At 37.9% G+C, this 115,343-nt stretch carries 110 protein-coding genes, 3 pseudogenes, 2 riboswitches and 1 other annotated feature (2 of these 116 cut by a window edge); of the genes and pseudogenes, 89 read left to right on the top strand and 24 right to left on the bottom strand.

Annotated elements, in window-relative coordinates; genetic code table 11:
• Positions 1-163 precede the first annotated feature (163 nt).
• The 5 genes and pseudogenes from ACIQAA_RS20285 to ACIQAA_RS20265 all read left to right on the top strand — a co-directional run bounded on the left by ACIQAA_RS20285 (position 164) and on the right by ACIQAA_RS20265 (position 3,556).
• Complete coding sequence (locus ACIQAA_RS20285) at positions 164-1,375, top strand: GNAT family N-acetyltransferase (protein WP_402622828.1); 1,212 nt, start codon at positions 164-166, stop codon at positions 1,373-1,375.
• Between the two features lie 28 nt (positions 1,376-1,403).
• Positions 1,404-2,041 (top strand): annotated as a pseudogene (locus ACIQAA_RS20280) (PLP-dependent transferase).
• Positions 1,990-2,445, top strand: a complete 456-nt coding sequence (locus tag ACIQAA_RS20275; RefSeq protein ID WP_402622825.1) for a PLP-dependent transferase — start codon at positions 1,990-1,992, stop codon at positions 2,443-2,445. The pseudogene ACIQAA_RS20280 and the gene ACIQAA_RS20275 overlap by 52 nt, the downstream one beginning before the upstream one ends.
• Positions 2,438-2,641 carry a hypothetical protein gene (locus tag ACIQAA_RS20270; RefSeq protein WP_402622822.1) on the top strand — a complete coding sequence of 68 codons (204 nt, stop codon included), beginning with the start codon at positions 2,438-2,440 and terminating at the stop codon, positions 2,639-2,641. The genes ACIQAA_RS20275 and ACIQAA_RS20270 overlap by 8 nt, the downstream gene beginning before the upstream one ends.
• Positions 2,642-2,698: 57 nt before the next feature.
• Positions 2,699-3,556 (top strand): manganese catalase family protein, encoded by an 858-nt coding sequence (locus ACIQAA_RS20265; protein WP_402622820.1) that lies wholly within the window; start codon positions 2,699-2,701, stop codon positions 3,554-3,556.
• Between the two features lie 51 nt (positions 3,557-3,607).
• Here the strand turns inward: ACIQAA_RS20265 and ACIQAA_RS20260 are convergent, their stop codons facing one another.
• The gene (locus tag ACIQAA_RS20260) at positions 3,608-4,120 is read right to left on the bottom strand and encodes a DUF3231 family protein (RefSeq protein WP_402623010.1); all 513 of its coding nucleotides are present in this window, start codon (positions 4,118-4,120) and stop codon (positions 3,608-3,610) included.
• 377 nt (positions 4,121-4,497) lie between these two features.
• Between ACIQAA_RS20260 and ACIQAA_RS20255 the strand changes: the two are divergent.
• The 11 genes and pseudogenes from ACIQAA_RS20255 (at position 4,498) to aspA (ending at position 17,996) form a co-directional block, all read left to right on the top strand.
• Positions 4,498-5,132 (top strand): annotated as a pseudogene (locus ACIQAA_RS20255) (LysE family transporter).
• Positions 5,133-5,214: 82 nt separating this feature from the next.
• Complete coding sequence (locus ACIQAA_RS20250; protein ID WP_402622817.1) at positions 5,215-6,294, top strand: DNA adenine methylase; 1,080 nt, start codon at positions 5,215-5,217, stop codon at positions 6,292-6,294.
• Between the two features lie 260 nt (positions 6,295-6,554).
• A complete protein-coding gene (gene ltaS / locus ACIQAA_RS20245; protein WP_402622814.1) occupies positions 6,555-8,501 on the top strand; it encodes a lipoteichoic acid synthase in 1,947 nt (648 codons plus the stop codon).
• Positions 8,502-8,783: 282 nt separating this feature from the next.
• A complete protein-coding gene (gene pepF / locus ACIQAA_RS20240) occupies positions 8,784-10,571 on the top strand; it encodes an oligoendopeptidase F (protein WP_402622812.1) in 1,788 nt (595 codons plus the stop codon).
• Between the two features lie 223 nt (positions 10,572-10,794).
• A complete protein-coding gene (locus ACIQAA_RS20235; protein WP_402622809.1) occupies positions 10,795-11,349 on the top strand; it encodes a TVP38/TMEM64 family protein in 555 nt (184 codons plus the stop codon).
• Positions 11,350-11,495: 146 nt separating this feature from the next.
• Positions 11,496-12,830, top strand: coding sequence for a Na+/H+ antiporter NhaC family protein (locus ACIQAA_RS20230; protein WP_402622806.1), 1,335 nt, complete (start codon positions 11,496-11,498; stop codon positions 12,828-12,830).
• A 112-nt stretch (positions 12,831-12,942) separates the two neighbouring features.
• The gene (pxpB, locus tag ACIQAA_RS20225; RefSeq protein WP_402622803.1) at positions 12,943-13,674 is read left to right on the top strand and encodes a 5-oxoprolinase subunit PxpB; all 732 of its coding nucleotides are present in this window, start codon (positions 12,943-12,945) and stop codon (positions 13,672-13,674) included.
• Position 13,675: 1 nt separating this feature from the next.
• Positions 13,676-14,437, top strand: a complete 762-nt coding sequence (locus ACIQAA_RS20220; RefSeq protein WP_402622800.1) for a 5-oxoprolinase subunit PxpA — start codon at positions 13,676-13,678, stop codon at positions 14,435-14,437.
• A gap of 2 nt (positions 14,438-14,439) precedes the next feature.
• Positions 14,440-15,387 (top strand): 5-oxoprolinase subunit C family protein, encoded by a 948-nt coding sequence (locus tag ACIQAA_RS20215; RefSeq protein WP_402622797.1) that lies wholly within the window; start codon positions 14,440-14,442, stop codon positions 15,385-15,387.
• Between the two features lie 177 nt (positions 15,388-15,564).
• Complete coding sequence (locus ACIQAA_RS20210; RefSeq protein ID WP_402622795.1) at positions 15,565-16,449, top strand: YitT family protein; 885 nt, start codon at positions 15,565-15,567, stop codon at positions 16,447-16,449.
• Positions 16,450-16,571: 122 nt separating this feature from the next.
• Positions 16,572-17,996: an aspartate ammonia-lyase gene (aspA, locus tag ACIQAA_RS20205; RefSeq protein WP_402622792.1), complete on the top strand. Its 1,425-nt coding sequence runs from the start codon at positions 16,572-16,574 to the stop codon at positions 17,994-17,996.
• A 60-nt stretch (positions 17,997-18,056) separates the two neighbouring features.
• On the opposite strand, the gene ACIQAA_RS20200 is transcribed toward aspA, so the two are convergent.
• From ACIQAA_RS20200 to ACIQAA_RS20185, 4 genes are all read right to left on the bottom strand, one after another.
• On the bottom strand, positions 18,057-19,244 hold the full coding sequence (locus ACIQAA_RS20200; RefSeq protein ID WP_402622789.1) for a polysaccharide deacetylase family protein: 1,188 nt from the start codon (positions 19,242-19,244) through the stop codon (positions 18,057-18,059).
• 211 nt (positions 19,245-19,455) lie between these two features.
• Entirely contained in the window at positions 19,456-19,809 is a 354-nt protein-coding gene (locus ACIQAA_RS20195) for a hypothetical protein (protein WP_402622786.1), read from the bottom strand.
• A gap of 82 nt (positions 19,810-19,891) precedes the next feature.
• Positions 19,892-20,905 carry an aspartate--ammonia ligase gene (asnA, locus tag ACIQAA_RS20190; RefSeq protein ID WP_402622784.1) on the bottom strand — a complete coding sequence of 338 codons (1,014 nt, stop codon included), beginning with the start codon at positions 20,903-20,905 and terminating at the stop codon, positions 19,892-19,894.
• Between the two features lie 169 nt (positions 20,906-21,074).
• A complete protein-coding gene (locus ACIQAA_RS20185; protein WP_402622782.1) occupies positions 21,075-21,281 on the bottom strand; it encodes a methionine aminopeptidase in 207 nt (68 codons plus the stop codon).
• Positions 21,282-21,393: 112 nt separating this feature from the next.
• On the opposite strand from ACIQAA_RS20185, the gene ACIQAA_RS20180 reads away from it, so the two are divergent.
• The 6 genes from ACIQAA_RS20180 (at position 21,394) to ACIQAA_RS20155 (ending at position 26,496) form a co-directional block, all read left to right on the top strand.
• Positions 21,394-21,561: a hypothetical protein gene (locus ACIQAA_RS20180; protein ID WP_402622779.1), complete on the top strand. Its 168-nt coding sequence runs from the start codon at positions 21,394-21,396 to the stop codon at positions 21,559-21,561.
• A 103-nt stretch (positions 21,562-21,664) separates the two neighbouring features.
• Entirely contained in the window at positions 21,665-22,012 is a 348-nt protein-coding gene (locus ACIQAA_RS20175) for a PadR family transcriptional regulator (protein WP_402622776.1), read from the top strand.
• Positions 21,993-22,631, top strand: a complete 639-nt coding sequence (locus ACIQAA_RS20170; protein WP_402622774.1) for an HAAS signaling domain-containing protein — start codon at positions 21,993-21,995, stop codon at positions 22,629-22,631. The genes ACIQAA_RS20175 and ACIQAA_RS20170 overlap by 20 nt, the downstream gene beginning before the upstream one ends.
• Before the next feature lie 71 nt (positions 22,632-22,702).
• On the top strand, positions 22,703-24,163 hold the full coding sequence (locus ACIQAA_RS20165; RefSeq protein WP_402622771.1) for a DUF4153 domain-containing protein: 1,461 nt from the start codon (positions 22,703-22,705) through the stop codon (positions 24,161-24,163).
• A 65-nt stretch (positions 24,164-24,228) separates the two neighbouring features.
• Positions 24,229-24,717, top strand: coding sequence for a DinB family protein (locus ACIQAA_RS20160; RefSeq protein ID WP_402622768.1), 489 nt, complete (start codon positions 24,229-24,231; stop codon positions 24,715-24,717).
• 228 nt (positions 24,718-24,945) lie between these two features.
• Positions 24,946-26,496, top strand: a complete 1,551-nt coding sequence (locus tag ACIQAA_RS20155) for an ATP-binding protein (protein WP_402622765.1) — start codon at positions 24,946-24,948, stop codon at positions 26,494-26,496.
• Positions 26,497-26,543: 47 nt separating this feature from the next.
• On the opposite strand, the gene ACIQAA_RS20150 is transcribed toward ACIQAA_RS20155, so the two are convergent.
• A complete protein-coding gene (locus ACIQAA_RS20150) occupies positions 26,544-27,338 on the bottom strand; it encodes a TIGR00266 family protein (protein ID WP_402622762.1) in 795 nt (264 codons plus the stop codon).
• 853 nt (positions 27,339-28,191) lie between these two features.
• Between ACIQAA_RS20150 and ACIQAA_RS20145 the strand changes: the two genes are divergently transcribed.
• The 4 genes from ACIQAA_RS20145 to ACIQAA_RS20130 all read left to right on the top strand — a co-directional run bounded on the left by ACIQAA_RS20145 (position 28,192) and on the right by ACIQAA_RS20130 (position 33,532).
• Complete coding sequence (locus ACIQAA_RS20145) at positions 28,192-28,632, top strand: hypothetical protein (RefSeq protein WP_402622760.1); 441 nt, start codon at positions 28,192-28,194, stop codon at positions 28,630-28,632.
• Between the two features lie 249 nt (positions 28,633-28,881).
• Positions 28,882-29,082 carry a cold-shock protein gene (locus tag ACIQAA_RS20140; protein ID WP_402622758.1) on the top strand — a complete coding sequence of 67 codons (201 nt, stop codon included), beginning with the start codon at positions 28,882-28,884 and terminating at the stop codon, positions 29,080-29,082.
• Positions 29,083-29,252: 170 nt separating this feature from the next.
• Positions 29,253-30,398, top strand: coding sequence for an exonuclease SbcCD subunit D (locus ACIQAA_RS20135; protein WP_402622756.1), 1,146 nt, complete (start codon positions 29,253-29,255; stop codon positions 30,396-30,398).
• Complete coding sequence (locus ACIQAA_RS20130; RefSeq protein ID WP_402622753.1) at positions 30,395-33,532, top strand: AAA family ATPase; 3,138 nt, start codon at positions 30,395-30,397, stop codon at positions 33,530-33,532. The genes ACIQAA_RS20135 and ACIQAA_RS20130 overlap by 4 nt, the downstream gene beginning before the upstream one ends.
• Before the next feature lie 112 nt (positions 33,533-33,644).
• On the opposite strand, the gene ACIQAA_RS20125 is transcribed toward ACIQAA_RS20130, so the two are convergent.
• A complete protein-coding gene (locus ACIQAA_RS20125) occupies positions 33,645-33,962 on the bottom strand; it encodes a putative quinol monooxygenase (RefSeq protein WP_402622751.1) in 318 nt (105 codons plus the stop codon).
• A 100-nt stretch (positions 33,963-34,062) separates the two neighbouring features.
• Here ACIQAA_RS20125 and ACIQAA_RS20120 point away from each other — a divergent pair.
• Positions 34,063-34,784, top strand: a pseudogene (locus ACIQAA_RS20120) (YwaF family protein).
• A 559-nt stretch (positions 34,785-35,343) separates the two neighbouring features.
• Here the strand turns inward: ACIQAA_RS20120 and ACIQAA_RS20115 are convergent.
• Positions 35,344-35,754, bottom strand: a complete 411-nt coding sequence (locus ACIQAA_RS20115; RefSeq protein WP_402622748.1) for a hypothetical protein — start codon at positions 35,752-35,754, stop codon at positions 35,344-35,346.
• A 161-nt stretch (positions 35,755-35,915) separates the two neighbouring features.
• Between ACIQAA_RS20115 and coaW the strand changes: the two genes are divergently transcribed.
• Together coaW and selB are read left to right on the top strand one after the other, a co-directional pair.
• Positions 35,916-36,722 (top strand): type II pantothenate kinase, encoded by an 807-nt coding sequence (coaW, locus tag ACIQAA_RS20110; RefSeq protein WP_402622745.1) that lies wholly within the window; start codon positions 35,916-35,918, stop codon positions 36,720-36,722.
• Between the two features lie 72 nt (positions 36,723-36,794).
• Positions 36,795-38,678 (top strand): selenocysteine-specific translation elongation factor, encoded by a 1,884-nt coding sequence (gene selB / locus ACIQAA_RS20105; protein WP_402622741.1) that lies wholly within the window; start codon positions 36,795-36,797, stop codon positions 38,676-38,678.
• Positions 38,679-38,725: 47 nt separating this feature from the next.
• On the opposite strand, the gene ACIQAA_RS20100 is transcribed toward selB, so the two are convergent.
• Positions 38,726-40,192, bottom strand: a complete 1,467-nt coding sequence (locus ACIQAA_RS20100; RefSeq protein ID WP_402622738.1) for a TerD family protein — start codon at positions 40,190-40,192, stop codon at positions 38,726-38,728.
• A 302-nt stretch (positions 40,193-40,494) separates the two neighbouring features.
• On the opposite strand from ACIQAA_RS20100, the gene ACIQAA_RS20095 reads away from it, so the two are divergent.
• From ACIQAA_RS20095 to ACIQAA_RS20030, 14 genes are all read left to right on the top strand, one after another.
• Positions 40,495-41,319, top strand: coding sequence for a M55 family metallopeptidase (locus ACIQAA_RS20095; protein ID WP_402622735.1), 825 nt, complete (start codon positions 40,495-40,497; stop codon positions 41,317-41,319).
• A 13-nt stretch (positions 41,320-41,332) separates the two neighbouring features.
• Positions 41,333-42,265 (top strand): ABC transporter permease, encoded by a 933-nt coding sequence (locus ACIQAA_RS20090; protein WP_402622732.1) that lies wholly within the window; start codon positions 41,333-41,335, stop codon positions 42,263-42,265.
• Positions 42,266-43,219, top strand: coding sequence for an ABC transporter permease (locus tag ACIQAA_RS20085; protein WP_402622729.1), 954 nt, complete (start codon positions 42,266-42,268; stop codon positions 43,217-43,219). It abuts the gene before it with no gap.
• 4 nt (positions 43,220-43,223) lie between these two features.
• Positions 43,224-44,222, top strand: coding sequence for an ABC transporter ATP-binding protein (locus tag ACIQAA_RS20080; RefSeq protein WP_402622726.1), 999 nt, complete (start codon positions 43,224-43,226; stop codon positions 44,220-44,222).
• A 29-nt stretch (positions 44,223-44,251) separates the two neighbouring features.
• Positions 44,252-45,883 (top strand): peptide ABC transporter substrate-binding protein, encoded by a 1,632-nt coding sequence (locus ACIQAA_RS20075; protein WP_402622723.1) that lies wholly within the window; start codon positions 44,252-44,254, stop codon positions 45,881-45,883.
• 79 nt (positions 45,884-45,962) lie between these two features.
• Positions 45,963-46,886 (top strand): S66 peptidase family protein, encoded by a 924-nt coding sequence (locus tag ACIQAA_RS20070; protein WP_402623007.1) that lies wholly within the window; start codon positions 45,963-45,965, stop codon positions 46,884-46,886.
• A gap of 13 nt (positions 46,887-46,899) precedes the next feature.
• Positions 46,900-48,000: a mandelate racemase/muconate lactonizing enzyme family protein gene (locus ACIQAA_RS20065; protein ID WP_402622720.1), complete on the top strand. Its 1,101-nt coding sequence runs from the start codon at positions 46,900-46,902 to the stop codon at positions 47,998-48,000.
• Positions 47,993-48,904: a C40 family peptidase gene (locus ACIQAA_RS20060; protein WP_402622718.1), complete on the top strand. Its 912-nt coding sequence runs from the start codon at positions 47,993-47,995 to the stop codon at positions 48,902-48,904. Before ACIQAA_RS20065 ends, ACIQAA_RS20060 begins: the two co-directional genes overlap by 8 nt.
• Before the next feature lies 1 nt (position 48,905).
• Entirely contained in the window at positions 48,906-49,910 is a 1,005-nt protein-coding gene (locus ACIQAA_RS20055) for an ABC transporter ATP-binding protein (protein ID WP_402622716.1), read from the top strand.
• 2 nt (positions 49,911-49,912) lie between these two features.
• A complete protein-coding gene (locus ACIQAA_RS20050; RefSeq protein ID WP_402622714.1) occupies positions 49,913-50,707 on the top strand; it encodes a serine hydrolase in 795 nt (264 codons plus the stop codon).
• A gap of 133 nt (positions 50,708-50,840) precedes the next feature.
• Positions 50,841-51,563: a sigma-70 family RNA polymerase sigma factor gene (locus ACIQAA_RS20045; protein WP_402622711.1), complete on the top strand. Its 723-nt coding sequence runs from the start codon at positions 50,841-50,843 to the stop codon at positions 51,561-51,563.
• Positions 51,564-51,593: 30 nt separating this feature from the next.
• Positions 51,594-52,178 carry an ATP-dependent Clp endopeptidase proteolytic subunit ClpP gene (gene clpP, locus ACIQAA_RS20040; RefSeq protein ID WP_402622708.1) on the top strand — a complete coding sequence of 195 codons (585 nt, stop codon included), beginning with the start codon at positions 51,594-51,596 and terminating at the stop codon, positions 52,176-52,178.
• Between the two features lie 159 nt (positions 52,179-52,337).
• Positions 52,338-52,799: a MarR family winged helix-turn-helix transcriptional regulator gene (locus tag ACIQAA_RS20035; protein ID WP_402622706.1), complete on the top strand. Its 462-nt coding sequence runs from the start codon at positions 52,338-52,340 to the stop codon at positions 52,797-52,799.
• Positions 52,800-52,802: 3 nt separating this feature from the next.
• Positions 52,803-55,955 carry an MMPL family transporter gene (locus ACIQAA_RS20030; protein WP_402622703.1) on the top strand — a complete coding sequence of 1,051 codons (3,153 nt, stop codon included), beginning with the start codon at positions 52,803-52,805 and terminating at the stop codon, positions 55,953-55,955.
• 39 nt (positions 55,956-55,994) lie between these two features.
• Here the strand turns inward: ACIQAA_RS20030 and ACIQAA_RS20025 are convergent, their stop codons facing one another.
• Complete coding sequence (locus ACIQAA_RS20025; RefSeq protein WP_402622701.1) at positions 55,995-56,744, bottom strand: cupredoxin domain-containing protein; 750 nt, start codon at positions 56,742-56,744, stop codon at positions 55,995-55,997.
• Positions 56,745-57,098: 354 nt separating this feature from the next.
• Positions 57,099-57,317 (top strand) — a binding site (T-box leader).
• 298 nt (positions 57,318-57,615) lie between these two features.
• On the opposite strand from ACIQAA_RS20025, the gene proS reads away from it, so the two are divergent.
• From proS to ACIQAA_RS19935, 18 genes are all read left to right on the top strand, one after another.
• Positions 57,616-59,046 carry a proline--tRNA ligase gene (gene proS / locus ACIQAA_RS20020; RefSeq protein WP_402622698.1) on the top strand — a complete coding sequence of 477 codons (1,431 nt, stop codon included), beginning with the start codon at positions 57,616-57,618 and terminating at the stop codon, positions 59,044-59,046.
• A gap of 260 nt (positions 59,047-59,306) precedes the next feature.
• The gene (locus tag ACIQAA_RS20015; RefSeq protein WP_402622697.1) at positions 59,307-59,888 is read left to right on the top strand and encodes a GNAT family N-acetyltransferase; all 582 of its coding nucleotides are present in this window, start codon (positions 59,307-59,309) and stop codon (positions 59,886-59,888) included.
• 207 nt (positions 59,889-60,095) lie between these two features.
• A complete protein-coding gene (hmpA, locus tag ACIQAA_RS20010) occupies positions 60,096-61,337 on the top strand; it encodes an NO-inducible flavohemoprotein (RefSeq protein WP_402622694.1) in 1,242 nt (413 codons plus the stop codon).
• 739 nt (positions 61,338-62,076) lie between these two features.
• Positions 62,077-62,940, top strand: coding sequence for a sugar phosphate isomerase/epimerase family protein (locus tag ACIQAA_RS20005; protein WP_402622691.1), 864 nt, complete (start codon positions 62,077-62,079; stop codon positions 62,938-62,940).
• A gap of 21 nt (positions 62,941-62,961) precedes the next feature.
• Complete coding sequence (locus tag ACIQAA_RS20000; protein ID WP_402622688.1) at positions 62,962-63,954, top strand: zinc-dependent alcohol dehydrogenase; 993 nt, start codon at positions 62,962-62,964, stop codon at positions 63,952-63,954.
• A gap of 4 nt (positions 63,955-63,958) precedes the next feature.
• On the top strand, positions 63,959-64,801 hold the full coding sequence (locus ACIQAA_RS19995; RefSeq protein ID WP_402622685.1) for a sugar phosphate isomerase/epimerase family protein: 843 nt from the start codon (positions 63,959-63,961) through the stop codon (positions 64,799-64,801).
• Positions 64,802-64,828: 27 nt separating this feature from the next.
• Positions 64,829-65,632 (top strand): alpha/beta fold hydrolase, encoded by an 804-nt coding sequence (locus ACIQAA_RS19990; protein ID WP_402622683.1) that lies wholly within the window; start codon positions 64,829-64,831, stop codon positions 65,630-65,632.
• Between the two features lie 21 nt (positions 65,633-65,653).
• Positions 65,654-66,550 carry a sugar phosphate isomerase/epimerase family protein gene (locus tag ACIQAA_RS19985; RefSeq protein ID WP_402622680.1) on the top strand — a complete coding sequence of 299 codons (897 nt, stop codon included), beginning with the start codon at positions 65,654-65,656 and terminating at the stop codon, positions 66,548-66,550.
• A gap of 2 nt (positions 66,551-66,552) precedes the next feature.
• Positions 66,553-67,356: a sugar phosphate isomerase/epimerase family protein gene (locus ACIQAA_RS19980; RefSeq protein WP_402622677.1), complete on the top strand. Its 804-nt coding sequence runs from the start codon at positions 66,553-66,555 to the stop codon at positions 67,354-67,356.
• A 61-nt stretch (positions 67,357-67,417) separates the two neighbouring features.
• Entirely contained in the window at positions 67,418-68,371 is a 954-nt protein-coding gene (locus ACIQAA_RS19975; protein WP_402623005.1) for an ABC transporter permease, read from the top strand.
• A 30-nt stretch (positions 68,372-68,401) separates the two neighbouring features.
• Positions 68,402-69,301: a carbohydrate ABC transporter permease gene (locus ACIQAA_RS19970; protein ID WP_402622674.1), complete on the top strand. Its 900-nt coding sequence runs from the start codon at positions 68,402-68,404 to the stop codon at positions 69,299-69,301.
• Between the two features lie 88 nt (positions 69,302-69,389).
• Positions 69,390-70,997 (top strand): extracellular solute-binding protein, encoded by a 1,608-nt coding sequence (locus ACIQAA_RS19965; RefSeq protein ID WP_402622672.1) that lies wholly within the window; start codon positions 69,390-69,392, stop codon positions 70,995-70,997.
• 155 nt (positions 70,998-71,152) lie between these two features.
• Positions 71,153-73,375: a helix-turn-helix domain-containing protein gene (locus tag ACIQAA_RS19960; protein WP_402622669.1), complete on the top strand. Its 2,223-nt coding sequence runs from the start codon at positions 71,153-71,155 to the stop codon at positions 73,373-73,375.
• 409 nt (positions 73,376-73,784) lie between these two features.
• Positions 73,785-74,300, top strand: coding sequence for a hypothetical protein (locus ACIQAA_RS19955; RefSeq protein WP_402622667.1), 516 nt, complete (start codon positions 73,785-73,787; stop codon positions 74,298-74,300).
• 152 nt (positions 74,301-74,452) lie between these two features.
• A complete protein-coding gene (locus ACIQAA_RS19950) occupies positions 74,453-74,608 on the top strand; it encodes a hypothetical protein (RefSeq protein ID WP_402623003.1) in 156 nt (51 codons plus the stop codon).
• A 435-nt stretch (positions 74,609-75,043) separates the two neighbouring features.
• Positions 75,044-75,820, top strand: a complete 777-nt coding sequence (locus ACIQAA_RS19945) for an SGNH/GDSL hydrolase family protein (RefSeq protein ID WP_402622665.1) — start codon at positions 75,044-75,046, stop codon at positions 75,818-75,820.
• A gap of 13 nt (positions 75,821-75,833) precedes the next feature.
• On the top strand, positions 75,834-76,745 hold the full coding sequence (locus ACIQAA_RS19940; protein WP_402622662.1) for an ABC transporter ATP-binding protein: 912 nt from the start codon (positions 75,834-75,836) through the stop codon (positions 76,743-76,745).
• Positions 76,738-77,718, top strand: coding sequence for an ABC transporter permease subunit (locus tag ACIQAA_RS19935; protein ID WP_402622660.1), 981 nt, complete (start codon positions 76,738-76,740; stop codon positions 77,716-77,718). The genes ACIQAA_RS19940 and ACIQAA_RS19935 overlap by 8 nt, the downstream gene beginning before the upstream one ends.
• A 143-nt stretch (positions 77,719-77,861) precedes the next feature.
• On the opposite strand, the gene ACIQAA_RS19930 is transcribed toward ACIQAA_RS19935, so the two are convergent.
• Positions 77,862-79,085: an NAD(P)/FAD-dependent oxidoreductase gene (locus ACIQAA_RS19930; RefSeq protein WP_402622657.1), complete on the bottom strand. Its 1,224-nt coding sequence runs from the start codon at positions 79,083-79,085 to the stop codon at positions 77,862-77,864.
• Between the two features lie 288 nt (positions 79,086-79,373).
• Here ACIQAA_RS19930 and ACIQAA_RS19925 point away from each other — a divergent pair, with 288 nt between their 5' ends.
• Positions 79,374-79,970 (top strand): hypothetical protein, encoded by a 597-nt coding sequence (locus tag ACIQAA_RS19925; RefSeq protein ID WP_402622654.1) that lies wholly within the window; start codon positions 79,374-79,376, stop codon positions 79,968-79,970.
• A gap of 28 nt (positions 79,971-79,998) precedes the next feature.
• On the opposite strand, the gene ACIQAA_RS19920 is transcribed toward ACIQAA_RS19925, so the two are convergent.
• Positions 79,999-80,424, bottom strand: coding sequence for a hypothetical protein (locus ACIQAA_RS19920; protein WP_402622652.1), 426 nt, complete (start codon positions 80,422-80,424; stop codon positions 79,999-80,001).
• Positions 80,425-80,606: 182 nt separating this feature from the next.
• On the opposite strand from ACIQAA_RS19920, the gene ACIQAA_RS19915 reads away from it, so the two are divergent.
• Positions 80,607-80,732: a hypothetical protein gene (locus ACIQAA_RS19915; protein WP_402622650.1), complete on the top strand. Its 126-nt coding sequence runs from the start codon at positions 80,607-80,609 to the stop codon at positions 80,730-80,732.
• Positions 80,733-80,762: 30 nt separating this feature from the next.
• Here ACIQAA_RS19915 and tatA read toward each other — a convergent pair whose 3' ends face one another.
• Both tatA and ACIQAA_RS19905 read right to left on the bottom strand, forming a co-directional pair.
• Positions 80,763-80,978, bottom strand: coding sequence for a twin-arginine translocase TatA/TatE family subunit (gene tatA, locus ACIQAA_RS19910; RefSeq protein WP_402622647.1), 216 nt, complete (start codon positions 80,976-80,978; stop codon positions 80,763-80,765).
• A gap of 16 nt (positions 80,979-80,994) precedes the next feature.
• Positions 80,995-82,017, bottom strand: a complete 1,023-nt coding sequence (locus tag ACIQAA_RS19905; RefSeq protein ID WP_402623000.1) for a M42 family metallopeptidase — start codon at positions 82,015-82,017, stop codon at positions 80,995-80,997.
• A gap of 217 nt (positions 82,018-82,234) precedes the next feature.
• Here ACIQAA_RS19905 and ACIQAA_RS19900 point away from each other — a divergent pair, with 217 nt between their 5' ends.
• A complete protein-coding gene (locus ACIQAA_RS19900; RefSeq protein ID WP_402622644.1) occupies positions 82,235-82,546 on the top strand; it encodes a hypothetical protein in 312 nt (103 codons plus the stop codon).
• 51 nt (positions 82,547-82,597) lie between these two features.
• Here the strand turns inward: ACIQAA_RS19900 and corA are convergent, their stop codons facing one another.
• Positions 82,598-83,554 (bottom strand): magnesium/cobalt transporter CorA, encoded by a 957-nt coding sequence (corA, locus tag ACIQAA_RS19895; protein WP_402622642.1) that lies wholly within the window; start codon positions 83,552-83,554, stop codon positions 82,598-82,600.
• A 258-nt stretch (positions 83,555-83,812) separates the two neighbouring features.
• Positions 83,813-84,988, bottom strand: coding sequence for a TIGR04053 family radical SAM/SPASM domain-containing protein (locus tag ACIQAA_RS19890; protein WP_402622639.1), 1,176 nt, complete (start codon positions 84,986-84,988; stop codon positions 83,813-83,815).
• A 374-nt stretch (positions 84,989-85,362) separates the two neighbouring features.
• On the opposite strand from ACIQAA_RS19890, the gene ACIQAA_RS19885 reads away from it, so the two are divergent.
• On the top strand, positions 85,363-86,133 hold the full coding sequence (locus tag ACIQAA_RS19885) for a C40 family peptidase (protein ID WP_402622636.1): 771 nt from the start codon (positions 85,363-85,365) through the stop codon (positions 86,131-86,133).
• Positions 86,134-86,267: 134 nt separating this feature from the next.
• A complete protein-coding gene (locus ACIQAA_RS19880; RefSeq protein ID WP_402622633.1) occupies positions 86,268-86,897 on the top strand; it encodes a TVP38/TMEM64 family protein in 630 nt (209 codons plus the stop codon).
• Here ACIQAA_RS19880 and ACIQAA_RS19875 read toward each other — a convergent pair.
• Positions 86,894-87,241 (bottom strand): hypothetical protein, encoded by a 348-nt coding sequence (locus ACIQAA_RS19875; RefSeq protein WP_402622631.1) that lies wholly within the window; start codon positions 87,239-87,241, stop codon positions 86,894-86,896. The two genes, ACIQAA_RS19880 and ACIQAA_RS19875, sit on opposite strands and share 4 nt — an antisense overlap.
• A gap of 116 nt (positions 87,242-87,357) precedes the next feature.
• Between ACIQAA_RS19875 and ACIQAA_RS19870 the strand changes: the two genes are divergently transcribed.
• From ACIQAA_RS19870 to trhA, 4 genes are all read left to right on the top strand, one after another.
• On the top strand, positions 87,358-87,801 hold the full coding sequence (locus tag ACIQAA_RS19870; protein ID WP_402622629.1) for a GNAT family N-acetyltransferase: 444 nt from the start codon (positions 87,358-87,360) through the stop codon (positions 87,799-87,801).
• 68 nt (positions 87,802-87,869) lie between these two features.
• Positions 87,870-88,475, top strand: coding sequence for a LysE/ArgO family amino acid transporter (locus ACIQAA_RS19865; protein WP_402622627.1), 606 nt, complete (start codon positions 87,870-87,872; stop codon positions 88,473-88,475).
• 163 nt (positions 88,476-88,638) lie between these two features.
• Positions 88,639-88,815: a hypothetical protein gene (locus tag ACIQAA_RS19860; protein WP_402622624.1), complete on the top strand. Its 177-nt coding sequence runs from the start codon at positions 88,639-88,641 to the stop codon at positions 88,813-88,815.
• 17 nt (positions 88,816-88,832) lie between these two features.
• Positions 88,833-89,480, top strand: coding sequence for a PAQR family membrane homeostasis protein TrhA (gene trhA, locus ACIQAA_RS19855; RefSeq protein ID WP_402622622.1), 648 nt, complete (start codon positions 88,833-88,835; stop codon positions 89,478-89,480).
• Between the two features lie 49 nt (positions 89,481-89,529).
• On the opposite strand, the gene ACIQAA_RS19850 is transcribed toward trhA, so the two are convergent.
• Entirely contained in the window at positions 89,530-91,599 is a 2,070-nt protein-coding gene (locus ACIQAA_RS19850) for a peptidoglycan D,D-transpeptidase FtsI family protein (RefSeq protein ID WP_402622619.1), read from the bottom strand.
• Between the two features lie 251 nt (positions 91,600-91,850).
• On the opposite strand from ACIQAA_RS19850, the gene ACIQAA_RS19845 reads away from it, so the two are divergent.
• From ACIQAA_RS19845 to ACIQAA_RS19830, 4 genes are all read left to right on the top strand, one after another.
• The gene (locus tag ACIQAA_RS19845; protein WP_402622617.1) at positions 91,851-93,380 is read left to right on the top strand and encodes a carboxypeptidase M32; all 1,530 of its coding nucleotides are present in this window, start codon (positions 91,851-91,853) and stop codon (positions 93,378-93,380) included.
• Between the two features lie 299 nt (positions 93,381-93,679).
• Positions 93,680-94,468, top strand: coding sequence for a TerC family protein (locus tag ACIQAA_RS19840; protein ID WP_402622614.1), 789 nt, complete (start codon positions 93,680-93,682; stop codon positions 94,466-94,468).
• A gap of 240 nt (positions 94,469-94,708) precedes the next feature.
• On the top strand, positions 94,709-96,028 hold the full coding sequence (locus ACIQAA_RS19835; protein WP_402622612.1) for a hemolysin family protein: 1,320 nt from the start codon (positions 94,709-94,711) through the stop codon (positions 96,026-96,028).
• A gap of 136 nt (positions 96,029-96,164) precedes the next feature.
• Positions 96,165-96,428: a hypothetical protein gene (locus tag ACIQAA_RS19830; protein WP_402622610.1), complete on the top strand. Its 264-nt coding sequence runs from the start codon at positions 96,165-96,167 to the stop codon at positions 96,426-96,428.
• A gap of 15 nt (positions 96,429-96,443) precedes the next feature.
• Here ACIQAA_RS19830 and qoxD read toward each other — a convergent pair whose 3' ends face one another.
• The 4 genes from qoxD to qoxA are packed head-to-tail and all read right to left on the bottom strand — an operon-like array spanning position 96,444 to position 100,217.
• The gene (gene qoxD / locus ACIQAA_RS19825; RefSeq protein ID WP_179158659.1) at positions 96,444-96,725 is read right to left on the bottom strand and encodes a cytochrome aa3 quinol oxidase subunit IV; all 282 of its coding nucleotides are present in this window, start codon (positions 96,723-96,725) and stop codon (positions 96,444-96,446) included.
• A gap of 1 nt (position 96,726) precedes the next feature.
• On the bottom strand, positions 96,727-97,323 hold the full coding sequence (gene qoxC, locus ACIQAA_RS19820; protein ID WP_402622607.1) for a cytochrome aa3 quinol oxidase subunit III: 597 nt from the start codon (positions 97,321-97,323) through the stop codon (positions 96,727-96,729).
• A gap of 3 nt (positions 97,324-97,326) precedes the next feature.
• The gene (gene qoxB, locus ACIQAA_RS19815; RefSeq protein WP_402622604.1) at positions 97,327-99,270 is read right to left on the bottom strand and encodes a cytochrome aa3 quinol oxidase subunit I; all 1,944 of its coding nucleotides are present in this window, start codon (positions 99,268-99,270) and stop codon (positions 97,327-97,329) included.
• A gap of 38 nt (positions 99,271-99,308) precedes the next feature.
• A complete protein-coding gene (qoxA, locus tag ACIQAA_RS19810) occupies positions 99,309-100,217 on the bottom strand; it encodes a cytochrome aa3 quinol oxidase subunit II (RefSeq protein WP_402622602.1) in 909 nt (302 codons plus the stop codon).
• Between the two features lie 310 nt (positions 100,218-100,527).
• Between qoxA and ACIQAA_RS19805 the strand changes: the two genes are divergently transcribed.
• The 4 genes from ACIQAA_RS19805 (at position 100,528) to ACIQAA_RS19790 (ending at position 103,920) form a co-directional block, all read left to right on the top strand.
• Entirely contained in the window at positions 100,528-100,833 is a 306-nt protein-coding gene (locus ACIQAA_RS19805) for an iron-sulfur cluster assembly accessory protein (RefSeq protein WP_402622601.1), read from the top strand.
• Between the two features lie 113 nt (positions 100,834-100,946).
• Positions 100,947-102,662, top strand: coding sequence for an ABC transporter ATP-binding protein (locus ACIQAA_RS19800; protein ID WP_402622599.1), 1,716 nt, complete (start codon positions 100,947-100,949; stop codon positions 102,660-102,662).
• Positions 102,663-102,778: 116 nt separating this feature from the next.
• Positions 102,779-103,528: a Cof-type HAD-IIB family hydrolase gene (locus ACIQAA_RS19795; RefSeq protein WP_402622596.1), complete on the top strand. Its 750-nt coding sequence runs from the start codon at positions 102,779-102,781 to the stop codon at positions 103,526-103,528.
• 191 nt (positions 103,529-103,719) lie between these two features.
• Entirely contained in the window at positions 103,720-103,920 is a 201-nt protein-coding gene (locus ACIQAA_RS19790) for a cold-shock protein (RefSeq protein WP_335462561.1), read from the top strand.
• Between the two features lie 178 nt (positions 103,921-104,098).
• Here ACIQAA_RS19790 and ACIQAA_RS19785 read toward each other — a convergent pair whose 3' ends face one another.
• Both ACIQAA_RS19785 and ACIQAA_RS19780 read right to left on the bottom strand, forming a co-directional pair.
• Positions 104,099-104,305: a YwbE family protein gene (locus ACIQAA_RS19785; protein ID WP_402622593.1), complete on the bottom strand. Its 207-nt coding sequence runs from the start codon at positions 104,303-104,305 to the stop codon at positions 104,099-104,101.
• Complete coding sequence (locus ACIQAA_RS19780; RefSeq protein WP_283865056.1) at positions 104,305-104,508, bottom strand: hypothetical protein; 204 nt, start codon at positions 104,506-104,508, stop codon at positions 104,305-104,307. The genes ACIQAA_RS19785 and ACIQAA_RS19780 overlap by 1 nt, the downstream gene beginning before the upstream one ends.
• A 234-nt stretch (positions 104,509-104,742) precedes the next feature.
• Here ACIQAA_RS19780 and katA point away from each other — a divergent pair, with 234 nt between their 5' ends.
• Positions 104,743-106,203, top strand: coding sequence for a catalase KatA (gene katA / locus ACIQAA_RS19775; protein ID WP_402622590.1), 1,461 nt, complete (start codon positions 104,743-104,745; stop codon positions 106,201-106,203).
• 145 nt (positions 106,204-106,348) lie between these two features.
• Positions 106,349-107,197, top strand: a complete 849-nt coding sequence (locus tag ACIQAA_RS19770; protein ID WP_402622587.1) for an oxidoreductase — start codon at positions 106,349-106,351, stop codon at positions 107,195-107,197.
• 116 nt (positions 107,198-107,313) lie between these two features.
• A complete protein-coding gene (locus tag ACIQAA_RS19765; protein ID WP_402622584.1) occupies positions 107,314-107,784 on the top strand; it encodes a GyrI-like domain-containing protein in 471 nt (156 codons plus the stop codon).
• 93 nt (positions 107,785-107,877) lie between these two features.
• Positions 107,878-108,023: riboswitch (FMN riboswitch) on the top strand.
• A gap of 176 nt (positions 108,024-108,199) precedes the next feature.
• The gene (gene ribE, locus ACIQAA_RS19760; protein ID WP_402622581.1) at positions 108,200-108,859 is read left to right on the top strand and encodes a riboflavin synthase; all 660 of its coding nucleotides are present in this window, start codon (positions 108,200-108,202) and stop codon (positions 108,857-108,859) included.
• 24 nt (positions 108,860-108,883) lie between these two features.
• Complete coding sequence (gene ribB, locus ACIQAA_RS19755; RefSeq protein WP_402622578.1) at positions 108,884-109,999, top strand: 3,4-dihydroxy-2-butanone-4-phosphate synthase; 1,116 nt, start codon at positions 108,884-108,886, stop codon at positions 109,997-109,999.
• Between the two features lie 29 nt (positions 110,000-110,028).
• Positions 110,029-110,499, top strand: a complete 471-nt coding sequence (gene ribH, locus ACIQAA_RS19750; protein WP_402622576.1) for a 6,7-dimethyl-8-ribityllumazine synthase — start codon at positions 110,029-110,031, stop codon at positions 110,497-110,499.
• A gap of 72 nt (positions 110,500-110,571) precedes the next feature.
• Positions 110,572-110,760: riboswitch (cobalamin riboswitch) on the top strand.
• 164 nt (positions 110,761-110,924) lie between these two features.
• Positions 110,925-111,887 carry an ABC transporter substrate-binding protein gene (locus tag ACIQAA_RS19745; protein WP_402622573.1) on the top strand — a complete coding sequence of 321 codons (963 nt, stop codon included), beginning with the start codon at positions 110,925-110,927 and terminating at the stop codon, positions 111,885-111,887.
• Positions 111,853-112,914, top strand: a complete 1,062-nt coding sequence (locus tag ACIQAA_RS19740; RefSeq protein WP_402622571.1) for a FecCD family ABC transporter permease — start codon at positions 111,853-111,855, stop codon at positions 112,912-112,914. Before ACIQAA_RS19745 ends, ACIQAA_RS19740 begins: the two co-directional genes overlap by 35 nt.
• 4 nt (positions 112,915-112,918) lie before the next feature.
• Entirely contained in the window at positions 112,919-114,385 is a 1,467-nt protein-coding gene (locus ACIQAA_RS19735; RefSeq protein WP_402622569.1) for an adenosylcobinamide amidohydrolase, read from the top strand.
• Positions 114,382-115,343, top strand: partial view of an adenosylcobinamide-phosphate synthase CbiB gene (cbiB, locus tag ACIQAA_RS19730; RefSeq protein WP_402622567.1) — the 5' portion only. Its footprint extends 22 nt past the window's final position; the window shows 962 of its 984 coding nt (coding positions 1-962); its start codon is at positions 114,382-114,384; the stop codon falls past the right edge of the window. Before ACIQAA_RS19735 ends, cbiB begins: the two co-directional genes overlap by 4 nt.
• Positions 115,322-115,343, top strand: the beginning of a protein-coding gene (gene cobD / locus ACIQAA_RS19725) for a threonine-phosphate decarboxylase CobD (RefSeq protein ID WP_402622565.1). Its footprint extends 1,055 nt past the window's final position; the window shows 22 of its 1,077 coding nt (coding positions 1-22); its start codon is at positions 115,322-115,324; the stop codon falls past the right edge of the window. The genes cbiB and cobD overlap by 44 nt, the downstream gene beginning before the upstream one ends.

Raw genomic sequence — 115,343 nt, 5'->3', positions numbered from 1 at the left:
GGTTTTAAAATAAATTCAAAAAATTAAAAAATTCATTAACAAAAATTCCCGAAGACTATTCAAGTCTCACAAAGATGAACCGCTTCTTTTTTTGGAATTCTAATCCACCGTTAAGCAAACACTAAATTTAGCTGTATTAAAGTTATTTTTTGGAGGTAGAGGTATGAGTCGACTAGACAGGCTCAAAATGGGGAAAGTGGAAACAAAACACTTCCAACAGTTTAATGAATTATTGCGGTATGTGTTTCAAGTAACCAAAAAAGATTTACAAATGGTAGGCTGGGAAGAACGCGAAATCGCTTTAGCCAAAAAACCGGTATTGGATCAGGCGGATGTGATTGGCTGGTTTGATGGAGAGAAACTGGTCTCCCAGCTGGCTGTTTATCCTTTTCAAGTAAATATTTTTGGACGGACATTTGAAATGGGAGGGTTGACCGGAGTCGGTACCTATCCAGAATACGCAAATATGGGACTTATGTATAAGTTAATTCGACAAGCTCTTGCTGATATGCAGCAAAGAAAACAATCAATTTCCTATTTATTTCCCTATTCCATTCCATATTATCGCGGAAGAGGATGGGAAATCATTTCGGATAAAATGACCTTTGAAGTAAGAGATGTCCAATTACCAAAGATAAAGAAAGTTCCTGGTTATGTGGAAAGGCTGCATATTGAGCATTCAGACGTAAGAACGGTTTATAAACTTTTTTCTAGTAAAATGCATGCCGCAATGATACGCAATGAGTTAGCCTGGGATGAATATTGGAGGTGGGATGTAGATGAGCTGACAGCAGCTGTTTATTATGACCACACACACAAGCCTCATGGGTACTTGCTGTATTGGATCTCTGAAGATGTGCTGCATATAAAAGAAATGGTTTATATGGATCAAGAGGCGCGGATTGGCCTTTGGAATTTCATTGGAGCCCATTTTTCTATGGTATCAAAGGTGGTTGGAAATATTTTTATGAATGAGCCATTAGCCTTTTGGCTGGAAGACGGAGATATCAAAGAAACCATTTCTCCTTATTTTATGGCACGAATTGTAGATGCTAAGCAGTTTATTGAGCAGTATCCATTTAGAGCCACAGGAACTGAAAGTACATTAACCATTTTGCTGGAAGACCCCATGCTGGAATGGAACCAAGGGATTTTCACGCTTGATGTTTCGGGTGATGGTCAGGGAAAATTATATCAAAGTGAGGAAATACCTGCTGTTTCGCTTGATATACAGACACTTACAACGATGCTGCTAAGTTATAAGAGACCATCGTACTTGGCTTCTATTTCCCGTTTTAAGGGTGATGAAGCAGCTGTGAAGATATTGGAGAATATTATTGATATGCAGACACCATATTTTTCAGATTACTATTAAGCATTTTGACATAGAGGTGAAAATACCTATGGAAATCCTTGATTCTTTCGAGACGGATAAAAAGATTTGCATGCACTATGAGGACGATAGAGAACGTTTTGAAGGTGCTGTTGTTCCGCCAATCTTCCATAATACATTATTCACCTATGAAACAGTGGACGTTTTAAATGATGCTCTTCAAAGTGAACATTCATTCTATGTTTACGGGAGAGGCACAAATCCAACAGTTGAAATTGTAGAAAAGAAGCTTGCCGCACTAGAACGCGGCGAGGCATGTAAACTTTTTTCTACCGGTATGGCTGCCGTCAGTGCCGCACTAATCAATAGTGTGAAAAGTGGTGACTTTGTGTCAGTAATCTTTATTATTCAACCCTGGAACTTTTGAAATATCTAGGAAAATTTAATGTCAGCCATTCCGTTATTTATTCGACTCAATCAGATGACATTGAGGAAGCCTTACAACCGAACACTAGGGTGATTTTTTTAGAAAGTCCTACGGATATGACATTCAGATTGATTAATCTTGATGAAGTTGCAGACTTTGCAAGGAAACTCGGAATTCGGACCATCATTGATAACACATGGGGGCAACCCCTAGGAAGGAATATTTGCTTATGGGTGCTGCTATGCCTCCCAATGAAGCTTCTCTTTTGCTCCGAGGTCTAAGGACATTACCATTTCGAATGCAAGGTCATCAAGAAAACGCTTTAAAGATTGCAAGATTCTTACATAACCATCCTACGGTGGAAAAAGCGAATTTTCCTGGACTTGAAACACACCCAGATTACCAATTAGGAAAAAGTCAATTGTCCGGGTACAGCGGATTAATGAGTATCGAGCTAAAACAAGCTGATTTTAATCATGTAAAAGCAGTGATTAACAAGCTGAAGGTTTTTAAAATCGGTGTTTCATGGGGCTCCTTTGAAAGTCTAATAATCTCGCCTAACCTTGGGAACAATGAAGGGAAATTGGTAAAAGAACATATCAGTCCAGGTACGATCCGCCTTGCGATTGGGCTTGAAAATGCTAATGCATTAATAGAAGACTTAGAGCAGGCATTAAGTGAATAAGAAAAAGGTGATTCTAATGAAGGATAATGAAAAAGAACCTCTATTTCAAAGCGGAGAGAATGTTGAAAAGACTAGAAAAGGATTATATGGATTAGATCCGGAAATGAGTCTGCTATCAGTCAGCTTCGCAACAACTGAAAATCCATATTTAAATGAACATTATCAGGAGGAACCGAAAGAAGACGAATTCGAATAAGAGAATGACATTAGGTAAAGCTAACTGGGTAATATTTCAATACTAGGAGGTAATATATTGTATTTCTATAGAGAAGACCTAATCAATATGATTGTTCCAGACAAACCTGATCCGGCTGCAGCAAAAGTTCTTCAGGAAACATTGGGCGGCAGATTTGGCGAAATGCGTACGATGATGCAGTATTTCTTCCAAAGCTCAAACTTCAGAGGTAATCAGAAGCAATATCGCGATTTAATCAGAGGGGTTTTTCTTGAGGAAATCAGCCATGTTGAACTTGTACAAACGACCATCAATCAACTCCTGAACGGTTCAGGGGAAGAGGCAGTTGGAGCAGGAGGAAGTAATGGTGCGCCGTTAGAAGAAGCTGTTAAAGATCACGCTAACCCGCATCATTTTATTATGGGCGCTCAAAGTTCACTTCCAGTAGATGCTGGAGGAAATCCTTGGACTGGTAATTATGTATATAGCCATGGAAACTTAATCAGTGATTTATTGGATAATGTTGTACTAGAATCAACGGGTGTCCTGCAAAAAACACGGATTTATGAAATGAGTTCAAATAAAACGTTTAGAGAAACCTTGGCCTTCTTAATTGTCCGCGATAATGCACACCAAAATGCCTTCGCTAAAGCTCTTGAAACGCTGGGTGTGGATTGGGGTAAAATATTCCCAGTACCAAACTATGACATAAATAAGTATCCAGAATGCCGTAAATATGTAGAAATGGGCTTCCATAATGCTCAGTTTAATTTTAGACTTGATGAAACGCTAATTGGTACGATATTCCAAGGTGAATCACCAAGCAGGGATTCTGGAACATTACAAGTGGTACCACCGCCACAAGGTTACCCAGTTCCAGTCATGCCTGAAATGCCGAATGAGCATAGCCCTGGTATCAGTGATTTAAATCGATAATGTAAAAAAAGGATGAGACACAGACGTGTTCATCCTTTTTTCGTGGTGAAATTAACAATCGCCATGTTTATTTAGATGTAACGGTGGAGGAATGAGCCAGCCTTTTTCTTTATTTAATCGAAGGACTTTCGCTCCAAGTGCAGCTTTTTGTACATGGAACTGCCCATACATCATTGCTACATCTTCTCTGATGGATTTACCAATGATTTGACTGCATACTACTAGTCCAGCAGCGATATCAGCAGAAAGGCCTGCAGCGATAGCAGGGTCTGGAATACGTGCACCTACTGGAATATCCTCTAAACAAGCTTCTGGCGGTTCAGGCTGTGCAGGCGGCAAGCCAATGCCGTTTTCTTTTAAAAGTTCTTCCACTTGCTTTTTTTCCTGTTGGCAAAGTTCAGCTGCTTCCACTAATAATTTCTTTAAATCATCATCACCAGCATGGTTTAACATGGTTTGATATCCTGCAATCCTGCCATTCCCTGCCAATAATGATGACCATAAATCAAATGCTTCGCCATAGTGTAAAGGCTCTTCTTTAGGGTTACCGCTTAAAATTCCCATCGTTGCCCTCCTTAGTGTGTATGCAAATTTATTCATTACCAGTGCCACCTTTCTTGAAGCACATCCATAGGGTTTCCATTTCGAGACCCTCTCATTAATTTTTTATCATTTACATCGATTTAATTCACTTTTGACTGCAAATAAATAGCCGATCCTCATTAGGGATCGACTTTCTTCATTAAATTATCATCACTATGCCTTTACAAAAGTGTTATATTTGCTTTTTTACATTCATTAATAATTTGGTCATTCCATACATCAGCTAATGCCTAAAGTTAAAATGGGCTTCCTATAACATTTAGAATTTTTTGGACATGTGTCTCGAAAATTTACATAAAATGTACAAGTTGAGATAAAGGCGGAGTGGAGTGGTTTTTTTGAGTATTAGCATTTTAGTAAGTTACATCATCTTGGGCTTTACTCTGGCAGCTCCAATAGGCCCTGTGAATTCTGCACGATTAGATAAGGGGATAAAGAATGGTTTTTGGCATGCGTGGGTGGTTGGGGCTGGCTCAATGGTGGCAGATGGCTTCTTTATGCTGCTAGTTTATCTAGGAATGGTTCAAATTTTGGGGATACCAATTATTCAAATATTTCTTTGGTTATTTGGCGGGTTTATATTGATATATACAGGAGTCGAAAGTATCAAGAATGCAAATACCATTACCCTGACTTATACCAGAGAGAAAGAATCATTAGTGAAGTGTTTCATAACAGGATTTATTATGTCGGATTACAAGTCCATTATCCGTTTTATTTTGGCTGGGGATATATGGCTCAGTCTTAGCAAAAACGGCACAAACAAATGGGACAGAATCTCTTTTAATTTATAGCAGTATGATTTTTCTTGGATTGACCATTTGGGATGTGTTTGTAGCAGGACTCACTACGGGATTCCGAAAACTACTGACTGTAAAAAAGTTTAATAGCGATCTCGTTTATTTCGGGTGCTTCCCTCGTGTTGTTTGGTCTATATTTTGGATATCAAGGGATTATTGCGCTTTTGAGTTAAAAATTAAAAATAATATCTTCCATCATGTAAAGTGTTAAAATATAGTAAAACATTATTGGAAACACAATATGAGGGGATTGACATGATTTTAAAAAATAAAAACCAAATCAGTCATTCGCAAAATGACGAGAAAAGAGCGTTTTTTATTCAAAATCGAAGATATTTAGGTGCGAAAACAAAATTGCTTCCATTAATAGAAGATGTTATCAATGACTCCCTTCAAGAGTGGAATTCGTTTACAGACCTATTTGCCGGAACGGGTGTTGTCGGTAATCGATTTAATAAACCAGGTAAAGAACTAATGATAAACGATTTACTCTACTCTAACATTCACAGTTATCACACCTTTTTTTCGCCAGAACCATTTGATACAGATAAAGTAGCTTCTATATTACAAACCTATAATGAATGTGATGTGAAGGAAGATAACTACTTTTCCATCAATTATGGCGGTAAATATTTCACAGTAGAAAATGCGCGAAAAGCGGGGTATGTTCGAGAACATATGGAAGAATTAAAGCAGAAAGGCAAAGTGAACAGCAGAGAATTCTCTATTCTTTTCACTTCTCTTATGTATGCGTTGGATAGGGCTGCAAATACAGTAGGACATTACGAGGCATACCGCAAGAATCTTGATATGTTTAATCCGATTACATTACTTATGCCAGCTTTGGCTGAAAATGGAACCAATCAACTTAATAAGATCTATCAACGTGACGCGAATGAACTGGTAAGAGAAATAAGCACGGATATACTATATATAGATACTCCTTATAATTCAAGACAATATGTTGATTCCTATCATCTTTTGGAAAATCTAGCGATGTGGGGAAAGCCTGAACTTGAGGGTGTGGCAAGAAAAATTAGTTCAGAAAACCGTCAATATGGCAAAAGTAAATATTGTTTAAAGTCTGCTCCCGAAGCGTTCGATGACTTAATTCAACATGCCAATGCAAAACTCATTGTAGTATCTTATAGTAATATGGCAGAGAAGGGCGATGGCCGTTCCAATGCCAAGATATCAGATAGTGAGATGATTTCAGCATTAGAACAGCGTGGTAAAACCATTAGCTATGAACAAGATTACAAGCATTTTACAACAGGGTTGAAAGATATAGAAAATTACCAAGAACGCCTTTTTGTGTGTCATGTCGGTCAATAGGTGAAGAAACCACATTTATTAAAGCTAATCACGAATTATTAAGTTAAAAAGACATGTGATACATGTCTTTTCTGCTATAGTAATCTAACTTGACTTTTTTAAAATAATGCGTATAATACTCATTTGTGTTGAATTATTTTATTTCGATCTTGTTCATAATTTGTTCATATTTAATTGTTAACATAAAAAGATAGATTAATGGATTCTATAAACTCATAAAAATTTAAATGATATTTTTACTAAAAGGCAGGTGCAACAAAATGAATAACTTAGCTCAAAGGAGTCAGGGTATTTTAAATAAATATATTGGCTTTTTCTTTTTGGCTGTTTTCTTCCTTTGGATGAAAACATATTTAGCTCAATTAACTCAATTTGATTTAGGAATCGAAAATACATTACAAAAAATTCTTTTATTTATTAATCCGCTAGGATCAGCACTACTATTTTTAGGATTTGCTTCTTTATTTAAAGGACGCAAAAAATATATTGCATTACTTGTGATTGATTTCTTTTTATCTTTTCTTTTATTTGCAAATGTGGTTTATTACAGATTCTTTAATGACTTTATTACGTTACCAACTTTAACTCAGACCCAAAACTTTGGGGATGTAAGCGGAAGTGTCGTAACACTTTTAAGACCATATGATATCTTATTCTTTATCGATATCATTCTTTTAGTTGTTTTACTTGCTTCTAGAATTGTGAAGGTTGAACTTAAAGATATGAACCGCAGGAAAGTTGCTGCTGTATTCTCATTATCATTGGCTATTTCTTGTGGAAATCTTGGACTAGCTGAAAGTGATCGTCCTCAATTGTTAACAAGAGGATTTGACCGTAACTATATCGTCAAATATTTAGGAATGTACAACTACACGATCTACGACGCAGTTAAAAGTACAAAAGCTTCAGCACAGAGAGTTATGGCTAATAGTGACGATATGACTGAAGTGATTAACTATACAAAATCTAACTACGCTCAGCCTAATCCTGCCTACTTTGGTGCTGGAAAAGGGATGAACGTGATTTATTTACACCTAGAATCTATGCAGAATTTCCTTATTGACTATAAGTTGAATGGTGAAGAAGTAACACCGTTCCTTAATTCGTTAACAAAGGATCAAAATACACTTTATTTTGATAATTTCTTCCATCAAACTGCTCAAGGTAAAACGGCTGATGCTGAATTTATCCTTGAAAATTCATTATATGGATTACCGCAGGGTTCTGCTTTTACTACAAAAGGTTTAAATACGTATCAAGCAGCACCAGCGATTTTAGCGACTCATGGCTATACGTCTGCTGTCTTTCACGGGAATTCAGGAAGTTTCTGGAATCGTGATGAAATTTATAAATCGTTTGGATATAACCACTTTTTTGATGAAAATTACTATAGCATGAATCCAGAAGACCTGGCAGAGTATGGACTTATGGATAAGCCTTTCTTCGAGGAATCCATTCCCATGCTGGAATCATTACCTCAGCCTTTCTATACAAAGTTTATTACTGTTACAAATCACTATCCTTATCCGCTTGCTGAAGAAGAAGCAACGATTGCACCGCATACTACGGGCGATAAATCTGTTGATACGTATTTCCAAACAGCACGTTATGCGGACGAGGCATTAAAGCAATTCTTTGATTATTTAAAGGCATCTGGTCTATATGATAATTCAATTATTGTTATGTATGGTGACCATTATGGTATTTCAGAAAATCATAATAAAGCAATGGAAAAAGTACTTGGTAAAGAAATTACGGATTTTGATAGTGCGGGATTACAACGTGTACCTTTCTTTATCCGCGTACCTGGAATGGAGGGTGGAATTAACCACGAATACGGTGGACAAATTGACATCCTACCTACAGTTCTTCACTTGTTAGGAATCGATACTAAAGATTATATTCAGTTTGGTACTGACCTATTATCTGAACAGCATGATGATCTTGTACCTTTCCGTGATGGCAGCTTTATGAGTCCATCCATTTCATCAGTAGATGGTAAGTTCTATGACTCCGCTACAGGATTGGAAATAGATGAAACGAGGATGGAAGAGGCAGTGAACCTTCAGAATATCGTAGAAAATAAGCTGGCTCTTTCGGATAAAGTGGTAAACGGAGACTTATTACGTTTCTATACTCCTGAAAACTTTACTCCAATAGATAGAACACAATACAATTACAATACAACTCAAGATAGTGAAGAATAAGCTTTAATCTGCAGGGCTGTTTAGGGAATCCTAAACAGCCCTTTTTTAGATTTTTTAATCTTGTCCAAAATATGAATTTTCTTGATGACATAAAATTTTAGAAGGAAACGCTCTTTTCAATGTCGAATGCATTTCTTTACAATGGAAATTTAGGGATGAATAAGATAAAGTAAAAGCACCTGACAAGGTGCTTTTAACGTTAGTACGTTGTTAAATTTGAAAGGTCTAGAACCAGAATGACTTGAATATTTACTAATAATGCTAGCCAATAAGGAGGGCGCTATGACTACATATACTTCCCGACAAGATGTACCCATAAATGAAAAATGGAACCTTGAAGATATTTATTCCGATATATCCAAATGGGAAAATGATCTTCGACTCGTTGAAAACATGGCGGAAAAGCTAAAGAAATTTGATGGAGCGATATATGACGGTAAAAGTCTATATCAATACTTAAAACAAAAAGAACAGTTATCCTATACCTTTAATCATGTCTATGCCTACAGCATGCTAAAGGTGGATGAGGATACAAGAGATGCTAGTGCACAATCCTTATTAGAACGCGCAAAAGGACTAAGTGTGAAGGTAAGTGCTTCAACTTCCTTTTTTATGCCGTTCTTATTAGGATTAGATAAAGAAACCCTAAGCAGCTATATTGCAGATGAAGAGGGTCTTAAGTACTTTGAGGAGGATTTATACGAATCCTTTCGCTACAAAACGCATGTCCTTAGTAAAGACCAAGAAGAAGTATTATCACAATTAGGGGAAGCTCTGTCTGCTCCAAGTACAACCTTTGGTATGATCAATAATGCAGATATTAAGTTTGGTGAAGTTACCAATAATAACGGTGAAAAGGTTCAGCTGACAAGAGGGATGTACTCGAAATTAATCGAGTACGAAGACCGCGATAAACGAAGAGAGGCTTACAAAGCCTATTATAAACCATATGTTGAATTGAAAAATTCCATTGCGAGCACACTGTCTGCAGCGATAAAAAATAACGTTACGATGGCAAGAATCAGAAAATATCCTTCAGCATTAGAAAAAGCATTATTCGGCGATATGGTGCCAAAGGAAGTTTATGAGAACCTCATTACTGCGACGAAAGAAAATATTGCTCCACTACACAGGTACTCGGAAATCCGGAAGGCAAAACTGCAGGAAGATGAACTACGCCAATATGATATGTCCGTTCCTTTAGTACAGGGTGTGAAACAGGTAATACCGTATGAGAAAGCCTATGAAACGATGATAAAAGCCTTGGCTCCACTTGGGGAAGAATATGTATCCATTCTAAAAGAATTTAAGGATGCGCGGTATATTGATGTCCGTGAGACCCCTGGCAAGCGATCGGGTGCCTACAATTTGGGGATATACGGAGTTCATCCCTTTATCTTATTAAATCATCAAGATGATTTAGACAGCTTATTTACCCTCGCCCATGAGTGCGGCCATGGTGTTCATAGTAAATTAAGCTCACAGCACCAGCCTCAAATTACTGCTAGGTACAGTATTTTTGTCGCTGAAGTAGCTTCTACAGTCAATGAAATTTTATTGATTAATTATTTGTTGAATACTGAAAAGAACCTTGAGGTAAGGAAGCATTTAGTGAATCATTTTATTGACCAATTTAAGGGTACTTTCTTCACACAAGTAATGTTTGCAGAATTTGAGAAAATCACACATGAGCTTGCAGAGAAGGGTACACCATTAAATGTGGAGGTATTTAATCAAACCTATGAAGCATTGTTCAGGGAATACAATGGGGATGTGGTGGTGTTTGACGAAGAAGTGAAATTTGGCTGGTCGAGAATTCCTCATTTCTATCGTCCATTTTACGTTTATAAGTACGCAACAGGTTTTGCCTCAGCGATCCATTTGGCTACGAAAATACTGGATGGAGATAAAGAAACATTACAAGCCTACTTAAACTTCTTAAGAAGCGGAAGCAGCGATTATCCTCTTGAGCTGTTAAAAAAGACAGGAGTCGATTTAACGAAGCCAGAACCAATAGAAAACGCCATGAAAAAGTTTGGAGAACTGGTAGAAGAATTCTCAGTTTTATAATCAAAAGAGATGTCGCAAATTTTTGTGACATCTTTTTTTTATCAAGGATGTTTGTTGCATGGTATGATGGATATAGGAATATATTTACTCTTACGGGATGACCTTAAAATGAAAATAGGTGATTAATATTTGGAAAAAAATAATTTCCTTTATTGGGATAATATTGATCATTTTTTTAGTTATTCATAATACAGAAACCTTCCGGCTACTTAGAAGCGGGGATTTGGACTCAATCATAAAGTCATTAAAAGATACCACATTTTCAAAATTCTTCTTTACTTTTATCATCATGGTGATCCAAAATTCATTTACGATTATTCCTCTCATTATTATCATCACCATAAACTACGCATTGTTTGGGTTCTTTAATGGTCTAATTTGGAGTTGGTTTACAAGTATTATAGCTGCAGGAATCTGGTTTTTTGGAAGCCGTTATTTTTTTAATGATTGGGTGCAGAAAAAAACGAATCCAGAACTATTATCTAAGATGGAGCAAAATGGGCTGCTTTTTGTTTTCCAAGCCCGTATTATTCCCTTCGTACCAACCAGCTTAATCAATATTCTCAGTGGCTTAAGTTCCATTAAGTTTAAACATTTTATGGTTGGTACCATGTTTGGAAATCTCATCTTCTTCTTTGTGTTATCACTGATCCCGGCTGGATTAATGGAGGGGAATATGGAGCAAAATATCCTCCTCGGGATTGCACTTGTCCTGGTTGGAGTTGTTGCTTTTTTTCGTATTAGGAAAAAACAGAAAACAAGAAAACAAGTAAATTAGCTGTACAATTCTATTTCACACCTTGCACAATGCTAAAAATTATTGTACTCTAATATTTGCGTGCAAAAATAGATAGTAAAACCTCTTTTTCTTTTTTTGAAAGAAGAGGTTTTTTTATGTAATAGAAGAAGAGAGGGGTGTTTTCCATGAGTACAACTAAAAAAGGGAATCCATGGGCGCTTATTCCTTTTGCAGTATTTTTAGTATTATTTATCGGTTCGGGAATCATCACGGGCGATTTTTATAAATTTCCAGTTCTTGTGGCGATTGTTATTGCAGCAGCAGTAACCTTAACAATGAATAGGAAAGAATCATTTAATCAGAAGGTGGAAATTTTCACAAGAGGCGCAGGGGAGTCAAATATAATGCTAATGGTGATGATTTTCCTGTTAGCGGGTGCTTTTTCCGAGACAGCGAATGGAATGGGGGCAGTTGATTCCACTGTCAATCTGGCGCTATCTGTGATACCTCAAAATCTGTTAATGGTTGGGATTTTTGTCATCGCATGTTTTATATCCTTGTCAATGGGCACAAGTATGGGCACAATTGTCGCGCTTGCACCAATAGGAGTTGGGATTAGTGAGCAAACGGATATTTCACTACCACTATCAATGGCAACTGTTATTGGCGGTGCAATGTTTGGTGATAACTTGTCATTTATTTCGGATACGACGATTGCAGCTGTAAGGACACAGGGGACAAAAATGAAAGATAAATTTAAGGTGAATTTCCTTATTGTTCTTCCAGCAGCCATTATTACATGTTTCATTCTTTCCGTATTAACAATGGGAGAACAAGCCAATATGAATGCACAATCTTTTCAGTGGATTAAGATTCTGCCCTATCTGGGTGTGCTATTTTTTGCGTTAGCAGGGGTAAATGTATTTTTGGTCCTTGCATTCGGAATACTGTTTGCTGGTTCAATTGGGTTAATCGATGGCAGTTATAGTCTTATGGAACTTATTCAAAAAATTAGCGATGGTATGGCAGGAATGTTTGAAATCTCCTTCCTGGCCATTTTAATTGCAGGAATGGTGGAAGTAATTAAGCATAATGGCGGGATTGACTACTTACTCCATCTTGTAACAAGGAATATTCAATCCAAAAAAGGTGCCGAATTTGGCATTGCAGGACTTGTAAGCTTAACCGATCTGTCAACTGCTAATAATACGATATCAATCATTATTGCTGGACCGCTTGCGAAAAATATTGCCGGTAAGTTCGGAATTGACCCGCGTAGGTCGGCAAGTTTGCTTGATGTTTTTTCTTGCAGTATTCAAGGATTAATCCCTTACGGTGCTCAAATGCTAGTTGCTGCAGGCGTTGCAAGTATTTCTCCAGTTAGCATATTAACGTATTCTTATTACCCTATATTAATAGGTGTGTGTGGAGTATTGGCGATATTAACTGGATTCCCTCGGTTTACAACAAAAAATGTTGAAAAAAGTACTGCCAAAATGATTAGTGAAAAGGTAGGTTAAAATGATTACGCTCTGGTCTTTTGATGATCAGAGCGTTTTTTATTGCTTTATTTGAATGTATTAAATAAAGTATAAAGTAATTTAACAAATAGTTTGAAAATAGGTGAGGGAAATGAGTGTTGAAATCGTACCATTAGGAGATTCAGCGATAAGGGTCTCATTTGGCAATGAAATTGATGAGAGTACTCATCACCAAATTACTCACTTTTTACATAATTTTAGACGTCAAAAGATTGATGGGGTTATCGAGAGTGTTCCAACGTATACTTCTATTGCGATTTTTTATGACCCAACAAAAATAAGGTATAGCCTATTAGAGAAAATGGTTTATTCCGTAATGATATCAGCCAAGGAATCGAAACCGCAAAGCCCTATTGTCTACAGGATTCCCGTTTATTATGGGGGGGAAACTGGACCAGATTTACGATTTGTCGCAGAGCACAATCATATCAGTGAAGAAGAAGTAATTGATTTACATTCTAACAAAGAATATTTAGTACATATGATTGGTTTTGTACCAGGCTTTCCGTATCTCGGTGGTTTAAATAAAAAAATTTCAGCTCCTCGTCTAGAAATACCGAGAGCAAAGATAGCAGCAGGCTCTGTGGGAATTGGCGGCGACCAAACCGGAATTTATCCTGCTGAGGTCCCTTCAGGCTGGAGAATAATGGGTATAACTCCATTGACACTATTTGACATTGAGGATGACAAACCCTCGCTATTGTCCGCAGGAAATTATGTGTCCTTTTTCCCTGTGGAATACGAAGAGTTTCTTGTTATTAAAGAACTGGCTGTTTCAAAAAAGTATGAAGTATTGACTTACAAGAAGGGAGAGAGCAACTAACATGAGTTACATAGACCTCAATTGTGATCTTGGAGAAAGTTATGGGTTATTTAAAATAGGTAATGATAAAGAGGTTTTGAAGCATATTTCATCTGCAAATATTGCCTGTGGCTACCATGCAGGAGATCATAATGTGATGATGGAAACCATACAAATGGCAAAAAAATATCATGTTAATATTGGTGCACATCCTGGATTTCCGGATCTATTGGGATTTGGCCGGAGAGAAATGAAGGTATCACCTAGGGAAATCTACAATCTCATACTCTATCAGATCGGAGCCTTGAGTGCATTCGCTAAAGCTCAAGAAGTAAAGCTCGTTCATGTTAAACCCCATGGAGCCTTGTATAATATGGCTGCTAAATCTCGGCCGATTGCTGACGCTATCACACAGGCTGTTGCAGATTATGATTCTAGCTTGATCCTTTTTGGGCTATCCGGAAGTGAACTTATCGAATCTGGAAAAGAAAAGGGTCTAATGACAGCACAGGAAGTATTTGCAGACCGAACCTATCAGCCTGATGGAACGTTGACATCTAGAAATGATCGTAACAGCATAATTCATGATTTGAAATTCGCTGTACAGAGAATAATTCGAATGGTTAAAGAAGGAAAAGTTACAGCGACAGATGGAACTGAAATTGCTATAACTGCAGATACTGTTTGTATCCATGGTGATGAACCTGCTGCATTAGAATTTATTATCGAATTAAAACATGCTTTTAGAAATGAAAATATAGCGATAAGAAAGAGTTGGTCTTAAAGATGAGGACCCCAATCTTTAAGGTAATGAAACCCGGATTGCAAACAACTGTACAAGACCTTGGAAGGCATGGATTTCGTGAATTTGGGGTTGGCCCTTCAGGGGCGATGGATCCTTATTCTTTGCAGATGGGGAATTTATTAGTGGGCAACAACTTAGGGGAGGCTGGACTTGAAGCACCGCTTATTGGACCTGTCTTGTTGGCTTTACATGATGTTTCTATTGCCATTTGTGGCGGGAATCTAACACCCAAAATTAATGAGCAAGAGATTCCGCTTTGGAAAAGCATTGTGATCAAAAAAGGGCAAATCCTTTCATTTGGAGAGCTAAAAGAAGGCGCAAGAACGTATATAAGCATTGCAGGTGGAATTGATGTACCTTTAGTACTTAATAGTAAATCAACGTATCTAACAGGAAAATTTGGAGGTTTTGAAGGCAGAGCGTTAAAAGAGGGAGATACGCTTTATGGACACCCCTACACTAGAAGAAATAGATTTCTGCACACCAAGCTTTTTCCAAAATATACGAACCCAGATACGGTAAGAGTAATTATTGGACCACATACTGGTAAATTTACTACTGCAGGGCTCGAAACTTTTCTAACGGAAGAATATTCCATATCCCTCCAATCAAATCGAATGGGCTATCAATTAACGGGTCCCAAAATTGAACATAGCAGTACGGCTGATATTATATCTGACGCCATTCCTTTAGGTGGAATTCAAGTCCCAGCAAGCGGGCAGCCTATCATCCTTATGGCTGAACACCAAACAACGGGAGGTTATTCTAGAATAGGGACGGTTATATCCACCGATATCCCCTGTCTTGCTCAAGCACAGCCGGGAACCAAGGTAAGATTCAAGGAGATTTCCCTGCAAGCTGCTCAAGACCTGCTAGTGGATAGTAAGATAAGGTTGAATTCTTTATACAAGTTATCTGGGTCGTATTAACCGGAATAATATGAACTTGAATTCAGCTTTAATAGATTTTATGGTATAATGATAGTAATAATATTCGATTCATGAAGAATACGTATGTTGGTAATAATAACCTAGTCTGAGATGTAGTTGTGGAATTCATTTTTCAGGTTGGTTTTATTTATAAATTTTTTGATAAGGTGTGATTTTGTGACAGAATTAGTAAACGGAAAAGTACAACATCGAAAACTCCCTCTTAGTAAAAAAATCTTTCGAGCGATAGCCATTACTCTCGGAGCGATATTAATGGCTACCGGTCTAGAGATCTTTTTAGTTCCCAACAAAGTAATTGATGGCGGGGTAACAGGAATATCTATTATGTTATCTCATCTAACGGGTCTTGAACTCGGTATCTTTCTATTCCTGTTAAACCTGCCATTTGTTTATTTAGGATACAAGCAGATGGGTAAAACCTTTGCTATTTCTACGGTTTATGGAATTATCGTTTTATCTGTTTTTACAACATTATTTCACCCGATTCCAGCCTTTACCGACGATATTCTTCTTGCGACCATATTCGGCGGTATGATATTAGGAATTGGAGTTGGAATTGTTATTCGTTTCGGCGGAGCATTGGATGGTACAGAAATACTATCGCTCGTGATAACAAAGAAAGTACCGTTCTCAGTTGGTCAAATTATTATGTTTATTAACCTCTTTATTTTAGGAGCAGCAGGATTTGTGTTTAGTTGGGACCGGGCGATGTACTCCTTGCTAGCTTATGTAATTGCTGCCAAAGCAATCGATACGGTTGTTGATGGTTTTGAGGAATCGAAATCAGTATGGATTATCAGCGATGTCGCAGAAGAAATCGGAAATGCCGTAAATGCACGCTTAGGCCGTGGTGTAACATACCTAAAGGGTGAGGGAGCCTATACCGGTGACCATAAGAAGGTCATTTTCAGTATCATCACTCGACTAGAAGAATCGAAACTGACAACGATTGTCGAGGAAATTGATCCAAATGCCTTCTTGGCGATAGCTGATATATCAGAAGTTCGGGGCGGACGTTTTAAGAAGAGGGACATCCATTAGTTTCATACGATATAAAAAAAATCTCAGGGGCGAGGTCCCTGAGATTTTTTTGTCCCCTTGCTATAGTTTTTATGTTACATTTGATATGTAACTCATAGTTTACGAGAAAAGGATGAAATGGGATGTCAACAGAGAAGAAAAGAATCGAGAAGGATTTCCTAGGAGAAAAAGAAATACCGTTTGATGCGTACTATGGGATTCAAACCATAAGAGCTGTGGAGAATTTCCCTATTACAGGATATCGCATTCATGAGTCTTTAATTAAAGCGCTTGCAATGGTAAAAAAAGCAGCAGCTATCGCTAATATGAACACTACAAGGTTGTACAAAGACCTTGCCAATGTCATCATTCAGGCAGCCGATGAAATTATTGCAGGAAAGTGGAATGATCAATTTATCGTGGATCCTATCCAAGGCGGTGCGGGTACATCCATGAACATGAATATGAATGAAGTCATTGCCAACAGAGGACTTGAATTACTTGGTCACGCAAAAGGTGATTACTTCCATTTAAGTCCAAATACACATGTAAATATGTCGCAATCTACAAATGATGTATTCCCAACAGCTATACATATTTCTACTTTAACATTATTAGAAAACTTATTGGTCACCATTGATGATATGCAAAAAGTCTTTAAACAAAAAGCCGTCCAGTTTGAGAAGGTTATTAAGATGGGCCGTACTCATCTTCAAGATGCGGTTCCTATCCGTCTAGGACAAGAATTTGAAGCATACGCTCGGGTGCTTACCCGCGATATTAATCGAATTAAGCATACACGCGAGCATTTATTGGAAGTAAATATGGGAGCCACTGCAGTTGGAACAGGATTAAATGCAGACCCTAAATATATTAAAGATGTCGTCAAACAGCTTGCTGAAATTAGTGGTTTCCCACTTGTAAATGCAGAGCATCTCGTGGATGCGACTCAAAATACAGACGCCTATACAGAAGTTTCAGCTGCACTTAAAGTCTGCATGATGAATATGTCGAAAATTGCTAATGACCTTCGTTTAATGGCTTCAGGTCCACGCGCAGGCCTGGGAGAAATTCGACTGCCTGCTCGTCAGCCAGGTTCGTCCATTATGCCTGGAAAGGTAAATCCGGTTATGCCTGAGCTAATTAATCAAATTGCCTTCCAGGTAATTGGTAATGATCACACTATTTGTCTTGCCTCCGAGGCAGGTCAATTGGAGCTAAATGTAATGGAGCCTGTTTTAGTTTTTAACCTGCTTCAATCTATCAGTATTATGGACAATGGGTTCCGTGTTTTTACCGATCATTGCTTAGTCGGCATTGAGGCCAATGAAGAGCGTTTAAAAGAATATGTAGACAAGAGTGTGGGTATTATTACTGCAGTCAATCCACACCTCGGATATGAAGTAGCAGCACGAATTGCCAGGGAAGCTGTCATCACCGGGAAATCGGTACGTGAATTATGTTTACAATATGATGTGTTAACAGATGAGGAATTAGATATCATTCTAAATGTCTATGAAATGACAGAACCCGGGATTGCTGGAGAAGAACTACTAGATAGGGATTAATACTAGTATAAAATTAAAAGTCAGAAAGGGTACCCAATCTAATGGGTGCCCTTATTTGTATTATTGGTCGAGCAATTCTGTCAGGCTTACCAAGTTATATCCCATTGATTTTAAAATCGGTATGACCCTGTCAACGGCCTCAGGGGTATTAATTCCGCCAATATGCATAAGAATGATGTCTCCGTTACTTGCTCCAGATTGAATTCTCGAAACAATGACCTCAACAGCAGGCTGCTGCCAATCAATCGTATCAATGGTCCATTGGATGCTGTATGGATATCCTGCCCCGCCAACCGCTTTTAGTGCATCTGCATTATAGGAACCAAATGGAAAGCGGAAATATGGCCTTGGCGTCACCCCTGTGGCTCTTCTAATTGCTTCCTCTGCTTTAATTATATCCTGTACAAACACATTAGAATTGGTTTTAACTGCGTCAGGATGGGAGTAAGTATGGTTTCCAATATCGTGTCCTTCATCAGCCATTCTTTTTGCGTAACTTGGGAACTTATCTGCCCAGCTGCCAGTGAGGAAAAAAGTTGCTTTAACATTATGTTTTTTCAGTACATCTAATATTCCGATTCCAATCGCATCACTTCCCGCATCAAAAGTAAGGGCAATTTCTTTTTGCTGAAGGCTGCCGTTTGAAACGATAACAGAAGGTGATGTACTTGGCGGTGTCTCTTCTTTTGGCGGGGTAACAGGTGGAGGTGGTTCCACATTTTTGCCATATAACTTCAATATTTGACCCACAATAATTTTATCAGTTGTTAACTTATTCCATTGTTTGATTTTCTCAACAGTCAAATTGGCACGCTGAGCAATCGAAAATAGGGTGTCACCCTTTACTACCTTATAATCTACTGTACCATTATCAGGGACAATGATCTTTTCCGGTTCTGCAGGCGGCGGGTCAGCGGGCTTCTCGTCATTTGGCTCTTCATCCACCGGTACCTCACCAGCAGGTTCTTCATCCTTCGGATCCTCCTCTGATGGAGGATTTTCTTTATCTGGATTGCCATCATCATTTGGTATAGGGGTCTCGGTTGGAGGTGAATCAGGATTTTTATTCCCTGGGTCCGATATGTTCCAATCAAGGAAAAAGAGCATAAAAACAAATGAAAAAAAAGTTATAACAGATAGTGTAAGGTATATCCACTTCCCGCCAGACTTTTTGAAATGCGACACGATTCCTAATCCAAAAAACAATGAAAATAACAAAACGGTTAAGATCATCAGTATTCCAGTCATTGAAATTCCCCCTTTTTAAACGAAATAGGGAGCAGAAATCAAAGTGCAGGATTGTTAGTAGGAACGGCTTTAAACTAAGTAGAATCGAAGGAGGAAAGTAATAGGAAAATATATCTGCTTACATATAACATATGAAAAAAGTTAGGCAGTTGGCACGAGATATTAAAAATAAAATAACCGCACAGTGATATTCACCGTGCGGTTATATATGTTATTTCTCGCTTTTTTTCTTATCATCCTGTTTGTCACTCTTTTTATCACTTAATCCTCGGTATATCTGCGTATACATACTTCCTTCTTTGATGTTTTCAAGGAAAAAAGGACCAATAAGTTCTAAATATTCATCATCATCAAATAGCCTTTTGTTTTCTAATTCCATTTCACCCAATCCGTCATAGGTAGAAAGTAGTGCATAGGTATGATCTTCACCAGAAATAGGTGTGAGAATTTCAACATGATGGTTATAATTTTCATTTCTGAATTTTTTTATCTCTCTTAAATTGTCTATCGCTTCTTTAAACTTATCTTGTTTAATAATAAACGTCTGATAAACAAAAACAGACATTAAAGCACCCCCAGAGAAATATACAAGCATACTATCTTTATAAATCTCCAGAAAGTCTGTTTATTATTCGAGATAAGAAAACTTACAATAAAGTAATGTTCGCTTTTGAACAATCCTCAATAATTTGATCATTCCATACAGAAACCTGAACCTCGCCGATATGAACTTTTTTAAGGAAAAACATACATATCCTTGATTGTCCAATACCTCCGCCAATGGTATAAGGCAGTTCACGGTTTAGAACCGCTTGGTGGTATTCCAAGGACATTCTGTCTTCATTGTTAGAAATCTTTAATTGCTTTTTCAGCGCATCTTCATCTACACGTATCCCCATCGAAGAAACCTCGATTGATTGTTCTAAATCAGGATACCAGAAAATAATATCACCGTTTAAGGACCAATCATCATAATCTGGAGAACGTCCATCATGTTTTTCTCCAGAAATTAACTGACCGCCAATCTGCATGATAAACACGGCACCATATTCTTTGGCAATACTGTCTTCTCGTTCTTTTGGTGTAAGCTCAGGGTACATGGTTTCCAGTTCCTGTGTGGTAATAAGATGAATCACTTCAGGCAGGACAGGCTCCAGTACAGGATGGAGCTCGTGCAAATGTTTTTCTGTGTTTTTAAAGACTTGATATATTTTTTGAACTTCAGATTTTAACGTCTCGATGTTGCGCTTCTCTTTTGAAATGATTTTCTCCCAATCCCATTGATCGACATAAATGGAATGCAAATGATCTAAAACTTCATCTCTTCTAATGGCATTCATATCTGTATAAAGGCCAGCATCCAAGGCAAAGCCATACCTTGCTAAAGCCATCCTTTTCCATTTCGCTAATGATTGAACGATTTCAATATTGGCATTCTTAATATCGATTGCCTCAAAGGATACCATTCTTTCCACACCATTTAAATCATCATTTAAACCTTTTCCAGATTTTAAAAGGATTGGGGCGGATACACGTGTTAAATTTAGCGCCTCTGCTAAGGAATTTTCAAAGAAATCCTTCGTTTGTTTAATGGCTACTTCCGTTTGTAAAAGATCTAATTTTGAAGAGTAAACTGTTTGTGCAGTAAGTGAATTCGACATAAAATAAAAAACCTCCAGTAAAAAAACTTAAAAATGAACGATGATTATTTATACATTCAACGACATACGAAATGAATATTCTGAAATTATAGCAAAGTTACGATTGCCTTACCACAAGTTTAGAAAAAAAAATCCCTCCACCTTTTACTTCGGTGAAGAGATTTTATCGCTACCTTAATTGATCCCAATCTGAGTAAGCTCCACTGCCTTGGCAGCCTGGGCATTCCACAGAGTTATAATAAGCAAATTCATTATATGGATAAACAGTAAAGCCTCTCCCATAACAATCAGGGCATTTGTCCTGATTCTTCATATGAGAAACATGATTTTGATATCTTGTTTCTCTCCACTGATGAAAGGAGTTAATTAAACCCATGTTTTTCACCTCGCTGTTTATAATTAGTATGTTGAAAAAATGGAATATTTATGCAGTCAGCGACTCTGTATGTTTTTTACCATCATTCAAAAACTATATGAGAGGTGATAAAATGAGTGATTGGAATGAACAAGCAGCGCCTAATAATAATATCCCTGCAAGGGTTGTAAGACCTTTTGAGCGCCGTGATCAAAGTGTTAACCATGAATTTTCAGAGGAGCTATCCGATGGCGGTGAACGTGACGAGTTTATTCAAAAACAGAAGAAGATAAAGAAATAGCGATAATAGTGGCGATAATATAAATCGTCACTTTTTTATTTTACAAATTTATTTAGATAGTGTAGAATTTCTATGTACCTAATAATTCTAGGTAGGTGAGAACATGTTTAATCGTGAATTGGTAAAAGGAAGTACATCCTTAATCTTGCTCCAATTGCTAAATGAAAGAGATATGTATGGCTATGAATTGGTAAAGGAATTAGAACAGCGAAGTGATAATGACCTAAGTGTTAAAGAGGGTACATTATATCCGGCACTGCACAAACTTGAAAAACAAGAGTATATTGAATGCTATTGGCAGGAGCAGGAGAAAGGTCCTGCACGTAAATATTACACAATTACGGACGCGGGAAAAGAAGTATTAAATGAAAAAACCCGTGAATGGCAGGACTTTGTGAAGGTGATGAACAAGGTAATAGGGAGACCAAAGCATGGAACGGCCGAAGAATAACTTTTTAGAAGAACTGGATAACCTGCTCGGAAACCATGAAGATAAGAAGAGTATTCTATTGGAATATGAAACACATATCGATGAAATTCTTCTTGAATCTTATGATTGTAGTGATGAAAAAGAGATGATGGAACGAATTATTTCGAGATTGGGCAGTCCTGAGGAAATCGCAGCTATGTGGAAACAGGAACTTTCTGTTACTCCGAGTAATATGAAATGGCTTTTTATTCTAATGAATATTCTTTTTTTTGGCGGTGGCAGTCTTTTGACGCTATTCCATAATTTATTTCAGTGGAATTGGCTTTCTGTGGTATGGAGTCATTTGACAGCAATCCCAGCTTTAATTGCTTTCATTTATATGTTTTTTTGGGCATTGCTCGGCTACGAAATTGGGAAAGGCTTTGGCCACGGAGGAAGGACACTGTTAAAGAAGACTTTTTTACTGTCGCTAATTCCAAATCTGATGTTAATGGCTTTAACTGTATTTGAAATTATTCCCTACTCTTGGTTCGAACCGCTTTTAACGAAAACATTTATTATTGCTTGTATCATTTTGACCATCCTCTTATATCCAATTAGTTGGCTTGGATATCGGTGGGGGAGAAAGGCTTCGATATAAGCAGCTTTTTTTTACATATATACATAGTAAAACTATGTATATAGAAATTCTATGAGGAGGTATGATGGTTTATGGAATTGAAATTAGGTAAAAATGATTGGTTGTTTTTATTCATGTGTATTGTTGTAGGAATTATCGCGGAGGAAGCGTTTTTTCGAGCCGAAATCGGGATATCCTACCTGGTGTTTTTAACTGCTTTTTACGCGTTGTTTTTTTACCGTTTCCGAGGATTCACTTACTCTCACCAGCGGTTCGGATATCTTGTCCTTATCTGTATCTGGCTGCTGGCAGCAAGCTATTTTATTAATGATAATCTATTCTTTTACGCTTTGAATATCTTTGGGATTCCAGCACTTGTATTATTTCATCTCGTTGTGATCACAAGCCAGAAAAGTATTCGCTGGAACCAACTAGCCTTTATTTCTTATTTATTTTCGAAATTCCTGGGTTCTATAAAGTATAATTTTGTTTTTGTATCATATATTGGTACGTTTTTTAAACAAGGAATAGAGGAAAGCAGGTTTCAAATATGGAAAAAAGTCGGGATTGGCATTCTGATTTCCCTCCCTGTCTTGTTTGTTGTTTTAATGTTATTAATGTCTGCAGATACAGAATTTGAAAAAATGATGGGGGACATTCCACAATGGTTTGAGGTGCTTGACGGTGAAATAATAGTTAGAATCCTTGTGGTTTTGTTTTTTACCTTTGCCTTCTTCAGTTTTTTGCAGACTCTTATCCAAAAACAAATCAATGCCGTTATTCATAATGCTGATAAACAATGGTTCAAAATGGACGCCATCATCACGATTACTGTCCTTGTATTAATTAACGCGGTATATGTTCTCTTTACTATTGTTCAATTCAAATACTTCTTTAGCGGTACATTGCAAGGCGATTTCACCTATGCAGAATATGCAAGAAAGGGATTTTTTGAACTATTATTTGTTACACTCATCAACCTTACCATTACGATTCTCGTTTTAACCTTTGTTGATCGGGCGGCAGGCTTTATTAAAAGATTTATGCAAGTCATGCTCACGGCCCTTGTCTTGGCCAGTGCAGTGTTATTAAGTTCAGCTTTCTTGCGGTTAAGCATGTATGAAGAAGCCTATGGGTTTACTTTTATCCGGGTAATGGCGCACTCGTTTATGATTTTTCTAGTTGTCATTTTCATGTATACATTGATTAAAATTTGGATCGAAAAACTTTCATTATTCCACTTTTATTTTATTAGTGCCTTGCTCTATTACACCCTGATGAACGTCATTAATGTTGAGCAGATTATCGTAACAAAGAACATTGAACGCTACGAACAAAGCTGGAAAATTGATGTTCATTATCTAAATAATTTATCTTACACAGGTATCCTGGGGTTAATACAGTTATATGAAAAAAATCCTCAGCTTCCGGACTTAAAAAATATTTTGCTTGAGAGAAAAAACGAAGCAAATCTGAACAATATCCCATGGCAATCCTATAACCTAAAAAGAATTCAAACAAATGAGGAACTAAAAAAACTACATTTGGAATAAAGGTTATTGAGTCAATTGGTCGAAAATAAAAGGGTATAAAAATATATTTTGAGGAGAAATGCATGATGAATCGCAAAGATGTATTACTCGAACAATTCCTTTGTTGTCAAAAAAAGAGCCATTGGTTTGTCTCGTTTGAAGCCGCGGTGGCTGGATTAACTTCGGAGCAGGCCCTTTGGAAACAATCGGATTCTGAGAATTCTATTTGGGAAATTATTAGTCATTTAGTTTTTTGGAATGAGCGGTTCTTAAACCGTTTTAAAAACAGTGAAAATCCAAAGATGGAAGGTAATAATGACAGCACTTTTACCTATCTAAAAGAGTACAAATGGGAGCAGGTCTTACAACAATTTAATCAAGTAATGACTGATTGGTATGAGACGATTGAGAAAAGTGAAGATGTGAAGTTTGATGAATATATTAGCGAGCAATCAAAAGAAACATGGTTAGAATCAATATCTAGCATCACCCTCCATAACGCTTATCATATTGGACAAATCGTGACCATTCGAAAGATGCAGGGTTCTTGGAGCAAGGAACAAGGATTAAGTTAATTTAGTGCAGCCAAACCGGCTGCACTTTTTTACACTGTAAAGTTTTTGTAAAATAGTTCTTTATATCTTCCAAATTAGTAGGTAATTTCCTTTTTTAGGGAATATTCTAGTAGTTTGTAACCTGTCTATTTTTCGAATATTTTGGTAATATTTGTGCTTAGAGAGACGAAATAATAGTTTCAACTAGCAAACTGCTAGAAAATCTTATTAGAGAGAGGAATTGTTACGTTGAAAGTATTAAATCCGATACCATGTCAAAGTGAAAAGCATTTAACACAATTGGCTTCAGTTGGCCAGATTGCAGCAGGTATTGCTCATGAAGTTCGTAATCCATTAACCGCTGTTAAAGGTTTTTTGCAATTACTAGAGCATGATAGTAATCCGGAGTACGTTAACATTGCACAGTTAGAATTAGAAAATGCGTTAACAACACTGAATGATCTTCTTCAAGTTTCTAAACCCGATCAAGAAGATGAGCAGCCACAGTCAATCCTAATAGCAGTAGAACTGGAATCTATATTAAATTTATTTCAAGATAAAATATATGATATTCAAGTAAATACAAGTTACTATGATACAAATACACCGATATATGGTAAAAGAAATCAGTTTAAAAAGGCATTTTTTAATCTAATTAAAAATGCATTGGAATCGATGAATGAATCTGGTTCATTGACTATCAGTCATTTTGCTGAAGGAAATGAAGTAGTGGTATGTATAGAAGATACGGGAGTCGGTATCCCAAATGAAAAATTATCGTTACTGGGTACACCGTTTTTTTCAACCAAGGACCTCGGTACAGGGATGGGATTAACCCAAGTGTTTTCTACCGTGTATCAGCATGGCGGCAGAATAAATGTCGAGAGTGAAGTGAATAAAGGAACAAAATTTACCTTAAGAATACCTGTTCGAAATGACTCGAAAAATAGAGGTGTAAAAAAGTTGAATTTGACCTATGAAGAAGCTTTATCCATAAAGGAATATTTCTTAGCAAATAAAGATATTTTTGAGAATAGACTACTAGAAGAAGCCATAAATGTGAAAGATAAAATTGATGAGATACATAGAATTGGAAATATTAATCTATTAAGCAACGCACATAAACTTGTGTTACTGATAGTAGATGAACGTGAACATGAATTAATCTCTTTCGCAAAGCAGGAAGGAATCGCTTGGGCTAAATATTCATTAACGATTGCCTTTAAATTGGAATGGATACAAGCGATAAGAAGAACCGTGTGGGATTTTCTCTATAATTTTGATATTAATAAAAATAATGATCATTCCTCAGAGTTTTATTTTACTTTGGAAAAAAACATCAATCGACAATTTGACCAATTTTTGAATTCATTTTTTATCCAATATAGCAGGTACAAAGATGAATTGTTAGACGCACACAGAAAACTTCTGGAGAATTTGTCTGTACCCATTATTCCAATCTCACGCGATATCAGTATCCTCCCGTTAATTGGGGCAATTGATAGTTTTAGAGCAAGTACGATTGAAGATAAATTAATCACTGAAATTGGAAACTCCCATATTCATACGTTAATATTAGATCTTTCCGGTGCAGTCGTGATGGAGATCGAAGTCATCCAGCACCTCATCCGGATTATTAATGGTGTCTCCATGATGGGCTGTAAGACGGTTATTACTGGACTGCGGCCAGAAATTGTAAAGCTCGTTATTAACTCGGGGACTACTTTCGAGCACGTTGCAGAGTTAAAGGGTACCTTGCAGGTGGCCCTTTCTGATTACCTTGGGGAACATAAGCTCTAAAAAGTAAAAAGGGCAGAATGGATTCTGCCCTTTTCCAATTTATGATGTTAATCGCCATTGAACATATCAAATATTCCTCTTGCGATGCTGCCTTCATCTTTTCCTCCGCCGCGGTGAGGTGCAGCAGCAAAAACGCGGCTGGCAAGTCGGCTAAATGGCAGGGACTGAATCCAAACCGAACCCGGCCCTCTTAGTGTCGCAAAAAATAAACCCTCGCCGCCGAAAAGCGCCGTTTTTACTCCTTTAACCATTTCGATATTATAATCGACTCCACTGGTCATGGCCACTAAGCATCCCGTATCCACTCTTAATGTTTGACCTGGAAGCAGCTCCTTTTTTGTGATTGTTCCGCCGGCATGAACAAAAGCGAGTCCATCTCCTTCAAGCTTTTGCATGATGAACCCTTCGCCTCCGAAGAAACCGGCACCAATTTTCCGCTGAAATTCAATTCCAACAGAAACCCCTTTGGCGGCCGCAAGGAAGGCGTCCTTTTGGCAAATAATTTTTCCACCGAGCTCACTTAAATCCATTGGTATGATTTTCCCAGGATACGGCGAGGCAAAGGATACATGTTTTTTGCCATGACCTTGATTGGTAAAGGCAGTCATGAATAAGCTTTCTCCGGTAATAACCCGTTTACCGGCACTAAATAGTTTGCCCATCAGGCCTCCGCCGCCAGAAGTACCAGACCCATCCCCGAAAATCGTTTCCATATGTATGTCTTCTTCCATCATCATAAAGCTTCCTGCTTCAGCAATAACCGTTTCTTGCGGATCAAGTTCCACTTCGACAAACTGCATATCATCCCCATAAATTTTGTAATCAATTTCATGGTTATTCACGATAATATCCCTCCTAATCCTTTATAAATCTATTTTAATTGAAATAGGAAAAAAGTGCTAATTCCAGCCCTGAAAATGGCTTTGTTAATTTTATTTGATTAGAATCGGTCATGATTAAGTTGATAATTACCGTACTCGTAGGAAAAGAGAAAAAGTGGTAACCATGAAGCGCTCTCATGATGACCGTTATTGAAGAAAAAGAGAAAAAGCGGTAACCATGAAGCGTTCATGATGACCGTTATTGAAGAAAAAGAGAGAAAGCGGTAACCATGAAGCGCTCATGATGACCCCGATCAAAGAAACCAAGGAAAAATAGAACAAATCCATAAAAATAAAAAAGACGTCTGCATATAGCAAGACGTCTTTTTGCGTATTGAGGCGAAAAACCACACTCCACATAGTGCGCTCCATAAAGGAATGTTTCTCGACTTACACAACTCAGCTCATCGCTTAATTAATATAACACAGAAAGAGTGGACAACACAACAGGAAAATTTTAGCCGAAGCTCGTCACTTTTTACGTTTAACTTTAGGTTTATATTGTTTTTATAATTATCAATTTATTGTAATATTTAAACCAACATTTTTCTGGTTTTCCATATTACTATAAAGATGTAATCAAATATGAGAACTTTAGGAAGTGATCTAATGATTTACGACTTGGTACCGCTGCATTATTCACAAAGAGTGCAGCGAGGATTCTCGAATTTCCTATTTTGTCACTCCACTATCTCCGTTCCTTGATCCGGGCAGTCCGGCGTTTGAAAATCCAGAAAAATATGGTTATAAAAAGTTTTGCCATAGACTCGAAGACTTCCGTGAAGCGATGAAGCAGCCATCCTGGAAAAATATGATGAGCTATGAAACGAATAGTATGACAAGAGAGGAAATAGTAAAAGCGACCTATGATTCTGCTCTGAAATTAAATGAATTTAAATACAAGAATCATAAAATCGCAAAGGATGTTCATGATGAAGTAAGACTAAAAATTGAAAAGTCCGTAGAGTTTCTCGACAGGCTGGAGCGAATAGAGCTATTGCCTGACGACGAAAAAAAGAAACAGCTTGCCATCATTAAGCATGAAGTAGATCAAATCAACCGCCACAGTATTTGCGGTGAAAATGAACTGAAATGGGAGGTTAAAAAGCTGTTTGCGAACTTCCCATCGCTAACGTACATCGGCTTGGAATTACTCATTAAAGATGTCATCAAAGATATAAAATGTAAAATTGGCAAGATTGATAGAAACCAAGTTATGCTCACGAATCCGAGCAGTAACCAGCACGAAAAGTAAGGTGGGAATTAGGCGGGAAACCCTTGCAAACCCCGAATTTTGTAGGCTTTTGTCTATAGGACTTTATTGACAGTACAGCTAAAAAATGTTAAATTTTAGACAGCCGTTGCACGAGATTAGATTTATGTTACAAAGCTTGTTCAAGTTTTAACTGAAGTTTGGATAAGAAAGTGGAAGTAAAGCTATCACGTTGTAATTTGGTGAATTTTACACATGGCTTACTCTAAGCCCATAGGAGGATTTTTTTACATGAAAAACGGTAAAGTAAAATGGTTTAACTCTGAAAAAGGTTTCGGATTCATCGAAGCTGAAGACGGAAACGACGTATTCGTTCACTATTCTGCTATCCAAAATGAAGGTTTCAAAACTTTAGAAGAAGGTCAAGAAGTATCTTTCGAAGTTGTTGAAGGTGCTCGTGGACCACAAGCTGCTAACGTAACTAAAAAGTAATTTATGAAGCCAATGATTTAACAGCCCGACCAAAGCGTCGGGCTGTTTTTTGCGTTTAAAATAAAAAACTCCACCCAGTATTACCTGTTATTTCTACGCATTTCCAACCTCACAAAAGATGGTATTTTGCTATAATAGTAGTTATGAGTGAATAAAGATGGGGTGAAAATATGAAATTTATCCATACAGCTGACTGGCACTTAGGAAAGTTAGTGCATGGTGTGTACATGACAGAAAACCAGAGGGAAGCACTAAATCAATTCATAGAAATTGTTGCCGAAGAAAAGCCGGACGCCGTCGTCATTGCGGGTGATTTATATGACCGTTCCGTACCGCCAACTGATGCCGTTGATTTATTAGATGAAATATTATTTAAAATCAATGTAGAGCTGAAGACTCCAGTGGTTGCGATTGCTGGAAACCATGACAGTGCTGAAAGATTGTCATTTGGAAGCTCATGGTATAAGCACAGCCAATTCTACTTATCTGGTAAGCTAACGAATAGTTTTAAACCCGTACAGGTAAACGGCGTTAATTTTTATTTAGTTCCTTTTGCAGAACCCGGGGTGGTCCGTCAACTGCTTGAGGATGATTCTATTCATTCCCACCAGGATGCAATGAAGGCATTGATTGGAAGAATGGAGCAGAACCTAAATCCTAATGAGCCCAACGTCTTGGTAGGACATGCTTTTGTGCTAGGGGGACAGATATCAGACTCTGAGCGTATTCTATCCGTTGGAGGTTCTGGATGTGTAGGTGCTGAGCTATTCGAACCTTTTTCCTACACAGCCCTTGGTCATCTCCACAGCCCTGACGCGATCAAACATGACAAGGTTAAATATTCAGGGTCTCTATTAAAATATTCGTTTTCAGAAGCGAAACAAAATAAATCCATTTCTATTATCGAGATGGACGAAAAAGGAAACTTTTCTCATCGATATCGCTCGTTGAATCCAACACATGACATGCGTGAACTTGAGGGACATTTAGAGGAATTACTAGATCCTTTCTTTTATGAAAAACAACGTTTGCATGATTACTTGAAAATCACCTTACACGATGAAGGTGCACTGCTTGACCCAATTAATAAATTACGTCAAGTATATCCGAATGTCTTACATCTTGAACGGAAAATAGATATAACGGATATGAAGAAAAAACAGTCTTTTAATATCACACGAAATGAGAAAAAATCTGAGCTCGACTTATTTGAGCAATTTTATACAGAAATGACAACAGCTGAATTTTCCTCCGATAAAAAGGAAGTAATGGCAGACGTAATTGAAAAAGTTTTACGAGAGGAGGCAGTTAAGTGAGACCATTAAAACTAACTATGCAGGCATTTGGTCCATATGCAGATGTCGAAACCATTGATTTCACAGAGCTTGGTAATCGCACTATGTTTGTGATCTCTGGGAAGACAGGGTCTGGTAAGACAACGATATTTGACGCGATTAGTTATGCGATATATGGAAAAGCAAGTGGTGAGGACCGGAACGGGCCGGAACTCAGAAGCCAATTTGCAAAAGCAGATTTGGTAACAGAGGTCTCACTTGACTTCGCTATCCGGGACAAAGTTTACTCGATTACCCGTCTTCCGCAGCAGCCTAAAAAAAAGGAAAAGGGTGAAGGATTCACAACTTTACCAGCAAAAGCGGAATTATACAGCTGGGGTGAGAACGGGGAAAAGAAATTACTAGCTGCTAAGATCAATGATGTTGAGGAAAAAATTAAAGAAATTATGCTGATTGACAGCAATCAGTTCCGCCAAATTTTAATGATTCCTCAAGGGGAATTTCGAAAGCTGTTAACGTCTGATAGTAAGGATAAAGAAGTTATTTTACAGCGCTTGTTCCATACTCAGATTTATAAGATGGTCGAAGAAAGGCTGAAGACGGAGTCTACAGAGTTAAAAAATTCAGTAGAAATGCAGGTTCAGACTAGAAGTGAAAACCTTCGACGAATTCAAGCAGTAACGAACGAAGAACTTAACGGTTACTTAGATGCAGACAGTGTAAATGATTTGATACTCATGCCGCTATTACTGGAAGAAATCAATGGTATGGAAAGCCTGCTTGAAGAATTGGTCATCTCTTTAAAAGAAAAGGAGCAGGAACAAGATACCTTAAAAGGCAAGCTGTTTGAAGCTGAAACGATATTAAAACAAATTCAAACACTAGAAACGTTAAAAGAGGAAAAAACTAAGCTTGAATCACAAACAGCTCTTTTTACAGAAAAGGAGAAACAGGTGCAGCTTGCGCATAAAGCGGCACTATTGGCACAGCAAGAAGAGCTATGCCATCGCTTAAAGCGGGAATTAGATCAACTAAAGGGAAATGTTACTTCCATACAAAGTGAAATAGAAAAACTTGATGTTCTCTCAAAACAGTATGAACAACAATGGCAGGCAGAACAAGAGCGTGAAGGGGAGCGGCAAGCAGCACTTGAAGCCGTTAATCAACTAATCAATATGAAGGACGATGTTTATTCTTTTGCGGCTTTAGTCAAGGAGTCAGCGTCAGTTGAAGCCTCCCTCAAAAGTGCCAGGGAAAAGCAAGCAGCAGCTGAAAATAATCTTCAGAGTTTGGAAGACAAGGTAAAAAAACTACAGGACAAAAAAGCAGAAATTGAGAAGGGCAAGTTGGAATTTTTAGAAAATGAACGACAGCTGGAAAAAATGCAAGCCGAGCTAGACCGCTTGGAAAAATACGATCTATACCTTGGACGCCATCAAAATGCTGTGAAGGACCTTAAAGTGAAAGCTGGAAAGTTCGAAAATACAAGTGCGAGGTATCTGGATGCAAAAGCATTTGTGGAAGAATTGGAGAATAAATGGTTGCATGGACAAGCGTCACTCTTAGCAGCTCGGCTTTCAACAGGTGAAGCATGTCCAGTTTGCGGTTCTGAGCATCATCCAGCACCGGCGTCAGCAGATGAGGCGCTTATCCCAAATGAAGAAGACCTTAAAGCTGCCAAGCAGCAGGCAGTACTTTTGGAAAAAGAAAAAGCAGCAGCGGAATCGCTCTTTTTTGATGCTCAATCTATTGAAAAAACACAACGGGAAAACTGTCAAGAGCTTTTAAAAGATATACGCTCTTATCGGGCAGACTTTAAGGATACCGATTTACATGCAACAAAATCAGAGATACTTGTTGGTAAAAATCATCTCCAGAATGCCCAAAAAACGCTAAATGAACAAATCAAAATGCTTGGTCAAATTAACAAACACTTAGAGAATAGTGATTCTGAAAAAACGGCATTAAAAAATGCTATCCAACAGCTTTCAGCTCATGTAACACAGCTGACTGTACAAGTTACAGAAAAGAAAACGAATCTATCTAGGATGATGAAGGTTATCCCAGAGAATCTTCGAACACAGGCTGCATACGAAGAGGCGCTAACAACCTCAAAAAAGCGTCATGAAATGCTGGTGAAAAGGCTTGAAGAGGCACAAAAGCTATTACAAGCGGTGAAAGAGAAACTATCTGCTGAAACTGCCAGATTGCAAGACGCAGTTAAACACCATTCGAGCAAAGAGGTAGAGCTTAAAGCAGAGAAGGAAATCTTTGTTACGAAACTTGCTGAACAAGGATTTGAAAATTACACTCTCTATCATTCATCTAAGAAAACTGAGAATGAAATCCGCACTATTGAAGGTGAAATTCGCAGTTATCGTGAAGAGTTACGCTCTGTTTCAGATCGCTTAAAAGAACTAACTGAGCTTTTACAAGATGTAAAGACGCCTGATGTTGAGGGGTTAAAGGCATTAGTAGAGAAGCTTGCACTTGAAATTGTAGAGCTAACCAACCAACGGACGGACTTGTTTGTTAAGCGACGGGATAACCTTGAAATCTATAACAATGTTGAAAGAATTAATGAGCAAATGAAGGTCTTAGAGGAACGGTATAAGCTGATTGGACATCTGCACGAAATTGCTAAAGGACAAAATACGTATCGAATTACATTCGAACGTTATGTTCTTGCGGCATTCTTAGATGATATCTTACGGGAAGCAAATGTTCGGCTAAGAAAAATGACGGCAGGAAGATTTGAACTTTTAAGGAAAACGGACCGTTCAAAAGGGAATGTTCAAAGTGGTTTAGAGCTTCTAGTTTTTGACCAATATACTGGCCAAGAGCGTCATGTAAAGACTTTATCAGGCGGGGAAAGCTTTAAAGCTTCACTGTCACTAGCCCTTGGGCTTGCCGATGTAGTCCAAAACTATGCAGGCGGTGTTTCATTAGAAACGATGTTTATTGACGAAGGTTTTGGCACCCTTGACCCTGAATCCCTCGATCAAGCAATTGAAGCACTAATGGACATACAAAGCAGCGGACGCTTGGTTGGAATCATATCGCACGTCCCAGAACTAAAAGAACGAATTGATATAAGACTAGAAGTTATCGCAGGACAAACCGGAAGCCGGACAGAATTTGTTTTTACAAATTAATAAGTTCTTTGTTTGAGTGACCGAATGCTGAATTGACATGGCTTCATGGTCACTCAAAAAAAAACACGAGAGTTCAATAAGAATCTCTCGTGTTTTTTTGTACTTACTAAACCTAAATAGCTTTGAAATTTGGAAAAGGATATTGCGCTTCGGCAAGGGATGATAGATTTGTGAGTTCAGCTACAGCACCAATTTGCTCCCAAACTGCCATTACTTTTTCAGATTGATGAGCCTTATCGATTGCCTCGCTAGACTTCCATTCTGCGATTTCAATAATGGTTCCATCCTCAGCTTGTAGTGTTAATAATTCACGTTCGGTTATCAAGCCTTCTTCGCGAAGGACGGGGATATGTACTTTTAGGATTTCTTTTAATTCATTCTCTTTTCCAGGCTTCGGACGATACAGTGCCATAAAAACTAATGCAGACATAAAATAGCCTCCTATATTTTATAGTAATGATGATAACGGTAAATAATAACTGACGTCAACATATCGTTAATTTTAATAGACACACTACAACGGTGATGAAATGGAAAGATATTTTCAGGCTGATGGCGAAGATGTATTCATTTTATTTTCATTAACACATTGGATGACATTACTTGTTTTGGTTGGTACTATCGTCTTAATCTTTCTATTTCGAAAAGTTTTGAGGATGCCGCCCCTAAATACCATTGTCAGGTCGGGGTTAGCGGCAATATTAATCATTTCCGAAATTAGTCTGCATGCGTGGCTTTGGCATATCGGGGAGTGGACCATTCAATATTCACTGCCATTTCATCTAAGCAGTATTTCCATCCTTTTATCTGCTGCTTTACTGCTTACTAAGAGCTATAGTCTCTTTGAATTTACCTATTTTGCAGGAGTTGGCAGTGCGTTGCAGGCGATGCTTTCGCCGGATATAAGTTCCTACACGTTTCCGCATTTCCGTTATGTTCACTTTTTTATTTCGCATGGTGGAATAGTGTGGCAAACATGTTTATTGTGTTTGTTGAAAAATATAGACCAACAGCAAGGAGTGTATGGAAAGCTTTCTTGTACCTTAACCTCTATACCTTTTTTGTGTTTTTACTGAATTATTTTATTGAAGGAAACTATATGTATATTTCCGAAAAGCCGGTTAACCCCTCGATTTTGGATTATTTAGGACCATGGCCATTGTACATGTTACCACTGGAGGTCATTGCAGTTATCACTTTTTTAATCCTCTATGTGCCATTTGGGTTATTGGATAGATTTGGAAAGTATTGAACACTATCCTAAACTAATAACCATAATTTTAAGAATTTGAAGGATTTTTAAAGAATTCTTCCTTTTTGTCGATTAATTTATGAAGGTGTAGGAATGATTTAACAGATAAGGTTTAGCTAAAGATGTGGATAAAAAAGGCTGCTGTAAATTAGGAGAGACATATTCATGATTGTAACGTTTTATTTTTTCATTAGCTGGACGCTTATTGGGCTATTTTTATTTAATAGAATTCACCAGCATGCCTCTATGGATGGTCCTAAATATACTGGTATGGATCTCGTCGTCTATCTCCTATACCCGCCTTACGGCTATTTTTTTCTCTATTTTTTTAAAAGGCTCTGTCTAAGTGATAAATATATTATTTTTTTTATATCAATTGCAACAATATTATCAATTTGCTATGAATGGTTTCTTCACAAAGTTGGAGTTTTTCATTATAACAATGGGTATCAAATCGTGTACTCTATATGTTTTTATTTATTTTCCAAACTTTACTTATTATTTATTATCGCTTGGTTGAATTAAAACATTAAAAAACCAGAAAACTAGTTCTGGTTTTTTAGTTCGGTTTATTTTCTTCTAGATAAGTGGTTAACTCTTTAAGATTTTGAAAAATAACCCCAGCTTGATCAAAAAGGATATAAGCCTGTTCTGTCTTAATGTTAAGCTCAGGATAGGCAGTCTGGGCCATCTCCAGTTCAGGTAAGCTTAAAATGTCATTTACTTTTTCGGTAATCTTTTTGTTATCCTCAAGGGGGATATCCTGATCCCCAATTACTAAAAGTGCAAAGGATTGTTCGCTTTCAGCCAATAAATTTGGATAAGGGAAAGATTTGTTAGTTTTCGTTTTTGTTGGTGCTTTCTCTTCCTTTTGTGCGGTTGATGGCTTTGATTCTTCTTTCGGTTCAGCATTCTGACAGCCCGCTAACAGGGTCAGTCCTATAATAAATGGCCAAGATTTTTTTATCATTTGAAATCTTCCTTCATTGTAAAAGTACTTTTATTCACCATAGCACATTACTAGACAGATGGAACGGAATGAATGTGGAGGAATGGTGAAATGAAAAGCAGGAAAATGAGGATGATTGTCAAATTAGTAATTATACTAGGCGTTTTAAAGGAGTGGGAAGGATGCTGCGGAACACTGCAGGAATTGATGCTGGCGGTTCATTAATCAAAATGGTTTATCAGGAAAATGGAAGAATGCACTTTAAAAAATTCCCCATAAACGAACAGGATTCAGCCATATCATGGCTAAAACTGTCTGTACCATCCTTAAAAGTTTCATTGACTGGCGGGAAATCGAGTGTCATACAAAAGAAGTATTTTCCCGAAAGTCAAATCATTCCTGAGTTCCAAGCAACCTGTGAAGGTACACGGTTTTTATTAGAGGCTGAAGATAAGAGTATTGGAGATAACTATTTAATCGTAAACATTGGAACCGGAACGTCTTGGCATGTAGTAAAAGGCGACAAGGCAGAACGGATTCTTGGCAGCGGAATTGGCGGGGGAACATTTACAGGTCTTGGGTCTCTATTAACAAAAGTACGAGGCTATCATCAACTCACATGCCTCACGGAAGAAGGAAATAAGGGACATGTCGACATGCTGGTAAAAGACATTTATGAATCAGCTGAAAGTCCCATTAATGAAGAATTAACTGCTGCAAACTTTGCAAAGGGAAATCGATTGAAACATTCAGAAGCAGACCGGCTGGCTTCACTTTCCAATATGATAGCAGAAACGATTGTGTTGTTAACGTCACAGGCAGCAGCCATCCATCAGGTTAAAAGTGCTGTTATTATCGGAAGTGCCACTGTTGGCAATAACCCATTAAGACAAGCTCTTGAGTTTTATATGAATATGGTAGGAGTAACACCGGTGTTTTTAGAAAAAAGAGAATTTTGCGGTGCAATTGGAGCCCATATAACTGTCTAAAAATGTTCGCTTGAACTATCGGTTCGTTAAAGATAAAGTAAATAGGAAGACGTAAAAAAGCAGGTGGCAACTTTGGAAAAACGATATTTTACAATTGGGATGGCAGGACATATTGATCATGGTAAAACGTCATTGACAAAAGCCTTGACCAATGTGGATACGGACCGATTAAAAGAAGAAAAAGAACGGCAAATCTCGATTGAACTGGGATTTGCACCATTATATGAGGATCAGGAAATTCAAATTTCGGTGATCGATGTTCCAGGACATGAGCGCTTTATACGGCAAATGATCGCAGGGGTTGCGGGTATAGACTTAGTTGTACTGGTTGTTGCAGCAGATGAAGGTGTCATGCCGCAAACACGAGAGCATCTGGATATTTTAAAATTCTTAGGCGTGAAAAACGGGCTGGTTGCGATTACTAAAATTGACCGGGTCGATGAAGAATTTATTGAGCTTGTGAAAGATGATATTTTAGAAGAACTCAAAGGGAGCGTCTTTGAGGGTGCACCGTTTGTGTTAGTGGACAGCCTATCTAAAAAGGGTATTGAGGAATTAAAAGATTTAATCATTAAAACGCTTAAAGAGCAGGAAATGAGAGATGCCAAAGGGGCTTTCCGCCTGCCGATTGACCAGGTGTTTACCGTAAAGGGCCAGGGGACTGTTGTTCGGGGAACAGTCTATGAAGGAACGGTAGAAGAGGGACAAACGCTTAAGATCATGCCACAAGGTCTGGAAGTAAAAGCAAGGCAGATTCAGGTTCATCATAAGCAAGCGCAAAAGGCATATGCCGGGCAGCGGACGGCCATTAATCTTTCAGGGGTTTCGAAAGATGATCTAGAACGCGGTGATGTTTTGGTTTCGTCGGAGCATTTTATCGTGACCAAAACAGTGGATGTTGCCATACGTGTGGTTGAAGATCTTGAACATATGGTTAAACAGAGGATGCCGATTAAACTCCATATCGGAACAACGGAGGTAATGGGACGTATCGTCTTTTTTGACAGGAATGAGCTTAAAGAAGAAAATGGTGAAATATTATGTCAGCTTCGTTTGGAGGAAGAAATTCTTACTAAACGGGGTGATCGATTTATTTTACGACGTCCAAGCCCGCAAGAAACGATTGGCGGCGGCTGGGTGATTGATCCACGAGGAAATAAATACCGATTCGGGAATCAAACGATTGAAGAATTGGAAAAGAAAAAAGCAGGGTCACCAAAGGAACGGATTACCGCTGCCGTTTTTGAAGCAAAAAGCTTAACGCTGGGTGAATTAATTAAACATACAGCGCTGGATGAAGAAACATTGAATGTGTTTCTAGAAGATGATGATTTTGTGTTTTATAACGGTAAAGAGTATACACTCAAGATGTTAATTAATTCGATAGAGGAAGACATCTATGACCGACTGCAAGAATTCCATCAAGCGCATTCCATGAAACTTGGTTTGAATAAGGCTGAGCTTTTGCAATCGATGCAAAAACGATTCCCAAAATCGTTACTTGAATTTGTGGTTGAAAACGGGATTGCGAATGGCACGTTTTATCGAAAAGAACAGTTTGTTTCATTAACAGGCTTTGCACCGCATGTACCAAAAAGCTGGCAAAAGCGTGCTGAAAACATGCTGAGTGACCTAAAGAAAGACGGGCTGAAGGTTCGTTATTATAAGGATTATTTTTCAGAATCTGGTATACCCGACTCTCTAGAGGCTGATTTAAGACGTTTTCTGGAAGAACAGGAGTTAGTGGTTCATTTGGACGAGCAATTTGCTTATCACGGGGACGTCTTTAAAGAAGCAGTCGAAAAACTTCGAAGCGGTACAGGTGAAGAGTTTGAAGTGGGAAGCGCGAAAGAAATCCTAGACCTTTCTCGCAAATATATGATTCCATTTTTAGAAAGATTAGACTCCAAGAGTCTAACAAAACGAGTAGAAAACAAACGAATCTGGCAAAAATAAGTACGAAAAACCTCAATCCAAATGAGCGGATTGAGGTTTTTACCTTATTATGAAAGAAACTCACCAGGATTTAAGCCGAGTTCGCGGCAAATATCGCTGACCATTTGCATTTCATTGTGGTCAAAATTGCCGTCTGCATAGCCAATCGCAATACAGTAACGAGCCACTAAACGGGCAATTTCTGGTTTGGATCTAATTTTTCCAAGTGCACGGAAAGCTTCTGCTCTCCCAATCATACGATCAGCTTCAATCCGGGATACAAAGTAATTAAACCTCTGAAGGACTTTATTACTGTCAAAAACGCGTAACTCTTCGCTGGAATGAATAAATTCAACCATTTTTTGTCGTTCTGCTGCATCCAAATATCCGTCAGCCATAGAAACCAATGCGCAGGCGGCTACGACTGCTTCTAATACGTCCTGACTCTTGTAACGATTAAACAATTCCTGTGCTTTTCGTTTGGATTGATTCGCCCATTCCGCATAGTCCTTTTGATTTGGAGACCATGAATTGCCGCAGCTGTTACAAGTGAATTTTAGCTGATTTTTTCCGATAAATCCGCCAAGCAATCCGACAGGACCAAGAATTAAACCGCCAATCGCCGCTTTACCCAAACCAAATCCCTTTTGTCCTGTTCGAACATTTGATGAATTACAGCGCGGACAATGAATATCGTCCCCATATGTACGACTGGTGCTTGAGTGTGAGGTTTGTGTTGGATATCCAAAAGCTGGCTGTGAATAGGATGATTCCGGCTGTAAATGGATTCGCTGCGACTGTTGGTTTTGCTGATATGTGTTAGAACTGTATGGATTTTGATTGTTAAATTGAGTTTGATTGTATGAATTTTGGTTATTGTATTGGTTCTCATTGTTAAATTGATTTTGATTGTTGTTAAATAAATTTTGCTGAATGGGTGGTGTGTTTGCTGGTGCCGCGTCATCTACACTTACTCCGAAATTGCGGCATAAGGCAGCTAGTCCACCTTGAAACCCGCTCGCAATCGCATTAAATTTCCATTCTCCGTTATGGCGGTAGAGTTCGGCTGCAACAATGGCCGTTTCAACAGTAAAATCTCTGCCAAGGTTAAAACGAAGCAATTCCTCACTGGTTTGTTCATTAAAAATGCGCACGTATGAATTAGAGATTTGTCCAAAATTCTGTTGTTTCATTTGAGCGTCATGAATCGTAATGGTGAATGCAATTCGATGGATATGGCTTGGTACTCTTTGTAAATTAATTCGGATTTGTTCATCATCCCGTTCGCCAGCGCCGCTTCGGTTATCTCCGCTGTAATTAATCGAGCCATTACCGCCAGATGGATTATTATAAAAAATAAAATCCTGGTCGCTTTGAACCTTTCCAGAAGCTCCTAATAAAAAGGTGGAGGCATCTAAATCAAAGTTAGAACCATTATGTGCAATATCCCATCCTAAACCAACGACCACATTTTGCAGACCAGGATGTGACTTTGTTAAATCAACTTTTTGTCCTTTACTAAGTGTAACTCCCAATTCGTTCCACTCCTTATCATGTTTAGTATTCCTATATTCATTTATAAATCTAATTATGTAGAAAAATGAATAACTTTCAATTCTTTCACTTACTATAACACTACGAGGTAAGGGATGATAAGGTTTCAAATTAATCATATTTGATTCCTTATTTATTTTAAGCCCTGCAACATAAACCTAGATTATGATCGTTTTCTTCGGTAAGAACATTTTGAAATAATATTTTAAAAATAATTTGAAAAAAATAGAATAATAATTTATAATTTTAAGAAAATTAAGTATTTAAGATTAGGAGGTTTAAGATGAAGTTATATGTATCCGTAGATATGGAAGGAATAACTGGTCTGGTTGACCATACCCATGTCGATTCCAACAAGCATAATTATGAACGGAGCCGAATCATCATGACAGATGAGGCGAACCATGTTGTAACGACAGCTTTTGAGCAAAAATGGCAGGAGGTAATTGTAAACGACAGCCACTCAAAAATGAATAACCTGTTAATCGAAAGGCTGCATCCTGAAACACAACTTATTACGGGTGACGTAAAGCCTTTTTCGATGGTTCAAGGATTGGATGAATCTTTTGATGGGGCCATCTTTGTTGGCTATCATGCCCGTGCTTCTTTGAAAGGAGTAATGTCTCATTCAATGATTTTTGGAGTCCGGAATATGTACATTAATGATGTCGCGGTTGGAGAATTAGGGTTTAATGCCTATGTTGCCGGATATTTTGATGTACCGGTGTTAATGGTAGCAGGTGATGATTGCGCGGCAAATGAGGCCGAAAAGCTTATTCCTTATATTACAACCGCTATCGTAAAAGAGTCGATTTCACGATCCGCTGCAAAATCCTTAACACCTGTAAAGGCAGGACAACTTCTCCGCGAAAAAACAGCTTTTGCATTAAGAAATAAAGAAACTGTAAAGCCACTTACGCCCCCTGACCGACCTTTGCTTGGAATTGAATTTGCTAATTATGGACAAGCAGAGTGGGCCAATTTAATGCCGGGAACAGAAATCGTTCCTGGAACAACGATTGTCCGTTATCAGGCTAAAAATATATTGGAAGCGTATCAAGCAATGCTTGTCATGACTGAATTAGCGATGAGAACTACATTCTGTTAGGAAAGGACAAAGCATGAATACATATTTTATTAAACGATTTATAGCCATGATCATTACTCTTTGGCTCATCATAACGGGGACATTCTTCTTAATGCACTCGGTACCTGGATCACCTTTTAATGAAGAAAGAACAACCAACGAAGCCATTCAAAAAAACCTCGAAGCTTATTATCATCTAGACGAACCTCTCTTAGTCCAATATGGAAACTACTTATCTGCGCTACTGCACCTAGACCTTGGTCCATCTATAAAAAAATCATCACAAACTGTCAATGAAATGCTGGGAAGAGGATTTCCAGTTAGTTTTGAACTTGGATTTTATACCCTTATTCTCGCGATTATTTCTGGAATTACGCTCGGGATTATTGCCGCACTTCGTCATAATGGAGTGGTCGATTATCTTTCGATGAGTATTGCTGTCCTAGGGATATCGATTCCAAACTTTGTTATGGCAACATTTTTAATTGAACAATTGGCGGTTAATTTTCCGATTTTTCCGGTTGCAACCTGGAGTAGCCCAAAACATATGGTGCTTCCAATTCTAGCTTTGGCAACAGGTCCAATGGCGATTATAGCGAGGTTAACTCGTTCAAGTATGCTTGAGGTTCTAACACAGGATTATATAAGGACTGCAAAAGCCAAAGGATTATCACCCATTAAAATTGTTTTTAAACATGCTTTAAGAAATGCTCTTCTCCCAGTTGTAACGGTCTTAGGTTCATTAGCAGCAAGTATATTAACTGGGACGTTTGTAATTGAGAAAATCTTTGCGATTCCGGGAATGGGAAAATATTTTGTTGATAGTATCAATAACCGTGATTTTCCCGTCATAATGGGGACCACCGTTTTTTATAGTGCGATTTTGATTCTCATGCTTTTTTTAGTCGATCTCGCATACGGAGTATTAGACCCTAGAATCAAACTCCACAAAAGGGAGGCGAAGTAAATGGAAATGCGTAAACAGGAAGAACGGAATATTTCGCCTGATATTCCTGATGAATGGTTTGTCCCTAAGGTACAAAATCAATCAGAAGCAGAAGCTGTCGTAAGACCTAGCTTGTCGTATTGGAAAGATTCGTGGTACCGGCTTTTAAAAAATAAACTGGCAATGGCTGGGATGGCGTTCTTGATATTGCTGGCAATATTCGCCATTTTTGGTCCCATTATTTCACCTCACTCGGTTGAAACACAAAAGTTAACCTCTCAAAATCTGCCGCCATCCAGTGAATATTGGTTTGGGACAGATGATTTAGGAAGAGATGTATTTACACGAACAGCTTACGGTGCCCGTATCTCTCTATTTGTTGGTTTAGTTGCCGCGCTTATTGACTTTATTATTGGTGTTGTTTATGGAGGGATTGCAGGTTACAAAGGCGGAAAAACCGATAATCTGATGATGAGGTTCGTGGAGTTATTGTATGGTCTTCCTTATTTACTTGTTGTTATTTTAGTAATGGTAGTGATCGGACCAGGTTTAACAACGATCATCCTAGCGCTGTCGATAACGGGATGGGTTGGTATGGCGAGGATTGTCCGGGGACAAGTCTTGCAAATAAAAAACTATGAATTTGTATTGGCATCCAAAACGTTTGGAACGAAAACAGGAAGGATTATTCGCAAAAATCTTTTACCAAATACCATGGGGCCAATCATTGTCCAAATGACTCTTACAATTCCATCAGCCATATTTGCAGAAGCGTTTTTAAGCTTTATAGGCCTTGGAATCCAAGCGCCGCATGCAAGCTGGGGAGTCATGGCAAATGATGGTTTGTCTACGATTCTATCAGGTTACTGGTGGCGATTGTTTTTCCCAACTCTATTTATATCGTTAACTATGTTTGCATTTAATGTATTGGGTGATGGGCTGCAGGATGCTCTTGATCCGAAGCTGAGGAGGTAACATCATGGAAAAAATTCTTCAGGTTAAAGACCTTCAAGTGTCCTTTTCCACGTACGGAGGTGAGGTCCAGGCCGTTCGAGGGGTCAGTTTTGATTTACATAAAGGGGAAACGCTCGCCATTGTCGGGGAATCCGGCTGTGGGAAAAGTGTAACCTCCCAAAGTATCATGAGACTGATTCCTGATCCGCCAGGGAGAATCATTGGCGGAGAAATCCTTTTTAATAATATGGATTTAATCAAGTTAAAAGAACCTGATCTGCGGAAAATTCGCGGTGCGAGTATATCTATGATTTTTCAGGATCCAATGACCGCGTTAAATCCAACACTTACCATTGGTGAGCAAATTATGGAAGGAATCATGGAACATGAAAAGATATCAAGGGCCGAGGCCAAAAAGGCTGCGGTTGATATGCTCCAACTTGTTGGAATTCCTAGCCCTGAAGCACGTTTAAAACAGTACCCTCATCAGTTTAGCGGCGGGATGCGCCAGCGGATTGTGATTGCAATGGCGCTCGTGTGCAGTCCTGACGTGTTAATTGCAGATGAACCGACTACTGCTCTTGATGTAACGATACAAGCACAAATTTTGGAATTGTTCCGTGATATACAGAAAAAAACAGGTGTCTCGATTATTTTAATCACGCATGATTTGGGGGTAGTTGCCCAAGTTGCCGATCGAGTGGCAGTTATGTATGCCGGTAAGATTGTGGAAATAGGTAGCAGGAGGGAAATTTTTTATCGACCTCAGCATCCTTACACCATTGGGCTGCTTCAATCTGTACCACGCTTAGATATTGAAAAGGCTGAACTGGTCCCAATCCCAGGAACACCGCCTGACTTATTTTCACCACCTGCAGGCTGTGCCTTTGCTGCACGCTGTAAGTATTCAATGGAAGTGTGTGAACGAGTCTATCCGGTTCAATCCTCCCTTAGTAACATTCACCATGTTGATTGCTGGCTGCAGGACGAACGCGCTAAAAAATTGGTTTCAACGTTTGTATAAATATAAAACATTTATTTAGGGGGAAGAAGATGAAGAAATTTATTTCGATGTTGGTCTCTTTTATGTTGTTATTTGCTTTAGCCGCATGTACAGCAAATAGTGATACTGGAAGCGAGCCAAAGGATGATGGAAATGGTGATTCTAAGGAAAAAACGGAAAAAGTCCTCTATCTTAATAACGGACAAGAGCCTACCTCCTTTGATCCACCAATCGGTTTTGATGCAGTATCATGGAATGCTTTAAACAATATCATGGAAGGATTAACCCGATTAGACGAAAATCACCAGCCAAAAGCAGCGACTGCAGAAAAATGGGATGTATCAGAGGATGGGAAAACCTATACTTTCCACATTCGTAAAGATGCAAAATGGTCCAATGGTGATGATTTAACAGCGAGTGACTTTGTATTTGCCTGGAAACGGCTTTTAGATCCAAAAACAGGGTCTGGAGCAGCATTTTTAGGTTATTTTATTGAAGGTGGAGAAGCTTTTAATACAGAAAAAGGAACAGCCGACGATGTTAAAGTAAAAGCAGTAGATCCTAAAACATTTGAAGTTACATTAACAAGTCCGCAGGCTTATTTCTTAAGTGTTATTGCAAATCCAGCATTTTTCCCGATCAATGAAAAAGTAGCAGCGGCGAATCCAGAATGGTTTTCAGAAGCAGATTCTTTCGTTGGTAACGGACCATTTGCATTATCAGAATGGAACCATGACAGTGATTTCACAATGATAAAGAACGACAAATACTGGGATGTCAAAAATGTTAAATTGGATAAAATCCATTGGGCCATGGTTGACGATACCAATACGGAATATCAAATGTTCAAGACTGGTGAACTTGATACCTCTGACGTTCCCGCAGATTTAGCTGAATCATTGTTTAAAGAAGGCGACGTGAAAGTAGAGGATCAAGCAGGTGAGTATTTCTATCGTTTTAATGTAACAATGGAACCTTTCCAGAATGTTAATATCCGGAAAGCATTTGCGATGGCGGTTGACCAAAAGCAAATTGTAGAATTAGTTACCAAAAATAAAGAAAAGCCTGCTTATGGTTTTGTTTCCTACGGCTTTAAGGATGCATCAGGCAAGGACTTCCGTGAAACAAATGGTGACTTACTTAAAACGAATGTAGAACAAGCGAAAGAGCTATTGAAAAAGGGAATGGAAGAAGAAGGCTATTCAACTCTTCCTGAAGTTACATTAACTTATAACACACTAGATTCACATAAGAAAATTGCTGAGGCCCTTCAGCAAATGTTTAAAGAAAATTTAGGTGTTGATGTAAAACTTGCAAATATGGAATCAAATGTATTTGCAACAGATCAAAAAGCATTAAAATTCCAACTGTCTCGCAGCTCATTCCTTGCAGACTATGCAGATCCAATCAACTTTATCGAAAACTTCCAAACTGGACATTCTATGAACCGTACAGGCTGGAGTAATGCAGAATTTGACCAATTGGTAAAGGATGCAAAAAATGAATCAGATGAAAAGAAACGATTTGACTTGATGTATAAGGCCGAAAAGATTCTCTTTGAAGAAGCACCAATCATTCCAATCCACTTCTATAATCAAGTATATTTACAGAATGAAAGTATAACAGGAATCGTTCGACATCCAGTTGGATACTTAGAATTAAAGTCCGCTGATAAAAAGTAAATCAAGGAAAGGGATGTTCGCTGAACATCCCTTTTGTCCTAAAATTCTAGAAGGAAAGAAAGTGAGAAAGGGTGTTTTGATGAGTTTACTAAAACCAAATCGTCTGCACACAGGGGATACAGTTGGAGTTATTGCTCCGGCTAGCCCGCCAAATCAAAAAAATCTCGAAAGAGGAATTGAGTTTTTAAAGGGATTAGGATTGCGGGTAAAGGTTGGCAAGAGTGTTGAAAAAATCTATGGCTATTTAGCAGGATCCGATCTAGAAAGGTTAGATGATCTACATACTATGTTTCTCGATTCTGAAGTCAAGGCTATTTTTTGTGCATGTGGTGGCTATGGAACTGCGAGACTGGCAGCAAATATCGATTACGAATTAATAAAAGCAAACCCGAAAATTTTCTGGGGTTATAGTGATATTACTTTTTTACATACTGCTATTAGGCAAGAAACAGGTCTGAACACCTTTCATGGACCAATGTTGGGGTCGGATATCGGTAAAGAGGACACTCACACATACTCAAAACAAGGTTTTCAGCAATTATTTGAGCCAACTGATGTGATTTATTCAGAGCGTTTTTCTCTTTTGGAAACATTGGTGGAGGGTGTTGCAAGTGGTGAACTTGTTGGCGGAAATTTATCCCTAATAGTCAGCACCCTCGGCACTCCATTCGAAATCGATACGAAAGGAAAAATTTTATTTCTTGAAGATGTGAATGAAGAACCAAGATCAGTAGATCGGATGCTAAATCAACTCAAAATGGCTGGGAAACTAAACGATGTAAATGGCATCGTTATTGGAGATTTTTGTGAATGTACATCAAAAAGGGAACTGTCTTTAACTCTAGTGGAAGTAATTAACCATTATGTTTTGTCAACAGGTAAACCGGCCATACAAGGATTCATGATGGGACATTGTAATCCGCATATATCCATTCCTTTGGGAGTAAAGGCTATTTTAAATACGCACGATAAAAGTTTAATAGTTGAAAGCGGTATCGTGTAAAGGGGGGGAAATCTTGATTATTAAGGAAATTGAAACGTTTCGTGCAGCCGTTCCGCTCATCAAACCTTTTAAAACCGCATTAAGAACAGTAACAACAGCAGAAGCAATTTTTGTGAAAGTATCCTGTGATAATGGAATTACTGGCTGGGGAGAAGCACCTCCAACTGTTGTGATTACAGGTGAAAGTCTGTTAAGTATTGAATCAGCAATCCTCCAGGTCATTAAACCTTTTTTATTAAATAAAAGTCTTCTAAACTATGAATTAATTTTTCAAGGGCTAAAAACGTCCTTGATAGGAAATACAAGTGCGAAAGCCGCAATCGATATGGCCTTGTATGATTGTTTGTCCCGATTTTGCGGACTTCCGCTTTATCAGTTCCTTGGCGGGCATAAAAAAGTGCTGGAGACTGATTTTACCGTGAGTGTGAATAGTCCTGAGGAAATGGGCGACGATGCTGTATCTTATATTCAAAAAGGCTTTAATGTCTTAAAGGTTAAGGTTGGAAAAGACGATATCTCCAAGGATTTAGAGAGAATTAAAGAGATTAGAAAAAGAGTGGGCAATACAATAAAAATACGGCTGGATGCTAATCAAGGCTGGACCGCAAAAGATGCGATTCGAACCATTCGTAAAATGGAGGATAGTGATTTTCGAATCGAATTAGTGGAACAGCCAGTGAAAGCGGACGATTTAGAGGGGCTTAAACAGGTTACCGATTCTGTTGAAACGCTGATTATGGCTGATGAAAGTGTTTTTACACCTAAGCAGGCATTCCAAGTTTTAAAGACAAGAAGCGCTGATTTAATTAATATTAAGCTGATGAAAGCGGGCGGAATCTATCAAGCTCAAATTATCAATCAGCTAGCTGAAACGTGTGAAGTAGAGTGCATGGTTGGAAGCATGATAGAAACACGACTTGGGATAACGGCTGCAGCTCATTTTTCGGCTAGTAAACAAAATATTACTCGATTCGATTTTGATGCACCACTTATGCTGGCGAAGGATATTGTTGATGGAGGTATTCATTATAATAATAGATTCATCACACTACCAGATTGTCCTGGCCTCGGAATTAAGCATGTAACGATAGAAGGAGGGGTTACGGTTGGATAAACGACTTGTAAACGTCCCGGTAGCTACAGTCTGGACGTCCTATAACTCTGCAAGAGAATTGGATGTGCCAGCAGTAAGCAACCCGGCCAACATCAATCGATGGTTAGAAGCGTTAACATTTGAAACACGACTCGGATTGTGCGAACAAAACCTAGTACAAACTCAGCTTTTATATGGTGAAGAAGTCATCGTAATCGAAGAGAAAGAGAATTGGGTCCATGTTATAGTCCCGGATCAGCCAACATCAAAAAATAAAAATGGCTACCCTGGCTGGGTTCCGTCATCTCAATTGGTAGAATGTCCATTAGACTGGAATATTAAAGAAGGTCCCGTTGTTATTGTCAAACATCCTAAAACATTTTTAATTGAATCAAATATAGAGCTCTCTTATCAAACCATCCTGCCTCTAATAAAAGAAGGTCAAGGGAAGGTTCTAGTAAAAACTCCTAATGGAACAGGTTTGCTGAATTCAGACCATGTTACCGTTTCTAAATCGCTAGCCAATCGCTATAAGGGAAATGGGGCCGACATTGTTGCCGATGGAGAAAAATTTCTTAATCTTCCATACTTATGGGGTGGAATGAGCAGCTACGGATATGATTGCTCAGGTTTCAGCTATTCCATGTGTAAAGCAAATGGGTATATCATACCACGGGATGCACACGATCAGGCAAAAGCTGGGCTGGAAATCAGACTGGAAGAAATACAACCAGGTGATTTGCTCTTTTTTGCTTACGAAGAAGGAAAAGGCAGAATTCATCATGTTGGAATTTATTATGGTGACGGAAAATTACTCCATTCTCCCAATACAGGAAAAACAGTTGAAATTATTCCATTAGCAGGAACAATCTATGAACGAGAACTTTGTGCAGCAAGGCGATATTGGGTTAAGTCGGAGGCATAGTATGGTGAAATTATTACAAGTAAACAATTTGAAGAAACATTTCCATTTAGGAAAAAATGAAATCTTAAAAGCAGTGGATGGAGTGTCCTTCTATATTAATAAAGGGGAAACCTTTGGGGTTGTTGGTGAATCAGGTTGTGGAAAGTCTACAGCTGGAAGAACGATAATCGGCCTCTATGACCAAACCGAAGGAGAAGTTATTTTTAATGGAAAAAACATTCATACGTTAAATTCTAAGGAAAGACATACCTTTCACCGGCAAATGCAGATGATCTTTCAAGATCCTTATGCATCATTAAATCCAAGATCAACAGTAGCTGAAATTATATCAGAGCCCATGGAAGTCCATGGCTTGTTCCCAAATAAACAAGAGCGGCTAAATCGAGTCTATCAATTACTAGAGGATGTTGGGCTAAATCGCAATCATGCTGATCGTTATCCGCATGAATTCAGCGGAGGGCAGCGTCAAAGGATTGGTATAGCCCGTGCGCTGGCATTAGATCCGGAGTTTATTATCGCCGACGAACCAATTTCTGCTCTTGATGTTTCCGTCCAGGCACAAGTGGTGAATCTGTTAAAACGACTTCAGAAAGAAAAAGGGTTAACATATTTATTTATCGCTCATGATCTCTCGATGGTGAAACAAATTAGTGACCGAATTGGGGTTATGTATTTAGGGCAATTAGTTGAATTAACAGAAAGCAGTGAGTTATATAAAAAACCTCTGCATCCATACACCCAGGCACTGCTGTCTGCGATTCCGATTCCAGATCCAGATATTGAGGATCGGCGTGAACGGATTATTTTAAAGGGAGAGTTGCCAAGCCCAATCAATCCACCAAGCGGCTGCGTTTTCCGAACTCGATGCCCGATGGCGATGGAAGTTTGCTCCTCTGACAAACCAATCTGGAAGGAAGTGGAAGAAGGTCATTTCATCGCGTGTCATTTATATGATAAAAACAAAACAGGCGACCATGATTATTCACAGGTTGCGGTTACTAGGTAGGTATGGAGATATTAAAAGAGAAGATTCAAGAAGAACTAAACTGTTTTCAAGGACGCATTGGCTTAGCAATAGAAATTGAAGACACAAAACCTATACACCTGAATAGCCAGGATGTTTTTCAATCTGCAAGCCTTATTAAGATTCCGATTTTACTATCCGTCCTGCTTGCATATCATAAAGGTGATATTGATATACAGCAACAGATTATGATTTCACACGAAAATAAAGTAGGAGGATCAGGGGTTTTACAGGCGCTGTCCAATGGATTAACACTATCAGTTAAAGATTTAATGACCTTGATGATCATCGTATCAGATAATACTGCAACCAATATATTAATTGATTTATTGGGAATGGAGGCGATTAACGCAACATTTAAAGGAATGGGTCTTGAACAAACGAAGCTTAATAGGAAAATGATGGACTTTGCCGCAATAAAACAAGGGAAGGACAACCAGACAAATCCGGAAGAAATGATTCATTGCCTCAAATTAGTGAATCAATTTAATGAACATTTTAAAATCAATGGGCTAAATATTGCGAAAGATATGTTAAAACACCAGCAATACAGAGAAAAGCTCCCAGCACTGGTTGATGAAGATAAGATTATCGTTTTTAATAAAACCGGGGAATTGTCAAATGTCGAACACGATTGTGCAATATTTGATTATCAGGGAAGAATAGGTTATGGTGCTGTTTTAATGGACCGTCTTAATGACCAAGAACCGGCAAAACAAACCATCAGGAATATAGGGAAACATATTTCTGATTATTTCGTTAGAACTGAAAGAAATTAATTGGATTAGACTGACTTGGGAACATCCTGAGTCAGTTTTTGTATATGATAATAAAAATAAAATTTTTTTACCCCGTATCTTTTGATCATCTTGGAACGTTTATTAGGTAGAGAGTGTTAAAGGAGTGAACAAAATGTCTAACAAGCTGAGCTTGCACAACACAGAAGTCTTGCAGCAAGAAACTAGGACTGAGGAGTCTTTATGGCTGGAGTATTATCCAAAACTATATCAATATTGTCACTTTCTTACCCAAAATAAATGGGATGCTGATGATATTGCACAAGAGGCTTATCTGAAAGCCATGAAATATTATACTAATCAGCAATCATTCACCTTAGCCTTATTAAATAAAATTGCATATCATCATTGGATTGATCAGGTTCGAAAAAGAAAAAAGGAAATAATCGAATTAGATGATGCAATAGTAAATCAGAGAGAAGAGATTCAAGCTATTGATACAGTGTATTCCGTTGAATTACTGATGAAGCATTTTACACCAAAGCAAGCGATCATCTTTATGTTGAAAGAGGCATTTCAATATCAAGCGAAAGAAATAGCCGCAATCCTCAGGACGACAGAAGAAGCGGTAAAGTCCAATTTATATCGAGCAAAGAAAAGACTTGAAAAAGTGAGAGAAGATGAGAAGTCATTTCCTATTGAATTATTTTGGGATGAAGAAGAACGAGAATTATTAGCAGACCTTTTTTATCAAGCGCTAAAGATTCAAGATCCATCAATCCTCATTCAATCGATACCATTATTAAAAAGTGTCGCTGACAATCCACAAATGGTTACAAGGGAAATACGTTCGTATAACAGGTACACTCCTTCAAGCACTCTCTGTATGGCTGCGTAGCCAATATCTGCTTTCAAGGAGGACAAATGAATGAGTACAATTCCTTATGTAATAGAACAATCCAATCGTGGTGAACGTTCCTATGATATCTATTCACGATTGTTAAAAGATCGCATCATCATAATCGGTGATGAAATTAATGATCACGTGGCGAATAGTGTGGTTGCCCAATTATTATTTTTAGCAGCGGACGCACCCGATAAAGAAATATCACTTTATATCAATAGTCCGGGCGGTTCTACTTCAGCAGGATTCGCCATCTTTGATACGATGCAATATATTAAGCCGGATGTCAGGACAATATGTACTGGAATGGCAGCATCATTTGGTGCCATGTTACTGCTGGCTGGGACGAAGGGAAAACGATATGCATTGCCAAATAGTGAAATCATGATTCATCAGCCGCTCGGAGGTGTCAGGGGGCAGGCAACAGAAATAGAAATCTCTGCAAAACGTATCTTAAAGTTACGGGAACATATTAATCAAATTATTGCCGAAAGAACAGGCCAAAGTGTTGAAAAAGTAGCCAAAGATACAGATCGTGACTACTTTATGAGTGCAGAAGAAGCCAAAGAATATGGAATAATCGACGAGATTCTTTATCCAAAAGAATAAAGTAAAGAATATAAAGCAAATAATAGGTAAAAGGTTAGCTTAAAATGCTGGCCTTTTTTTTATTGACACGTTTTGTAACATGTCATATAGTTAAACAGGTGAATAGTTTAACAGTTTAACTATATTTTTATTTAGTAAAAGTGAGGTGAGAAATGGGCGATGGATAAAAAAATTATACAGGAACTAATCGACCGCTATGTGTCCGTTTCTTTTGAAGTCAATAAGAAAGCAGAGTCCTTAATCAAAAGTCAGATAGAAGAAGATCTAACGATTGATCAGCACTATATTATCGGATACATTCAGAATTCCAAGGAGTGCACGTCGTCGGAATTAGCAGAAGCCTTTGAAGTCAATAAAAGTGCGATTACAGCTATCATCAACCGGTTAGCGGACCGAGGTTTGATTGAAAGAAACCGTGATGAAAACGACCGAAGAGTTGTTTATCTTACCTTAAGTGATAAAGGAAAAGAGCTGATCCAAAAAACGCAGGAAAAGGTGCATCTTTTAGTAGAGTCATTTATCACCCAATTTGATGAAGCGGAAATTACCAATTTTATTAATACGTATGAGAAATTAGCCCTGATATTAACCAACATGAAGAAGGAAGAAGTGGGGGAGTAAAACGTGAGAGCGATAATAAAAGGAAAATGGTTTGTCCTTATGGCCTGGATTGCAGTTATTGCTGTGCTCCTTATGTCGGCACCAAATATGGAACAGCTGGTCCGGGAGAAAGGGCAAATTAGCGTTCCTGAAGGCTATTCTTCTACTTTAGCTGAGGAGATTTTAAACGATGTCCAGTCCAGTGAAAATAGCGGGAATGAATTACAAACAGCATTAGTCTTTCATAGTGAAAAAAAGTTAACAGAAGAAGACTTTTCACAGGCAGAAAAAGCTATTAAACAACTGGAAAAAGATAAGAGTGAATTGGGTATTACCTCTATCCTAACTCATTTCAATCAAGAAGAATTGAAAGAACAGCTTGTATCTGAGGACGGAAAAACCATCCTTGTTTCCTTAAATGTAACAGCTAATGACCGGGAAGCGAAAGACATTACAAAATCCTTATATAAAGCACTGGATAATGTGGAACTAGACCACTATTATACAGGCAACTGGCTAATTTCCGAGGATCTTGTAACGAATTCGCAAGAAGGTCTTAAGAAGACCGAAGGAATTACCGTTGTGTTTATTTTAATTGTGCTATTGCTTGTGTTCAGATCAGCAATCGCACCAATTATTCCATTAGTAACAGTCGGATTCAGCTATTTAGCCGCTCAATCGATCGTTGCTATTTTAGTAGATAAAGTGGATTTCCCATTATCCACCTTTACGCAGATATTCTTGGTTGCTGTACTGTTTGGTATTGGAACCGATTATTGTATCCTGCTGCTTAGTCGTTTTAAAGAAGAAATGTCTAAGAATGATAGTGTGGTAGAGTCAATCGTTATTACGTATCGTAATGCAGGAAAAACGGTGTTCTTCAGTGGATTAGCCGTGATGATTGGTTTTGCTTCGATTGGTTTTTCAACCTTCGTACTTTATCAGTCAGCTGCTGCTGTAGCGATTGGTATAGCATTATTGCTAGTAGGTTTGTTTACCATTGTTCCGTTTTTTATGGCTGTGTTAGGTAAGAAATTATTCTGGCCATCTAAGGGGAAGCTTGAACATGGTGAAAGTAAATTTTGGGGCTTTGTTGGCAGCTTTGCTTTAGCACGTCCTTTGATTGCGCTGCTCATTGTAGCGGCCATTTCAGTTCCAGCATTATTCACGTATGATGGAGATTTGTCGTTTAACTCATTAGAAGAAATTGGTGATGAGTTCAATTCCATTCAAGGATTTAATATAATTGCTGATGGATTCGGTCCTGGTGAATCGATGCCGACACAAATTGTCATTAAAAATGATGACGAGCTGAATACGTCTGAATACATTGCTCTGACGGAGAAAATCAGCCAAGAGCTTAATAAAATCAATGGAGTTGACGCAGTCCGTTCGGTTACACGGCCTACTGGTGAAACGATTGACGATTTATATATTTCAGAGCAAGTAAAAAGCCTAGAGGACGGTCTGGGTCAAGGGAACGACGGACTTGAACAGATCAGCAGCGGTCTTGCCGATGCAGGCAGCCAGCTCGCAGCCAATCAGCCTAAAATGGAAGAAGCTGCAGATGGAATCAGTCAATTGATTTCCGGAACCACCCAGCTTCAAACAGGCATGGGAACCATTCAAGTAAACCTTGCAAAAATTGAAGATGGATTAAAACAAGGTGCAGCTGGAACCACTCAAGTAAAAGAAGGTCTAGCGGTTATCAAGACTAAATCAGCCGAAGTTTTGGCGGGTAGTAAACTGTTACTTGAGGGGTACAAACAGACTGCGGAGGGTTTAAAGGCACTCCAAGGAAATTATGAACAAGTTGCAAAGGGCTTAAGTGATTTAAACGCGTCCTTAGTGGAAACAAATCAATATTTTACTAATTTAGAAAATGAATATAGTGGTATTAAGGATAATGAAAACTATAAAGCTATTAAAATGACCATCCAAGGGTCTCAGGTAGCAACGGCAGAATTATCAGGAACACTGAATAAATTGAACGCAGAATTAAAAGGTGCTCAGGAAGGAATTAGTCTGGCTAATGGTAAATTCTCAGAAGCCATTGCTGGTCAGGAAGCACTTGTGAAAGGAATGGAGGATCTTCTAAAAGGTCTAACAGAAATTGAATCAGGACTTTATTCGATGGGGAATGGCCAAGGACAAATAGTCGATAGTCTGCCTGAATTTTCAAAGGGTCTAAATGGTTTGAATAGTGGACAGCAGCAGATTTTATCAGGATTTAAGGACATGAGCGGTCAAATTACTCAGTTGACAGATGGGTTAACGCAAAGTGCGGATGGTTTAAATCAAGTATCTGATGGGTTAGAGTCTGCACAGGAATATCTAGTTGGAGTATCGGAACAAGAGCAAAATGGTTTCTTTATTCCACAGGAGGTCCTTGATGGCAAAGACTTTGAGCAGGTATTAAACACCTATATGTCAAAGGATCGTAAAGTGATGACGATTGATGTGGTCTTTAACAAGAACCCATATTCGAATGACGCTCTTCATACAGTCCCTGAAATTAAGGAAACAGTGGAGCGGATTGTAAAGGATACGAAGCTTGAAAATGCAGAAATAGCGGTAGGCGGTGTATCAAGTATGCACCATGACCTAGATAATATTTCACAGGCGGACTATTCTCGAACAGTAGTGCTTATGTTGATTGGAATTACGATCATTTTAATCATTCTGTTCCGTTCCATCATTATGCCTTTATATTTGATAGGTTCATTAATCTTAACGTATTTTACTTCTATGGCACTTGCAGAAGTATTATTTGTAAATCTTTTAGGCTATTCAGGAATTAGCTGGGCAGTTCCGTTTTTCGCCTTTGTTATTTTAATCGCACTCGGAATTGACTACAGTATTTTCTTAATGGACCGATTTAATGAATTTAAACATATGCCAGTAGAACAAGCGATTCTCATCTCGATGAAGAAAATGGGAACGGTTATTATCTCTGCGGCTGTCATTTTAGGTGGTACTTTTGCTGCCATGATGCCGGCTGGTGTTTTATCATTACTTCAAATTGCGGCCATACTTTTAATTGGACTTTCACTCTATGCTCTTGTGATTTTGCCGCTGTTTGTTCCAGTCATGGTCAAAACCTTCGGCGAGGCAAACTATTGGCCGTTTAAAAAGAATACCGATACGGTTGTTAATGATCATTCAACACATATGTAAGACAGAAGCACGCTGAGATACTCAGCGTGCTTTCTGCATCTACTCGACAATAATTGTTCCTTTAAACATATTCATCCCACAGGTAAAGGTATATTCACCTTCTTTGTCAGGGGTAAAGGTTAAATTTGTTGTACCTGCCTTTAGATTTACATTATTTAAATTGAAATCCGGCATCATAAAGGTTGAGAAACAGCTATTATCACCTGGATTTGTAATGTTTAATTCCACTGGTATTCCTTTTTTAACTTTAATAACATTAGGGGAATAGCCAGTTGGTGTTACCATCATGTCTATTCTAGGGTTAGTTTCACTCGTAATATCAAGTTCAGTTTTTGTTGGAGGAGTATTAGTCTCCTGTGTTTGAGCTGCTTCGGCATTACCAGGAATCTTAACAAGATCACTGCTATATAGAAATAAAAATAAGGCAATCAGAACTAATCCTGCTGAAAATATATTAAAGGGCGAAATTCCTTGCGTATCAAGTGAAAGCTTACCGTTTGTATCAACGATGATAAATAAAATAACAAGACCAAGAATAATAACATACAGGCCTAGTAATATCCCAAGCATGATCGTTGGGTTATCAAACTGAAGTATTACACCTAATAGAGCACCGACAATTCCACTAATGATACCGGAAACCGATCCGCTTAATATCGCCAAAATCCCAACAGGCTGACCTGCTATAAAACCTAGGACGAAACCGATTAAGGTACCTAAACCAACAGGGAAAAATAACTCTCCAGACAGAATTCCGCTGATGTATCCAGATAAAAGACCTCCCATCATGGTCAGGACGATGACGACAATTGTACCTGAAAGTTTGGCTAGTTTATTTTTCTTCCGATGTAAAAGGAAAATGGAATATCAAGTAAATAAACTCATCATAACTATCGTGAAAATCGATAATATAAACATTTGACAATCTCCTCTAAACTATTAATAACAACATACGTACATTATAAATGCATTAGTAAGAATAAAGATTGTCTTTTTAGTGGTGTTTATGAACGTTTAATGAAAACTTTAGGGGAAAAAAAGTAATTAAAAAATAAAACGGTGCAGGATTGTAATCAGAATATTTTTCCATAATAATATTTGACATTTACGTATTTGAAATATATAATTTTTTCAAAAATACTATTTGAAACTGTGAAGAGGATTAGTAAAATGTAAGGTGTCTTACAAAGAGAGGAAACCATTGGTGGAAGGTTTCTTAAGACAGACATTTGAACCTGCCTCGGAGTTCTGTATCGGATTCGTTTTTGAAGATACATGCGGATAAAATCCGTTATCATGTCGAGAGTATAAAGCATTCGCTTTATGAATTTAGGGTGGTATCGCCAGGTCTTGGTCCCTTTTTGGGGCCAAGGCCTTTTTATATTTAAGGCTGTGTTAAAGCAATTCTTTGATTTCATACCCTGTTGTTTGGAGCGGAAGGCACGAAGACTCCTCGAAAATGCTATCGCATTTTCTTCGTGCGTGGGCGGATTCAAGGAGTAATTCAATGTCCTGCGGGAGTACGGGGCAGGGGAGACCCCACAGGCGCTTAAGCGCCGAGGAGGCTCCCCGTACCGCCCGCGGAAAGCGAAGTGCCTGGAGCGGTAATCAACAGCCAATTTTAACACAGCCATATTTAAAAAAATAATGAGGTGTCAGCATGGCTAAGGAATTTGTAAAAGATGTTACCAGTATGGACGAGGATTTCGCCCAGTGGTATACCGATGTTGTAACAAAAGCAGACTTAATTGATTATTCAAGTGTACGCGGATCGATGATCATCCGCCCTTATGGGTATGCACTTTGGGATAATATTAAAAATGAATTGGATCGCCGTATCAAAGAAACAGGACATGAAAATGTCTATATGCCATTATTTATCCCTGAAAGCTTGCTCCAAAAAGAAAAGGATCATGTCGAAGGCTTTGCACCTGAAGTGGCATGGGTTACACACGGCGGTTCTGAGGAACTTGCTGAGCGTTTAGTCGTCCGCCCAACTTCAGAGGTTCTTTTCTGCGAGCATTATAGCAATATCATCCATTCATACAGGGATTTACCGAAGCTTTATAATCAATGGGCTAACGTGGTCCGCTGGGAAAAAACGACTCGTCCATTCTTACGTACATTAGAGTTTTTATGGCAGGAAGGTCACACTGCACATGCGACCGATGAAGAAGCGATGGAAGAAACCATCAAAATGCTGAATGTCTATGCTGCAATCTGTGAAGAGATTCTAGCGATCCCAGTAGTAAAAGGTCAGAAGACGGAAAAAGAAAAATTTGCTGGTGCAAAAGCTACTTTTACCATTGAAAGCTTAATGCATGATGGTAAAGCCCTTCAATCCGGAACGTCTCACCACTTTGGAACGGGTTTTGCGGAAGCATTCAATATCCAATATACCGATAAAGAAGGAAAGCTTCAGTATGTACACCAAACATCATGGGGCTTTACTACAAGGATCATTGGGGCATTAATTATGGTTCATGGCGACGACCGTGGTTTAGTTATTCCTCCAAAAGCGGCACCAACTCAGGTAATGATTGTCCCAATCGCACAGCACAAAGAAGGAGTTCTTGATTTCGCTTATGATTTGAAGAAGTCTTTATCCGGTGTTGCTCGTGTAAATATCGATGCAAGCGATAAAAAGCCAGGCTGGAAATTCAATGAGTACGAAATGAAGGGGATTCCAGTTCGTTTAGAAGTTGGACCAAAGGACATTGAAAACAAGCAGGTTGTGTTGGTAAGAAGGGATACTTTAGAAAAGGTATTTGTTCCTTTGGATCAATTAGAAACCAAGCTTGTTGAATTACTCGATGATATTCAATCAAATTTATATAATAAAGCTTTGACGCACCGTGAAGAAAGAACATCTGTAGCTGTAACGCTTCCAGAATTAAAGGAAAAGCTTGAAGCGAAACCAGGCTTCATTAAAGCTATGTGGTGCGGAGACCTTGCGTGTGAAGAGAAAATCAAAGAAGAAACAACGGCAACTTCAAGATGTATTCCATTTGAACAAGAACAGGTTTCTGAAACTTGTGTATGCTGTGGGAAAGAAGCAGACAAAATGGTTTATTGGGCAAAAGCATACTAATAAATATGGAGACTCTTCCTTTTTGGAGGAGTCTTTTTATTAAAGGCTACTTGATGACCGAAATCAAAAGCAAAATGAAAAAGTGGCAACCAAGAAGAGTTCATGAAGCACAAAATCAGAATGAATATGAAAAAGTGCTCCTCATGGAGGCTTCATGAAGCCCAAAATCAAAGGCAGAAAGAAAAAATTATCCTCATGAAGGACTTATGAAGCCCAAAGTCGAAAAAGAAAAGTAATAACGGTCATCATGATGAAGACTGATGTTTAAGGGGGTAAACGGGTTGAAACCAATTTTAAGAGAATTTCCAGAGGAGTTTACTTCAGAAAGACTATTAATCAGAAATCCCATGCCTGGAGATGGAAAAGCGGTATATGACGCGATTCAGGCTTCATTAAATGAACTAAAACCGTGGATGCCATGGGCTCATAATAATCAAACCCAACAGGATGTAGAAGCCAATATCCGTGATGCCTATGTAAAATTTTTAGCTCGCGAGGATCTTAGATTACTTGTTTTTAATAAAGAGACAGGTGAATTTATTGCCTCTTCAGGATTGCATAGAATCGACTGGGCTGTGCCGAAGTTTGAGATTGGCTATTGGATCGATACTCGGTTTTCTGGAAAGGGTTATATTACAGAAGCTTCCGAAGCCATCACAGAATTTGCCATTAAAGAACTGAATGCTAGGCGTGTAGAAATCCGCTGTGATTCACGAAATATCAAAAGTCATGCAGTACCAGAACGATTAGGCTTTACTTTAGAAGGTATTTTAAAAAATAATAGTATCGCAGTTGATGGCAAGGAATTAAGAGATACATGTATCTTTGCGAAAATAGTGTAAATCATTAAAAAGAGTACCTGTTACTACAGGTACTCCTTATTTATATACCCAGCTTTTTCCCTGGATTGTGATTTCTAATCTTTAAGGACTTATGTTATGGTTCGAATTATTCAAAAATAGTCGTGTGTGATTTGCATCACTTACTCCTTATGTAAATTATCATAAATCCCTATATAAATAGTGATAACTACATAAGGAGTGATACTTTTGTTAGATCAAAGAACAATCGAAATTATTAAATCAACAGTACCTGTATTAGAAAAACATGGTGAAACCATTACAACTCGTTTTTATCAAATGATGTTTGGTAATCATCCAGAACTGTTAAATATCTTTAACCATGCAAATCAAAAACAAGGAAGACAACAAAAAGCTCTTGCTGGAACGGTCTATGCGGCAGCTCAATATATAAATAATCTGGAAGCAATTCTTCCTGTTGTTAAACAAATTGCTTATAAACATAGAAGTCTTGGAATTAAAGCCGAGCATTACCCGATTGTAGGAAAGCACCTATTATTAGCTATTAAAGATGTATTAGGTGACGCTGCTAGTGAGGAAATCATTGACGCATGGGGAAAGGCCTATAATGTAATTGCAGATGCATTTATCAGTGTCGAAGCTGAAATGTACGAACAAGCTTCTTCTCAAAAGGGTGGATGGGACGGTTTCCGCAGCTTTGTGGTTGACCGTAAAGTAAAGGAAAGCGATGTTATTACTTCCTTCTTTTTAAAACCAGTGGATAATCAAGAAATTGCTCATTTCCTTCCTGGGCAATATATCAGCATAAAACTTGAAATCGATGGTGAAGAATATACTCATATCCGTCAATACAGTTTGTCAGATTCTCCGGGTAAAGAGTATTACCGTATTAGTGTAAAACGTGAAGCTGGTACTCCACATCCAGATGGAATGGTATCTAATTACCTGCATGACATCGTAAATGAAGGATCGATCCTTAAGGTTAGTGCTCCAGCAGGAGATTTTGTTCTGGATACTGAAAAAAATACACCTGTTGTGTTAATAAGCGGCGGTGTTGGGTTAACACCAATGTTGAGTATGTTAAAAACAGTGGTTGAATTCCAGCCGCAACGAAACGTAACATTCATTCATGCCGCAGCAAATGGTAAAGTGCATGCTTTAAAAGATGAAGTTGTAGCCCTAACCACGCTCGAACATGTAAACTCATTTTTCTTTTATGATTCACCAACAGAGGAAGACCGTATGAACAATGCCTTCGATGTTGAGGGATATGTGACACAGGAATGGTTAGTTAACAACATTTCTACCATGGATGCAGACTTCTATTTCTGCGGTCCTGTACCATTTATGAAAGCAATCAATACTTATTTAAAGAATTTAGGAGTTCAGGAAGAAAGAATTCGATTTGAATTTTTTGGACCAAAAGGCAATCTTGAAGAAAGTGTGGAAAAAGAACCGGTTTCCGTTTAGAAAATCGGTATCCTTTATAGGATTTAAACGTTGAAATAAAGCTATTTTCATAGATTCATATATGTATATGCTGAATTCCCTTTGTGCCCCATGGAAGCATAACCATACTTCAAAAAACAAAACAACGGATAAGAGTTTATACAAAGTTCCGTTATATCCAATTATACAAATTATTGATATCGGCGGAAACGGATATATTATTGTTACTACGGTCATGCATTCCTATAGATATCCTCGTTTCTATTGGTATCGCTTTAATCGGCTTAATTATATATTGGAAACTTAATAAGAAAAATGAAAAATCGCAAAAGTTAAAAGCAAGTTAACTGTTCCAGTTAAAGAGAAGTTCTATATCAAGACCATCCTTTTTAGGGTGGTCTTTTTGTGGGTGGGATCAATATGAAATTCAAAAACTGGGCAAACTCTTTTACTAATATTCCTTCAAAAATGTGCATGCTTATATACTGTTTAACCAGAGCCACAAGTACCCCACAAAAAGGTAATTGCAGTTCATTTTGTTCTCAAATTCCTTGTAAAACCTTATATTACACATATCAAAGAGATAGAGAAAAAAGTTTATAACCTGAAAAATGTAAGTGAAATATAAACTATTTTCTGAATAGATTTCAGTTCATTTCTAATCCAAATGTTAATTATCAGAAAATTCGATATTGATTATAAATTGAGACAATCATATTCTTGGACTATCAAACCAATGCTTTTATTGAGGAGTGAAAGAATGCGTTTAGGTGGTCCTGTTTTTAAGGAATCAAAAGATCCTGGTGAATTAGTTAAACTGCACCAAAAGTTAGGTTATTCGGCAGCATATTGTAAGTACATTGAAGACCCTTATGAAAGAGAAGAGTATAAACACGCTTTTAAAGAAGCAGATATTGTGTTAGCTGAAATGGGTGCCTTCTGCATGAATATTTCCGACCCAGACCTAAACCAGCAAGAAAAAGCTATCAAAATGATTATTAAAAGGCTTGAGCAGGCTGAGGAAATGGAAGCATTGTGCTGTGTGATGCATGGAGGAAGCTACAATAATAATGGATGTGTGCAAGCTCATTTTGACAATTTTTCTGAAAAAAATATTGAGCATAACATTCATGTTATCCAACGAATAGTAGATGAGGTACAGCCGAAAAAAACAAAGCTTGTACTAGAAACAGAGAGTTACGTGCTTCCGGATAACCCAAAACTATATCTTCATATGTTAAAAGAAATTAATAGAGAGGGATTTGCTGTTCACCTCGATCCAGTAAACATGGTCTCGTCGCCAAGAAGGGCGTATTACAACGGAAAATTTATAAAGGAATGTTTTGAAACGTTAGGTGAGTATATTGTGAGTTGTCATGCGAAGGATACTAACCTTATTGATCACGCCACAACACAGATTACAGAAACTTATCTTGGCAATGGAATACTTGATTATGGTACCTATTTAACAGAATTAAACAAACTTTCACAAGAACCGCCTCTCATGATTGAACATATAACGGAGGAACAACTCCCCAAAGCACTAAATTACATTTTTAATAAGGCATCTGAACTAGGCTTGATATTTAAACATTTAAAAAAGCGAGAAATAGTAAACTTGTAGGTTAGGAGGAGGAAGGATTTGATGAAACTAGCTGCAATTGTTGGAGAAAATCAAGCAGTGTTGATAGAAAAAGATAAACCCATACTTCATGAAGGGTGGGCACTTGTAAAAATTTATGCTGCTCCGATGTGTGCTGAATATAAAGGATTTATTCATGGCCATAAAAATGACTGTCTCGGTCATGAGGGGGCAGGTGAAGTAGTTGAAACAACACCGGGAAGTAAGGTGAAGGTTGGAGACAGAGTGGTAGTTATGCCGCAGTATCCATGTGGCGAGTGCGAATACTGTTTGTCAGGAAGCTATATTTATTGTGAGCATAACATGGACTATCACGCAGGTACCATGTCTCAATATATTGCAAAACCTTCATGGCTGCTACAGAAAATCTCAGATGGAGTTTCATACGAAAAAGCATCATTGGCGTGCTGTGGACTGGGACCATCACATGGCGCATTTGAGGAAATGGGGATAAATGCTTTCACTACAGTTTTAATTACTGGTATAGGTCCAGTTGGACTTGGGGCAATAATCAATGCTAAATATCGCGGTGCAAGGGTAATTGCAGTCGAAATGAATGAGTATCGTGTCAATTTAGCGAAAGAACTTGGTGCAGATTATGTAATTGACCCACTTGATGAAGATGCTGTAGCAAAAATTAAAGAATTAACAAACGGAAAAGGTCCTGATTTTGGGATTGATTGCTCAGGTGTTCCAGCCGCACACCGTTTATTAATTGATTGTGTCAAACGGCTTGGGAAAATTGCATTTATAGGAGAATGTGAGAAAGATTCAAACATTCGGATTAGCCCTGATTTAATTCGTAAAGGGATCCATTTAATAGGATCTTGGCATTACAATCTAAATGAATATCCGAAGATTATGGAAATTATACAAAATTCCCCTCATATTGATAGATTTATTACACATTCATTTCCTATGAGTCGTATTCAAGAAGCATTTGAAATTTCTGCTTCTCAAAATAATGGAAAAATAATTATTAAACCGTGGGAGTGAAGAAATGAAAATTGGCATTAATTTGTTGCTATGGACAGATCATCCGCAGCCGTCTAAACATGAAGGGCTTTTTGCCAAGATTAAGCATTGGGGATTTGACGGAGTGGAGATTCCAATTGATCCTATTGAATACCAAAATTCGGAGAAAATAGCTAAACTGCTAGACGAATTGCATTTGGAAAGAACAACGATTACAGCCTTAGACGGAACATTGGCTGATCCATCAAGCCGAGAGCCAAAATTAAGACAAGCTGCCATTGACGTTCTAAAAAGAAACATAGAAAAGACAAAAGCAGTTGGTGCAGATTTGATGGTTGGTCCAATATTTCAGGGGCTTGGTAAATTTACGGGTCACTCTCCTCAGCCAGATGAATGGAAGTATGCAGTTGAAACCATTCGTACTGTTGCTGAATTTGCACATACGCTTGATGTGAAACTGGCCTTAGAACCATTAAATCGGTTTGAAATGTATGTGGTTAACACGGTTGCTGACGGAGTTAGATTTATTAAAGAAGTAGATATGGAAAATGTAGGTCTTTTAGTCGATACACACCATGGGAATATTGAGGAAAACAACACAGCAAAGGCATGGGAAAGTGTCGCAGAATATATTTTTCATGTTCATATATCCGAAAACCACCGGGGTGTCCCTGGCAGTGGTCAAGCAATCCCTAAAGAGATATTTGAAACACTTAAAAAAAGTTCCTATGATAACTGGCTTACGATTGAGGCGTTTGGTCAAAATGTTCCCGGGTTAATCTCAAGGCTTCACCTATGGCGTTCTTTTTCGAATGATAATGATGATTCGGCACGGCTGGGAATTGAATTTATTCGTCAAAATCTTTAATGGAAAATCTCTTTAAGAGGTGAGAGTGTGCCTAAAGTTAAAACGAATGGTATTGAACTGTATTATGAGGAAAGAGGAAGCGGAACTCCCTTATTTTTAATTATGGGATTAGGAGCTGATGGCTCGTTATGGGAAGAACATGTAAAAGTTTATGAAGAGCACTTCCGTTGCATTTTGATTGATAATCGGGGATCTGGACGTTCTGAAAAACCTGAAGGTCCCTACAGTACAAAAGAAATGGCAGAAGATATCGCGGGATTAATGAAAGCGCTTCAAATAGAAAAAGCCCACGTTTCAGGAATTTCAATGGGAAGCGGTATTGCGCAAGAACTTGCATTAACCTATCCACAAATGATTAAATCCCTTACTTTAATTGCTTCGTGGGATCAATGCGAACCGTATACGAAAAGAATTTTTGAGATGTTTAGGTCAACCGCTGGAAAATGCGAACCTAGTACGTTTACACGCGTTCTACAGCTGTGGATCTTTACACCTGATTACCATAAATATCACCTAGACGATTTGTTAAGAAGGGAACAGGAAGGAGATCAAAACCCTTATCCTATGCCTTTGCACTCTTTCCAGGCACAGTGTGATGCTTGTATTTCACATAACACAAAAGGGCGCCTTGGTTCTATCAATGTTCCTGTACTAGTAACAAGTGGAGATATAGACATTTTTACCCCTTTGAGTTATTCAAAAGCAATCGCTGATGAAATTCCAAATGCTGAATTATTTGTCCTGCCAGGAACAGGTCATACTCATCATTGGGAAAAGTTACGTGAATTTAATGAAAAAACGCTAGAGTTTATGCTGCTCTGTGATAGATAAAACGAAAGGTGGTTAATGAAATTGAATCCAAAAATTTCAATTGGGTCATGGGCATTTGCTTTTGGTCCGTTTTCAAAAGAACCTTGGTCATTTTCCCGTATTCTTCAATACGCTTCTAAGGCTGGGTATGATGGTGTGGAAATCAATGGATTTCACCCACACCCTAATCCTGAAATTTACGATACAGTTACCAAACGGATAGAACTAAGAAAAGAAATGGAATCGTATAATCTGGGAATCTCAGGGTATGCACCTGATTTTACTTCTGCTCCACCTGCACTGGTTGAACAATCAAAATATTTGGAGCTTATTAAGAAATACATTCAATTCTCGCAAGATATTGGTACAACTATTTTGCGTATTGATACGGTAAGTCCTCCTGAGGCGATTTCAGAACAAGAATATAATGAACGTTTTAATCGGCTTGTATCAAATTGGAAGGCCTCTGCAGAAATAGCAGAGCAGGAAGGAATGAAAATTGTCTGGGAATTTGAGCCGGGTTTCTGGTTAAACAAGCCAAGTGAAGTGAAAAGATTAGTTGAATCAGTGAATAATCCGGCATTTCAAATTCTATTTGATACAAGCCATGCTTATATGAGTGGTGTCATTGGTGCAAGGCATATCGGTGAAAGAGAAGTTTTGTCTGGGGGTACTATCGAATATGCCAAAATGCTTGAGAACTATATTGGACATTTTCACGTAATTGATTCGGATGGGACGCTTCATGATAATGAAACAAGCACACATGCCGAATTTGGCAGCGGTTATGTTGATTTTAAAGGATTTTTTACGGAGCTTAAGCCAGTCATTTCAAATTTGGAGTGGTGGTGTGTTGACTTCTGCTTCAATGCTCATGTAGAAGAATGGGGAAGAAGGGCAGTTCCTTTTATTAAGAATCGAATACAGGAGGTTTCGTAAATATGACACTAAAATTTGGATGCCAGACATATACGTGGCAAATGTCTTATGAGAAGTATAAAGACAAGGTTTCAGATATTCTAGATTCTATTCAAAAGGCTGGTTTTCAAGGCGTTGAAGCAGAAGTTTGCATGCTGGGTCCTTATTCTAACAGCCCAGAGAGACTGGTTGAAGCATTGCAAAGTAGAAATTTGCAGTTAGCAGCATTGACCCTGGCTTTACCTTGGCAAAACGGAAAGGAGACTGAAGATGAAAAGCAGGAGGCGAACCATCTATTAAACTATTTAAGTTATTTTCCAGAAGCAAGGTTAATACTAGTCCAACTGCCTGGGAAAGACCGTTCAAATCTTTTAGAGCGTCAACGGAATTGCTTGAAGTGTGTAAATACTGTGGCGGAAAGAGCGCATAACCTTGGTATTATAAACACATACCATCCTAATTCACCAAACGGATCGGTATTTCGAACTGCAGAAGACTATGACGTTATGTTTGCTGGCTTGGATACACGATATGTTGGGTATTGTCCTGATTCAGGGCATATCGCAAATGGGGGAATGGATGTAATGAAAGTTTTCCAAACAAGTCGTTCCCTCATTAAGCACGTTCATTTTAAAGATATCTCAGGGAAAAAAGAGTGGCGGACTATGGGAGAAGGTATTATTGATCATACAGGTATTGTGAATTTCCTTCGGAAAACAAGTTACGATGGCTGGATTCTGGTTGAAGAAGAATCGACGTGGTCTAAATCAAACCCAAATGCTGCGGCAATAAAAAATGGTCAATATGTGCAAAGGTATTTACAATAAATAATTCTCATTGAGCTTAATAAAACACTGAATCAAAAAAGGGGGATAGCACTTGATGAAAATGGAAATAAATCAGAATCAATCCATTCCAATAGAGATTCAGTATGGTAGGATAGATTTGGCTAAAAAACAGATAAAGAAATATTGGCAGCTGTATATTCTTATGCTGCTTCCACTAACATATATTCTCATTTTTAAGTACGTTCCTATGGCGGGAGTTCAAATTGCATTCAAGGATTACAATTTTGTAAAAGGGATTTGGGGTAGTGAGTGGGTCGGATTACAACATTTTATAACCTTTTTTTCCTCACCGAATTTTTGGCCGATTTTTCGAAATACATTGGAAATTAGTCTTATAACCTTGTTATTTAATTTTCCGGCACCCATAATTTTGGCTTTGTTTTTAAATGAAATACGGATGGGATTTTTTAAAAAGTCAGTCCAAATGGTTACTTATGCACCCCACTTTATTTCAACAGTGGTCATGTGTGGGATGATTCTATTATTTCTTGCCCCAAATGGAGAGATGGGTAAATTATTTACGCAATTGGGACTCAAGCCCATTAACTTTATGGGAATTGCCGACGAGTTCAAATTTGTATATGCCTTAACTGACATGTGGCAGCATATGGGGTATTCGTCGATAATTTATTTAGCTGCACTTGCTGGCATTAACCCTGAACTATATGAAGCAGCCAAGGTGGATGGTGCTTCTAGATTGCAAAAAATGATCTACATTGACTTGCCTGGTATTGCACCTGCGATTGTCATCATGTTAATACTTAGCACAGGTGACGTTTTAAATGTAGGATTTGAAAAAACGTATTTACTGCAAAATAATCTGAATTTGCCAGGTTCTGAAGTAATTGCAACATATGTATACAAAGTCGGACTTCTTAATGCGAACTATAGTTATTCTACTGCAATTGGAGTCTTTAACTCTGTTATTTCATTTACTTTACTTATTATCGTTAATGCCTTTGCTAGAAAAATTTCAGAACATAGCTTGTGGTAATGTTCGTTGTAAAAAGAGGTGAAGTAAATAATGGTTAAAAACACACGCATTCGAGATTCAACGTCTGATAAAATCTTTTTAGTCTTTATCTATTTTGTTTTAATATTATTTCTTTTTATTATTTTGTACCCACTACTCCATATTGTAAGTGCATCTATAAGCGATTCTGATGCAGTCACAGCAGGCCGTGTAAGCATCTTTCCAGTAGAGCCTACTTTAATAGCTTACAAAACTATTTTCCAAAGTCCTGACTTAATTATGGGATATGCAAATTCCATTTTCTATACCGTTGTCGGCACCATTGTTCAGGTATCTATGACGGTTCTGATTGCTTATCCACTTTCTAGAAAAGGAATTTACGGAAGAGGCTTAATAATGGGGATTCTCGTATTTACTATGTTTTTTAACGGAGGCCTCATTCCAACTTATTTAGTTGTCAAAGAACTTGGTTTATTGGACACAAGATGGGCAATGATTATTCCTCAAGCATTGGTCGTGTTTCAGGTAATTATAGCCCGGACATTTTTCCAATCAACCTTGCCGGATGAACTTTATGAGGCTGCACAATTGGATGGTTGTAATGAATTTAAGATATTTCTAAATATAGTGCTTCCTCTTTCAAAACCAATTATTGCTGTTTTAGTTCTGATGTACACGGTAATGAACTGGAATGCCTATTTTGAAGCCTTAATTTATTTGAGCAGCGATAAACTGTTTCCTCTGCAGCTTGTTTTGAGAAACATTTTAATTATGAATAATCCGCCCGGTCAAATTATTACTGATCCAGTTAAATTGGCTGCAATGAAAGAGGTAGCGGAACTAATGAAATATGCACTCATCGTTGTTGCTAGCATACCTGTACTTGTTTTATACCCATTTATCCAAAAGCATCTCATTAAAGGTGTGATGATTGGTTCAATCAAAAGTTAATAACTTTCTTTCAAAGGTTAGTAGCTTTTAGGAATATGTAGTGGCAAGGGAATGGTTCTATAAAAATCTCATGTGAGCGGGGTATATTATGAAAAAGATGTTCGTTTTAATAGCTTCCTTATTAATCGTACTTACCGGGTGTATAAATTCTGAATCTGAAAAAACAACGGGGGGAAAAACAAAATCTGGTGACTTGGTACTGCCTGCCTTTTCCGTTCAATCACCTGATATTCAAGACTATGATAATAATGATTTAACCAAATTAATCGAAAAGAAATTTAATGTGGAAATAAAATGGACGTTATCCCCAGAAGAGGGTGCATTAGAAAAACAGCAATTGCTTATGGCAAGTGGCAATTATCCAGCCATTTTTTTCGGTGGGGATTTCAATCAAAATGATCAGGTCAAATTTGGGAAAAACGGTGCATTTATTCCTCTTAATGATTTAATTGAAGAGCATGCACCCAATATAAAGACCGCATTTAAACAAAAGCCGTATTATGAAAAAGGTGTGACAGCTCCAGATGGCAACATTTATGCACTTCCTGGTTTAGAGGAATGTTATCATTGTGATTACTCTCAAAAAATGTATATTAACGTGAAATGGTTGGAAAAATTAGGTCTAAATATGCCTGCTACAACAGAAGAACTTGAAACCGTACTAAAGGCATTTAAAGAAAACGATCCAAATGGAAACGGGAAACAGGATGAAATTCCTCTGACTGGTGCAATTAAAGCGTGGCATGGAGAACCTAACGGATTTCTAATGAATGCATTTATTTATGACAATGAAATGGATTATTTTTCGATGGAAAATGGAAAAGTAGATTTTGTCGCAAATAAACCAGAATGGAAGCAGGGCTTAGAGTATATTAGCAGGTTATATGACCAAGGCTTAATTGACCCGCAAGCATTTACCCAGCAAGAAGAAGGATTGAATAAACTAAATAATAATCCGGGGGATGTAATTGTCGGTGCATTTACAAATGGCTGTTGTACCCCAACAGTTGAAAAAGACGGCCGTTGGACAGAATACGAAGTTGTTCCCCCATTAAAAGGACCTAAAGGTGTACAATTCGCTGCCTATTATGGAGGCGGTGTTGGCAACGCTTCATTTGCCATTACAGATAAGGCTACAAAAGAACAGCAAATTGCTGCTATCAAAATTGTCGATTATCTTTTCTCAAAAGAAGGTTCACTCGATGCAATGTATGGACCAAAAGAGGTTGGTTGGTTTGATCCTAAAGAAGGCGAATTTGGTATTAATGGGAAACCAGCTTTATACAACGCTATCGAACCGTGGCAGCGAGAAGATAAAGATAAGAGAAGTGTTACATGGGAAAACGGATTGAAATATACACCAAGGGAGATCTTTGAAGCAAGAGCACAAAATCAGGATATTACAAAACCGGACGGTTATGAAGTCTACCTTTCGAAAATGACTGATAGGATGTCCTCCTATAAACCAATAGAAACTTTTCCTATTTCCATTTGGTTAGACCCTGAAAAAGCTCAGCAAATCGCTCAGATGAGAACCGATATAAATACCTATGTTCAAATAAATACTGTCCAGTTTATTACCGGCCAAAAAGATATAAATAAGGACTGGGATGATTATGTTAAAGGATTTAACGGGCTTGGATTATCTGATTATCTAAGTGCGTATCAGAAAGCATACGATAATATGTATAAGTAACTAAATATATTAAATGACCCTGCTTGAGTATTTTTCAACAGGGTCATTTTTTATTATGAGAGTATATATGATTACGATTGTTTTCTTCTGCAATTATTTATTTCACCTATAGATTATATTATAATTAAAATAACATACTCAAAAAGGAGTACCCAATGAAAAGATCTTGGTACTATAGAATGATATTTTCATACATTCCTATTTTTTTTATAATGACTTCATTTTTATTTTTTATTTTTTTCCAAACAGTTAATGAGCATTTAAGAAAAAATGCTATTCGAACTAGTGAATTACTTACTTTACAGACAAAAGAAAAAGTAGAGGATTCTCTGGAAACTATTGATTATGAGCTTGTCACCTTTTCTATGGATAAAGTGCTTAACCTTTTCTTTCAACAAAAGAATACGGATAATGTCTTTCTTAATAGACAAGTTTTAAGTGAATTTGAAAAGATAAAACAAAAAAACCCACTTTTAGATTCTATTTATTTAGTTCGTTTCCAAGATGAAATTGTTTTAAGTGAAAAGGATATGTATAATTTAAAGGAATTTCCTGATAACAGATTTATTTCAAGCTTACCACAAGATGCCAAGCAACCTTTTAAATGGACAAATTCGCGGAAATTTAAAGAATTTGAAAGTCAGGCTTCTAAAAACGTTGTCTCATTAGTAAGAAAGGTTTATACCGTTAACGGTGAACTTGGCTTTATTGTTGCGAATGTAAGGGTAAATGACATACAACGGATGATTACAGGCTTATTTTATGACGACTTGCACTTTATTGGAATTAAAGGAAAAAACAAATCTCCCATTTTAACAAAGGATGATTCTTTTGACCAAAATGCTAAAGTCATTTCAAAAGTTACATCAGATTATACAGGATGGGTTTTTGAAAGCGGATTCAAAAAGGGTAACTTATATAGTTTTATTTCAATGCTATCAAGCATTTGGGTACAGGTAGGAATTATTTTCTTTATTCTTAGTATTATTTCACTTGTGTATCTAACTAAAAGAAACTATAAGCCTATTGAATCAATAGTCTCCAATATCCATTCTTTATCATTACATACTGATAAAACGTTAACTAAAAGTAAGGTTAACGAATTTAATATAATTAGGTCTGCAATAGAAGATTTAAGTTTAAAGTCTATTGAATATCAAAAACAACACGAAGAAGGGGTAAACATACAAAAGAAACAAATGTTTTATGAGATCATTGAAGGAGTACGGCAGATTAACTTAACAGAGTGGAAAAGGGAAAGCGAGAAATATCATTTGCCTTCACAAGTTCACAATATACAAGTTATTGTAATTGAGCTCGATCAATACCCTGAATTTTGTAAAATGTATAGTTCCAATGATCATGAAGCACTAAAGTATACGATGAAAAAAAATACAAGCGATATATTTCAAAAACATTCACTTTATAGCTGGGGTGAATGGATTTCCAATAAACAATTAACATGTATAATTTTTTGTGGTGACAAAAATATAGAAACTAGCGATCTTATCTCTAAATCTTGTGAAGAAGTAATTGTTTGGTTTAGTCAAAACTTAAAACAAACCGTTACCATTGGAGTAGGGAGTATTACGAATAATACTTCTGATATTTCTCAAACCTATAAAGAATGTAACCATGCTTTAAAGTTTAAGTTAGTAAAAGGAACGAATCGTCTAATTCAATACACTACGGTTAAAAATATCCCTCAGCCGGAATTGTTTAATTATCTCCAACTAGTTAGGGAGATTGCATACGCATTCCGAATAGGAGATAAAAAGTGGATTGTGAAGTTTGAGCAGTTATTTAGGGAGATTCAGAAGGATGTTCTTTCAAATGACGATATAAAAAATCTACTAAATTATTTTATTTTTCATTTAGACTGTGGAATGGTGGAAGAACTACAGCCGATTTGGAAAAACCACAGTGTTGTAGCATTAAATGTTGCTTTAAAAGAATATGAAACTTTACTTGAACTTAAACATCATTTTTTTGAAAACTTATCTATTTTATATTTAAGGATTGTTTCTATTCAGGAGGCAAATAGTAACCATCAACTAATGAAGAAAGTGAAAGAATATATTAAAAAAGGGTATATGAATCCTGATTTATCACTTAATTTTTTAAGTGATAGATTCGGAGTTAATCCAAAGTACCTTAGCCAATTATTTAAAACTGAATTTAATGAGAAATTTATTGATTTCCTTATCACAATTAGAGTTGAAAAAGCTAAAAAATTGTTAATGGAAACAGATGAATCCATTAAGAACATTTCAATACAAGTTGGATATGTTAGTGACATTTCTTTTATTCGAGCTTTTAAAAAAGTAACTGATATTTCTCCTGGAGAATATCGTAAAAAAATGTCTATAAGTAAATAAAGTTCGGACCGGTACGCCATGCTCACAAGCTTACTGGAAACGAGTTTTTAATTTAATAAAAAACAGAAAAGGGACCGCGTTAAAGGGGGGCTTAATTTTATACTGATTATCATTCAACAGATGGACTCCAAAAGTCAATATCCTAACGAAAAAGGGTTAGTACATACTACCATAAGTGATTTACCCTTTTATTTCCTCTCTATATATTTGGGGTGCTTCAATTAATTTATCCATTTTGCAATAGCCACCCACTACGAGTTCTTTTTAATATGATAATGTATGCCTGAATACATCCCGATTGTTCTAAGATATTCCTAATTACCATATTTTGCATTTTGGTGAGAAATACATGATTTTAGTGTGATAAGTTTTAGTATGTTGGGTTAGTATAAAGGTTACTTCTTATGAAGTGATTAGATTATTTATTAAATTTGAACGGAAGAATTGGCATTATTTTCTAAAATTAGTTTCCACTTTAGGAGCTACACCTTCATCTGGAATTAATGAAAATATTCCAATGGCAACCATCACTTTTAAAGTGAAAGATAATCCAGATGTTTATACAAAATGGATTCAGCAAATCAATATTCAATCGGCGAAAGCTTATATATTAAATCAAGCGCCAGTGACTTTAAATAACAAATTTGGTAGAGGAATCAATATTCTTCCAACGTATTCCGTTCTTGAAGCTGGATTCTTACCAGATGGCTTTATTCCTCCTGGATTCCTTTATATCGATACAACAAAGGATTATTCAAAGATCGGGGCAGTTGTATATATGATTGGCGAGGACGGAAAGCGCTACGATGGAACAATCGGAAGTAATGCTAGGTTCTCTATTAAAGGTCTTCCTTTAAATGATCAATCTTATGAACTTGTTGTAAAAGTACCAGGACACTTTGTGAGACATGCAAAGATCGATTAAGTAGTAGATCTTTATGAAGGTCAGGATGTTGGAAAACTGAAGCATATCTTTTATGGATCCATGAGAGCCGGGGACGTTAACTATGAAAACGTCATTGATATTCTGGATGTGGTATTTCAGAAAAATTTAATATAAAATGATCGAGAGCAGATATCAATTATGACGGTAAAGTAGACGCAAAAGATATGATGTTTGTTAAGAAATACTACTTAATGAAAAACCCTGATGTTATGACTCAAAAACAAGCAGTAACCATATATAAGGGGAAGATATTGGATGAAATTCTTCAACCTTTGGGGTTAAATTAAGATAAGAATTGTTTTTGGGGGTGGATGATACACAAATATGGCAAGTTTTTATTGTTTTTAATACAAATAATAAAAACACCCTTTCTATTAGGTAATTTATTTGGATTGTCATATAAAGGATTAAATTGGTTACTACTTAATTCTGTTAATAATTTATGGATAGACAAATTGATTGACTCCCTTCAATTGTGGAATTGATAGCGTCTTTTATAATTCTAAATAGTTGTTTTACTTCAGAGATTTACTTGCATGCCCTTATGAGATGTAAAGGGATGACGTATATATATATTGATATATCAGGATTCTATAAAAATACAAGTTATCAAACAGCCGCTTTCCGTTTTGGAAATCGGTTTTTTTCTGTCTTGAAAGTTTGATTCATTCAGTAATTGTGATTAAATAAAAGGTAGAAATAGCCAGAAAGGATGAAGCTGTGTGAATAAAAACGTCATAAGGTCTGTAACCATGGTATCAGTATTTTTTTGCCTCCTCTGGCTGGTCGGACTTGGCTTGGCTGTATCTGAATATTATGCAGGGAAACCGGATAAAATCCCAGAGAAAACCAATATAGAAAAGAAAGAAGACAAAAAAGATGGCTTGCATATTGTTGCCATAGGTGATTCCTTAACTAGAGGAACTGGTGATGAAACCGGAAAGGGCTATGTAGGTGTCCTTATGGACGAAATGAAGGAAAAATCAAAGCAGGATGTCCGGCTGACCAATCTTGGCGTAAGTGGTCAACGATCTGACCAGCTTAAGGAGCAAATTCAGCAAACCGAAGTGAAGCGGCAGCTGCAAAGTGCTGATATGATTTTAGTAACAATGGGCGGCAATGACTTGTTCAGAGGCGGACAAGGTTTACAAGAGTTAGATACAGCTGATATTGCGGATATTGAAAAGAAATTCCTCGAGAATATGAATTTTATTTTTCAACAGATTCGTGCAAGCAATAGTGAAGCGAATGTTTTTTTTATCGGCTTATATAATCCCTTTATTGATTTAGAGCAGGGGAAAGAGATGTCTGCAGTCGTCCGTCACTGGAACTATCAAAGTGCTGAATTAAGTGCAGCTTTTCCAAAAATCGTCTTCGTACCAACATTCGATCTTTTTGAGTTAAAGGTAAATGATTATTTGTATACTGACAAGTTCCATCCTAATACAAAAGGGTACCGTTTAATTGCTGAACGAGTGGCTTCATTGCTAACCTGGTAAGGAGACAAGCCATATGGAGAATATTACGTTATCTGTACATAATTTAAAAAAAGTCATTGGCAAAAAAGAAATCATCAAAGGAATTAGTTTTGAGCTAAGTGAAGGTGAGGTATTCGGTTTCTTAGGTCCAAATGGTGCAGGGAAAACGACAACCATCCGAATGCTGGTCGGATTAATTAAACCCACATCCGGAAGTATTCAAATTGGCGGCTATAATATTGTCGACCACTTTGAGGAAGCAATGAAGCATCTTGGCTGTATTGTTGAAAACCCTGAATTATATCCGTATTTGTCTGGTTATGACAATCTGCTCCATTTTGCGCGGATGCTCGATGGAATTGGTGACGAGCGAATCAGTGAGGTGACGGAACTTGTAGGTTTAAAAGATCGTATTCATGATAAGGTTAAAACCTACTCCTTAGGGATGAGACAGAGACTTGGGATTGCACAGGCCCTTTTAGGAAGACCTAAGGTTTTAATCCTTGATGAACCAACGAATGGATTAGATCCTGCTGGAATCAGAGAAATGCGGGAATTTATCCGTTTTCTTGCCGAAGAGGAAGGACTAAGCGTTCTAGTTTCGAGCCATTTATTAAGTGAGATCCAATTATTATGTGATCGAGTGGCGATTATTTCTAGAGGAACTGTGATTAGAACCGATACAGTCGATAACTTGTTATCCAATCGTGAACGGGTAGTTTGGCGTTTTCATCCGCTTGAAAAGGGGAAAGAGGTGTTGCGTTCCGTCACAACAATAGAAGAAAGAGAAGATGGGACGATTTCGACGGAATACGATGAAATGAAGACTGCTGAGTGGAATAAAAAGCTGGTAGAAGCAGAAGTATCGGTGACGGAGATGTATCGCAAAATGCCAGTATTAGAAGATTTGTTCCTCGAACTAACCGGGGGTGACTCGATTGAATAAACTCATTCAGAATGAAATGATGAAACTGATTGCTAAAAAGAGATTAGTGGTAATAGCGATTATTATTGGTATATTGGTTGCATTATTTACGTATGCACAATTTAAAGAGAATGAAAGGCAAAGAGAAAAGTTAGGAACCGACGATTGGCGGACCATCATACAACAAACGATTATTGATCAGCAAAATCGTATCAGCAGCCCCCGGATTTCTGATGAATGGAAACAACAGCTCCAAATTGCCTTACAGCAAAATCAATATTACCTTGATCACGATATAAATCCATCAGAGCCAGGTGCTCCTACGTTTATGAGGATCTTTTTAGAAAATTCGATTGAATTATTCATTCCTTTAATGGTTATGGTAATTGCCAGTGATATCGTGTCTTCTGAACACAGTCAAGGCTCAATTAAGCTGCTGTTGACGAGACCAGTTAAGAGGTGGAAGGTCCTTCTAAGTAAGTATATAACGCTTATACTTGCCATCTCCTTAATTGTTGCCATTGCCGGACTGCTGTCCTACAGTATTTCAGGATTGGTGTTTGGCTATAAAGGCTGGGGAGCCCCGGTGTTGACTGGGTTTAGTGTAACGGATGCGGGTCTAAATACTGCCAGCGTGAAGTTAATCGATCAATGGCAGTTTTTATTAATGGATTTTGGCCTTGTTTGGCTAGTGGCCATCGTAGTCGGGACACTTTCATTCATGTTATCCGTTCTCATTCGAAGTACGGCGGCCGGAATGGGCGTGATGTTAGCAGCTCTCATTTCAGGTGCAATCCTTAGTAACATGGTTTCTTCCTGGGAGTCAGCAAAATATTTCTTTATGGTAAATTTAAAGTTAACAAACTACATGAATGGAAATCCGCCGCCAATCGAAGGGATGACATTGTCTTTTTCGATGATGGTCCTTCTCATTTGGTGGGCTGCTGGATTATTTGTTTCCTTTTATGTATTTACAAAAAAGGATGTCTATTAATAATTTGTAAAAGAAAACCACCTTTCACGTTGAAAGGTGGTTATGCTGCCTGACATTGGGGGATATAGGCAGCGGTATAGATAAGGGATATTCTAATCAATGGGCGAAAGGGAGGGAGTCCTAACTCCATTGGTTCAACTAAATTACTGATTAGCAGTCATTTTCACTGGTTCTTTACTCACACCAAAGTGTTGTTTCATGATAAGGGAAGGTCCGCCAAGGTTTAATAAATAGCGAGCTTCAATGACTTGTTTCATAAAGGCACCAAATAATCCAGATAATCTAAAATTTCCAACTTTCCCTACAGCAGCAAAGTTTCCAATTGAGGCAACAGAACCTTTGTGGTGATATTCAAAAGCTTTTAAGCTTCCTCCTCGAAGGGCGGCAACAATATTTTTTGCGCAAACATCAGCTTCCTGCAGGGCAACCTGTGCTGTTGGAGGCAGGGCATTTTTTTCATCCTTCATGAATAAGGAACAGTCCCCAATACTAAAGATGTTTTTCGTATCTTTAACGCGAAGATAGGAATCAATTGGGAGTTTACCTTTTTCAACTGGTAAACCACAGTTTTGAACGATTGGATTACCTTTCACACCACATGACCAAATTAATGTTCGTGTTGGAATTTCAATGTTATTTTCAAGTACGACCCTCTCAGGTGTACATTCTAATATTTTTGTGGACATATACATTTTGATAGTAAACTTTTCTAAAACCTCTGTCGTATATTGGATCGATTCCTTAGGGAAAAACGGAATCACGGATGGTGCAGTCTCGACAGCAACAATTTTTACTTCTTCAAATGGGACATCATACTTTTTACAAAGCTTAGGAAGTCCTTCAGCTAGTTCACCAAGCATTTCAACTCCTGTAAATCCTCCGCCGGCAACAACAAAAGTTAGGCGTGATGGATCCTTGTCCTCTTTATATTGAGTTAATTGTCTTACGATTTGATTATAAATGGCTTTCGTGCTTCTAAAGCTTCGGATAGCAAAGGCATGTTCCTTTATTCCAGGGATTCCAAAGGTTTCAATATCAAAACCTAAAGCAATCAAGAGGTAATCATATTTTACAGTTATGCCGTGTTCAAGGTGCACTGCTTGCTTTTTAACATCAACACCCGTTACATTGCCCTTGATAAAATTTGTTTTTTCCGGATTAATTAACTCCGGAATTTCCATAGCAATTTGACGATCGGCTGCAGTACCAGCTCCAGTTTTATGCAGCTGTGTCGTAATATAATGGTATTCATGTTTATTAATTAACGTAACGTCTGCTTCTCCAGATTTTAGCAACTTCTCAAGCTTCTTACTAGTGATGATACCGCCATATCCGGCTCCTAAGATTACGATTTTTGGCTTATTCATATTAATCCCTCTCCCAACAATAATTATCTACGATATATCCATTGTGAAATATTTCACATTAAATGTTAAAAAATTAGAGCTTTTCGGCTAGTTTGTTTTGTGAAATGTTTCACATATCTTCTATATTCATAGAATACGATACCTTATAGCAATAAACAAGTAGGTTTTTTCATTAAAATTTGTCGAATTGGTAAATTTTTTTTCGACATACAGGGAATGATAAATTCGTGCAAATTTAATGACTGGTTAAATTTTGAACGAATATAGCAAAGAAAGAAGGAGAATGAAATGAAATTTAGATTGTTAATCATGATGCTAGGATTGTTACTCGCCATGCCAGGGTTTACATCAGCAAATGTTATGACGCCAGATAACAGTGAAAAACAAGCTGAAAAAAGAACAGCACCAGGTTCCGAGGATAAAGAAGCAGAGAAGGATACAGAAGAGTGTGATTGTGAAAAACAAGTCCATAGCCACAAAAACTGGCAGGCAAAAATGGCTGAGCGTGAACAAAAACTGCTGGCATGGGTGGATCAATATACTCCGGATAAAAAGGCAGAATGGACTAAGGTTTTAGCAGAGAAAAAAGAATTAAGAAATAAGTGGCTAAGTCCCGAAAATGCACAGAAGCGCGAAAAGTGGAAGCAAGAGAAAATGGCAAAAATCCAGGAGTTAAAGAAACAATTAGATGAAGGGAAAATCACGAAAGAGGAATTTGTTCAAAAAGCACATGGCGGTAAGGCTATGGGGCATTGGAAAACCTTCCATGAACTTAAGGCTGCAGTTGAGGCGAAAAATGATAAGCAGGCTGCAGAGCTGCTAAATCAATTGCTAGAACAATCCAAACAACATAACGAGAAAATCAAAGCAATGTTAGCAGAATAATCTTGAAGTAAACAAGACACCAAACTCTTTATGGATTTGGTGTCTTTTCAATTTCCTCTACCTTCACAAGGATATAGTCCTTATAATACACAATTAACTCATTTTTAGAGTGTGATGCTTTTTGTATAACGTTATCGTTTCTGCAAAAAAGGGGAATCTCAATCGAGCCGTCATCAAATATCATAAAAGTGAATTTATCAGATAATGGTGATTCTTCATTTCGAATCATGACAAACTTACCCTTGAATGAGGAGAGGTTAGTAATATTTTCATTTTCAGCTTTTATTGCTTGATTAAGGAATTTGTTATTTACGTGTTGATATAGATTTTTTAAAAAGATTAGGAGAGCTAAAAAGCCGGAAAGTATTACTGCCACCATATAGGTTTCAGGAATTGCGGGTATTGAAAGGGAAATTCCGAAAAATAAGAGGGCAGCAAATAAATGAAAATACATTTAAAAACACCACCTTTTATGGGGATGGAAGGGTAGAGGAATCTAGACGTTTTTTTTATAATTATCTTTAAATTTAGAATACTATAAATATTCGGTGACGTAAATTGAAATAATCTGTTACTGTTAAAAAGATAAATCTCAGGGAACATTTAAGTAGTAAAGTAATAAAGGAGGGAATTAAGATGGCAAGAAATCGAATGCTTTTGACAACAGCCGCATTAGGGGCAGCTTATTTACTGAGAAATGATAAGGCGAGGAAGAAGTTAGTCAATCAACTTCAAGCATTTGCAGATAAATCACGACGATAAAAAAATGCAAGCTGCTCATGCAGCTTGCACTTATTTTTTAAGGTCAATTCTTTCCTTTTGTGCCTCTTTCAGGTCATCCTGAAACTCTTCTTTGATATCATTTGTGATTCCTTCCGTTGCACGCTTAAACTCGCGAATGGACTTCCCGACAGCACGGCCAATCTCAGGCAGTTTATTCGGACCAAAGACAATTAAGGCAAGGACTAGGATTAAGATTAATCCGGGTACACCAATATTTGAAAGCATAACGTGATCTCCTTTTTTAAATAACTAAATTAGATTGAACATAGTGGTATAAAAGCTTTGCTGTATTTTCAATCGATGATTCATGTGTGCGTTCAAAAGCATGTGAGGAATCGATCCCTGGACCAATTAAGCCGTGTACGATATCATGACCAGAACGAATCGCTGCGGAGGCGTCGGACCCATAGAAAGGATAAATATCTAGTTTGTATTCAATATTGTTTTCTTCTGCAAGCCGTACTAGATTTTTACGAAGTGAATAATGGTACGGTCCGCTGGCATCCTTCACACAGATAGAAACGGTATATTCATCGGTGGATTGACCATCACCCATAGCACCCATATCGACCGCTAAGTATTCCACTGTTTCAGGGGTAATATTAGAGTTGCCGCCATATCCAATTTCCTCATTGTTTGAGATTAAGAAATGTGTTGTGTATGGTAATTGGATGTTTTCATTTTTTAATTGCTTGATTAATTGTAAAAGAATCGCCACGCTGGCTTTATCATCTAAATGACGGGATTTAATAAATCCGTTAGGAGTAACTTCTACGCGTGGATCGAAAGAAACAAAGTCGCCAACCTCAATTCCTAGGGCTCTAACATCCTCAGCATTATGTACTTTTTCATCAATTCGAATTTCCATATTTTCTTGATTGCGCTCCGCTTTTCCAGCGTCTTTATAAACGTGGACAGAGGTCTGGTGCATAAGAATCGTACCTGTGAATTTTTTTCCGCTGCTCGTTTCGATTTGGCAATATTCACCTTCAATCGAATTGTACTTAAATCCACCGATTAAGTCGATTTTTAGTCGTCCGTTTGACTTTACTTCCTTAACCATGGCACCGAGCGTATCCACATGTGCAGTAAGCATACGGTGCTGACTTGATTCCGTTCCATCTAATGTTGCGATAAGACCGCCTTTGCGGTTTCTTCTTGTTTCAACTTTTAATTCTGCGAGGTATTTTTCTACGTAGGAAATCACTTCATTGGTATTTCCTGATGGACTCGGGATTGATACTAAATCCACAAGTAATTTCATTGTTTCCTCTGTGTTTTTGTTTGTCAAAGCTAAATCCCCTTTCTGATTAACTCTTTCCTATTATAACATCATATTTAAAAATCAATCTAAAAACAAAACTTGTCAACTTTTGCGTTGGTTCTGCATAGTTTTGAAAGTGATGACGGTTAATAACCGTTTGAAATGGCGATAAATGGGATAATTCTAAATTATCAAATAAATAAAGTGGAGGAGAAAAATGACCAGGCTTGAACTATATCACAAAAAGACGAAGCCATTTTCTTGGAAGGGACCATTTTTTTTCATTCTAACTTTTCTCATAGTGACAATGGGCTTCTTCGTGTTTCGATATTATTATCAAAGTTCAATCAAAATTGAATCGCCGGAAGAAAATCTAGGTTCCAAAGTGGTTGTCCATCTTCCAGATGGGAAAGAGGTATTTACCTATGAAAATTATATTTTTGAAAAGGACGGAAGGACCTACTATAAGGGTGAGCGGAACACGATTGATTTAACAGGAGGAACGGTTACGTATAAAAATTGGGAATGAACAGTAAAAAAGACTAGAGCAGCCTAGTCTTTCTTTTTTCTCTAGTTCGGGCTAAAACCATCCTTTTTTCTTAAACCACAGAAACAGCGAAAATCCAATGACGCCCATCAGCATTAGAGAAAATGGGTAGCCGTACTTCCATGATAATTCAGGCATATTTTCAAAATTCATCCCAAAAATTCCTGCAATAAAGGTTAACGGGGCAAATATAGAAGTCATAATAGTTAGAACCTTCATCACATTATTTGTCTGATGAGAATTTAAAGAAAGGTAATTATCTCTAATGTCTGCCGTGATTTCTCTGTTTGCCATCGTCATTTCCGATAATTTTAATAGGTGGTCGTAGATGTCAGAATAATATTCTTTTCGCTTAATAATGGTTACCAAATGCTGCGAGTTTAACATTCGGTAAAGAAGATCACGCATAGGATTAACCGTATGCATCAGGTTCAATAACATGTAGCGTGTTTCAAATAATTTTTTAAGTAGGTTGTTCATTGGATTATTTAGCGTGTTATCTTCAATTTCATCTAATATATCCTCAATTTTATAAATAATGGGGAAGTAATTATCTACTATTTTATCAAGGATTTCATAAAACACATGATGGGTAGTGAAATTACCAATGTCTTTTTGGGTGGTTAACCTTCCCATTACTTGAGAGACCTCAATAGAGGGCATTAGGTGAAATGTAACGATAAAGTTTTCTCCTACAAAAAAGTCCAGCTCCTCTTTTATCACTTCTTTTTCGGCCTCACGAACAATATGGGTAATAAAAAATGTATAGTCGTCATAATAATCCAGCTTAGGTCTTTGCGGTGATTTGTATAAACAATCTTCAATAGCCAGGGGATGGAAATGAAAAGTTTCCGTTAAATGCTGGACCTCTTCATCTGTAGGTTCATTAAAATCTACCCAAAACCATTTATATTTATCGAGATTTAAGTCATGAATAGAAACTTGCTTTTCTATCGTATTTTCTTTTGTAATACCTATTAGGCTCATCATAATAAAACATCCTTCGTTATAAAAAATCAATATACATAATCATAACGATAACCAACGCTTTTTTCAAAAGGTACGGTCAGCATTTTGGATAGGGCTTGCCTTTTTGCGGAATAAAATGCCAAAGTAAAAGGAATGGTAAGGATAAGACTTTTAATGAGGTATAACAAATGTCCATCTATGATGTCCGATATTAATATTTCAGATACAGGTTTAGTGGAATGAAAAAGGCATTCCTAGGATGGAATGCCTGAGTTAGTTCTATACTGTCTGTGCGGTTTTATTACGCATTGCCTGCGGGATATAAACGCAGAATGGTTCACTTTCCATATAGTCACCGGTTACTGCATAGGTTCTAGAACGAGAACCGCCGCAAATTTTGTTAAATTCACAGACTCCGCATTTGCCTTTATAGTTATCGGGCTGTCTAAGGTCTTTAAATACCTTTGCTTCACGATAAATTTCCGCAAGTGGTGTGTCTCGGATATTACCGCCAACAATAGGAAGCAAGCCGCTCGGCATTACATCACCAATATGGTTAACGAATACAAAGCCATTTCCGTCATTTACACCCTTCGGTGCACGTTTTAATCCATCGTGCATCGAAGCAAAATCCGTTGTGATCGAATCTTCGTAGCGGATGTCACCTTTTTCGATTAGATGGTCACGTGCTTTTTCCTGTAAAACGACACGGCGATAATGCTGAGCAGCGGTCGTTTTAATATCATACGGAGCCGTTTTACTTAACTGGTACAACCAGCGGAAAACTTTTTCATGCTCTACAGGTGTAATACACGCATCCATTTGACCGCGTCCTGTTGGAACGAGTAAGAAAATGTACCACATGACTGCACCAAGTTCTTCGACAAGCTTAGACATTTGTTCAAGATGGTCATAATTGTAACGAGAGATAACCGTATTGATTTGTAAAGGCATTCCCAATTCATTTAAATACTTAATTTTTTCAATCGTTAGATCGAAGGAACCTGGCACACCACGGAATTTGTCGTGAATCTCTGCAGTCGGTGCGTCAAGACTTAAGCCCCAGCGTGAAAGACCAACTTCCTTTGCACGCTGCATTTTTTTCTTTGTAACATTCGGAGTCGCACTAGGAGTCATACTAACGCGCATCCCTTTTTTAACTGCATAGTCTGCAAGTTCAAAAAGGTCTTCCCGCATCATACAATCTCCGCCTGAGAATACAAGCATCGGATTATCCATTTCATAGATTTGATCAATTAAGTTCATTCCCTCTTCATGCGTTAATTCACGAGGATCTGGAGAAAGCTGTGCATCAGCGCGGCAGTGAACACATTTTAGCTGGCATGCCCGTGTTACTTCCCAAATAACAATAAACGGGTTAACGTCATAATTAATTTTTTTCATTCCATGCGGATGTCCCATTCCATGTGGATGTCCATTACTTATTCCTTGCATACTTATCACCAAGATTCATAATATTTTTTAAATCAAATAAAAATCATAAAAAATGTTTCTATAGGTTTATTATAAATTTGACTTTGGGTTGTGCATGCAAAGGATTGTTACAATATTTCATAAGGTTTGTTACGATATTTCTACATTTCTATTTCAAAAAAGTACCATACTACTAATATGGTTCATGTTGTTACTAGATAAAGTGAAGGAAAAACCTTGGTGTATAAGGGCTGAAAGCATTTCTAAGGTTTGTTACTTGAGGGCTTTCATTTCCTTAGCAGGGATATACTTCCTATATATCCATATGTTGAGGATATAAATAAATAGGTTCTCTCCTTTATGATAGTTTTATCAACGAATAGAGGAGTGCAACCATGAAAAAACAATTACTGACAGTCGCGGCAGCTGCCGGCATTTTGTTTACAACTTTTGGTGGAACTGTAAGTGCACATGAGAATGTCTATACAGTTAAATCAGGGGACACACTTTGGAGAATCTCGCAAAATAATATTGTATCAGTTGCAAATTTAAAAGCATGGAATAATCTTTCTAGTGATAGTATCTATTTAAATCAAAAACTATCATTATTGGCACCTCACTCACATGTTGCCACTTACACTGTTCAAAAAGGGGATACACTATGGGGGATTTCCTCGCGTCATAATCTAACTGTTGCACAGCTAAAATCTCTTAATAACATGACCAGTGATACCATTTATGTTGGACAAGTCCTTACTGTTTCTGGTACGGCTGCAACTCCGACTCCAGCACCAATTTCTACTGTTTCAAAAGCGCAAATGGTGATTACAGAAGCGAAGAAATATATCGGCACTCCTTACCTATGGGGTGGAAATACTCCAGCTGGTTTTGATTGCAGCGGCTTCTCAAAATACGTTTTTGAAAAAGTAGGAATCTCACTTCCGCGAACAGCAGCAACACAATTTTCAGGCTTAAAAGCTGTTAGCAGTCCAAGCCCTGGTGACCTAGTGTTCTTTACCACTTATGCACCTGGTCCATCTCATCTGGGAATTTATATCGGCGATAACAAATTCATCCATGCCGGTACATCAACAGGCGTAACCATTACCGATATGAATAATCCATATTGGAAACCTAGATACATTGGTGCTAGAACAGCATTTTAATAGCACAAACAAAGACCTTTATCAAAACGATAAAGGTCTTTGTTTTTTCAAAAAATCAGAAAATATATGGTTTATGAAAGGGGCATTTACCTTTATACTTAAATATGTAGAGTAACTTAGATTAGGAGAAATCAATGTTTAAAAGAATCCTAAGCATAACATTATTATTGATCGTCATTGCCATTGGCTTTTTACAAAAAGATGAATTACTTACATTAATCAAGGAAGACGGAATCCTTTCTATATTCATCAGCATGTTGTTTGTAGCCATATGTGTCTTTTTTCCTATCATTCCTTTCCCTGTCCTGGCTGGCGTCATCGGCGGTGTTTTTGGAACGACTCAAGGAGTAATCGTTTCCTTGACGGGAGCCATGGCTGGAACAATGGCTTTCTTCTTTTTAAGCAGGTACGGTTTCCGGGATTATGCACAATCTAGGCTAATGAACTATCCGAAAGTCCGGGAATACGAAGGGTTTCTTAATCGGAATTCGTTTATTGCCATCTTAACCTGCCGTTTGATTCCCATTATCCCAGCACCTGTTGTCAACATCATCTGCGGTTTAAGCAAGGTGAATTGGTTCACGTTTTTTACTTCCTCCACGATTGGGAAAATCCCAAACATCCTGATCTTGTCCTATGCAGGTGCTTCATTTAGCAGCAATAAGTTATTTTCTTTTGGTTTATATGGCGGCTATATTCTCATTATATTCCTTATTAATTTTGTGATCATGTATCGTAAAATGGCCAAGGGATCTGTGGATTAAACAATATATTTTACTGGAAGCTCTTTTTCTTCAATCGTAATGACTTCTTTAAAGAAGCTTTTTAAAATAAACCATCGTGCTGGATACGTATTAATAAAATCTTCCATTACAAAAGGAGAGTACTGGATTAAACAATCTAGATAATTTCTATGCTTTTTTAGATCATATAATAATGCATGCGGAATCGTGTAGTGATCATAAATTTGGTAAGGGTTTAACTTCACGACTTCGATTTTATGTTGTTGAAGGTAGGGTAAGATGGATTGTTCTTGAAGTTTAAAGCTTTCTTCCTTCGACAGCCCATTTAAACTGATCCTATCATTAATAAAGTAGATTCCCTTCATACCATGACACCTCTTTCTTCTCGTGTTTGGTATTGTTATTGACAGGGTTGGAAGGAAGTATACTTCAGTAACAATAAGATAGTAGTTTATTCCTAATTTAAGGAAGGTGTTGGAACATGTCTAGTTGGGAAAAGGATGGTTTTACGCTAAGTACAGATAAGCAATATCTTGATACCGATGTAATTCACCATTTTTTGAGTGTTGATTCTTACTGGGCCAAAGGTATTACAATGGAAAAAGTAAAGAAAGCGATTGAGAATTCCTCTATTTGCTTTGGAATGTACGAGGGAGACCCTGCAAAAGGGGAGGCAAAGCAAATTGGTTTTGTCCGGGCGGTAACGGATTTTGTACGATTTGCTTGGATTATGGATGTATTTGTCCTTCCAGAATATAGAGGAAGAGGCTTATCGAAATGGATGATCGAAACGATGGTGGAACAATCCGAACTTAAAGATGTTCGGAAAATGATGTTATGTACCTACGACGCACATGGTCTATATGAACAATACGGTTTTCAAACACTCGATGACCCCGAAATTTTTATGCAAAGAAAAATATAGGATATCGTCAAAAAGGCTGTCTGCTTATGAGCAGGCAGCCAGTATTATTATATATAGGGAGAGACAAGATGATTAGTGCTGCAATTCATGGATTTATTTTAGCCTTTGGGCTGATTTTACCTTTAGGGGTACAAAATGTTTTTGTATTTAATCAGGGAGCCTTACATCCGAAATGGTCAAAGGCATTACCAGTGGTGTTAACAGCTGCACTTTGTGATACACTCTTAATTTCGTTGGCAGTTTTAGGAATTTCCGCTGTTGTGTTAGAAATCAGCTTTTTAAAAATAGCGTTGAGTGTGATTGGGATTGCTTTTTTACTATATATGGGCTATGTAACCTGGAAAAGTAAACCTAGTACAGAGGCCGATAGTGCTCAATTATTTTCGGCGCGAAAACAAATTACCTTTGCTGCGTCTGTTTCATTGCTAAATCCTCATGCCATTATGGATACGATTGGTGTAATCGGAACTAGTTCATTAACCTACACAGGAATAGAAAAGGCAATTTTTACGATTGTCTGTATTTTCGTTTCTTGGTTATGGTTTTTTGGATTATCTATCGTTGGGAGATTGGCAGGCAGACTTGATCAAAGTGGCAAATTCATTCACACGTTAAACAAAATATCTGCAGTAATCATGTGGGGAACAGCGGTGTACCTGGTGTTTTCGTTATAAAAAGTGTACCCGGCCATTTGCCGGGTATTGGAAAAGAATCTATAAAATAAAAGGGGGGAGGATTGGTTCGGTGTTACTGAACCTATTACTATAATAGGGGACAAATATGAACAAACTATGAATGAATAATTAATAGATTGGTAAATCTGTGGAGGAGAGAAAAATGAAGGATTTCCATTGCTGTGCCACCTGCATGCACTTTAAGGCTGAAAGAAAATCAGATTCAATGGTTTATTACTGCAGTCGTTTAGGCTATGAAACCAAAACCAATTATAAATTTAACTGCTGGACTCCAAAAAAGAGCATAATAGAGTTAATGGAGAAATTGAAAAAGAGTTGAAAAAGGAGTTTTGCGAAATGGCAAACACACATGTATTCTCACGTAAAGAGGAGGCTGCGAATTCGATTACGCACGGGATTGGTGCCATGCTTAGTATAGCTGCTTTGGTCATTTTAATCGTTTTTTCCTCCCTGTATGGAACAGCATGGCATATTGTAAGCTTTACACTCTATGGCGCCTCTATGTTCATTTTGTATATGTCCTCTACATTGGTACATAGTTTTCCAGAAGGTAAAGCCAAAGACATATTTGAAATCTTTGACCATTCCTCTATCTACTTTTTTATTGCAGGAACCTATACACCATTCTTGCTCGTTGTGATTAGAGGTCCTTTAGGCTGGTCCTTGTTTGGGGTAGTTTGGGGACTGGCGATTGCTGGTACCATTTTTAAATGTTTTTTTGCGAAAAAATATTTATTTACCTCGACGATTCTCTATGTGGTGATGGGCTGGATGATGGTGTTTGCATGGAATCCTTTAGCAGCTAAGCTTCCTTCTGAAGGGATGACCTATTTAATGATTGGCGGTCTCCTTTACACATTTGGGGCAATTTTTTATGTATGGCGCGGGTTTCGCTATCACCACGCAATCTGGCATTTATTCGTCATCGCAGGAACAGTGCTTCACTTTTTCTGCGTCTTGTTTTATGTATTACCAATTAAATAGTGTGAGCCCAAAAAGGCGTCTGGCTAAAGTACCAGACGCCTTTTTCTAATTAATTTTTCTTCATGGCAAAGTAGGTATCCATCACTCTTCGCCCGATAAGAAAGTTTGCTCCATTATCGGTTGTTCCTTGGTAGGCCCACGGGACAATCACGGCCATTGCCACTTCAGGGTTGGTACTTGGTGCGTAAGTAACTAAGCTTAAATTCATTACCGGAGGCGGCTCCTTGCCGAATTTAGCGCGTTCTGGTCCATCGTAAAATGCTTCAGCCGTTCCAGTTTTCCCAGCGGGAGAGTAGGCAGCACCGGCAAACCGTTTAAATGCGGTTCCTCCTGGCTCCTGGAATACTTTTTTGAAGCCTAATTGGACCCGGTCCATCCAGCCAGGTTCGGCATCAATCGTATTGAGGACAGTCGGTTTAATTTCTTGAAAAACAGGACCGATTTCGTCTGTATTATTATCAATAGGCTCCCGAATTTCCTTTACAATATGCGGTTTCATCCTTTTACCGCCATTTGCAATCGTTGAGATATATTGTGCTAACTGCATAGGAGAATACGTGTCATATTGTCCAATAACTAAGTCCATTATATGACCAGGGAGCCGGCTTGGCCCCTTTAGTCCACTAGATTCATTTGGTAAATCAATACCTGTTCTAGAACCAAGTCCAAAGCTTGCAAAAGAATTTCGTATGATTTCAACCGTATTTGGATCAAGACTTAAAGGCTGCTCATATTGGTAATTCCCTTTACCAATTCTAATGGCAGTATGGAACATATAAACGTTTGATGATAATTTTAACGCATCGACATCATTCAGCGTCCCTAAATAGGAATAGGACTTTTTCAGTGGAGTGTCCTTGATTTTAATACCTGTGTCATTAATACGAGTTCCTGGTTTAATAACACCTGTCTTAAAACCTGTTAAAACCGTAGCACCTTTGACAGCAGAACCTACATTATAGGTAGTGGTAATGGTGCCTAATGCGTCGTCCTGCATTTCTAATTGTCCGGTCTCTGGATTCTTAACGATTCTTTTTCCTGCCATCGTTAAAACAGCCCCATTATTCGGATCCATTAATACGACATAGGCACGGTCCAAAAGAGAGGTATTAGGCGTTTTTTTCAGTCCCCAAAGCTCTTCTTCAATGATTTTTTCTACCGCTCTTTGTAAATCCATGTCAACGGTCAGGACGAGGTCCTTTCCTCTTTTCCCATCCGTAACCACTTCGGTTTCAATGACATTCCCTTGCTTATCTGTTATCGTTTTAACCTTTGATTTGTGTCCATGGAGGACATCTTCGTATTGCAGTTCGAGCTGGCTTTTTCCAACTCTGTCATTCCGGTTGTACCCTAATGATAAAAAATGATCCAGCCGGTCCGCAGGCAGACCTTCCTCGGTTTTCGTGACGTTCCCCAGGATTGATTTCAATGTTTGATCAAAGGCATAGGACCGATCCCAGTCTGTCGTAGTGTCAACTCCTGGAAGAGATTGGAGATTTTCACTGACAATTGCAAATTCTTCAGGTGTGACATCTTCATTTTTGACGATTTGAGGGGTGAATTTATAACCGCTTGAAAATTCGAGATAGATAGACCAGATTTCTAACTCTTCTGGGGTTAACGTACTTAATTCTTCCTCGGTAATTCGTTCGATCTTTAATTTATATAAATCATTATCTTTTAATTTTTTTTCTTTAAATAAATCTACTTCTTTTTTGGTGATTTTTGCATCCGCTTTTTCCGGATTATTAAGAATCCAAAGATCCTTTTTTTCTCGCAGCGTCATCTTATCATGATTCTTAACAATTAATTTTGCTAATTTTTCAGCCGTATCCAGCATCTCTTTCTGGCTGGCTCCCATATTTGTGTATGTAATTGCTCGTTTTGGAACATTGTCAACGATGACTCGGTAATTACTATCAAACATTTTTCCCCGGGGTACCGGGTTATTGATCGTAATATCTTCTTTTCGCTCTAACTCTCGTTTAAAATTTTCTCCGTACACAATTTGAACAAATCCTAGGCGCAAAATGAGGATGGAAAATAACAAAAATACACTGAAAAATAGCAGATTGAGGCGGATTGGAAAATGAGATTTCTTCTTTTTCTTTTTCTCCAAGTTTTTTCACATCCCTTGATACTTTTTGGTTAGTATGTCCTCATAAGAGAATTGGTAATTATTTATTATTTTACGTTTACATTTGAAGAAATGTAAAGTATTTCCTCTTCAATTGTAACCTTTGCGTAAATTTTTCGTTCTATATAGATGTTACCATTTGTTAGTGGACTTGAAATTTTAGCCATATTCGAATTCATCATTTATAATGATATGGCAATCCTCACAAATAGAGAATTTTAGGAGGTTACATATTGGAAAAAGTAGTGGATCAAACGTTACAGGCTGCTTTAGAAAAATTTCATGCTTCAGATCAGAAAATCACTCATTTTTCTAGTATCATTGGTCTGACTGATTGGGACTCAAAAGTGATGGCACCGAAAAAAGGCAGAAATGTGTTTGCCAAAGCAACTGGAACATTAAGGACGGAAGTGTTTAAGCTCCAAGTATCGGAGGAAATGGGAGACTTGCTGGCAGTATTAACTTCAGCAGAAAACTCAGAAGTTTTGGATCAAGTTACCAAAGCAAAGGTAAGAGAGTACAATGAGTTTTATCAAAAATCAAAGAGTATTCCAGCTGACCTTTTTCAGGAGTATTCCATTTTAACGGCCCAGGCAAATGATGCATGGGAAGAAGCTAGGGAGAAAAATGAGTTTGCTATTTTCCTGCCATACCTAGAAAAAATCGTAGATTACAAGAGAAAGTTTGCTAAAGATTACGGCTATGAAGATCATCCATATGACGCTTTATTAGATGAATTTGAACCAGGTTTAACGGTAAAAAGGTTAGATCCTTTATTTGCAAAACTTAGAGAATCCAGTGTGGATCTTTTAGAACGGATTAATAAGTCAGGAAACACTACACCAGATGAAGTTTTTGAACAGTCATTTGCAATTGATAAGCAAAAAGAATTTAATCGTTTTATTCTTCCAATCATTGGGTTTGATATGGATGCAGGCAGACTTGATGAAACCGTGCACCCATTTGCACAAACTGTTACGATTGGCGATGTGCGTTTAACTACTCGTTATTTAGAAAAAAATGTCCGTTCTGCACTATTTGGTACGATTCATGAAGCAGGCCACGGTATTTATGAGCAGCATGTAAATCCAGCGTATGAAGAAAGTGTCCTGCAAAGCGGTGCTTCATTTGGTATCCATGAATCACAATCAAGATTTTTAGAAAATATGGTTGGGCGCAGTAAGGAATTTTGGAATTATTTTTACCCGCATCTTGTTAAATATTTTCCAGATCAGCTAAAAAATGTTTCACTTGATGACTTTTACAGAGCAGTTAATAGTGTAAAGCCATCCTTTATTCGTGTCGAAGCGGATGAATTAACGTATAATCTTCACATTATGCTTCGTTATGAAATTGAAAAAGCCTTAATTGGAGGAGAAGTTGAAGCGAAGGATTTACCTGCTGTATGGAACCAAAAAATGCAGGATTACCTAGGGATCACACCAAGTACTGACAGTGAGGGTGTACTTCAAGATGTCCATTGGTCATTTGGCGGGATTGGTTATTTCCCTTCCTATTCATTAGGGAATCTCTATGCAGCTCAAATCCTTCGTACGATTCAAAAGGAGTTCCCAGATTTCTATGCCCATATTGAAAATGGCCGTTTCGAGGTTATTCAAGAATGGCTGCGTGAAAATATCCATCAATATGGAAAACTGTATACGCCGAATGAGTTAATTGTAAAAGTAACAGGTGAAGAGTTAAATGCCGATTACCTTGTGGCGTACCTTGAGAAGAAATATTCTGAGGTTTATGGTTTATAGAAAAATTTGTTATTGACCATCTAGTGGATATATCATATAGTATAAGTAATAAAATATTTCCTTTTTAAAGGGGAGTAGCTGGACAATAAAGTCGTCATTCCGAGAAGTAATTTTCTCCGGCTTTATTGGCAACGTGACGTTGTTAGCAAGACCTTTACTGCAAAAACGGTAAAGGTCTTTTTGTGTTTATTGAGGCCTTTACCGTTGGAAAAAGTTCCACTTTTTCCTTGGTAAAGGCTTTTTTATTGCAGCAAAGGGATATTTTAGAAAAAAACTTACTTTTTTAGGAGGACTTATTAATGGACTTTTCTCTTTTGCTGGAATATGGATGGGTATTGTTGGTGTTAGTGGCACTGGAAGGATTATTAGCAGCAGATAATGCCTTGGTGCTTGCTATCATGGTAAAGCATTTACCAGAAGAAGATCGTAAGAAAGCATTGTTTTATGGGTTAGCGGGAGCGTTTGTATTTCGATTTGCTTCTTTGTTTATTATTTCTTTCCTTGTGGATGTATGGCAGGTTCAAGCAATCGGCGCACTTTATCTTTTGTTTATGGCAGTTAATCATATTGTCCGAAAAATCGCTGTTAAAGGAAAATCGGAGGGTACCCAAGAAGAAAAGGCTGTTAAGAAAAGTGGATTTTGGTCAACTGTTTTTAAGGTTGAATTAGCGGACATTGCCTTTGCAGTAGACTCCATTTTGGCAGCTGTCGCACTTGCGGTCGTACTTCCAGACACACCGCTTCCTAATATCGGCGGTTTAGACGGTGGTAAATTCTTAGTTATTTTTGCCGGCGGAATTATCGGTCTTGTGATCATGCGTTTTGCAGCAAATCAATTTGTAAAACTATTAGAAAGAAGGCCTGGTCTTGAAATAGCAGCTTTTGGTATCGTTGGCTGGGTAGGTGTTAAGTTAGCAGTATACACACTTTCACATCCATCGCTTGCCGTTTTAAGTGAAGATTTTGCCCATTCTACAGAATGGAAATTAACGTTTTATGCCGTGTTAGTGGGAATTGCGGCCGCTGGCTGGTTCTTTTCAAAGGATCAGGTCGCAGAGAAAGCAAAATTAGATACAAAAGCCTCATAATTTACTCCCTTTAAAGGAAAACTTAGAAGAATAAGATTCGAAAGAAAGCTGCATTCAAATCGATTGCAGCTTTTTTTCAGTAAGGCTGTGTTAAAGCTAATTGTTGATTTTGCACCCTGTAGCGGTAATCAACAGGTAAATTTAACACAGCCCTCAGTAAAAAAAGCTGATTATGGGTATGAATAATGTATACATATATTTTTATGGAGGTGTAAGCCTTACACCATGTAAGGTAAGCCATTGACAATCATAAATCTTCTATTAATTGCATTATTAATTGCGTTAACTGGATATTTCGTTGCGACTGAATTTGCTATCGTGAAGGTACGGGGATCCAGAATTGAACAATTAATCGCAGAAGGTAAAAAAGGGGCTGAAGCGGCTAAACATGTCACAACTCACCTCGATGAATATTTATCAGCCTGTCAGCTTGGAATAACGGTTACAGCTTTAGGTCTTGGCTGGCTGGGTGAACCAACCGTTGAAAGCCTATTGTTTCCACTATTTAAACGGATGGAGTTAAATGAGGCAATATCCCATGTTTTATCATTTGGTTTGGCATTTGCTTCTGTTACGTTTTTACATGTCGTGATAGGGGAGCTTGCTCCTAAAACAGTCGCTATTCAAAGAGCAGAACAAATTACACTTTGGACGTCTAAGCCATTGATATGGTTTTATAAAATCATGTATCCATTTATTTGGGTATTAAATAATTCCGCACGTGTCTTGGTGGGCTGGTTTGGGTTCAAATCCGTTTCTGAAAATGAATTAGGACTTTCAGAGGAAGAATTGCGAATACTATTGTCAGAAAGCTATGAAAGCGGAGAAATCAACAAAAGCGAACTAGAGTACGTGAACAATATTTTTGAATTTGATGAAAGAATTGCCAAAGAGATCATGGTTCCAAGAACAGAAATGGTTACCTTGAATATGAATGACAGTATTGAGACGGTTAGAGAAGTTATAAAAAGAGAAAAATATACACGATACCCGGTCGTGGTAGATGGAGATAAGGATCATATATTAGGACTCATAAATATTAAAGAAATATTAACGGAAGAGATTAAAAGGGAAGAAATCCTGAAGGAAAGCACCTTGCAGCAAATGTTAAAACCTGTAATTCGCGTCATTGAATCGATTCCTATTCATGATTTGCTGGTTAAAATGCAAAAGGAACGATCCCATATGGCCATTCTGCTTGATGAATATGGCGGGACTTCTGGATTGGTAACTGTTGAGGATATATTAGAGGAAATCGTTGGTGAAATCCGTGATGAATACGATACCGATGAAGTTGCGGAAATTCGAAAAATTAATCCGGATCACTATCTATTCAATGCCAAAGTATTAGTGAGTGAAGTAAATGACATCTTAGGAACAAATTTATCGGTTGAGGAAGTGGATACGATTGGCGGCTGGTTCCTGACTCGTAACTTTGATGCAAAAAAGGGCGACCAGATTGAAGAAGAAGGAATCATTTTCACTGTAAAAGAAATTCAAGGACATCATATTCTATTAATAGAAGCAAAAAAAGTCTTTACTGCAGAAGAAAAAACATAAACAAGCAATTCCGCCTTAACGGTGGGGATTGCTTGTTTTTTATAATGTCAAGAATAATGGGTTATTTTTATAAAAAAAGTTTGACAATTTTGTGAACACGGTCAATAATTAATATATAGAAAGGGGATATGTTGTTATGAGAAGTAGAGAGAAATTCCTTAATGCTGTGACATATGTCGGCCTAACGGTTTTAACCATTGGAGTTTTGGCTTTTATTGTTGGAATGCTTGTAAACGGTTACAACGTTTTGGTTCCGATTGGAATTGGGACATCAGTAGGTGCGGTATTTATTTTTCTGATCGGTGTGTTCTTAGTGGTTACAGATGAGATGTTAGAAAAATCATATATAGGGACGAAAGTAGTTCCAATTAAATCAAAAAAAGGAGCACCTATTCAATAGGTACTCCTTTATTCATTACATATCCCAAATCATCGCGAGTAACGTTCCAAACACTGTTACGAGTGCAATGATCAAACCGTAAAATACATTTGTGTAGATGGCGCCTTTATCCTTTGTTTCTCCGGCATGCATAAAGACAACTAACTGGAGTCCCGCTTGGATGAATGCTGTGACAAGAAGGATTGTCATCCCTGCTGCAAACGACATATCAAGGAAATAAACGGCTAATGCCACGGTTGTCAGGAGTAAAGAGAATACAAAACCAAGTACTTGTTTCATCGGGAATAATTGGCTCATATTACATCATTCCTTTCAGGTAGATGAAGCTGAAAATGAAAATCCAGACGACATCTAGGAAATGCCAATAAAGTGAGAAGATAAATGCTTTATTGGTTGTTTGTGGAGTTAATCCACGTTTTCTAATCTGTAGAATAATGAACAATCCCCAGAAAAATCCTAGTGTAACGTGTGCTCCATGTGTTCCAAGGGTGGTTAAGAGAGCAGCTGTAAATGCACTCGTTTGTAAACCTGCACCTTCATGTACATACGTAGCAAACTCAAATATCTCCACTCCTAAAAAGGCAAGACCGAGAAGAAGTGTGATGGAGAAGAAGGTAATCATCGCTTTTTGTTTCCCAATACGCATCGCATGAATCCCAAGTCCAACAGTAAAACTACTCGTTAACAGTAAGATTGTTTCAAATAGAACTGGAGTGATTTGGAAGATCTCAGGACCAGTTGGTCCGCTGCCAGTTCTATTTTCTAAAGTGAAATAGGTTGCAAACAGGGTAGCGAAAAGCATAATCTCGGCCCCGAGGAAGATCCAAAATCCTAAGATTTTTAAACTGTTTTCTTCGGTACTATATTCTAATGGAAGCGAGTTATCTATTTTCATTTTTTAAGCACCTCGCAAATTTGTTTCTGTTTCTTCAATTTCTTTAACAGAGATATATCGGCCATGGTCTTGTTCAAATGACCTCAGCGCCATACATCCGAAAATTCCTAGAGTAGTCACGATGACAGGAATCCACAAGCTGAAAATAAACGAGAATCCCCAAACAAAGAAAATACAGCTCATGATAAATGGAATACCGCTATTATTTGGCATGTGAATTTTCTCATATTCGCCTTTAAATAATACATGGCCATTTTTCTTCGCGTCCCATAACGCCTCATTAGAACGTACATCTGGTAAAATCGCAAAATTATATTCTGGTACTGGTGTATGTGTAGACCACTCGAGCGTGCGGGCATCCCAAGGGTCATTACTGATATCTCTTGATTCATATCGAGTACTATAGTAGATATTGTAGACGATTAACACAAAACCAATCGCCATAATTGCTGCTCCGACGAATGAAATCATATTCATTAAGCCAAATCCAGCAGCTTCAGAGTATGTGTACATACGGCGTGCCTGACCATCTAATCCTGAAACATACATAGGCATGAAGGCTAAGATGAAGCCGATTGAAAGCAGCCATGCTGTCCATTTACCAATTTTCTCATTTAACATGAAACCAAACATTTTTGGCCAATAATAGTGCAGCCCTGCCAGCATTGCATAAACAACACCAGGAATAATAACGTTGTGGAAGTGAGCAACTAAGAACATTGTATTATGATATTGATAGTCTGCAGCAGACATCGCTAGCATAACCCCGGTAACTCCGCCGAGTGTAAATAACGGAATGAAGAGTATGCTATAAAGCATTGGTGTAGTAAAAACAATTTTTCCTTTTCTAAGCGTGAAGAGCCAGTTAAAGATCTTTACACCAGTAGGAACAGCAATTGCCATGGTTGTAATCGAGAAAATACTATTTGTTAATGCACCTTGCCCCATGGTAAAGAAATGGTGCGCCCAAACTAAGAATGATAGTAACGAGATAATAACCATTGAGCCGACCATAGATTTATAACCATATAGGTTACGACGTGCAAAGGTTGAGATAACTTCACTATAAATACCGAAAGCCGGCAGGATTAAGATATATACTTCAGGGTGTCCCCAAACCCAGAAAATGTTCGCCCAAAGCATATCCATACCGCCATTATCCATAGTAAAGAAATGTGTTCCAAATTGACGATCCAGCGTTCCCATTGCAAGTAAAACGGCTAAAACTGGAAATGCGAATACGATGATGACGTTGGCAATTAAAGCAGACCAAGTAAACATTGGCATTTTCATTAATGTCATACCAGGTGCTCTCATTTTGAGAATGGTAGTAATAAAGTTAATACCGGTCATTAATGTACCAATACCAGCAATCTGAATCGCAATCATATAATAATTGGTACCGACAGATGTACTGAATTCGTTACCTGCAAGCGGGAAGTAAGAGGTCCAGCCTGCGTCAGGTGAGCCGCCGACAACGAATGAAATGTTGAATAACATCGCACCCATAAAGAATAACCAAAAGCTTAATGCGTTCAAACGTGGGAAGGCCACATCGCGTGCTCCAATTTGTAGTGGAACAACAAAGTTCATAAAGAACATGATGAATGGCATTGCCATAAAGAGAATCATTACGATCCCGTGTGTAGTGAAAATTTCATTGTAGTGCTGAGCGTCGAGCAGTGTATTTTCAGGTACTGCCAGCTGAGCACGCATCATGATGGCGTCAACTCCGCCTCGGAATAGCATAAGGAGGGCAGAGAGCAGATACATAATACCAATTCGTTTGTGGTCAACAGTTGTCAGCCACTCACGCCATAGGTAGCCCCATTTTTTAAAATAAGTTAATCCGGCAATAACGGCGATTATTGTAAGTCCGATGGCAGCCATCGAAGCATAAATCGCAAGACTTGGATGTGGAACGGCAAATCGATCAAAGAAATCCATTTATTATATCTCCTTTCAAGGGAAGATTACTTTTAATATTAATGACTCATACCTTCATGTCCGGTATGGGATTCTGTGTGAGTTTCTGTTTCAGGTGTTTCTTCGCTATGATCATGGCCAGCTGGCGGCGGTGAAAACTCTAGGTGAGTCCCAGTGTATGTTTGCTGCCCTAGATGACCTGGTTCTAATAATTCTTCGAATTTTTCCTCTGTAATCGGTTTTGCAGTTTCTTTTACTTCTTTTACCCAGTCATCAAAATCCTCTTGAGACATGGCTGTTACATTGAAGGTATTTTCAGCAAATCCTTTACCCGAGAAGTTTGCATTTCGCCCCATGAATTCACCAGGGACATCTGCGGCTAAATGTAAAGTTGTTACATGGTCACCCATTGCATATTTTTGTCCCCCAAGTTGTGGAATCCAAAAACTAGTAATGGGTCCATATGAATATAGTTTAAATTCCAGTGGTCGGTCTGTTGGGATATATAAGTAATTTACTGTTTCAATGCCTTCTTCTGGGTAACTAAAGTGCCACTTCCAGTTCGAGGATGAAGCATAAACGACCAATGGTTCCTTATCTTCGTATCCTTTTGGTTTTGCCTCAACAATATAGTTACTTTGAACGGATACATAAGATAGGAAAGCAACGATTAATACTGGAATACCTACCATAATGACCTCAACCCAAAGGTTTCCTTCAATATGAGGTGGTTCATAATCTGCTTTTTGTTTAGAAGCACGATATTTCACTAACATATAGACTAACAATGCAAAAACAACAATGACAATAAAAGCCATAACCCCTATCGATAATAGGATGTCGCTTGCCTGTCTTTCTGCTTGAGGTCCTTTAGGATCCAAGACAAGTAATGGCTCACAACCAGATAATATCGTGATGATTGTAAAGAACACTGTAAAGAAAGCCATTTTAATACCCTTTTTGTGCATTTTTTATAACTCCTCTCATTAATAATCACTGTGGTTATTCGTGAATTCATTCACAAACTTGTTTTCGGATTTATCAAAAATTATTACTACCTAATAATAACTATATAATTAGTGTTATTATCCCGTACCACAATATTAACAACAAAGGTGTGATGTTTATATACGTTTTTTGAAGAATTTGTGACAAATTTGTTAAGGTTTTAAATTCCAATATAAAATGGCCTGGAAGTTGCAATAATAAAATAATTGTCTATTTTTGCAAATTAATGGGATAATGAATATGTATACCAATGGAATAGGAGAGACAAACATGAAAGTCAAAATTAATCGCCATGCAGCGAAAGCTTTGAAAAAAATGCTAGAAGGTCCAGAAGCAGAAGGGAAATTGTTCCGTGTGTATGTAACCAATATGCATGGCGACCATGCCCATTATGATTTAATGCTGGATACTCCAACAGAGCATGATGAAGTGGTAAAAACAGATAAGGACATAGATATCATTCTAGATACTCGTGAGGAATATCTTGATGGTGTATGGATTCAACTGTTTCATGTTCCAAAGGAAGAATGGCTGATTACCAACCCATCAAAGGGCGGCCATCACCACCATCATTAATAAAATATAGAATAAAATGAATTCCACCTGAAGTTATTCTAGGTGGTTTTTTGATTGTAATTTTCTAAATATTTTCATATAATCCAAGTACTTACATAAAAAGGAGATCTGCGATGATTCGACGTTTCTTTTCCTATTACAAACCGCATAAAAAGCTTTTTATTCTAGATTTTAGCAGTGCAGTCGTTGTAGCGGTTTTAGAGTTAGCCTTTCCACTTGCAGTATCATGGTTTATTGATGAACTGCTACCCGGAGGAGAGTGGCAAACCATTGTAACTGTCAGTATAGCGCTGCTAACGGTTTATATCCTTAGTACCTTCTTGCAGTTTGTTGTGAACTACTGGGGTCACAAGCTTGGTATTAATATTGAAACAGATATGAGACAAGAACTTTTTGAGCATGTACAAAAACAGTCGTTCCGCTTTTTCGATAATACCAAGACCGGGCATATTATGAGCAGGATTACCAATGACCTTTTTGACCTGGGTGAACTTGCACACCATGGACCTGAGGATGTTTTCATTGCGGTAATGACGTTTATCGGTGCATTCTGGATTATGCTGACGATCAATGTGCAACTAGCACTTGTTGCTGTTTTGATTTTACCGTTATTGGCATTATTAGTTGTAGTCTGTAATCTAAAGATGAATAAAGCCTGGAGTCATATGTACACAAGCATTGCAGATGTAAATGCTAGAGTGGAAGATAGTGTTTCAGGAAGCCGTGTGGTTCAATCATTTACAAATGAAGATTTTGAGATTGCAAGATTTCGAAAAAATAATCATAAATATCGAAATGCAAAACTAGTTGGATATCGCGTGATGTCTTTCAGTCTATCGGGTATTTATATGATGACAAGACTTATTACGATAATTGTACTTGTTTATGGTGCTTGGCTTAGCTTCACAGGTCAGCTTACTTACGGGGAACTTGTCGGATTTGTTCTTTATGTAAATGTTCTATTTAAACCTATCGATAAAATTAGCGCTATCATGGAATTGTATCCAAAAGGCATGGCAGGATTTAAACGTTTTACGGAGATTATTGATTCTGAGCCAGAAGTTAAAGATACGGAAGATGCGATTGAAGTAGCTGCACTTAGCGGGGATATAGCCTTTAAAGATGTTACTTTCAGCTATGATAAGCAAAAATCAGTGCTTGAAAATATAAACTTGGACATTCGTGCAGGCGAAACGATTGCGTTTGTCGGACCATCAGGGGCAGGTAAAACCACCATTTGTTCATTAATTCCGAGGTTTTATGATGTCAGCAAGGGCAGCATTATGATTGATGGATTCGATATTCGTAACATCACAAAAAAATCACTGCGCTCTCAAATCGGTATTGTTCAACAAGATGTCTTTCTTTTTACAGGGACCATCAGAGAAAATATTGCATACGGAAAGAGAAATGCTACAGATGATGAAATAATTGATGCTGCAAAACGTGCTCATCTTGAAAAATTTATTCAATCACTGCCTGATGGATATGATACAGAAATCGGAGAACGCGGATTAAAGCTATCCGGCGGTCAAAAACAAAGACTTGCCATTGCAAGGATGTTTTTGAAGAATCCTCCTATTTTAATCCTCGATGAAGCAACTTCAGCACTAGATACTGAAACAGAAATGGTAATTCAAGAAGCATTGAATGAACTTGCTAAAAATAGAACAACCTTGATTATTGCACATAGACTTGCAACGATTCGGAATGCTGACCGGATCATTGTCGTGACCGAAGATGGTATTGCTGAGGAAGGCGGTCATGACGAGTTAATACAACAAGGCGGTATTTTTGCAAGCCTTCACCGGGTACAATATCAGCAGTAACTGTGAGAAAGCCTTACGATAATTCGTAGGGGTTTTTTGTTAAAAATGAACGATATTTTGAGGATAAATGAATATGGTGTACTCTAATAATATGGTTTTAAAGGAGTTGATTACATATGGAAAATTTCAAAAGTGATAATGGGATAAAATTAATCGCTCTTGATATGGACGGGACTCTGTTGAATGATCAACATGAGATATCAGAAGCAAACCGTCAGGCGATTACGGAAGCTCAGGAAAAAGGAATTTATGTGGTCCTTAGTACTGGACGCTCACTTAGAAAATGTGAAAAGCATGCAGATTCTTTAGCATTATCATCGTATTTGGTGACGGTAAATGGCAGTGAAATTTGGGATGAGAAAAGAGGGCTGGTGGAAAGAAATCTAGTCCAGTCTGAATCCATTCAATGGATGACAGAGCTTACCAAAAAGCATAAGGTCCGTTATTGGGCCATCAGTACGAGTCGAAACTGGTTTGATGAAATGCCAGAGGACATTCATGGAGAGGAATGGCTGAAATTTGGATTTAACATTAAAGATGTCCCTACCAGAGACAAAATTTTAAAAGAGCTGCAGGCCCGTGGGGAGTTTGAATTAAGCAACTCCACTCCAACAAATATAGAAGTAAACCCAGCTGGGATTAATAAAGCGAAAGGACTGAAATTAGTCTGTGAACGTATTGGAATAGATATGAAAAATGTCATGGCTGTAGGCGACAGTCTTAATGATTTGGCAATGATAAAAGAAGCCGGATTAGGCATTGCAATGGGAAATGCTCAGGATACCGTAAAAAAGGCGGCAGCTTGGGTTACATCTTCAAATAATGAAGATGGTGTTGCTATAGCAATTCAGAAATGGGTGCTGTAATAGTATCTTTCACGAACTATTAACATTATTCAGATGGAAATATATTTTTTTTGAAATAAAATTGATTAAAGTGTGAAATACTTTATATACAAGAGGAAATTGTTTAAAAATAATTTCTCTTGGTTATAATAATCGGGCAAGACTATATTGCAATTTCATGTAATTGTTACATGCTAGGAGGAGCTACAAAAATGGAACAAGGTAAAGTAAAATGGTTTAACGGTGAAAAAGGCTTTGGATTTATTGAGCGTGATGGCGGAGACGATGTTTTCGTTCATTTCTCAGCTATTCAAGGTGAAGGTTACAAAACCTTAGATGAAGGTCAAGAAGTGACGTTTGAAATCGAAAATGGACAACGTGGTCCACAAGCGGTTAACGTTCGTAAAGCATAATAAACCTTCTAAATAAAACAGACTCCAATTGTGAGTCTGTTTTTTATTTTATTTTTCTGTAAGAGTTCATAAAAAAAACTCCACAATAAGTGGAGTTCAATATGTGATAAGTAAAATGGTTATTTATAGTATAGGGTTAATTAAGAAAATTCATACCTAGGGCAGTTCATGTTACCCGTTAGGAGGACGTTGAATTTACTATTTCCTGCACTCTGCCAACTTGACCATCCATTAACCTTACCTTTATTCCATGAGGATGAAAGCTTGAGTTTGTTAAAATATCCTTCACTACACCACTTGTAAGTTTTCCAGTTCTTTGATCAGCCTTAAGTACAATTTTAACCTGAGTACCGGCAGTGATGTCTTTTCTATTTTGCCCGTTCATTAAACACCCATTTTCCTGCGGGTATTACTTACTTTTTTCGTCTGCTGGCTTTTCATTTTTTGGCTATTTTGAAGACCGCCCTGGGTGTTATTCGCTGCTGCAGCTTTGTTCTTCTTATTCGCTAACTGCTGCTTCATCGCTTCCTGCAAACTCATTTTCTTTTTTGGTTCTTCATTTTGGTTTGTTTGATTGTTTTCTGACATTAGGAAATCCTCCTGAAAAAATGTACTTTCATACCCTCAGTATAATCTATTTACACTAAAATTAACAATTTCGTCTTTTAATTTTAATACCACCTTTTAAATGTATGGCGGAAAACTAACTTATTTGATTATATTTAATATTATTTTATAATTATTTTAATTTAGTATTGATTTTAATAAAATTTTCATTATAATTTTGTTGAGTAGTAATTAAATAGTTTATGAGGTGATTAAATGAGTAACGAGAAAAAACATATTACAACAAGCTACGGAGCACCAGTAGGAGATAATCAAAATTCGATGACTGCCGGCTCCCGTGGACCAACATTTATCCAGGATGTGCATTTACTAGAGAAATTAGCACACTTCAACCGCGAGCGAGTGCCTGAGAGGGTTGTTCATGCAAAAGGTACTGGGGCACATGGATATTTTGAAGTCACCAATGATATGTCAAAATATACAAAAGCAAAATTATTTAATGGTGTTGGCAAAACCACACCAATGTTTATTCGATTCTCAACTGTAGCAGGTGAGTTAGGCTCAGCTGATACTGTGAGAGATCCACGCGGTTTTGCTGTTAAGTTTTATACAGAAGAAGGAAATTATGATTTAGTAGGAAACAATACTCCTATTTTCTTTATCAGAGACGCGATTAAATTTCCAGACTTTATCCATACACAAAAAAGAGACCCGCGCACTCATTTGAAAAATCCAAATGCGGTTTGGGATTTCTGGTCATTATCACCAGAATCATTACACCAAGTAACATACTTGATGGGTGATCGTGGTATTCCTGCAACACTTCGTCATATGAATGGATATGGAAGCCATACTTTCAAATGGGTAAATGCAGAAGGCGAAGCTGTCTGGGTGAAATATCACTTTAAAACTGAGCAAGGTGTTAAGAATATGACAAATGACGTTGCTGCAAAGCTTGCTGGTGAAAATCCCGATTATCATACAGAAGATTTATTTAATGCGATTGAACAGGGCGACTTCCCTAAATGGACGTTATATGTTCAAATCATGTCTTTAGAAGACGCTGATACTTATCGTTTTGATCCATTTGATGTAACCAAAGTATGGTCACATAAGGATTACCCATTAATGGAAGTGGGACAAATGGTATTAAACCGTAATCCAGAAAATTACTTTGCAGAAGTAGAGCAGGCTGCGTTCTCACCTGGAACGCTGGTGCCTGGTATTGAGCCTTCACCAGATAAAATGCTGCAGGGCCGCTTATTTGCTTATTCCGATGCGCATCGCTATCGTGTAGGAGCCAATCACAACCTGCTTCCTATTAATCGTCCAAATGTTGAAGTAAATAACTATCAGCGTGATGGTCAAATGCGCTTTGACAATAATGGCGGCGGTTCGGTTTACTATGAACCTAACAGCTTTGGAGGTCCAACAGAATCACCGGCTGCGAAAACGACTGCATTCCCAGTTTCTGGTGTTGCGGAAAGTGTTTCATACGACCACAACGATCATTACACACAAGCTGGGGACCTGTATCGCTTAATGTCCAAGGAAGAGCGTGCTCGTCTCATTGAAACGATTGTAGGTGCCATGAAGCCTGTTGAGAGAGATGATATTAAACTTCGTCAAATTCAACACTTCTATAAGGCAGATCCAGAGTATGGTGAAAGAGTAGCAAAGGGTTTAGGCCTGGCGATTCCACAAGAAGTGCAATAAATAGGAAAAACAAAAAAGACTGGTCAAGATGACAGTCTTTTTGTTTTTTTTTTGAATTAATTATGAAAAAATCGTAACTTTCGACAATTTTTGCGAATTTCCCGTATTAAACTAATTCTTGCAGAAGTGAAAGGGAGATAAATGAATGAATAACAAAACAGCGATTATAACCGGTACATCCAGCGGATTTGGATTGAGTACCTCTGTTGAATTAGCACGAAAGGGTTTTACCGTTATTGCTGCTATGAGGAACAGCCGTAAAAGCAGCAGCCTGTTGGAAGAGGCAAGAAAGCATGGAGCAGCATCCCGAATCATTGTTTTTGAATTAGATGTTACGGATGAAAAATCAATCCTAGCATTCCAAACGCGAGTACTCAATGAGGTTGGGAAAATAGATGTTTTGATTAATAATGCTGGTTATGCCGGTGCTGGCTTTGTTGAAGAAATTTCGATGGATGAGTACCGAAAACAATTTGAAACAAATGTCTTTGGGGTTATTGCCGTCACCAAGGCCTTTTTACCTGTGATGAGGAAACAAAAGTATGGATGTATTATTAATGTTAGCAGCATTAGCGGTAAGGTAGCTTTCCCTGGACTTTCACCCTATATTGCCTCAAAGCATGCTATTGAGGGCTGGAGTGAGAGTCTTCGTTTAGAAATGCAGCCATTTGGAGTGAAGGTGGTTTTAATTGAACCTGGTTCCTATAAAACAAATATTTGGTCGAGTGGTAAACAGGTTGCAGTTAAATCATTGCAGACCGATTCACCTTATCAAGATTATATGCAAAGCATAGAAAGATATATTGCAGAAGGCGAAAACAGCTTTGGCGACCCTCTTGATGTTGCAAGAAAAATAACTGAAATTGCCATAATGGAAAACCCTGATATAAGGTATCCCATTGGCCGTGGTGTGAAAACTTCTATACTTTTGAAGAATTTATTACCATGGAGACTGTGGGAAAAAATTATCATAAGTAAACTGTTCCAAAAATAATATGATTAAGTCAGCGTCAAATTTAAAGTATTCACGATGTTGTCGTTTTTAGGAAGGAATTTCAGGGATACAGTGAGAATAATAGATATATGAACAACTTTAGAGGAGGGATATGTTTGGATATCCAAGTGCTTGAAAAAGAAGAAATGAAGGTAGTTGGAATTTCGTGGAGCGGTACCTATTCACAACTGAATACCATTCCCGAATTATTTAATGTGATGAAAGAGCGGATTGATGAGGTACCTAATCAAACGAATACTTCTATCTTCATTGCTCCCTTTCATAGCAGAGAAACGGAATTGACCTATTATGTAACAACACCAGTGGAAAAGCTGGAAAATGTCCCTGAGGGTATGGTAGGGTTCACAATTCCTCGTAAAAATTATGTTTGTACTTCGCATAAAGGGAGTCTAGAAGAAGTAGAAAATACATATAAGCAGACGTTGGTATGGATGCAGGAGTATGGTTATGATTTGGATAACAATGCCCTGAGTTTAGAAGTGTTTAAACAAATAGATCTTGATAACGATGGAAATATTCAATTTGAACTTTATCTGCCTGTAAAAACGTATGGAAGCGATTATTAAATTGGATGTGAAGGAGAAGATTTTGACTTCTGCTTCTTTTCTTTAGCAATTGTCACAACTATTAGGTATACTAGTAGTAATCATATAGTTGAATAATTCCTTCGGGGTCAGGTGAAATTCCTAACCGGCGGTGATGAAGCGCAGCTTCTTAGTCCGTGACCCGTTTAACAAAATGTTAAGCGGTGGATCTGGTGAAACTCCAGAGCCGACAGTTAAAGTCTGGATGGGAGAAGGAAAAAATCCGGTTTAGCCAAGGGAGCAGTCTACCCTTTTTTAAGCCCTATTTTCTCATTGCCTTTTCCAAGGACCCTGAAGTGTTTCATATCTTCAGGGTCCTTTTTTCTTCTTTTATGATCGTAAGCCAGGAAAAAAATTTGCATGAACTTGCAAAAGATAGGGAGGGAGAACAAAAGCTATGTTTACCGGCATTATTGAAGAATTAGGAGTAGTAGCGAATATCAAGCGAAGCGGAGAATCCTTTGTTCTAACAATTGACGCGAAAAAAATTCTCAAGGATGTTCATCTTGGCGACAGTATCTCGGTAAACGGTGTTTGTCTTACCGTCACTAGCTTTACTAGCAGCCAGTTTACGGTAGATGTGATGCCTGAAACCGTGAAAGCATCGAGTTTACAATCTTTGAAACGTGGTGCCAAAGTGAATCTCGAAAGAGCCATGGCAGCAGGGGGTCGATTTGGAGGTCATTTCGTTTCAGGTCATATTGATGGTACTGGGGTAATTAAAAGTAAAAAACAGGTGGAAAATGCTGTTTATTACGAAATTGAGGCCTCACCGGAAATATTAAGGTATGTAATTGAAAGAGGTTCGATTGCTGTCGACGGGACAAGCCTTACAGTATTTGGAGTCACAGACGAAACATTTACTTTATCACTCATTCCCCATACTTTATCTGAAAGTATTATCGGTCTTAAGGAGTCCGGAGATATTGTCAATTTAGAATGCGATATGATTGGTAAGTATGTGGGGCATTTTTTAACGAGAGGACAAAATACGGGTAACAAAAAAAGTTCATCCGGTATTAGTGCCAGCTTTTTAGAAGAGCATGGATTTGCTTAAGTACATAGAAAGGAGAGATTACACGTGTTTGATAAAATTGAAGAAGCCTTGATTGATTTACAAAACGGAAAAGTTATCATTGTTTGTGATGACGAGGACCGAGAAAACGAAGGTGACTTTGTCTCATTAGCTGAAAAAGCAACACCAGAGGTAATTAATTTAATGGCTACTCATGGAAGAGGTTTGATCTGTATTCCAATTGAGGAGGAATTGGCGCAGAAATTAGAACTTTTTCCAATGGTTGCAGTTAATACAGATGAACATGGTACCGCCTTTACAGTCAGTATTGACCATAAATTTACCACCACAGGGATATCAGCGTTTGAACGTTCGGCAACCGTATTAAGTATGCTCGACCCGGAATCAAAACCTTCTGATTTTAAAAGGCCAGGCCATATTTTTCCATTGATCGCAAAAAAAGGCGGGGTCTTGAGAAGAACAGGACACACCGAAGCGGCAGTGGATTTAGCAAGACTATGCGGATCTAAGCCTGCAGGAGTGATTTGTGAAATCATGAATGAGGATGGAACCATGGCACGTGTTCCGGAGTTGCGGAAAATTGCCGATGAACTTGACGTCAAGATGATCACCATTAAAGATTTGATTGAATATCGCAATAAAAAAGACAAGCTGGTCAAACGTGAAGTTGAAATCAATTTGCCTACGGAATTTGGTGAATTTAAGGCTGCAGGATACTCAAACGTCATTGATGGAAAAGAGCATTTAGCGTTAATAAAAGGGGAAATTAATCCTGAGAATCCTATCCTTGTTCGTGTTCATTCCGAGTGTTTAACCGGTGATGTTTTCGGTTCTTACCGCTGCGAATGCAGGTCTCAGCTCCATGCGGCATTAAGTCAAATTGAAAGAGCAGGAAACGGAGTCCTCCTTTATATGCGTCAGAGCAGTGGTTTAGTCAATAAATTGCGGGCACACGAGCAGCTAGAGGATGGTCACAACACTGGTGAAGCTGATTTACGTGAATTTGGTATTGGTGCTCAGATTTTAAAGGATTTAGGGATTAGCAAAATGAAATTGTTAACCAATAACCCGCGAAAAATAAAAGGAATTAAGGGATTTGATCTTGAGGTCGTTGAAACAGTTCCTTTGCAAATGGAGATCAACGAAGAAAAGGTAAAATAAAAACTACACAATAATTTGGAGGTATTAAAATGGGACATATTTATGAAGGTAATTTAGTAGGCTCAGGTTTAAAGATAGGAATTGTTGTAGGACGTTTTAACGAGTTTATAACCAGTAAATTATTAAGCGGTGCACAGGATGCTCTTAAAAGACATGGTGTAAGCGAAGATGATGTTGAAATTGCTTGGGTGCCAGGTGCATTCGAAATTCCTTTAGTGGCTCAAAAGATGGCCATTAGCAAAAAATATGATGCTGTTATTACATTAGGAACCGTGATTCGCGGGTCCACACCACATTTCGACTATGTATGTAATGAAGTAGCAAAGGGCGTTTCAAGAATAAATCTAGATAGCGGCATTCCGGTTATTTTTGGAGTATTAACAACAGAATCGATTGAACAGGCGATTGAGCGTGCAGGAACAAAGGCAGGAAATAAAGGCTGGGATGTTGCAACTGGCGCTATTGAAATGGCAAATTTATTGCGAACTTTCGAAAAGTAAAAAGATTTTTGGCGAAATTTGCTTAAAAATATGGCTTTCGTTTTTATTTACTATATAATAAGTCTATCATAAAAAAATTAATGAAGAATAGGTGCTGAAAATCTTAACGGTTTTTAGCTTAAAAGGGAAGTTGGTTAAAATCCAACGCGGTCCCGCCACTGTAAATGGGAGCAACCTGCAAAATGTCACTGTCAATCTGATGGGAAGACGCAGGAAGCGATGACCATGAGCCAGGAAACCTGCCTTATTCTAGTGCCCCAAAAAGAACCTACGAGGATAGGGAGGTGTGGACGACTAGAGTCATTTTTAATGGCATTTAATCAAACCAACATCTCTACATTACGTAGAGATGTTTTTTTGTGAATTTTTTAGATGGTGCAGTTTTTTGTGATGTATTTTTGACGGAAGTCATAGGGGGAAGAAACATGAAAAAATTATCAGCGTTATTATTAATTCTTTTGTTAACAATAGGTGCGCTAGCAGCATGTGGAGAACAAAAAGAAACGGTAAAGGATGAAGGAAACAGCAGCACGGAGCAAAAAGGAGAGGAAACGGCATTTCCTGTAACCATTAAAGACGCATTAGACAATGAGGTGACGATTAAGGCAAAGCCAGAAAAAATCGTTTCATTGATTCCTAGTAATACAGAGATTGCTTTTGCACTCGGACTTGAAGAACAAGTTGTAGGTGTGTCCGATTTTGATAATTATCCTGAGGAAGCAGCAGCTAAAGAGAAAATCGGCGGGATGGAAATTAATATCGAGAAAATAATTTCATTGCAGCCAAATTTAGTGTTAGCACATGCTTCCGCAATGAATGGGACAGATGGCCTGCAGCAATTAAGAGATGCCGGGCTGACAGTTTTAGTGATACATGATGCCCAAAATTTTGAGCAGGTATATGATTCGATTGTAATGATTGGTAAGGCCACTGGTGAAAACAAGAAAGCAGAAGAACTGATTAAAAGTATGCAAGATAAATTAGCAGAAATTAAAGCCAAGGCTGGAGAAATCAAAGAAAAGAAAAAAGTGTTTATTGAGGTATCTCCTGCTCCTGAAGTGTTCACAACCGGAAAAAACACATTTATGGATGAAATGATTAGTGTAATTAATGCAGATAATATTGCAAATGACCAAGAAGGCTGGATCAAAATCGATCAAGAAGTGATGATTGACCGAAATCCAGATGTCATCATTACTACATATGGTTTTTATACGGAAAATGCTGTTGAACAAGTGTTATCCAGACAAGGCTGGGAAAATGTCAATGCCATTAAGAATAAGCAAGTCATTGATGTAGATTCTGATCGTGTGACCCGCTCTGGCCCAAGGATTGTTGAAGGAGTAGAGGATCTTGCAAAGGCTGTCTATCCAGAAGTATTTAAATAATAAAATAGCAGCCTACTTACTAGCAGGAAGTTTCCTTCTCTTTTCAGTGTTAGTAGGAATTTCGATAGGAACCGTTTCGGTTCCTATCTTTACCATTATTGAAATTATGATGTCAAAGCTTTTTGGATCTATTTCTTTGGATCAAATTGACCCCATGTTTTCAAGTATCGTTTTGAATATCCGGCTGCCGCGAGTTATTTTGGCTGGATTAGTAGGGGCTTCTCTCGCCATTGCAGGTGCAGCCTTTCAAGGACTATTAAGGAATCCTTTAGCAGATCCATATACTTTAGGCGTATCATCCGGTGCGTCTGTTGGGGCAGTACTCACTTTATTTTTTCAATTATCAATCCCCGTCATCGGCAGCTTTACCCTTCCATTACTCAGCATTTTGTTTTCTTGGGCTACGATTTTCTTCGTGCTTGCATTCGCAAGAAAAATTGAACGCTCGATGAGAGTGGAAACCATTATCTTAACGGGAATCATTTTTAGTTCATTTCTTGGTGCCCTCATATCACTCATGATCGCTTTAACAGGTGATGAGCTTAGACAAATTATTGGCTGGCTATTGGGTAGTGTGTCGATGAGAGGCTGGGAATACATAAGAATTATTTTACCTTTTTTTGTGCTGGGTTCTATCATCCTTATTTTAAATGCAAAAGAATTAAATGCCATGTCTTTTGGTGAGGAACGTGCCCACCATTTAGGAGTAAATGTTCAAAAAAGAAAACTAATCATCTTAACTGCAGGATCAATTTTAACTGGTGCGGCGGTTGCCGTTTCAGGAACGATTGGTTTTGTTGGGCTGGTCATACCGCACCTTTCAAGGTTGTTATGGGGACCAGACCATAGGCACCTGCTCCCATTATCGATCCTTACTGGAAGTGGATTTTTAATTCTAGCAGATTTAATCTCAAGAACGATTATTTCTCCAACTGAGTTACCAATTGGAGTCATAACTGCATTAATTGGTGCCCCGGTATTTGCATTAATTCTATTACAGAGAAGAAGAATGGAAAGAAGTGGATAAAGGGATGCTTAACGTTCAACATGTTGCAGGCGGGTATTCAAATGAACAGATACTGAAGGATATTACTTTTGAAGTTCAAAAAGGTGAATTATTCGGTATCTTGGGACCGAATGGAAGTGGTAAGACCACCTTATTAAAAATGATAAGCGGAATCCTGCCGTTTATAAAAGGTGATATTTTCATATCAGGCAAAAGATTGCAGGAGTATAATTCAAAACAGCTGGCTCAAATCGTAGCTGTTTTATCTCAGCATTCCTCGCAATCGTTTTCCTATACCGTAAAAGAAACGGTTTCGCTTGGCCGCTACGCCCATCAAACCGGCTGGTTTCAGACCTGGGGAGAAAAGGATGAAAAGATTGTACAACGGGTGATGAAGCAAACTGGGATTACTTCCTTGCAAAATAAAGCGATACAAGAGTTATCCGGCGGGGAAAAACAAAGAGTATTTTTAGCTCAGGCACTCGCCCAAGAACCCGAAATTCTCCTGTTAGATGAACCAACGAACCATTTAGATTTATCTTATCAAAAAGAATTACTGGATTTATTAAAGAATTGGACGTCAGAAACAGGTTTAACTGTCGTATCTATATTTCATGATTTAAATCTTGCGGGTTTATATTGTGATCGATTGCTTTTGCTCGAAAACGGGTCCATTAATATCAACCATATCCCGAACGAAGTGCTTAGAGAAGAAAGAATACGTGATGTTTATCATACCGATATTCAGAAGCATCCTCATCCAAGAGTACCAGCACCGCAAATGGTGTTAATACCAGATGAGAGGCAGGATAAGGAGATAATTCAAATTGATGAAAGTTTGTTACGCGTAACAGATGAGTTTATTGAATTAAAATCACCTGCTCCATTAAGGACGATGTCGTCAGGAGTTGTTGGATCAGGAACAGGCTGGCACCATACTTTTGTTAATCGACATGTTGGAAAGGACTATAACTGCAGCGATCATCGAAAGGAAATGGCCTCCTTTTTAAAATTAAACGGCTTCGAACCTTCCGAAACAGTAGGAATGATGACCGCAGTCTTCCTTAATGATGTTACATTTAAGCACGTTGAAGGGAATGAATTCTCACTATTTGTTGTCGTAACTGCAGGTGTGGGGAACGCAATCGATGCTTCTAAAAGTGAACAGCATACCTTTGAACAGGTGCCTGGCACCATCAATACGTGGATCTTCGTTAATGGTGAATTAACCGAGGAGGCCTTTATTCAAAGTATTATGACCGCTACCGAAGCAAAAGCAAAAGCGCTCCATGATTTAAATATTATGGATTCGGTGACAGGCACCATTGCGACGGGTACTTCTACCGATAGTATTCTCATAGCTGCTACCCAGGCTGGTGAAAGGCTGGAATATGCGGGGACGATTACAAATTTAGGTAAATTGATTGGAAAAGCTGTATATGAATGCACGTTAGAGGGTATTCGAAAATCTCAAAAAAGGAAAGTAGTATGATTATCTATCATTTAACTGCCATAAGTATTGCGTATTTTATTGATAGGCTTGTAGGAGATCCCCCTCAATGGCCTCATCCTGTAAGATGGATAGGATCATTGATTTCATTCCTAGAGAAACGCTTAAATCATGGAAAAAATAAAAGATTAAAAGGGGTCGCAATGCTCCTTTTTGTTTTGTTGATAGTATTTTCAATTGTCCTTTTATTAATTGTAATAAGTTATCGAATTCATCCTATAGCTGGCATTGCCATTGAAAGTATCATCATTGCAGCAACGATCGCACAAAAAAGTCTAAAAGAAGCTGCTCTCGAGGTACACGCCCCATTAGAGAAAGGGGACTTGGCAGGAGCAAGAATCAAACTATCTTACATTGTTGGCAGAGACACAGATTCATTAAATGAAGGTGAAATCGCACGTGGTGCAATCGAAACGGTTGCAGAAAACACTAGTGATGGAGTAACTGCACCATTGTTTTGGGCACTAATTGGGGGAGCGCCTCTTGCAATGGTTTATCGGGCAACGAATACCTGTGATTCAATGGCAGGTTATATGAATGAAAGATTTAAAGATTTCGGCTGGGCATCTGCAAAATGGGATGATGTGATGAACTGGATTCCTAGCAGGATAACTGGAATCCTAATGTTAATTGGAACAAAGCCTATGAAAATGGAGTATCAAAGGGCATGGAAGGTATTATTCCGTGATGCAAAGAAGCACCCGAGCCCAAATAGCGGCTGGGGAGAAGCGGCGGTGGCTGCTATTTTGGGGATTCAGCTTGGCGGCATCAACTATTACAAAGGAATCGTTTCAAACCGTGCAAAGATGGGAGATCCATTAGTCCCTATACAAGCTGATCATATTTTATCAGCCAATAAAATCTTGGATAAAACAGTCTTTTTATTTTTACTATTATTATGGATAGGGGGGATCATGATTGAATTTACCTTCACATGGCT

This window comes from Neobacillus sp. NPDC093182 (assembly GCF_044754045.1).
Note: the sequence above shows the minus strand (reverse complement) of the source record. Positions and strands in the feature narration are given on the sequence as shown.

What these genes read in the sequence shown, in the direction of transcription:
- ACIQAA_RS19790 (WP_335462561.1), top strand. Translation starts at nt 103,720, where the DNA reads ATGGAACAAGGTAAAGTAAAATGGTTTAACGGTGAAAAAGGCTTTGGA.
- ACIQAA_RS20050 (WP_402622714.1), top strand. Translation starts at nt 49,913, where the DNA reads ATGGAGATATTAAAAGAGAAGATTCAAGAAGAACTAAACTGTTTTCAA.
- qoxB (WP_402622604.1), bottom strand. Translation starts at nt 99,270, where the DNA reads ATGGATTTCTTTGATCGATTTGCCGTTCCACATCCAAGTCTTGCGATT.
- ACIQAA_RS19920 (WP_402622652.1), bottom strand. Translation starts at nt 80,424, where the DNA reads ATGTATTTTCATTTATTTGCTGCCCTCTTATTTTTCGGAATTTCCCTT.
- ACIQAA_RS19870 (WP_402622629.1), top strand. Translation starts at nt 87,358, where the DNA reads ATGTCTAGTTGGGAAAAGGATGGTTTTACGCTAAGTACAGATAAGCAA.
- qoxC (WP_402622607.1), bottom strand. Translation starts at nt 97,323, where the DNA reads ATGAAAATAGATAACTCGCTTCCATTAGAATATAGTACCGAAGAAAAC.
- ACIQAA_RS19885 (WP_402622636.1), top strand. Translation starts at nt 85,363, where the DNA reads ATGAAAAAACAATTACTGACAGTCGCGGCAGCTGCCGGCATTTTGTTT.
- ACIQAA_RS19930 (WP_402622657.1), bottom strand. Translation starts at nt 79,085, where the DNA reads ATGAATAAGCCAAAAATCGTAATCTTAGGAGCCGGATATGGCGGTATC.
- ACIQAA_RS19735 (WP_402622569.1), top strand. Translation starts at nt 112,919, where the DNA reads ATGCTTAACGTTCAACATGTTGCAGGCGGGTATTCAAATGAACAGATA.
- pepF (WP_402622812.1), top strand. Translation starts at nt 8,784, where the DNA reads ATGACTACATATACTTCCCGACAAGATGTACCCATAAATGAAAAATGG.
- coaW (WP_402622745.1), top strand. Translation starts at nt 35,916, where the DNA reads ATGCTGCGGAACACTGCAGGAATTGATGCTGGCGGTTCATTAATCAAA.
- ACIQAA_RS19880 (WP_402622633.1), top strand. Translation starts at nt 86,268, where the DNA reads ATGTTTAAAAGAATCCTAAGCATAACATTATTATTGATCGTCATTGCC.
- ACIQAA_RS20015 (WP_402622697.1), top strand. Translation starts at nt 59,307, where the DNA reads ATGTTTAAGGGGGTAAACGGGTTGAAACCAATTTTAAGAGAATTTCCA.
- ACIQAA_RS20230 (WP_402622806.1), top strand. Translation starts at nt 11,496, where the DNA reads ATGAGTACAACTAAAAAAGGGAATCCATGGGCGCTTATTCCTTTTGCA.
- qoxD (WP_179158659.1), bottom strand. Translation starts at nt 96,725, where the DNA reads ATGAGCCAATTATTCCCGATGAAACAAGTACTTGGTTTTGTATTCTCT.
- ACIQAA_RS19865 (WP_402622627.1), top strand. Translation starts at nt 87,870, where the DNA reads ATGATTAGTGCTGCAATTCATGGATTTATTTTAGCCTTTGGGCTGATT.
- ACIQAA_RS20145 (WP_402622760.1), top strand. Translation starts at nt 28,192, where the DNA reads ATGAGCTATGAAACGAATAGTATGACAAGAGAGGAAATAGTAAAAGCG.
- ACIQAA_RS20160 (WP_402622768.1), top strand. Translation starts at nt 24,229, where the DNA reads ATGAATCGCAAAGATGTATTACTCGAACAATTCCTTTGTTGTCAAAAA.
- ACIQAA_RS19965 (WP_402622672.1), top strand. Translation starts at nt 69,390, where the DNA reads ATGAAAAAGATGTTCGTTTTAATAGCTTCCTTATTAATCGTACTTACC.
- ACIQAA_RS20005 (WP_402622691.1), top strand. Translation starts at nt 62,077, where the DNA reads ATGCGTTTAGGTGGTCCTGTTTTTAAGGAATCAAAAGATCCTGGTGAA.
- ACIQAA_RS19975 (WP_402623005.1), top strand. Translation starts at nt 67,418, where the DNA reads ATGGAAATAAATCAGAATCAATCCATTCCAATAGAGATTCAGTATGGT.
- ACIQAA_RS20200 (WP_402622789.1), bottom strand. Translation starts at nt 19,244, where the DNA reads ATGACTGGAATACTGATGATCTTAACCGTTTTGTTATTTTCATTGTTT.
- ACIQAA_RS20220 (WP_402622800.1), top strand. Translation starts at nt 13,676, where the DNA reads ATGAGTTACATAGACCTCAATTGTGATCTTGGAGAAAGTTATGGGTTA.
- ACIQAA_RS20075 (WP_402622723.1), top strand. Translation starts at nt 44,252, where the DNA reads ATGAAGAAATTTATTTCGATGTTGGTCTCTTTTATGTTGTTATTTGCT.
- ACIQAA_RS20170 (WP_402622774.1), top strand. Translation starts at nt 21,993, where the DNA reads ATGGAACGGCCGAAGAATAACTTTTTAGAAGAACTGGATAACCTGCTC.
- ltaS (WP_402622814.1), top strand. Translation starts at nt 6,555, where the DNA reads ATGAATAACTTAGCTCAAAGGAGTCAGGGTATTTTAAATAAATATATT.
- ribH (WP_402622576.1), top strand. Translation starts at nt 110,029, where the DNA reads ATGGGACATATTTATGAAGGTAATTTAGTAGGCTCAGGTTTAAAGATA.
- ACIQAA_RS20025 (WP_402622701.1), bottom strand. Translation starts at nt 56,744, where the DNA reads ATGATGGGAGGTCTTTTATCTGGATACATCAGCGGAATTCTGTCTGGA.
- ACIQAA_RS20285 (WP_402622828.1), top strand. Translation starts at nt 164, where the DNA reads ATGAGTCGACTAGACAGGCTCAAAATGGGGAAAGTGGAAACAAAACAC.
- ACIQAA_RS19900 (WP_402622644.1), top strand. Translation starts at nt 82,235, where the DNA reads ATGACCAGGCTTGAACTATATCACAAAAAGACGAAGCCATTTTCTTGG.
- ACIQAA_RS19795 (WP_402622596.1), top strand. Translation starts at nt 102,779, where the DNA reads ATGGAAAATTTCAAAAGTGATAATGGGATAAAATTAATCGCTCTTGAT.
- ACIQAA_RS20250 (WP_402622817.1), top strand. Translation starts at nt 5,215, where the DNA reads ATGATTTTAAAAAATAAAAACCAAATCAGTCATTCGCAAAATGACGAG.
- ACIQAA_RS20070 (WP_402623007.1), top strand. Translation starts at nt 45,963, where the DNA reads ATGAGTTTACTAAAACCAAATCGTCTGCACACAGGGGATACAGTTGGA.
- aspA (WP_402622792.1), top strand. Translation starts at nt 16,572, where the DNA reads ATGTCAACAGAGAAGAAAAGAATCGAGAAGGATTTCCTAGGAGAAAAA.
- ACIQAA_RS20165 (WP_402622771.1), top strand. Translation starts at nt 22,703, where the DNA reads ATGGAATTGAAATTAGGTAAAAATGATTGGTTGTTTTTATTCATGTGT.
- ACIQAA_RS20045 (WP_402622711.1), top strand. Translation starts at nt 50,841, where the DNA reads ATGTCTAACAAGCTGAGCTTGCACAACACAGAAGTCTTGCAGCAAGAA.
- ACIQAA_RS19905 (WP_402623000.1), bottom strand. Translation starts at nt 82,017, where the DNA reads ATGAAATTACTTGTGGATTTAGTATCAATCCCGAGTCCATCAGGAAAT.
- ACIQAA_RS20125 (WP_402622751.1), bottom strand. Translation starts at nt 33,962, where the DNA reads ATGTCTGCATTAGTTTTTATGGCACTGTATCGTCCGAAGCCTGGAAAA.
- qoxA (WP_402622602.1), bottom strand. Translation starts at nt 100,217, where the DNA reads ATGCACAAAAAGGGTATTAAAATGGCTTTCTTTACAGTGTTCTTTACA.
- ACIQAA_RS19800 (WP_402622599.1), top strand. Translation starts at nt 100,947, where the DNA reads ATGATTCGACGTTTCTTTTCCTATTACAAACCGCATAAAAAGCTTTTT.
- clpP (WP_402622708.1), top strand. Translation starts at nt 51,594, where the DNA reads ATGAGTACAATTCCTTATGTAATAGAACAATCCAATCGTGGTGAACGT.
- ACIQAA_RS19925 (WP_402622654.1), top strand. Translation starts at nt 79,374, where the DNA reads ATGAAATTTAGATTGTTAATCATGATGCTAGGATTGTTACTCGCCATG.
- ACIQAA_RS20140 (WP_402622758.1), top strand. Translation starts at nt 28,882, where the DNA reads ATGAAAAACGGTAAAGTAAAATGGTTTAACTCTGAAAAAGGTTTCGGA.
- ACIQAA_RS19745 (WP_402622573.1), top strand. Translation starts at nt 110,925, where the DNA reads ATGAAAAAATTATCAGCGTTATTATTAATTCTTTTGTTAACAATAGGT.
- ACIQAA_RS20000 (WP_402622688.1), top strand. Translation starts at nt 62,962, where the DNA reads ATGAAACTAGCTGCAATTGTTGGAGAAAATCAAGCAGTGTTGATAGAA.
- ACIQAA_RS19780 (WP_283865056.1), bottom strand. Translation starts at nt 104,508, where the DNA reads ATGTCAGAAAACAATCAAACAAACCAAAATGAAGAACCAAAAAAGAAA.
- proS (WP_402622698.1), top strand. Translation starts at nt 57,616, where the DNA reads ATGGCTAAGGAATTTGTAAAAGATGTTACCAGTATGGACGAGGATTTC.
- ACIQAA_RS19960 (WP_402622669.1), top strand. Translation starts at nt 71,153, where the DNA reads ATGAAAAGATCTTGGTACTATAGAATGATATTTTCATACATTCCTATT.
- ACIQAA_RS20035 (WP_402622706.1), top strand. Translation starts at nt 52,338, where the DNA reads ATGGATAAAAAAATTATACAGGAACTAATCGACCGCTATGTGTCCGTT.
- ACIQAA_RS19915 (WP_402622650.1), top strand. Translation starts at nt 80,607, where the DNA reads ATGGCAAGAAATCGAATGCTTTTGACAACAGCCGCATTAGGGGCAGCT.
- ACIQAA_RS19890 (WP_402622639.1), bottom strand. Translation starts at nt 84,988, where the DNA reads ATGCAAGGAATAAGTAATGGACATCCACATGGAATGGGACATCCGCAT.
- asnA (WP_402622784.1), bottom strand. Translation starts at nt 20,905, where the DNA reads ATGTCGAATTCACTTACTGCACAAACAGTTTACTCTTCAAAATTAGAT.
- ACIQAA_RS20215 (WP_402622797.1), top strand. Translation starts at nt 14,440, where the DNA reads ATGAGGACCCCAATCTTTAAGGTAATGAAACCCGGATTGCAAACAACT.
- ACIQAA_RS19830 (WP_402622610.1), top strand. Translation starts at nt 96,165, where the DNA reads ATGAGAAGTAGAGAGAAATTCCTTAATGCTGTGACATATGTCGGCCTA.
- katA (WP_402622590.1), top strand. Translation starts at nt 104,743, where the DNA reads ATGAGTAACGAGAAAAAACATATTACAACAAGCTACGGAGCACCAGTA.
- pxpB (WP_402622803.1), top strand. Translation starts at nt 12,943, where the DNA reads ATGAGTGTTGAAATCGTACCATTAGGAGATTCAGCGATAAGGGTCTCA.
- ACIQAA_RS19995 (WP_402622685.1), top strand. Translation starts at nt 63,959, where the DNA reads ATGAAAATTGGCATTAATTTGTTGCTATGGACAGATCATCCGCAGCCG.
- ACIQAA_RS19770 (WP_402622587.1), top strand. Translation starts at nt 106,349, where the DNA reads ATGAATAACAAAACAGCGATTATAACCGGTACATCCAGCGGATTTGGA.
- ACIQAA_RS19875 (WP_402622631.1), bottom strand. Translation starts at nt 87,241, where the DNA reads ATGAAGGGAATCTACTTTATTAATGATAGGATCAGTTTAAATGGGCTG.
- ACIQAA_RS20135 (WP_402622756.1), top strand. Translation starts at nt 29,253, where the DNA reads ATGAAATTTATCCATACAGCTGACTGGCACTTAGGAAAGTTAGTGCAT.
- ACIQAA_RS20095 (WP_402622735.1), top strand. Translation starts at nt 40,495, where the DNA reads ATGAAGTTATATGTATCCGTAGATATGGAAGGAATAACTGGTCTGGTT.
- ACIQAA_RS19840 (WP_402622614.1), top strand. Translation starts at nt 93,680, where the DNA reads ATGGACTTTTCTCTTTTGCTGGAATATGGATGGGTATTGTTGGTGTTA.
- ACIQAA_RS20085 (WP_402622729.1), top strand. Translation starts at nt 42,266, where the DNA reads ATGGAAATGCGTAAACAGGAAGAACGGAATATTTCGCCTGATATTCCT.
- ACIQAA_RS20195 (WP_402622786.1), bottom strand. Translation starts at nt 19,809, where the DNA reads ATGTCTGTTTTTGTTTATCAGACGTTTATTATTAAACAAGATAAGTTT.
- ACIQAA_RS19980 (WP_402622677.1), top strand. Translation starts at nt 66,553, where the DNA reads ATGACACTAAAATTTGGATGCCAGACATATACGTGGCAAATGTCTTAT.
- ACIQAA_RS20080 (WP_402622726.1), top strand. Translation starts at nt 43,224, where the DNA reads ATGGAAAAAATTCTTCAGGTTAAAGACCTTCAAGTGTCCTTTTCCACG.
- ACIQAA_RS20175 (WP_402622776.1), top strand. Translation starts at nt 21,665, where the DNA reads ATGTTTAATCGTGAATTGGTAAAAGGAAGTACATCCTTAATCTTGCTC.
- ACIQAA_RS20115 (WP_402622748.1), bottom strand. Translation starts at nt 35,754, where the DNA reads ATGATAAAAAAATCTTGGCCATTTATTATAGGACTGACCCTGTTAGCG.
- ribE (WP_402622581.1), top strand. Translation starts at nt 108,200, where the DNA reads ATGTTTACCGGCATTATTGAAGAATTAGGAGTAGTAGCGAATATCAAG.
- ACIQAA_RS19860 (WP_402622624.1), top strand. Translation starts at nt 88,639, where the DNA reads ATGAAGGATTTCCATTGCTGTGCCACCTGCATGCACTTTAAGGCTGAA.
- ACIQAA_RS20260 (WP_402623010.1), bottom strand. Translation starts at nt 4,120, where the DNA reads ATGGGAATTTTAAGCGGTAACCCTAAAGAAGAGCCTTTACACTATGGC.
- ACIQAA_RS20055 (WP_402622716.1), top strand. Translation starts at nt 48,906, where the DNA reads ATGGTGAAATTATTACAAGTAAACAATTTGAAGAAACATTTCCATTTA.
- ACIQAA_RS19805 (WP_402622601.1), top strand. Translation starts at nt 100,528, where the DNA reads ATGAAAGTCAAAATTAATCGCCATGCAGCGAAAGCTTTGAAAAAAATG.
- ACIQAA_RS19785 (WP_402622593.1), bottom strand. Translation starts at nt 104,305, where the DNA reads ATGAACGGGCAAAATAGAAAAGACATCACTGCCGGTACTCAGGTTAAA.
- tatA (WP_402622647.1), bottom strand. Translation starts at nt 80,978, where the DNA reads ATGCTTTCAAATATTGGTGTACCCGGATTAATCTTAATCCTAGTCCTT.
- ACIQAA_RS19970 (WP_402622674.1), top strand. Translation starts at nt 68,402, where the DNA reads ATGGTTAAAAACACACGCATTCGAGATTCAACGTCTGATAAAATCTTT.
- ACIQAA_RS20090 (WP_402622732.1), top strand. Translation starts at nt 41,333, where the DNA reads ATGAATACATATTTTATTAAACGATTTATAGCCATGATCATTACTCTT.
- ACIQAA_RS20185 (WP_402622782.1), bottom strand. Translation starts at nt 21,281, where the DNA reads ATGGGTTTAATTAACTCCTTTCATCAGTGGAGAGAAACAAGATATCAA.
- trhA (WP_402622622.1), top strand. Translation starts at nt 88,833, where the DNA reads ATGGCAAACACACATGTATTCTCACGTAAAGAGGAGGCTGCGAATTCG.
- ACIQAA_RS19940 (WP_402622662.1), top strand. Translation starts at nt 75,834, where the DNA reads ATGGAGAATATTACGTTATCTGTACATAATTTAAAAAAAGTCATTGGC.
- corA (WP_402622642.1), bottom strand. Translation starts at nt 83,554, where the DNA reads ATGATGAGCCTAATAGGTATTACAAAAGAAAATACGATAGAAAAGCAA.
- ACIQAA_RS20180 (WP_402622779.1), top strand. Translation starts at nt 21,394, where the DNA reads ATGAGTGATTGGAATGAACAAGCAGCGCCTAATAATAATATCCCTGCA.
- ACIQAA_RS20275 (WP_402622825.1), top strand. Translation starts at nt 1,990, where the DNA reads ATGGGTGCTGCTATGCCTCCCAATGAAGCTTCTCTTTTGCTCCGAGGT.